The sequence below is a fragment of the Bradyrhizobium sp. UFLA03-84 genome, assembly GCF_002289535.1.
Taxonomy (GTDB): domain Bacteria; phylum Pseudomonadota; class Alphaproteobacteria; order Rhizobiales; family Xanthobacteraceae; genus Bradyrhizobium; species Bradyrhizobium viridifuturi.
Map to the genome: position 1 here is coordinate 223324 of NZ_NSJY01000013.1, position 112159 is coordinate 335482.

Below are 112159 nucleotides of genomic sequence, written 5' to 3' on the forward strand. Positions count from 1 at the left end.
CCGGCGTGAAGCTGTGCAGCGACACCAGCACGGTCGGCATGCCCTGTCGCGCACGTTCGTCGATGATGCCGTCGATGCGCTGGTGATAGGCATCGAAGATCTGTGCGCGGCGCATCTCGGCGGCCTCGCGCGACAGGCCTTCATTGCCCGGAACGGTGGTGGCTTCGCTGATCAGCGGGACCGAGCTTGCGACATGCGGCGGCCGGTTGCAGTCGATCACCAGCCGCGAGTAGCGTTGCGCGATCAGGTGCGCGCCGAGCAGGTCGGAGAGCTGCGTGGCGACGCCGGCGATGCCGATGTCCCAGGCGATGTGCCGGACCAGCTCGCTTTCGGGCAGGCCGAGATCGCCGAGCGGGGAGGGAATCAGCCTGCCGTAATGATCGCAGGTGAATAGGAACGGCGAGCGGCCGGCCGCATTACGTTCAAGAACCGGTGAAACATCGGTGCTTGCGAGCAGAAACGATGGACCGCCGCCGTCATTCAAGGGCTTTTTTCCTCAACTTTGCCTATTCAAGCGGCATGCTGGTTTGGAATCGAGCAGCTTTCTCTATAGATTATGCGGCCCGAAATCACGATGATTGTTTGAAGATGCCGCTCCTGACTATTCATCACAAGACCGTTTATCGCTACGCGCGCCCGGTGGCGTTCGGCGAACACCGCATCATGCTGCGCCCCCGCGACGGCCATGATCTGCGCGTCCTCGACGGTGCGCTTGTGATCGATCCGCAGCCGATGTCGCTGCGCTGGATTCACGACGTGTTCGGCAACAGCGTCGCGATCGCGGCTTTCGACGAGCGCGCCGATACGCTGTCCTTTGTCTCGACCGCGACGGTGGAGCACAATCCCGCCGACAGGTTCGCACTGACGCCGGACGATCCTGCGTACTTCTATCCGTTCCTCTACGACGACGAGGAATTCCCCGATCTGCAGCAATTCATCACGCCGCAATATGGCGACCCGAACGGCGAGCTGTCGGCCTGGGCGCGGCGCTTCCTCGATGTCGAGGCGCCGACGCTGACCTTCAAGATTCTCAGCGACATGACCCACGGCATCCGCGAGGCGTTCAGCTACCGCAAGCGGTACGAGCAGGGCACCCAGCATCCGCTCGACACGCTGCGCACGCAGTCCGGCACCTGCCGCGACTACGCGCTGTTCATGATCGAGGCGCTGCGCCGGCTCGGCATCGCCGCGCGCTTCGTCTCCGGCTATCTCGCGATGCCTCCGGGCAGCGCGCATGGCTATGTCGGCGGCGGCTCGACCCACGCCTGGGTGCAGGTCTATCTGCCGAGCGCGGGCTGGATCGAGTTCGATCCGACCAACGGCATCGTTGGCACGCGCGATCTGATCCGCGTTGCGGTGGCGCGCGATCCGCGCCAGGCGATCCCGCTGCATGGCGTCTATCTCGGCGCTGCGGATGCCTTTCTGGCGATGGACGTCGACATCAAGGTCGTCTCCGTCGGCGAGAGCGTGGCGGAGCGGGAGACGGTCTGACGATGCAGATCAAGGTCGGCTTCGAGATCACCTACACGGCGCCGCAGCCGACCCCGATGGTGATCATGCTGTCGATCCATCCGTCGCGCTACGCCGACGTCGTCGGCACCGAGAGTATTGCGACCGAGCCGAATGTCCCGATCGGTCTCTATCGCGACGGCTTTGGCAATGTCTGCGGGCGGCTCGTTGCCCCCAGCGGCGGCGTCACTTTCCATGGCAGTGCGCTGGTGCGCGATTCCGGATTGCCTGATGTCGTCAACCCGGCGGCGCAGCAGCTCCCGGTCGAGCAACTGCCCGACGACATGCTGCTCTACCTGATGCCGAGCCGCTATTGCGAGACCGACAAGCTGACCGACATCGCCTGGTCGCTGTTCGGCAACACACAGCCCGGCTGGGCGCGGGTGCAGGCGATCACCGATTTCGTGCATCACCATGTGACATTCGGCTATCAGCACGCCCATCACATGAAGTCGGCGCATGATGTCTATGAGAGCCGCGCCGGTGTCTGCCGCGACTTCGCGCATCTGGCGCTGACCTTCTGCCGCTGCATGGGCATTCCGGCGCGCTATTGCACCGGCTATCTCGGCGACATCGGGGTGCCGCCGGATCCGGCGCCTATGGATTTCTCCGGCTGGTTCGAGGTCTATCTGTCCGGCCAGTGGTACACCTTCGACGCCCGCCACAATACGCCGCGGATCGGCCGCATCCTGATGGCGACCGGCCGCGACGCCGCCGACGTCGCGCTCACCACGAGCTTCGGCCGCATGACGCTGGCGAAGTTCGTGGTGGTGACGGATGAGGTGGTGGCGGCTTGAGCTGTTTTCCCCGTCATTGCGAGGAACGTTAGCGACGAAGCAATCCATGTCTCCGCACGCTGCGCAATGGATTGCTTCGCTTCGCTTGCAATGACATAGAGAGCCATGACTTCCGATCTCCTCTTCGTCTACGGCACGCTGATGCGCGGCTTCGACCATCCGATGGCGAAGCTGCTCGCGGGCAATGCGGAATTCCTCGGGCCGGCGCAGTGCCGCGGCCGGCTCTACCTCGTGAAGCATTATCCGGGCCTCGTCGTGTCGGACGATCCCGCCGATATCGTGCACGGCGAACTGTTCCGCCTGCGCGAGCGCGAGGCGATGCTGCGCGAATTCGACATGTACGAGGCCTGCGGCGAGGGCTTCCCGCAACCGACCGAATATCTCCGCGAGATGCTGAAGGTCACGCTTGCCGACGGCAGCGTGAGCGAGGCGTGGACCTATCTCTACAACTGGCCGGTCACCGAGCTGCCGCGGATCGCGTCAGGAAAATTCTTGGAGCACTAGCGAGTGTGGAGATCGGGCGGCATCGGAACCGCGTCCCCTCTCCCGCTTGCGGGGGAGGGCTAGGGTGGGGGCTCTCTCCCCGAGTCCCATCGTGGAGAGAGCCCCCACCCGCCGCTTCGCGGCGACCTCCCCCGCAGGCGGGAGAGGTGAAGAGGGGGCTGCGGCGCGATCGATTCAATACAGCATGACAGCGCGCGGCGCGCTTCACACTTCCCGCTCGACGCGAATGTCGACCTCGCGCTCGACAAAGCTCCATTCCTCGGTCGCGCGCAGCATGGCGACCAGTTCGTCGAACAGGCTGGCATGCTCGGGGGCGAATTCGAACCAGGTCAGGAAGTCGAAGGGCATGCCGAGGTCGCGGGCGTGAAACAACTGGCGGGCGATTGCCGGCAGGTATTTCAAGGTCCCGGCGATGTGGTGCGACTTGTCCTCGAAGATCGCCCGCCGCTCCTCCTGGGTCAGCTCCCACCACGCCGCGGATTTCCGGATCGGGATCAGCGCTGCGTGCGTCGCCTCGCTGCGGCCGAGCGCGGCCTGCACGGCTTCTCGCGCTCTTCCTTCTCGGTGTAGCGCAGATGGCTGGCGACGCCGGCAAGCCGCCAGGAGGTCTGCGCCGGCAGCAGCGGCAGCGCGATCGAGTCGCTCGCAACGATCGACAGCGCCGCGACCTTCGGCAGCGTCTCGCCCTTCACCCGCGTGATGGACGTGACCTGCCAGCCGCCGCTCTGACCGCCTCTGAATGTCGTGAACATACCGCTATCCAATCCCGGAACCGGGGAGGGGGCAAGCTCGCTGCGTGGGCTCTCCACTGTCATTCGGGGTGGCCCGGGGTGTGGATAACGGGTGAAGGCCGACAAACTTGATGGGTTTGGGGCTTCGTCACTATATCGATGTCCGATTGAAGCCGAACCCGAGCCAGATGCGTTTCACGCCCCAATTCCTCGAAGAGCTGCGCGCCCGACTTCCGGTCTCGGAAGTCGTGGGCAAGCGCGTCAAGCTGAAGAAGGCGGGGCGGGAGTGGAAGGGGCTGTCGCCGTTCCAGCAGGAGAAGACGCCCTCGTTCACGGTCAACGACCAGAAGGGCTTCTACCACGACTTCTCCTCCGGCCAGCACGGCAACATCTTCGACTTCGTGATGCAGACCGAGGGCGTCACCTTCCCGGAGGCCGTCGAGCGCCTGGCGTCGATGGCGGGCATGGCGATCCCGGCGGCGAGCCCGGATGCGGCGCGGCACGAGCAGCGCCGCCGCACCCTGCACGACGTGATGGAACTCGCGACCAAGTTCTTCGCCGACACGCTGGCCTCGCGCAATGGCGCCAAGGCGCGCGGCTATCTCGCCGACCGCGGCATCTCGCCGGCGACCCAGCTCCAGTTCCGGATGGGCTACGCGCCGCCGGATCGCTTTGCGCTGAAGGAGCATCTGGGCGCGCAGGGCATCTCCACCGAGGACATGGTGGAGGCCGGGCTTTTGGTGTCCGGCGAGGACAAGCCGGTGCCGTTCGATCGCTTCCGCGACCGCGTCATGTTCCCGATATCAGACGCCCGCGGCCGCGTTATCGCGTTCGGCGGCCGCGCGCTGGAGAAGGACGTTCCGGCGAAGTACCTGAATTCGCCGGAAACCACGCTGTTTCACAAGGGCGACAATCTCTACAACCTGTTCACGGCGCGCCAGGCCGCGCATGACGGTGCGCAGCTGATCGTGGTCGAGGGCTATGTCGACGTCATCGCGATGGTCACCTCGGGCTTTCCCGGCGCGGTCGCGCCGCTCGGCACGGCGCTGACCGAGAACCAGCTCGCGCTGCTCTGGAAGATGGTCGACGAACCGATCCTCTGCTTCGACGGCGACCGCGCCGGCAAGAAGGCGGCTTATCGTGCTGCGGACATTGCCTTGCCGCAGCTCAAGCCCGGCAAGAGCCTGCGGATCGCGCTGCTGCCGGAAGGCCAGGACCCCGACGATCTCGCACGCTCCGGCGGCCGCGCCGCAATCGAGGACGTGATCTCGGCGGCGCGCCCGCTCGCCGAGATGATCTGGTCGCGCGAGATCGAGGGCGGCAATTTCGACACCCCCGAGCGCCGTGCGGCGCTGGAGGCGCGGATCGGCGAACTGACCAACGGCATTCAGGACGAGGTGGTGCGCCGCTATTACCGGCAGGACCTGCACGAGCGGCTGCAGCGCAATTTCGCGCCGGAGGGCGGACGTGGCGGCTATGGCCGCGGCGGCGGCTTCGGCAGGGGCAATTTCGGCGGCGGCCGCGGCGGCGAATCACCCCGTCAGTTTGTCCCGCGCGGACCGGGCCAGGGCGGCCGGTTCGGCGCCAAGGGCGGCGCCGCCCCCGGGATTGCACGGGGTCCCTACCAGGCCGCGAGCCCCCAGCTCGCCAACAGCCCGATCATGCGCGGCCAGCGCAGCGCGATCTCGCGTCGCGAGGCCCTGATCCTGCAATGCCTGATCAATCACCCCTGGCTGCTGCACGACCATCTCGAGGAGGTGGCAGCGCTGGAGCTCGCCCATCCCGAGGCCCACAAGCTCCGGGCCGCCATTATCGCGGCCTTTGCCCACGACCATCACCATTCCCCTGACGTCGAGGAGCAGGCCGAGAAGATGCGATCCGACCTCGAAGCGGGCGGATTATCTCAGATTCTTCAAAGGGTTGAGCGGGCGATCACAACCCAGGCGGTGTGGGGGGCGCAGGTTGGCGCCGCGCGTGAGGACGTTTTATCGACCTGGCGTCAACTCGTTGCCTTGCATCAGAAAACCCACGCCTTACTTAGGGAAAGAAAAGATGCGGAAGCAGCCTTGGCTGAAGACTCCAGCGAGGCCAATCTGGCATGGTTGCAGGATATCCAGGCCCGGATGGCAGAAGCCGATGGGACCGAAGCCCTGATTGAAGGGTTCGGCGAATTATCGGGCCGGTTCCAGCGTAATGTCTGATAACAAAAATGCTGCGGACGGCGCTGGCCGAACCCGCAAAAAGACTCGCCAAATCCATGGTTTGGCTGCAAAAACAGGGTTAAGCGAAACTTAATAGCCTCGCGGCTATTGCAGATGGAAACCGTCGAGACGGATGACAGGGGTGGCGAGATTTTGCGCCGCCCTTTGTGCGTCGAGAGAGTAAATCTAGATTTCGTGCGGATGCGCGTGCGTGGCGCCATTTTGCATGACCGCGTTTCGGGAGCTTAGTGAATGGCCACCAAGGCAAAGACGCTGCAGGTTAAGGACAAGGAAAAAGACGACAAGGCAGCGGATGCTCCTGAGAAGGATTCCGCCGACGCGCCGTCGCCGTTGCTCGACCTGTCGGATGCCGCGGTGAAGAAGATGATCAAGCAGGCCAAGAAGCGCGGCTTCGTGACCTTCGATCAGCTTAACGAAGTGCTGCCATCCGATACGACCTCGCCCGAACAGATCGAAGACATCATGTCGATGCTCTCGGACATGGGCATCAACGTCACCGAGGCGGACGATAGCGAAGGCGAGGACGAGAAGGACGACGGCGACGACGAGACCGATAACGAGCTTGTCGAGGTCACGCAGAAGGCCGTCACCGAGGTCAAGAAGTCGGAGCCCGGCGAGCGCACCGACGATCCCGTGCGCATGTATCTGCGCGAGATGGGCACCGTCGAGCTGCTGTCGCGCGAAGGCGAAATCGCCATCGCAAAGCGCATCGAGGCCGGCCGCGAGGCGATGATCGCGGGCCTCTGCGAAAGCCCGCTGACCTTCCAGGCCATCATCATCTGGCGCGACGAGCTCAACGAAGGAAAGATCTTCCTTCGCGACATCATCGATCTCGAAGCGACCTATGCCGGCCCCGAGTCCAAGGGCGGCATCAATCCGAACCTGATCGGCAACAACGGTGCCGAGGGCGCTGCCGCTGAAGGCAATGGCGGCGATGCGCAAGCCGGCGCGCCGGCCCATGTCGCGCCGCCCGCAGCCCCGCCGTCGCCGACCCCGTTCCGTGCCGCGCCCGCCGGTGGTGAAGCCGGCGGCGAGGAGAAGGATCCCGCCGAGGCCGCCGCCGAAGGCGACATGGACGACGACGAGTTCGAGAACCAGATGTCGCTCGCCGCCATCGAGGCCGAGCTGAAGCCGAAGGTGGTCGAGACCTTCGACAAGATCGCGTCCGAGTACAAGAAGCTGCGCCGCCTGCAGGAGCAGGACATCGCCAACCAGCTGCAGAGCGAGTCGCTGTCGCCCTCGCAGGAGCGCAAGTACAAGAAGCTGAAGGACGAGATCATCGTCGAGGTGAAGTCGCTGCGCCTCAACCAGGCCCGCATCGATTCGCTGGTCGAGCAGCTCTACGACATCAACAAGAAGCTGGTCTCGTTCGAGGGCCGCCTGCTGCGCCTCGGCGACAGCCACGGCGTCGCGCGCGAGGATTTCCTGCGCAACTACCAGGGCTCGGAGCTCGATCCGCGCTGGCTCAACCGTGTCTCGAAGCTCTCGGCCAAGGGCTGGAAGAACTTCGTCCATCACGAGAAAGACCGCATCAAGGACCTGCGCCACGAGATCCAGTCGCTGGCGGCGCTCACCGGGCTCGAGATCGGCGAATTCCGCAAGATCGTGCACGGCGTGCAGAAGGGCGAGCGCGAGGCCCGTCAGGCCAAGAAGGAGATGGTGGAAGCCAACCTCCGTCTCGTGATCTCGATCGCCAAGAAGTACACCAACCGCGGCCTCCAGTTCCTCGACCTGATCCAGGAAGGCAATATCGGCCTGATGAAGGCGGTCGATAAGTTCGAATATCGCCGCGGCTACAAGTTCTCGACCTACGCCACCTGGTGGATCCGGCAGGCGATCACCCGTTCGATCGCCGACCAGGCCCGCACCATCCGCATCCCCGTGCACATGATCGAGACGATCAACAAGATCGTCCGCACCTCGCGCCAGATGCTCAACGAGATCGGCCGCGAGCCGACCCCGGAAGAACTCGCCGAGAAGCTCGGCATGCCGCTGGAGAAGGTCCGCAAGGTCCTCAAGATCGCCAAGGAGCCGCTGTCGCTCGAAACCCCCGTGGGTGACGAGGAAGACTCGCATCTCGGCGATTTCATCGAGGACAAGAACGCGATCCTGCCGATCGATGCGGCGATCCAGTCCAACCTGCGCGAGACCACCACGCGCGTGCTGGCCTCGCTCACCCCGCGCGAAGAGCGCGTGCTGCGCATGCGCTTCGGCATCGGCATGAACACCGACCACACGCTGGAAGAGGTCGGCCAGCAGTTCTCGGTCACCCGCGAACGCATCCGTCAGATCGAAGCCAAGGCGCTGCGCAAGCTGAAGCACCCGTCAAGGTCGCGCAAGCTGCGGAGCTTCCTGGATAACTAAGCGGCGAGCAAAAAAGCATCTCTTCTGCGGCTTTGAGAAGAGATGCTGACGGTCGGCTTGCTCAACAAGAGATTTCTCTAGCCGGTTCGGTTCGCCTTGAAGAGAAGGCTTGAACAGAGTTAGAGTCTGACATGCTGCTAGGAACCCAAAATATCCAGTCTCGCGACGAGAATTACCAAATGCGCTCCGGTGAGCGCGTCTTTGTTGATTCGTATTTTTCTGCCGATGTTGAGACGGATGGCCCGATTCCAGGACCATTCTCTATTCTGTCTTTTGCAATTGTATATGCAGGGTCATTCGATGGGCGCACTTTCATCCGCCCCCAGAGCTATGATAAGGTTTTCTATCGAGAGTTGAAGCCGATCTCCAATGCATTTCAGCAGGAGGCGTTGGACGTTAACGGCCTTGATCGGGCAAAGTTATGTGTTGAAGGACTCTCGCCAGAGGTGGCGATGACAGAAGCCTTTCAGTGGATCAACGCCAATTCGAGCGGCGCAAAGCCCGTGCTAGTTGCTTATCCGCTAAGCTTCGATTGGACTTGGCTGTACTGGTATTTTATCCAGTTCTGCAAAGATGGCTCACCGTTCGACTATTCTCGTTGCTTTGACATAAAGACCGCGCTGGCGGTGAAGGCGGGAATACCGGTATCGCAAGCGGGACGCTCAAGGCTGGATCCAGCCTTGTCTTCTAAACGACCGCACACGCATCACGCAGTGGACGATGCGATCGAACAGGCAGAAATTTTTGCGAATGTATTTGAGTGGGCGGGTGCTAATGAGAGAACTCGATAGGCGTAGGCAATATTCATCTGAAACAATTGCAAAGCTGCGTACCAGTTTCGTAGGCGCAGGTGAGTTTGCGGCAGGCAAGGCCTGCGTCTATGCGACAGGGTCCTTCGGACGATGCGAGGCGAGTGAGTACAGCGATCTGGACTTATTTATCGCTGGGAATAGTGAGAGGATCTCAAGGGCGGATGGTTCCGAGGAATTTGGTCAGAAGAACCTGCTCAATCACCTAGATGAGATATGCGTTCAGGCTGAATTAATCAAAGAGTCGAGGAAGCTAGGCTTTCCGGAGTTTTCCGGCGATGGTCGATATCTTGATCATCACTCGATCTACGAGTTTACCAGTACACTTACTCAGCGCTTTTGTATTTGTTGGCGGTATATAATTCCAAGAGATCTGTCTCCCCGGCGGACGCAGTTGAAATGACGAAGCTAACTCCTACAGAAAGATTGGAATGGCTTCGAGTTCAACCGTATCTGGGGGACGCAAAGGCGACAATTGAGAAGCTTTTGGAGCAGTACGACAGGTTCTTGGACACAACTAATTTGAAGGAGGAAGACCTTATCCAGAAATTCCTCGATAAGAATACTCGTCATCAATATTTTGAGGCTGCGCATGAGTTCGGCGATTCGATGTTCCGAGCCTTGACCACAATCGGAAAAGACAGCGCTTTTCACCGCCTTTTGGTAGTCTGATATGAACCATAGCCCGCCGTTCCTTGGTTCTCACGCTCGCATCGATCATTTCAGTCGTGCTTCGCGCTGACCGGCAGCCGTAGGTTTATCTTCTTATCCTATTTCCGCTACTTCTTCTTCGCGCCAACTCGCTCGATCGACTTGATCTCGAGCGGCGGGCGGCCGCCCTTTTCGGCGATCTCGCGGTCCTGGTCGCGCAGGAAGGCGCGCACCGGCTCGTCGCCGTCGAGGCCGCCAATGAGCTCCGAGGGCACGCGGCGGTTGGAGCGCTGCGAGCCGTCTTCATAGAAGACGTTGAAGAAGGCGAATTCGCCTTTGGGATTGGTCCCGGGTTTTTTCGGCATGCGCGGCTTGTCCCCGATCGCGGCAAGGCTGTCAAAGCAAATCCCGCGCGTTTGCGCGCTGGGCTGCCCTGCGCAATCCGGCGGCGAAGCGCCCTTGCGATGCGATCGGACGTAATCCGGCGACATGTCAAGCTGACAACGGCCCGCGAGATGTCCACCGTTCTCTGGCGTTCGGTGTCCGTCTCAGCCCTCGAACAGCACGAACGCCGCCCACACGCTGGCGTCCTTGGCACCCGCGACCTTGCCGTCGCGCGCATCGCGCCGGGTCTGGCGCAGCGCATCGGAATAGGTCAGGCCCTCGGCGAGGTGCTCGTAGAAGCGCACGGTGAAGTTCGCGGTGCCTTCGTCGGCGACCGGCCACAGCGTCAGCAGCGCACGGCGGGCGCCGGCGATGCCGAGTGCGGTCGGCAGCCCGCGCAGGCCGCTGACAAAGCTCTCGTCGCCGCGGCCGGTCTCGCAGGCCGACAGCACCAGCAGATCGAGCCCGGACAGGTCCCAGTCCATCAGCTCGAAGGCATAGAGATAGCCGTCCTTGTCATCGCGCAGCGGAAACCGGCTGTCGCCGGCGCCCGACAGCACGATGCCGCTCTGCCAGAGCGTATCGAGACCGGACGCGGTGCTGTCGTGGTAGAAGCCGTGGGTCGCCAGATGTGCGATGCGGGCCTTGCCGATCGCCTCGCGCAATGCGGCTTCGCTGACGCCGCTCCCGGTCAGCATCTCGACCGGGGCGCCGCGCGCGCGGGCGAGTTTGGCGATCGCCTCGATCTCGGTCTTGGTGCCGGGCAGCGGCATCGGCCCCGGCTGGCCGTATTCGATGCCGCCGGCCAGCAGCATCGCGCCGGTCCGCTCGAGCTTCTCGCGGGCATGGATCGCGATCAGCGCATCGGGGCTGGTCAGCAGCCGGATCGTGAACTTGTCCTCCAGCAAGCCGCCGTCGGCGCCGGGTAACAGCGAGAACGGCACCGCAAACAGGAATCCGTCCGGCACCACATAGAGCGTGGTCTTGTCCTTCAGCATCGCCTCCAGCGGCGCGAACAGCCGCGCGTGCAGGTTCTGGAAGCGGCCTTTGGTGTCGAGTGCCCTGGCGTCGGACCCCCCGGCGTCGGACCCCCCGGCGTCGTGATCGGGGACGGTGGCCCGTGTCGTGCGCAGCCGCGCGATCTCGGTTCGCACGCCGGTGTCGACCGTCTTGCCGGGATCGCCGAGATCGACCACACGCGGCTCGCTCGTTGCGGTCTCGACGATGGCGTAGAGCACGGTCGCTGCCAACGGCTCCTTCGACTGCCGGTCCGCCTTCCATTGCCGCGTGATGAAGTAGTTGACGACGGCTTCCTGCGGGGCGAGCAGCTGCGCGGGACGGATCGGGTCTTGCGGCGGCTTCACGCCGATCGCATCGAGCCGCTTGGCCAGCGCCTTCTCGGCCGCGTCCTGCCGCTGCCACACCGATCTCGCCCAGTCGTCGATATTGCCCGACGAGAACAGCTCCTGCTTCTCGCCGTTGAGCCGGAGTGCCGTGCGCACCAGCGCCGCGGTCTCCGCGTCCTTATCCTCGACCTCGGTCTCGAACCGGCGCAGCGCGGTGGCGTCGCCGCCACCGAGCGTCTTCCAGCGCAGCACCGCGGCGGCAAAGGCCGGCTGCGCCACCGTGGAGCCGGCGCCAGTGGCGAAGCGGCCGAATGCGAACAGCAGATGGTCGGCCTGGGCGCGGATCGCCTCCGCGACGGCACGATCGCCCGCGGTGCCGACTTCGCGTTTCATCCAGTCGAACATCTCACGGTCGAGCGCGGTGAAGTTCGGCACCGCGCGGTTCGGATCGACAGCGATCAACGCGGTCGCGATGCCGAGCTTGATCTCGAAGGAGATTGGATGCTGCGCGGTGAAGGCGCGGGTTGCGATGGCCAACGCAATTTCGCGCAGCCGCATGCCCTTGTCGCGTTCGCCGCGCGCCTCGCGCTTGCCGGCGGCCAGCACAGCTGCCTTGATGCGGAGGAAATCGGCAAAGTTCTCCTCATTGGCGACGATCGCCTCCAGTCGTTCCAGGTCGGCCGGCGAGATCGCTGTGTCGCCCGCCGCGAGCATGTCGGTGTAGAACAGCCAGGCATCGGCCTGTCCCGCGAAACCCGGGTCCTTTGGTGCGAGCGCGGTTGCGATCGCCCGATGCCGGCGGAAATAGCGGCGAGCGTCGTCGAAGCGGCCGAGCGCGAGGAAATCCTGTCCGGCATTGTTGACCGTGACCAGCGTGTTGAGATGGTTCTCGCCATAATGCTTGGCGCGACCCTCGATCGCGAACAGGTCGAGCTCGAGCGCCTTCGCCGGCGCGCCGATCTCACGCAGCATGTCGGCATAATTGTTGGCGAGTTTCCAGGTGGTGCGATGGTTGGGCCCGAGCGCCTTCTCTGCAAGCACGAAATTATGCCAGCCGAGGTTGGTCGCGGACGCCGCCGACCCGTTGGCCGACAGTGCGACCGCGAGCTTGTCGTTGGCGATCAGCGACACTTCGGAGCCTTCGCCCCAATAGGCGTTGAAGGCCGCGATCGCCTTCATGTAGAGCGGAACCGCTTCGGCAATCCTGGCGTGGTCGGAGACCAGGATGGCGTACATCAGCAGCAGGTCGGCTTTGCCGGGCGTCGATTGCGCCGCCGCCTTGCTCTGAAATGCGCGCACGAACAGCTTTTCGGCAAGATCGTCGCGCTTGACCGCGCGCAGCGTCGCAGTTGCCTCGAAATACTGCCCCATCGCGAACTGCGCATCGTCGAGCCTGTCGGTGGCGTCGAGCGCGGCATTGAGCTGCGCAAAGCCTTCGTCGATCTTGCCGCTGCGCGTCAGCGCGATGGCGTTCTTCAATTGCGTAGTGACTGTCGGCACGCTGCTTGCGCCCTGCGCCGGCGCTCGCCTGGCGCGGGAGTCCTGCGCGGCTGCACTGTCGACCGGTCCGGTCAGGACAGTACCGAACGCGAGGATGATGCCAAGCGATGCGGCGGCCCTGCGCACGCGTGCGAAACCCAAGGCGATCGTCATCGGCGGCACATCCTCATTTCAATTCGTCACCGGATGCATCCCCAAATGACGGCGTCGTTGCGGCAGCTTGCCCGGCTTTATCGTCGCGCCTTTGCGTGAACAAGACACGGCGGCCGGCCGTGCGGGCGGAACCGGCTTGCCGGGCTGGTGCCTTCTTGGTCGCCGCCGGCGGCTCCGGCGTTCACGCACGCGCGCTGAGATGCACCGTGTGGTGCGTCGGCTACTTGCATGCCAGCGGCATGATGGAGCCATCGGATGATGTTACCGCCAGCGAGCGGATTTTCGCGGCAACCGCCTTTCGCTTCGAAGCCGAAACGCGCCAGCGCCGAAAGCATTGATTTTTCTGACCTTCGTCACTTGCACCATCCCCTCAGATTCGCGTATGAGGCGCATCCTTAGCTTCATACAACTTTTTTCTTGAGAGCCGATCGCCGATGTCCAACGCCACAAGCGACGCCAACAAGGCGCTCGTGCTCGCGCATTACGACGCCGTGACCAATCGTCTCGATCCCGACGCGATCCGCGCCCAGCTCGCATCCGACTATTTCGACCATGCCGTGGGCAAGCGGATGAGCGCCGAGGAGGTGATCGCGCATGCGTCCGCGATGCACGAGACCTTCGCCGACCTGTCGGCGGTCGCCGAATGCCTGGTGGCCGAGCGCGACATCGTCGCCGGCCGCTTCGTCTGGCGCGGCCGGCACCGCAGCCCGTGGCGCGGCATCGCGCCCACCGGCCGCCATGTCGAATTCCGCGGCATGACGTTCTGGCGGATTCACGACGGCAAGATCTCCGAGCGCTGGGCCGAGATCGATTTTGTCGATCTCGAACGTCAGCTCAAGGATTGAGGGAATTCTGCACAACTCCGCCGCGCTGCGACCGTGATCCGTCGGCATCCCAAGCGGTGTGCATCACAGGCTGACAGGTCCCACCAAACCGATCGCAAGCGCGGCGGCCAACTGGCCGCCGCTGCGCCGCTTCATCGCCGCCGAATATCGCGCGATGCCGCTGCTGCTCGTTCACCGAGAACATCGGCACCTTCACCAAGACCTGGCTCTATCCCTCGTAGCGGCTCGGCTGGTCGATGGTTTCGATCGAGAAGCTCGGCTCCTGGTTCCTGCTCCTGGTCATCGGCTACACGCTGGTCAGCCTGGTCAATGCGCCACGGAGGTTCAGGGGCGAGACACCACGGCGGGATGACGCGGCCACGGGCGGAATGTCGGTGCCGACGCTTTGACGGCCTCGTTTGCTCCATGGCATGATCGGCCATTCGAAGCAGGAGGGATGTTTGCATGCTCAGGTGTCGCTTGGCGGTTATGTTCGGCGCCTTGCTGCTTGCCACCCCCTCCTATGCCGCCCGCTGCGGCGGCAGTTTTCCCGCCTTCGTGCAGTCGTTCTCGCAGGAGGCGGCCGCGGCCGGCATCCAGCAGAACGTGATCTCGCAGGCGCTCGGCGGGGTGCAGCAGGATGGCGGGGTGCTCGCCTTCGACCGGCGGCAGCGCTACACCTTCAACAAGACGTTCGAGCAGTATGTCGCAACCCGCGTCGGCTCGGGGCGCATCAATGGCGGCCGCGCCATGTTGCTGCGTCACGCCGCGCTGCTGTCGAAGATCGAAGCGCAATACGGCGTGCCGCGCCAGATCCTGGTCGCGATCTGGGGGCTGGAGACCGATTTCGGCAAGGGCGACATGGGCAAGCTGCCGGTGTTTCGCGTGCTCACGACGCTGGCGCATGATTGCCGCCGCACCGACCTGTTCCAGGGCGAACTGCTCGCCGCGCTCAAGATCCTGCAACGCGGCGACCTTCGTCTGAATGATATGATCGGCGCCTATGCCGGCGAGATCGGCCAGACCCAGTTCCTGCCGTCGTCCTACATCAAGTATGGCGTCGATTTCGACGGCGACGGCCATGTCGATCTGCGCCACTCGGTGCCCGACGTGCTGGCCTCGACCGCCAACCTGCTGCACTCGAACGGCTTCAAGATGGGCGCGCCCTACGGCGAGGGCAGCGCCAATTTCGAGGCGATGCGCGAGTGGAACAGGGCGGTGATCTATCGCAAGACCATCGGGTATTTTGCCGATCAGCTCGTCGGGCGGTGAGGGGGCGCGCGCCACATCCACCGTCGTCCTTCCCCGATGCGCAATAGCGCATCTGAGGGCGCGCGCAGCGCGAGCCCCGGAATGACCAGTTGAGAGTGCAGGGCATCCCATGGAAACCATCGGCAGCCAAAAGATCTGGTCGTTCTTCGACCGCCGGGGATGCCAGGTCGCAAAGAATTCGGCGGTGCGGGAGGGGCCGGGGCATCGGATCGGCTCCTATCTCGAGCTTGCGACCAAGATCGCCGAGTTGCAATTCCTCAACCGCGACCATGTGCTGCTGTTTCGCGGCCAGGGCACCGACTTCAGGAACATCAAGCGCAACTCGTCGCTGAAGCCGACGCTGTTCCGCGGCGGCCGCGGCAACCCGGATCAGGCGACGCTGGCGACGCGGTTCGAGGCGTTGCGGAGCGCCGAGCAGGTCCTGATCGCGGAGTATGGCAGAGCGAAGCTGCTCGGGCTGGAGCGGCTGAAGCGGCATCGCATCCTGCGCTGGTCGATCCTGCAGCATTACGAGGTCTGCACCACGCCGCTGCTCGACGTCACCCATTCGATCCGCATCGCCGCCTCGTTCGCCTCGCTGGCGGAGACCGGCACCGCCTTCCTCTATGTGCTTGGCGTGCCGAATTTGAGCGGCGCCATCACGGCGAGCGCCGAAGCCGGCCTGCAGATCGTGCGGCTGTCCAGCGTCTGCCCGCCGTCGGCGGTGCGGCCGCATATCCAGGAAGGCTACCTGCTCGGCGAATATCCCGAGATGTCCGGCACCGAGCAGAAGGAAAACTACTTTCCCTACGAGATGGATTTCGGCCGGCGGCTGGTCGCAAAATTCTCGTTCGCGCCTTCCTCGTTCTGGAAGAACGACAATTTCCCGCAGGTGACGCGAAGCGCGCTCTATCCGTCGGAGCGGAGCGATCCGCTGTTTCGGCTGGCGCTCGGGGTGAAAAAGCAGCTCGGCGGGTGATCCGCCTGGGATGTGTGACTCACCGATCGCCCGGCACATTCGGTGTCGTCCCGGGCTTGACCCGGGACCCATCACCACAAATGCACGTTGTTGCTGACGCTGTGGCCCCAGCGTGCTCACCAACTCGACCCTGTGGTTATGGGTCGCTGCTCCCGTGCGCAATTGCGCACTACGCAGGGACGACAGATCGTGTGCGGCACCGCTGCCGTCGTGCAATCAACCCGCCCGCGCGGCATCGCGCGCGATCCGCCTTGCGGCCGTTTTCTCCATCTGCCGCTGCATCACCTTCCAGTAGGTCGCGGGGCGGAAGCGTTGCAGCAGGTCCATGAAGATGGCGTCCTTGCCGATCAGGATGCGCGGCTGGTTCTTCTCGATGCCGGTGATGATGCGTTGCGCGGCGGCCGCCGGCGTGGTCCTCGCCAGCGTCTCGAAGCGCTCGATCGATTCGGAACGGCGGGCGTTGTCGGTGACGCCGCTGCCGGTGCGCGAGTTGCGCGCGATGTTGGTGGCGATGCCGCCGGGATGCACGACGGAGAGCTTCACCGGGCTGTTGGCCATCGCAAGCTCGTGGCGCAGGCTCTCGGAGAAGCCGCGCACCGCGAACTTGGCCGCGCAATAGGCGCTCTGGCCGGGCGGGGCGACGATGCCGAAGATCGAGGAGACGTTGACGATATGCGCCTCGCGCCGCTGCGACAGCAGCGGCAGGAAGGCGCGGGTGCCGTGCACCACGCCCCAGAAATTGATGTTGAACAGCCACTCCATCTGCGCCTGGTCGATCTCGCCGAACTCGCCGAGCAGCGCGACGCCGGCATTGTTGACGACGATGTTGAGGCCGGGATGCGCGGCGCCGGCGGCTGCTGCGAATGCGGTGATCTGGTCGGGCTCGCTGACATCGACGCGGTGGACGGTGACCTTGCGCGGGCCCGCCCTGGCGATCTCGATCGCTTTGGCGATTTCGGCGGCGGTGGCCTGCAGGCCGCCCTCGTCGCGGTCGGCGAGCGCGAGATCGCAGCCGCGCAGCGCCAGTTCAAGCGCGAGCGCGCGGCCGATGCCGCTGGCAGCTCCGGTCACGGCGGCGGCGGATCCAGAGATCGCGGTCATGTCGGGTCAGCTCCATCTCGACGAGGGGTGGCGGTTGCCGCACGGGAACACAGGTTTCCTCGCTTTTCTCAAATTGGAACCGAACCATCCAGCGATTTTAGGCATTTAATCTGTGCTCGTTTTCGAAACCGCGATCAATGAGGGAGGCCCAGCCATGGGACAGTCGAGGCCCTATCGTGCGAAGGCGCTGGTTGTCGAAGACGACCCGATGCAGCGGGAGATGATCGGCCTGCTGCTCGAGGAAAGTGATTTCGATGTGATCTCCTGCGAGAGCGCGGAGGCCGCAGAATTGGTCCTGCGGGGTGACGGCGGCAATGTCGTGCTGATGCTGACGGATGTCGAGCTGGCCGGCAACATGACCGGGGTCGAGCTCGCTCATGTCGCCAAGAAGTACAAACCCGATCTCGACGTGATCGTCACCTCAGGCAAGCCGCTGCGGCAGCGGCTGCCCGACGGCGCCCTGTTCTGGGCCAAGCCCTGGGCGCCGCTGGACGTGATCCGCCTCGCCGAGACCAAGGCGTCGGCGCTGTCGGGCGGCGGGGTGAGGTCCGCATAACGGCGTTGTCAGCGCGGGCGAAGGGCGGCCGGCCGGCGGCCGCTTCCGCCTGCCCGGGCGCCGTGATATTGCCGGACCATGTCCCGTCCCCTCGAGGATTTGAAATGACCTGGTCCTTCCTGCTGACCACGCTGATCGTGGTCGCCTCGCCCGGCACCGGCGTGCTCTACACCCTGGCGGTGGCACTGACTCGGGGCTCGCGGGCGAGCGTGGCGGCGGCGTTCGGCTGCACCCTCGGGATCTTGCCGCAGATGATCGCGGCGATGCTCGGCCTTGCCGCCATCCTGCACACCAGCGCGATGGCGTTCGCGGCGCTGAAATGGGGCGGCGTGGTCTATCTGCTCTACATGGCCTGGCAGGCGCTGCGCGAGCACGGCGCGCTCGCCGTCGACACCGAGATCAAGCCGCGCTCGAGCGGGCGGGTGATCGTGACCGCGATCCTGATCAACATCCTCAATCCGAAGCTGTCGATCTTCTTCCTGGCCTTCCTGCCGCAGTTCATCGCCGTCGACGAGGCGCATCCGCTGACGCGGATGGTCGAGCTCAGCTTCGTGTTCATGGCGATGACCTTTGCGGTGTTCGCGGTCTACGGGCTGTTCGCAGCGTCGGTGCGCGACCGCGTCATCACCCGGCCGAAGGTGATGGCCTGGCTCAGGCGCAGCTTTGCCGCGGGCTTTGCCGTGCTCGGCGCCAAGCTCGCCTTCGCGGAGCGCTGAAGCCGTATTCGGTTGCGGCCGAGGCTGGCAACAACACAGAGGCAGGCAATAAAAAAGCAGGCCTTGCGCCTGCTGCCTTGCCCCATCTGCCGGGGCCGATCGAATTGGTGAATGTGAGGTTGATGAATTCGGGGCTGGCGTCGTTTCGACCGGCGGTCCCGGGGCCGAGTGCCCGGGCAGGGCAGGAGCCGCTACCCGGGCTGGAATTCGTTACTTCTTGGCGGCCTTCTTCTTGGTGGCCTTTTTCGCCTTCGCCTTCTTCGCCTTCTTCGCTTTCTTAGCCATAGTATCCTCTCAGGGTTTCATGGATTGAACGCGACTCCGAGGCATGCTTGGCGGAGGGCCAGCCTCGCAACATCCTCAGTATCAAACTCAGCAGATTCGGAGGCGGCTGCCGCGTGCTGTCACGTCGCCGTCATCGTGTTATCCACAGCTGTTACGTGTTTTCGCCAGTTTTTCGCCAGCGTCGGCGTGTCGCGCGCCGCGGCGCAGCCGTGACGGTCATGCTTAACGATGCGCGAACGCCGATGCGCGGTTCTTCATCAATTCAAAACCACAGCACGGAATGGCGCGCGGCGGTGACAGTCCGTTAAGCCGCGCGGCCGCATCCTCACCGCCAAGACAACGGGGATTGTCGTTGGGGGAAACGCCTTAAGGGGTGGCGGTCATTTCAGGGGAGGCGAGGCCGATACCGGTCTCGAACAGGGGCGATGTTGAGCGTTCCGACGCTTTGGACGGTATTCATTATCAATTTTCTCGCGCTCGGCCTGATCTGGGCCTATGTCGCGCAAAGCTATCCAGCTTTCGGCGCGGCGCGGTTCTGGACCGCGTCCGCCTTCGTCGCGTCCGCCGGCGCCGCCTGCGCGATGCTCCGTGTGATGATGACGGACTCGCTGTTGCCGCTGCTGGCGGCGGGGACGCTGATGGTGTTCGCCGCCGGCCTTGCCGCGATGGGCATCGAGCGCTTCTACGGCAAGCCGGTGGGCTGGCGCAGGACCGCGCTGTCCACCGCGTTGGCATCTGCCGGCCTCGGCGTCTTCATCTTTGCCTATGACAGCCTGCCGATGCGCATCCTGGTCTACACCGTCGCCCAGGTCATGCCGTTCGCATTGACGTTGAAGCTGTTGCTGTCGCCCGAGAACGGGCGCGTCAGCCCCGGCGCGCGGCTTGCCGGCGTCGTCGCCTCGGTGCTGATCGGCATCTATGCGCTGCGCCTGGTCGGCGCCCTGCTGCAGCCCGGCGAGTACTCCTTCGTTCGCTTCAGTGCGGGCCAGTCGCTGGTGATCCTGCTGATGGTGTTCCTGTCGATGGCGCTCAATTTCGGCTTCCTGCTGATGGCGATCGACCGGCTGCGCAACGAGGTCGCCGACCTCGCGCTGCTCGACGATCTCACCGGCGTCGGCAACCGCCGCCACCTGGTGCAGCGGCTGACCGAGGAATGCGCGCGGTCCGACCGCAACGGCGAGGCGTTCGCGCTGCTGGTGATCGACCTCGACGGCTTCAAGGGCATCAACGACACCCATGGCCACGCCGCCGGCGATGCCTGCCTGCAGCACTTCACGCTGATGGCGCAGACCAGGCTTCGCCCGGGCGACATGCTGGCCCGCACCGGCGGCGACGAGTTCTGCATCGTGCTGCCGTCCTCGACGCTGCGCGAGGGCGCGATGATCGCCCGCCGCGTGCTGGAGGTCTGCCGCGCCGATGCCGAGCAGTGCACCGGCCGCGATATTCCGATCGCGGTCTCGATCGGGGTTGCGCAATGGACCCGCGAGATCGGCATGCATCCCGACCGCCTGATCGCCGCCGCCGACCACGCGCTGTACGACGCCAAGAAGGGCGGCAAGAACGGCTATGCGACCTACGAGCCCAGGCTGCCGCCCGAGATGGTCGATGCGCTGGAGGCGAGCCTGCGCCAGCGCGCCTGAGTGTGCTAACGAGGGACGCCACTGGATCCCGTCGTCATGATGCCTCGCCTGCTCACCGCGCTCCTTGCGCTCGTGATCTCCTCCGCCGCACTGGCCGAACCCCCTGATCTCGCCGTCATCGCCCGATCGCAGGGCACGCCCGAGATTCCCGGACTGAAGATGGTGTGGCTGTCGCCGTGGGGCGACGTCGCCAAGGCGCATCCCTGGCGCAACATCATCGTGCACCAGACCGAAGGGCCGCACGGCTCTGCACGTTACGGCGCGCAAGAGCAGCACAAGAACCCGACGCGGCGCGGCGTCATGGTCTGGGTCGAAACCGACGGCACGGTCTACTGGGCGGTCGCCGACAACCTCGTTCCGACCCACACCGACGGCGCCGATCGCAACGACAACAAGTATATCGACAACAGCAAGACCTATCACCAGGTCAACAAGGACACCTCGATCGGCGTCGAGTTCGCCGGCAATTATCCCGACGTCACCAAGGGCCCGACCGACGCGCAAGTTTCGGCCTGGCGCGTGCTGGTGAAGGTGCTGCGCGCGCGTTACGGCATTCCGCTCGATCGCGTCTATGCCCACAACTGGATCGACTTCAAGGACGCCCGCTACTGCGAGGGCTGCGCGCTCGCGACCATGGCGCGAGAGTGGGGCGAGTAGGGGTGGACACTCGGCCGCCGCGTCGACGGCCACGCGCGCGCCACGGAGGGCTCAGTCCTGCGGGCGCAGGGCCGTCTCGGCGCGCTGCATCATCCGCCGCCATCGCTCGCTGGTCGGGCCGCCCATCAGCAGGAAGTAGCGGACGATCGCGACCGGCAGCCAGCTCTCCATTGCTTGCCTCAGCGCCGCTTCCGGCTGACCGGACAGCCGCGCGTATTCGGATTGCGCGGCCGCATGGACCGCAAGCGGCCGCTGCGGATTGTCGGTGATGTCGAGAGCGAGCTCGGTCAGGTTGATGTGAAAGTGCCCGTGATCGAAGGCCGCAGGCGCGCGGATCGAGAAAGTCCAGTCGATCAGCCGCGGACCGTCCGCCGTCATGATCACGTTGTTGGGGTGGATGTCGCCGTGGCACAGGGGGTCCCCCGGCTGCTGCAGGCGGTCGATCAGCGCGAGAACGCCGGAGGCGATGTGCTTGGGCACGATGTCGCCCGCGAGCCTGAAGGAGGTGTCCATCCAGCCGCGCAGGAAGAACGCTTCCGGCGGTGGCGGCATCCTGTGAACGGACAGGCTGAGGGACGCGAGGATCGCGCCCGCCTGGGCGAACGTCACGCCGCCGCTGCGCGTGAGCTGCAGCAGTGTCGGTCCGTCGAGGCGGGCGAGCACGATGCCGAAGCGTCCGTCGATCGTCACCTCGCCGAAAACTTCCGGTGCAGGCACGCCGGCGGCGAAGACCGCCCGGGCGATCCGCGCCTCTTGCTTGCCGAGCCGCGGCGGAAAACCTTCCTTGAACAGCTTGACGACCCGACCCGGCGCCCAGGCGTGGATATCAGCCGTGCCGCCCTGGTTGATCTTCTCGCCGAGGGATCCCCGCATCGCCCGTCCTCCCGCCGGTCGCAACCAAACACCGGCGGCGGGCAAAAGAGAATGCTTCCGCGCTCTTGGCTGCCAGCCATGATCGTGGCTTGTCCCAGGTCACGGCGTTTGCCAGAATCGCGACGCGACGCGCGGTTTGGGACAGGTCCGGTTTTGGGCCTCGGCCGACATGGCCAACCAACCCTTAGTCGACCAGGCGATGTGCCCGGCAAGGTAGACCGTCCAAGGGCAGATGGCCTGATGAACGATTTCAGCAATGACGGAATCAGGAGGTGTTTCTGTCCTGCGCAAATCGCTCGACGAGCTCAGACCAGAACGGAATATATTTGATTTTTGCGGGCCACGGTTTGTCGTTCCAGCCTGCGAACTCTCTTTCGAAATAGTCGTTCAGATTGGCGCCGTAGTAAATCGCGTCGATTCCGTAGATGGAAAAGATGGGGTTGCCTGACTCGTGCGGCTGAGCGGGCAGATATCGGTGACCAATCAGTGGGATTAGTTTAGGTGCTCGGGAAATTATTTCTCGAAGCTTCTCCTCCCGAGCGCGTGCATTGGAAGGCCATCTTCCCCATTCCGACCACCACAGCCGCCCATTCTCGACAAAATAACGAAGACTTTCAAACGGCCAGTCAAGCGCTTGTCTTATCGCACGGTCGTCCGTCCAATCGTGTCCGTCTACCGGCCGCTTCCTCCTCAGGAGTGCAATCAGGTCGGGAGGAAAGACCAGGTCAAATCGACGTTGCGCCCTGTCGAGTTCGGATTGCGTATAGCCCTTGGTCCAACGAACCGTGTCGTTGCCGGACATTCCTATTCCCTCCACTTCCTTCGGCCTCTCCCGAAATGGAGGGTCGCCGATGGCCAAACCAGCCCCCCGTTGGCTCCGCCCATCCTACAGGCAAACAAAAAAGCCGGCGTTACCGCCGACTTTTGTCTCTGTTGGCCGGGACGCTACCCTTCAGGCAAACGCCTTGGGCAGGTCGGCCGAAGGCTTGGTGACGATCTGGTGCGCGTCGCGCCACAGCACTTCGCGCTGACGCGAGGTCGTGATCGTTCGCACCGGCAAGCCGCCTTCCTCGAGCAGCCAGGCGCAGTAGCGCGCGCGGCTGATCGCTTCGCGGGCTTCGGGATCGAACCAGCAAATGCCCCAGATCGAATCGCGCCGCTTGAAGTGGCGCGCGATGCGGCCCGGAATCGGCAGATGCTCTCCGAACCAGGTGAACTGGTCCGAGAGCTCCTGCTGGATCCAGTCCGGCGCATTGTTCTGGTAGATGTACCAGGACGCACGAAAGAAGCCGCTCTCCACGCGGCTGTGCGGGTGGATGAGCGGTGTGACGAACCGCAAATACATGACGACACGGCGCGACGCCGTGTTGCATCACGCCCCTCGTAGCCAGATAGGATGAATTGAAGAACAGCCGCGAAGCGGCGTTCAACTCATGACCGCTAGCCGATCATGGATGGGCGGCGGTCGGAACGTGTCGATCTGGATTTCATGCCGCCTCCCTTGAAAGCGTTGAACGGAAGGGCGCGCTCGCGCCGGGGCAGCACATACACCTGCCAGCGTTCTGCGGCAAGCGTAATTATTGGGAGTATGCGCAGCCCCGCAGGATAGTTGGAGCGAAGCGATACCCATCAACCGCGTGCTGCGAGATGGGATGAAGGGTATCGCTGACAACCGCTTCACCTACCCAGCCGACCTCAAGCGTTTCCCTGCAGGAAGGCGCCGACCTTCTCGAGCCGCCTTACGGGATCGAGGGTCGCGAGCAGCGCCTGCTTGTCCGGGATGGAAAGCTCGATATGCGATGCAATCATGTCGGCGAGCCGACCAGCATCGCGGACCCTTTCGAACGGCGGCTTGATTTGCGGCTCGCGCGGATAACCTCGCTTCATTGCATCTCGAAATGAATGGGCCATGAAATACGCTTTGATTGAAAGGATCAGGTACGGCACATCCGGAGCAGGCTGTTCGTCGAGATCATCGACCTCGGCGACGTAGCTGTCCGCCTCTCCGACGAAGTCTTTGATCATGGTGCGCCGATGGATTTGGGCCAGCGCCTTCCATCTGCCGTCGGCCAGTTGGTCTAGGGTCAGGACGCTGCCAAGAACACCGACGTCATAGATATCGCTAAGTCCGGGCTCGTCGACGTCGGCGCTTCTTTGGATCGCGACTATGATCGGCCGCGCACCTTGAAAGGCCCGTCCAAGCGCCTGAATGGCCTTGGTGCTGTGGGCGTAAAGCGGCGCGATCGCACCGGGGAATGGCACGAAATCCCGGATCGGCATGGCGGGATGGCGTCCCGCCTCCGTGGCGTGTGTTGTGGCTGCGACCAACGATCCCTCACGGCTCGCCTGGATCTCCGCCGACAGCGTGTTCCAGTCGGCGAAGCCGAGCATTTTTGAGACCAACTCCAGAGTCTCGCCGTGGCTGATGGTGACCGTTTTGGCAGTCAGGGAAGCGCGCAAGGTGCGCGCCATGGCCTTTGCATCGCGAAAATCGCGCATGACTTCGTCCTTTGACTAGAGCGAACCAGGCGTGCCAGGCGGTTGCGTTGCCGACCCGGTCGCTCGGGCAAAGGAAAGCCAAACAAGGGCTCGATACGTTCACCGTTCCCGTGAGGGTGCAACCAGCAGGTCGTATCAACCGTCACAAAATCTCACCCAGAGGCGGCTTGGTGTCAATCGTCTATCGCGCTGCGTGCTACGCGGCGGGATGATGGATATCGCTGCGCTCCACCCGTCCTCCAGACAAAACAAAGAAGCCGGCGTTGCCGCCGGCTTTCGTGTCTATTGGCTCGTCACCACACGATCAGGGAGCAGGGCGTACTCATTGAATTCCGGGACGCCTGCCTTTGACCCACGGCGGACTCGCGGGTCGAAACTGCAGGAAAGCATTGCCCGGCTCGGGGTGGCCTTATACCCTCGTCGAGGTCAAGACTGGGGGCAGCCTTGGAAAGAGACGAACTGGAGCGCCTGGCAGGCCGCCGGTTGCGGCTGAGCTTCGAGGAGATCGTAAATCATCCTCGGCTGCCGGAGGCGCGGCGCGCCTATGTCGCGGCTTTCTGTGATTTGTACGAGGGTGATCCGTTTCTGGTCCGCCTGCTGCTGCAGGCCGGCCGCTTCCTCGTTTTCCTGAGTGCCGCGGTGCTCGAAGCCGCACAGGATCCAGCGCGACGTGAAACCTGGTTTACGGTCTCCGCGCTGAAGCGGCAGCTCAACATGCACGGGCAGGCGAGCGATCGGCAGGTGGATCATCTTCTGGCACGGCTGTGCGAGGTCGGCTTTATTGAGCAGAGCCGCGCGCCGGCCGACCGGCGCGTGCGGCTGCTGGCGACCACGGACAAGCTGCGCTCGCATCACGCCGAGTGGCTGGCGACGCACTTCGTGCCGCTTGCCGAATTGTACCCCGATCATGATTACAACCCGGTGCTGTCACGAAGCCAGGCCTTCAACGTGACCCACTGTCGCGTCGGCCTGCCGTTCTTTCCAATCTCCGTTCGCCTGATGATGGCGCTGCCGGACACGATGCTGTTCTTTTCCCATGCCGCAGGCCCGCTGATCCAGAACGCGGTCCTGAAGGCTGCGATGGATGCGGGTGATCCGACCGCGGCCATCCCCTACATGGATGTAGCCGATCGCTTCGGCGTCTCGCGAACGCATATCCGCAACCTGATGAATACAGCGCAGGCGGCCGGTCTCGTCAGGATCATTGGACGCGGCGGGCGGAGCATCGAGATCACGCCGCGCCACTGGGCGAGCTACGACCGGGGCCTTGCAGTTGGCATGTACCTGCACGATGCGGTCAATCTGGTGGCGATGCGCGATTGGACGGAGGCTCGGCGCAGCTCCGCCGACGAACTTTTGATCGCCGACTGATCCTGTGCACGGCTTTCTCCGCGCCTTCGATAGGCGCAAAGTTTTCCGACTGCCCCTCGCTCGGAAACGCTAGGCTCATTTCTGCGGCCCAACTTTGTCCCCACGGGCCGATCTGTTTTGAAATCTCTTTTGTTAAGGACAATTTTGATGACCGAAATCGATAGCGGTGCGCACGGCTCAACTGCCGTGCCGCTCCGTTCGCTCTCCTACGTCCTGCTTGTCGCGATCCTGGCCGCGTCCGGCCTTTACGCTGCGTTCATCGCAGGTCCCGCCATGCATGCCGCCGCGCGCGATGACGTCGCGCGGACGGTCAGTGAGGAAAATCGCAAGTTTTGTGGAATGTTCGGAATGGGCACGGGCACAGACACGTTCGCTGCGTGCAGCAGAGAACTGGCGGTTGTCCGGCAACGGCAAGCCGATCGCGACAATGCCGCCGCTCAGGGTCTGCTCTAGCGCTTTAGCCTCGATATTTTCTTACGAGAAGGATTTGATGATGGTCAGACGTTCGATATTTGCACTGGGTGTTGCTGCGATCTGGATCGGTTCGGCCGCGGCGCAGGACGCTCCTCCCTCCTACCAGGCCGACCCGACGGTCTATAAGGTCATTTTCGAGGATCAAAGCTTTCGTGTGATCGCGGCGACCTGGAAGAAAGGTGCGACGGACAAGCCGCATTCGCACCCGCTTCCTTTCGTGGTCTACGCGCTCGATGATTGCACCGTGCGGGTTCACAATCCGGATGGCACGACGCGCGAGCTGAAGAACAAGGCCGGAGTGGCCAGCGCGGGGCCTATCACTGTCTCGCATACGGCTGAGAATGTCGGCGATACGGACTGTCGTGCCCTTCTGGTGGAGCGAAAGTGATCCGGCATGAGACAATCGATTTGCATCATGCGTTACCGGATCGCTCTGATCGCCATCACCGTGTCTGCATCGCTTGGCGCAATGGCGTCTCCGGCACGGGCCGGCGAAACAACCGATACACGCGAGCCCGTGCAGCGAACGGACACCGAGAAAGCCTTCGTGCTGGAGCAAATGCGGCTGTTCCTGGCCTCGATCACGGAGGTTGAGGAAGGGCTTGGCTCGGGTGATCTGGACCTGGTCGCGCGTGAAGCAGTGGCGCGCGGCCGCAAGGCCAGTGCCACCCTGGGCCGGCCGCCGACCCTGGCCGCCAAGGAGAGCGATGCCTGGAAGTCGATGATCGGCTCGGTCCGGAGCGGCTTTGACCAGATCGCCGAGCAGGCGACTGCGCGCGCGCCGGCGGCAAAGATCAACAAGACGCTTGCCGATACGATGAGGAATTGCGTCGCCTGCCATCAAACCTATCGCATTGCTGCGGAAGCGCACTAGGCCGCGGCTGCGGTCCTCGCTTGGGACATAGGCATGAAGCGCGGGATATCCGCGCCCAGGGGCGCTGCGTCCTACGCTACACGGCTGTTCATGGGTGCAGGGCCCAGGGCGAGGGACGTGCCGAGCACCAGGCAACAAAAAAGCCGGCGTTGCCGCCGGCTTTCGTGTCTGTTGGCTCGTTCGCCGCGCCGTTAGTGCGCGGCTTCGAGTGCTGCTTCCTGCCGGGCGATCGTGCCCTTGACGGCCGACTGCACCTTCTCGAACGCGCGGACCTCGATCTGCCGCACGCGCTCGCGCGACACGCCGAACTCGGCGGCGAGGTCTTCCAGCGTCATCGGCTCATCGGCCAGGCGCCGCGCCTCGAAGATGCGGCGTTCGCGCGGGTTGAGCACGCCGATCGCACCGTTCAGGGCCTGGCGGCGATGATCGAACTCCTCGCTTTCGGCCATCAGGGCCTCGGCGTTGGGCGAGTTGTCGACCAGCCAGTCCTGCCATTCGCCGGCTTCGCCGTCGTCGCGGATCGGGGCGTTGAGCGACGCGTCACCGCCGAGGCGGCGGTTCATGTCGACCACGTCCTGATCGGTCACGCCGAGGCGCTTGGCAATCAGCTTCACCTGGTCGGGGTGGAGATCACCCTCTTCCAGCGCGGAGATCTTGCTCTTCGCCTTGCGCAGGTTGAAGAACAGCTTCTTCTGGTTCGCGGTGGTGCCCATCTTCACGAGCGACCAGGAACGCAGAATGTACTCTTGTATTGACGCCTTGATCCACCACATGGCGTAAGTGGCGAGACGGAAGCCCTTCTCGGGCTCGAATCGCTTCACTGCCTGCATCAGGCCGACATTGCCTTCCGAGACGACCTCGGAGATCGGCAAGCCGTAGCCGCGATAGCCCATGGCGATCTTGGCCACGAGCCTGAGGTGGCTGGTGACGAGTTTATGCGCCGCGTCGCGATCGTCATGCTCGCGCCAACGCTTGGCGAGCATGTACTCCTGCTGGGGCTCCAGCATGGGGAACTTGCGGATCTCGGCGAGGTAACGTGAAAGGCCAGATTCTCCATTGAGAACCGGCAACGTAGCTGTACGGGCCATTCGAGCGCCCTCCAGTGGTTCAGACCCCCGATAGCGGCGGGCCCGGCAGGTGGCCGCTGGGTTAAAGCCGGCCATGCTGCGATGTTCCGCGCTGGATATTCAGCGCAGGTGCAACATACACTAAACGGTCCGTGATAGGGAAGGATTGCTGACGTCACGTCCCCGTGTGGCAGGTATAACCTATTGTCATAACGGGATTTTTCCGGAAGGGGTGCGTCATACCGCCGCTGTCAGCGCCCGTTCCAGGAGAAGCAAATCCTCCGGCAGGGCCGACTCCCAGCGTAAAAGTTCCCCGGTGCGGGGGTGCTCCAAAGCCAGCAGATAGGCGTGGAGCGCCTGCCGGTCGAGGGCGGTAAGTGCGTCCTTACCTTCCGGCCCGAGATGGCCGGCCTTGGTCTTGAAGTGCGGGCCGTAGACGGCATCGCCCATCAGGGGATGGCCGAGATGGGCGAGGTGGACCCGGATCTGATGGGTCCGCCCGGTCTCGAGCCGGCAGGCCAGCAGCGAGGCGACCGGCTTGCCGTCGCGGCCGGCAAAGCTCGAGAGCACCTCGAAATGGGTGATCGCCTCGCGGCCGCCCTGGCGCACCGCCATCTTCTCGCGGGCATGCGGGTGGCGGTCGATCGGCGCATCGATGGTGCCGTGCGGCCGGTTCGGCACGCCCCAGACGAACGCCATGTAGCCGCGCTCCATCGGCCCCGTGCGGCCGTGGTCGGCGAACTGCGCGGTGAGCGACTGGTGGGCTTGGTCGTTCTTGGCGACCACCATCAGGCCCGTGGTGTCCTTGTCGAGCCGGTGCACGATGCCGGGCCGCTTGACCCCGCCGATGCCGGACAGGCTGCTGCCGCAATGGGAGATCAGCGCGTTGACCAGTGTTCCCGTGGCGTGGCCGGCCGCCGGATGCACGACCAGGCCCCTGGGCTTGTCGATGACGATGATGTCGTCGTCCTCGAACACGATATCGAGCGCGATGTCCTCACCCTTCGGCTCGGCAGGCGCGGCCTCCGGCACGTCGATTATGATCGTATCGCCCGTGGCGACATGATAAGCGGGGTCGCGGACGACGGCGTCCTTGACGGTCACGGAACCGGCGAGGATCAGCGCCTTCAGCCGGGACCGTGACAGCTCCTGAGTGCGCTGTGCGAGCACGCGGTCAAGCCGGGCCGAGCCCTCGTCGCCCGCGACGATGACCTCCAGCTTCCGACCGCCATTCGATGAGATCTGCTGCGAACTAACTTGCAAAGATATAGAGCCTTGTGATGACCGAGACCGCTGTGACCGAACCGACCCCCGACCAGGCCGCGCTGATCGCGCGGGTGCGGCGCATGATGCTGATCGCGGGCCTGACCTCGGCATTGGCCGTGGCCGTCGTGTTGATCGCCATCGGCTACCGCCTTTATCGCAGCGAGGGAAGCCCTGTTTCGGTCTCCGATGTCACTGCTGCGCTGCCGAAGGGCGCCCGCATCGTCGCGACCGCCGTCGCCGGCGACCGGCTGGTGCTTACGCTTGATATAGGCGGTGCAACAGAGATCCGCACATTTGATGCAAAGACGCTGAAACCTGCCGGCAGGCTGAGCTTCGTCAACGAGCCCTGACGCTCGCAATCGCGAAGCCGCGCGCTCGATCAACCAAAAGCTGCAAAGCATATTCTGCATAGTTTTTGCGCCAGCGTTCGCGCATCGAGAAGGTGTGCCGCCATCTTTTCGGCCGAGTTGCACGTTCAGCTTGCGCCATGCAGCAATCCAACCCCAGCGCTTCCATCGAACAGTCCGGTGAATCCGATGCAGTGGGGTCGTGCACCGATCCGACGCGCCGCGCGGTGTTGACCGCGCTCGCGGGCTGCGCCTGTCTCGCCGCGATCGAGCCCGCAGCCGCCGACGATGAAGATCAGCCGGGCGCCAGTGAGCGACCGCAAAAAGCCGATCAGCTGGTGCGCGCCGAAGGCGACAAGGCCGGAGAGGTCATCAAGTCGGATGATCTGACGCTGGGCGGGCCGCCGATCCGCGCCTGGCCGAGAGACCCGAAGACTTCAGTCGTCCGCAAGGGCTCGCGGCTCAACGAGGTCGTGCTCGTCAAGCTCGATCCGAAAGAGCTCGACGACGCCACGCGTGCGCGCGCGCCTGACGGCATCGTCTGCTACTCCGTCATCTGCTCGCATGCCGGATGTCCGATCACCGCCTGGGTGAAGGAAAATCAGGGCGACAAGAACGTTCTGAAATGTCTCTGTCACAACTCCGAATATGATCCGCGGCAGGATGCGCAGGTCGTGTTCGGGCCGGCGCCACGTCGCCTCGCGGCATTGCCGCTGACGGTTGCCGACGGCGCGATCACGGTCGCAGCGCCATTCGTCGGAAAGGTGGGTGCTCAGCAGGGAGGATGAGACCACATCGGGAGTTCTGCATGATCTAAATAAAACTGAAAAAATAGAACAGAGCAGGGAGGTAGCATCTCATGACAAGCAAGCAGTGGTTACTGTCGAGTTGTGTCGCATTCACGTGCCTCATTTCGACCTATGCCGTCGCGGGGCCGATCGAAAACTACAGTCCGGTGACGTCTGCCCGCCTCGAAAATCCCGAACCCGGCAACTGGATGCTCTATCGCCGGACCTATGACGGACAGGGTTTCAGTCCGCTCAATCAGATCAACACATCCAACGTCAAAGACCTCAAGCCGGCCTGGACCTTCTCGACCGGCGTGATCGAAGGCCATGAGGCGCCGCCGATCGTCAACAACGGCGTGATGTTCGTCGCGACCCCGATGGGGCAGGTGATCGCGCTCAACGCCAAGACCGGCGAAGAATACTGGCGCTACAAGCGGCAGCTTCCCGACGATCTGTTCCAGCTGCATCCGACCAGCCGCGGCGTCGGCCTGTGGGAGGACAAGCTCTATCTCGCCACCACGGACGACCATGTCGTCGCGCTCGACGCCAAGACCGGCAAGGTGGTCTGGGACACCAAGGTCCAGGACTACAAGAAGGGTCAGTACATGACGCTGATGCCGCTCACCGTCGACGGCAAGGTGATCGTGGGCGGCTCCGGCGGTGAGTTCGGCGTGCGCGGCTATGTCGCCGCGTTCGACGCGAACAGCGGCAAGGAGCTGTGGCGCACCTTCACCATTCCCGGCGAAGGCGAGCCCGGCCACGAGACCTGGAGCGGCGACGACTGGAAGTCGGGCGGCGGATCGGCCTGGATGACCGGCACCTACGACAAGGACACCAAGACGGTCTATTGGGGCGTCGGCAACGCCGCGCCGTGGCCGGGCTCGATGCATCCCGGCGACAACCTCTACACCAGCTCGGTGCTCGCGCTCGATCCCGACACCGGCAAGATCAAGACCCACTTCCAGTATCACCAGAACGATTCCTGGGACTGGGACGAGGTCGATGCGCCGATGCTGATCGACATGCAGCGCGACGGACGGTCGTTCAAGAGCCTGGTGCATCCGGGCCGCGACGCGATCTTCTGGGTGCTGGAGCGCAAGCCGGACAAGATCAACTATGTCGCCGGCTGGCCGTTCGTGAAGACCAATGTCTGGAAGGGTGTCGAGGCCGAGACCGGCCGGCCGATCCTCGATCCCGACCACAAGCCCGTGCTCGGCAAGCGGGTCGAGTTCTGTCCGTCGCTGTGGGGCGGCAAGGACTGGCCCTCGGCGGCCTACAGCCCCAACACCAAGCTGGTCTACGTTCCCGCCAACGAGAACTTTTGCGGCGGCTTCACCGGCGAGAAGCAGCCGCTGGTTCCCGGCCAGCTCTGGCTCGGCACCAAGCCTGAAGACATTGGACTGATCCCCGCGCCGAATGCCGATCATTTCGGCGAGTTGCAGGCGTGGGATCCGGCCACCGGCAAGAAGGTCTGGCAGCACGACTACAAGACGTCGCAGCTGTTCGGCGCGGTGACGGCAACCGCGGGCGATCTGGTTCTCGCCGGCGGCACCAACGACCGTGCCTTCCGCATCTTCAACGCCAAGACCGGCGAGCTGTTGTGGGAGCAGAAGACCAACTCCGGCATCATGGCGATGCCGATGTCCTATGAGGTCGATGGCACGCAGTACATCGCGGTCCAGTCGGGCTGGGGCGTCGACGCGCAGCGCATCCAGGATGCGTTGGCCGGCAAGGTCAAGGGCTTCGAGAACAACGTCCCGCAAGGCGGCGTGATCTGGGTGTTCGCGCTCGACAAGAAGTAGCGCACGACCTGGGCCTCGGTTCTGACCAAATCAGGACCGAAGCTCGGGCTGTTTGGTTTGATCGGCTTTCGGGTTCGACCGACAGGGGGCGATGCGATCGGGAAGCGGCGGCTGGGGAGACCGCCGCTTCCCGGTCCGCCCATTCGGCTATTTTCCCTTCTCGTCGACCTTCCGCTTCTCGTCGTCATTCATCTTCTTGATCGTCGGATCACGACTGGCCTCACCGGTGGTTTGGTCGGTGGTCGATGGTGGGCCGTTGCTCGGAACCGAGCTCTGGTCGGGCAGCACCTTGGCCGGGCGCGTTGCCGTCGTGCTCGGCGGCGAAGCTGTTTGTGCGAACGCCTGTGCTGCAAAAAGAAAGACGCCCGCGGACAGGGTTGCCGCGAGCGTCCCGAATGTTTGAGGCGGGGTTCTCATCGATCTCCTCCCGAGAATGTCGATGAGAACCGCCAGCTTCGCCGAACGTTCCTGCGTCAGATCTCCAGTTGCTTGCCGATCGGCAGGGCGCGGATGCGCTTGCCGGTGGCGGCAAAGATCGCGTTGATCAGCGCAGGCGCGAACGGCGGCACGCCGGGCTCACCGACGCCGCTCGGCGGCGTGTCGGCGCCGGGCGGCACGATGTAGACGTTGGTGATCGCAGGCGACTCGTCGATCCGGATCACCGGGAAGTCGTCGAAATTGCTCTGCTGCACCTTGCCGTCCTTGAAGCTGATCTCGCCGTATTTGGCGAGGCTCAACCCCATGATCGCAGCGCCTTCGATCTGCGAGTGGATCCGCTCCGGATTGACGTAGGTCCCGCAATCGATCGCGGTGTCGACCCGCGGCACCGTGAACTTGCCCTTGTCGTCGACTGCCACCTCGACGATGGTCGCGATGTAGCTGACGAACGAGCGGTGCACGGCGATGCCGAGGCCGTGGCCCTTCGGCACCGTGCGGCCCCACTCGCCCTTTTCGGCGACCAGCTCGACCACCTTGCGCAGCCGCGCGGTGTCGATCGGATAGCTCTCATAGGGCTCGCCGTAGTTCCAGGGATCCTTCACCGAGGACAGATTGACGATCCGCGGCGATCCGATCAGCTCCAGCAGCATGTCCTTCTGGTCGCGGTTCGTCGCATGCGCGATCTCCGCGGCCATGGATTGCACCGCGAAGGCGCGCGGGATGTTGGACACCGAGCGGAACCAGCCGATCCGCGTGAACGCGGCGGCTTCCGGATTCTCGCACTGCAGGTTGGCGATCTCGAACGGGTTGTCGATCAGGCCCATGCCGAGCTCGAACGGCGCTTCGTGATTGGCGCCGGCGGCGAAGGTCGAAGCGATGGTCGGCGCCACGCTGCGGTGCCGCCACGCAATCACCTTGCCGCTCTTGTCGAGACCGGCCTCGATCCGCTCCACCGAGACCGTGTGCAGGAAGTCGTGATGGACGTCGTCCTCACGGGTCCACTGCACCTTGACCGGCGCGCCGAGTTCCTTCGACAGCAAGGCCGCCTCCAGCGCGAAGTCGCATTTCGACTTGCGGCCGAAGCCGCCGCCGAGCAGCGTCACGTTGACGGTGACATTGTCCTCGGGGATCCCGAGCGTCTTGGCGACATCCTCGCGGGTGCCGCCGGGGCTCTGCACCGGCGCCCAGATCTCGGCCTTGTCGCCCGTCACATTGGCGACCGCGACCGGCGGCTCCATGCTGACATGGGCGAGATGCGGCAGGTAATATTCGCCTGTTATCACCTTGTCGGCGCTCTTCAGCGCCGCATCGACATCGCCTTCCTTGCGCACCACGAGGCCCGGCTTGCGCGCGGCCTCCTCGAGCGAGGCACGATAGGTGACCGAGTCGTACTTGGCGTTGGCGCCGTCATCCCAGACGATCTTGAGTTGGTCGCGGCCCTTGATGGCGGCACCGGTGTTGCGCGCGATCACGGCGACGCCACCGAGCGGCTGGAACTTGGACGGCCAGGGCCAGCCCTTGACCTCCATCACCTTCTCGACGCCCGGCACCTTCATAGCCGCAGCGTCGTCGAACGACTTCACCTTGCCGCCGGTGACCGGCGGACGGGCGATGACGGCGTATTTCATGCCGGGCAGGCGGGTGTCGGCGCCGTAATGCGCCTTGCCGGTGGTGATGTCGTGCAGATCGACGATCGAGACCTGGCCCTTGCCGAGATAGCGGAAGTCCTTCGGATCCTTCAGCTTGAGGGTCTTGATGTCGGGCACCGGCTCCTTGGCGGCGTCGGCGGCGAGTTCGCCGAAGCCGGCCTTGCGGCCGCTCGCGGAATGCACGACCTCGTGGTTCTGCGCTTTCACCTCACTCGCTGGCACGCCCCATTTCTTGGCGGCGGCGGCTTCCAGCATCGTGCGCGCGGCGGCGCCGATCTGGCGCATCGGGATCAGATAGTGCCGCGTTGAGCGCGAGCCGTCGGTGTCCTGGTTGCCGAACTTGACCTCGTCGCCATGCGCCTGCTGGACATGGACGCGCGACCAGTCGGCCTCCATCTCCTCGGCGACGATCAAGGGCAGGCTGGTGCGGACGCCGGTGCCCATCTCGGAGCGGTGCGCCAGGATGGTGACGACGCCGTCGGGCGCGATCGCGACGAACACGCGCGGATCGACCACGACGCCGTGCGGCATCTTGCCGGCGCCGGTCTCATAGGCGAACGCCTGGCGCGTCATCACGGGCGCTGCGAGCACGAAGGAACCGGCGATGCCGAGCCCCTTGAGGATGCTGCGGCGCGACAGGTTCTCGACCTTCGCGTGCTTCTCGAAGCCGCGAAGTCTGTTCGGATTGGTGCGGATATTCATGTCACACCCCCGTCGATGCGAGATGCACGGCATTCTCGATCCGCTGGTAGCAGCCGCAGCGGCAGATATTGCCCGACATGGCTTCGCGGATCTGGTCGTGGTTCGGCTTCGGGTTCTGGTTCAAGAGCGCCGCGGCCTGCATGATCTGGCCGGCCTGGCAGTAGCCGCATTGCGGAACATTGACCTGGCGCCACGCCTTCTGCACCGGATGGTCGCCGGTCGGATGCAGCCCCTCGATGGTGGTGACCTCGCGGCCGGCCGCGTCGGAGACCGAGGTGATGCAGGCGCGCACCGCCTCCTTGTCGATGATCACGGTGCAGGCGCCGCACAGCGCCTGGCCGCAGCCGAACTTGGTGCCGGTGAGGCCGGCTTCGTCACGCAGATACCAGAGCAGCGAAAGATCCGGGTCGCCGTCCCAATTCTGTTCCTGGCCGTTGATTTTTAGTTTGATCATGGTCTGTCCTCGCTCTGCCTAAGCTATTGACCGGTTGCGGCGCGAGGTGCGGAACGTCTTCCATCGCCTGCGGCCGCGCTGATGTTTGTTTTGCCAAGATGTTTGTGAAGATGTTGGTGAGCCAAATTGCCGTGCGCCAAGGTTCTGCGCTTTGTTCCAAGCACTCCTCTTGCTTCTCGAGCGCCTTGCCCGGCGCAGCGTGGTGAAAGGGATGAGATGTTAGCAGAGCAAGGCGGCGAGTGACTTCACAGCCAGGTGTTTTGCATTTCCATTTGGCGAAAGCAGGGCCGCGCACGATCGAGACATGACAGCCGGAGGTGGCCGTCATGCAATCGGCGACCGCAATCGCTGTATCCGTGCGGATGCGACGCTGGGGTCCCGCGGGGCGCAGGGGCGTTCCCGGGCTGCTGCCGTGCCGAAACCATGGGCACGGCATGGTAAGCATGGATGACAAAATCCCCGCCGCAATGCACAAGGCACCTTGCGGCGGGGGGATTTCAAGGCTATTGCCTGTCCCTCAACGCTCCCTTCGTCTAGCGGTTAGGACGCGGCCCTCTCAAGGCTGAAACAGGGGTTCGATTCCCCTAGGGAGCGCCAGCCCGGCCCTCCGCGCGTTGATCTCTCTCACCTTTTTGTCGATTTCCCCAAACTCGCAGATTTGGTTTGGGGAGTTCTGTTCGCCTTGTGGTCCTCGAGCTTCACGATCGCACGTCGACCGCCGCGGCGCCGATCGGCCTCGCGCGTGTAGCGTTCAGCCTCAGCAAGAGTGAGATGGCCCATCGCCGCCATGATCTCGTGAGCCGTCGCGCCGGCATCGGCGAGCAGCCGGCCAAACGTCTTGCGCAGGCCGTGCGGCCGGCAATCGAGCGGCAGCTTTGCCTTGTCCATTGCGTCGCGCATCCACCCGCTGAAACCGTCGACGGTGAACGGCTTCCCGTACTCGGTTGTGATGATGCAGACGTGCTTGCGCTTCAGTGCGTCGAGCGCCTTCTTAAGCGATATCGCTTTTGCGACCGCAACAGCGACACCAGTCTTGCGTCTGGTGTATTCGAAGTCGGGCGCGTCGGCCTGTATCCAGGTCGTGACATGCGTGTCGACGCGCGCGGTGCCGACGTTCAACATGAGCTCGTAGGCTGCGCGCTGCTTGGTTCCGAACTTCCAGCGCTTCTCGAAGGCTGCCATCTCGGCATCAGTCCAAGCGCGAATCTCCTTCGACTTGCCGCGCTTGATGCCTTCTGACGGATCCCGGTCGATCCATTTCAGATCTTCCTTCGCATGGCGGATCAGGATGCGGAGCTTCTTGAGGGTGTCTATCTTTGCGCCTGGGCGGTTGGACAGCGGCTTGAGGATCACGTCCTCAATGCGCTCTTTCGTCAGGCCGGTGGCGGAGCGGTGCCCGTGGTCCCGCTTGATCTGGTCCATGCGGCTGCGATAGCCGGACTTGCTCCCATCGCCGAGTGACCGGAAACCCTCGCTGTCGAGATAGGAAGTGATCAGCGCTCCGATTGATCGTGGAGTATCCGTGCGGATCTTGGGTCGCGCGCTGACCTCGCCGGTCACTGCTGCAGCATAGGCGAGCTTGAACTCGTCGGATTCTGGATCGTCGGGAAGCTTGGTACGAGGGCCCTTCCCCACACGATATGAGAGATAAGCGTGCCCCTTGACGACGTTGCGTTCAACGTTGGGCGGCAACCGGCGGCGCATCTGTCCATCCGAAGTCATCTGGGAAACTGACAACGCCGCCCTTTCGAGGAAGGTGGTCGACGGCGATATCGAGTTCCCGAACATCCCAAGCACTCCGGTTATCTGTCAACCGCTTTGCCGCCGGCATCGTGCCATTCTGGACGAGCTGATCGAACAAGGTCGGGGAAACGCACACGTAAGCAGCCGCTGCATCTCGGCCAATCAGCCTCGGCGCCAAGGTCGGGGGAAGGGCGACTTGCTTGGTCATCTCCGCTCCCACCAGGCCGACGCGGCCAAGAGAATGAGACAGGCCATGAAGACTACAAATCCAACCGTCTCGATCACCGGACCGAATGAAAAGAGGAGGGACGGACGCGACTCCCTGGGGGCACAGGACGCCGCGTCCGCCATACCGACGTCAGTGGGCGTTGACATCGGGATCGACATTATCGTGTTCCCAGTTCCGCAAGCCGATTTGCGAGACGCCTGCTGAGTGAAGCGACTTGGTATGGATTGAGGGAGCAGGTTACAGACGGTCCGCAATCCATTCGCGCGAGAGACCAAAGGAAGCGAGCTGCTTCCTGGCAATCCGATCGAGTTACGAGCTTGGTGCTGGAAGCTTCAAAGAGCAGGCTATCCAAGGCGCTCCGGCGCGCTGCGGCCTCGATTCGCAATGCCCATAAACCGGACTGCCGCTGATCTTCGATCACAGAAGCCGTGACGCTCTTGAGTTCTTTCAGCAGCGCGATCTTCCGTTCCTTCACGTACCGAATGTTTATCGGTCCTTCGCCATTCGCGCGCTTTTCTTCGATCCATCTGTCGCAATAACGGATGATTTCCGAAGCGAAGCTGGTTTCGTGGTTCGCAGCTTGGCTTAAGCGGACCGTGGGATAGGCGATCCGTCTGTTTTCAGGCAGCTGGGCGTGCATTAGCTCGAGGCGTTTCTTCGCTGCAGCGAAGTTGCTGTAGGCCTTCCTGGCATCGGCAAAGACCACTGGCGCTGTCTTGACGCCATTCCGGGCTTTGCGGGTTGCTCGCACGATCCTTGCGGCAAGTGGGCCATATTCCTGATGGAAAATTTCCGCGAAGGACTTCTGCTTCTTGAGCGCAGTGCTTGGCTCCGGCACCGCCTTTGCAGCCGCTACGATGACGGGCGGTGCGTTGCCGCTGCTAATCGGCTTTCCGATGGCAAGATGGCCGGGCGCCATCACGTTGTGATCTGCCTGAAGCATGTTAGACCCTTTCTTCCTTGGCCATCGTGATGAAAGGCAGGTGCGATGTCTTCGCGATCATTGCTGCTCTTTGAAAATGGATGACGTCTTTCACAAGCGAGAGCACCAATGCGCTCTGCAACTCGTCAAGCTGGATGTCGCCCGGGAAATTCGACAGATCGTCCATGATCGCCTCGACAAGGCCGGCCTTCGCGCGAAGTCCGTCCAATGTGGTCGGGCTCAGATCGAGGGCGGCGCGAAGCGCCCGATCGGCACGGGATCGGGAGATGTCGTCACTCAATGCCGCAAATTCGGAATCGGTCGGGTCGATCTTGTATGGCGCCTTACCGGCAGCGATCTGCATCGCGCATTCGATGCAGTTTTCGATCAGATCGGCGTCTGGATGAGCCGGACGCCTCTTCACGCTGCGCCGCGTCGAGCGCGGCTTGTCGATTTGCGCGAAGTCGATGACTGCTGCCTGAGTGGCCTGCTCGCTGGTGTTAACCTGTGTCATTGCCATATGCCCCTTGTTGAAAGTTGGTTGATCACGGCAGCGCCTTCCGCACGAAGCGGAAGGGACGCACCTTGCGGTATTGGAGCGGGATCGTCGGATCCGGGATTGCCGGCCGGTCACCGGTCGCGATGAATGGCTCGCCGTCGAGCATCACCAGCTCGGGATAGCCGGCGCCGACTTCGATCACGACGTGGCCTGTCTCGACGAAGCGGCCGTCGATGCCGATCAGCTTGATGGACTGGGAGCGAACAGTCATCGGTGAACCTCAACCGAGGACGCGGAGGCTGCGGTCGCGGCAGAAGTCGAGTGCGGCCTGTTCGCTGGAATAGAAGCGCTCGCCGACCAGGAAGGAGCCCTGCGTCATGTAGCGGAGGAGGACAGAGCCGTTCGGCTGCTGGATGATCTGAGCGGTGCCGAGGGTGAGGCGTGCCATTGATAGCTCCCGTCGTGATGACGGGACGCATAATGCGCTTTTTTGCGCATACATCAAGCGCTAAAATGCGCATCAGTCAGGAAATTTGAGCTCCTCAAATCTCTCATTATAAGGCTGAATCGCCGAAATTATAATATATTCAATAACATATTCGGGCGGTGGGGAAAGTGTGAATTTCTCGTGCCGGGTGTATTTCACCTCAAAAGGGGCGCGCCCTGCATAAATGTCGGGCGGTCGGTTTGCTACCGGCTCTGCCCGCGACGAGAGCCACATGTCTCCCTTCGGACTAACGACGAAGTTTCGGATGGTTAGCTCTGTATTCCCTGTATCATCGCGCCGAGAGATCACGACGTAGTCGCCGATTTCAAGATGATTGAAGAGCCGCGAGCAAATCACCACGGTGCCGTGCGGGAACGTTCCCTCTGCGTGCTGGTCGGCAACCACCATTCCTAGGAGCCCGTGAGGCTTTAGCGATTCTTCTCGGCCGCCGCCGGTGTGAAGCGCATTCGGAAGCAAAATCGAGACGAAAAACTGCGATCGGACGGGCCACAAATGGCTGGTTTTATAGGATCCAGCCCGTAGCGCGGATCCGACGCGGACATTTACGACGGAGTAGCCCGTAGGGTCGGATAGCTGCTCTTCCGTGCGGCGACCTGCGTAGGCCTCAGAGAATTTATCGCTGTTGATCTTAGATGCGGCTTTAATCAGCTTTTGAAGGGTCTTTGCGGTCATTCCCTTGGTCTGGGTCGTGTCCGCGATAAACTTGTTGATTGTAGAAGGGGCAACCTCCGCGGCCCGGGCGAGCTCGGTAGGCGTGATGTCCAGGTATGTGCTAACTTTTAGGATCCAGTCCCGTAGACCTTCTAGAGATGGCTCAGAGGGCATCCGTATGTGGTCAAATGGGTGCTGGTGAAGATCGTCTAGGGGCATGTCGATACTCAAGGCGCATTATTGCGCACAATACCATGAGTGCCCGGAACTAGAAGGCGCATTTTCGCGCTTGTATCCCGAAGCGAATGCGCTATATTGCGCATTATGGACCTCACTTCCGAAATTGCCCGTATTGAGCAGGCGGCGGCACCGCGCTCGATCTCAATTCGTTCGATTTTGAAGCGGGCCGACCTGGCTCCTTCAAACTGGGCGCGATGGAAGAAGGGGGAAACGAGTCCTTCCGTTAAGACATGGGCCCGGGTGCTGTCAGCAGCTGACAGCCTGCTCAATGCACCGAAAACCCCATCCGCCGATAATACAGCGGTCCGTGCCTCTCGATCAGATCAGCGTCCCACGCCCGATACCGCGCGATCGCAAGAGCCAGGTGAAGCTGGCGCGTCCGTGGTGCCGGCTGACGGCGATGCCTCTGAGCCTTCATCGATAGATCCTTCTGAGGTGCGCGCATGATCGCTGCGCCTGCGTTTCCATTTCGACACGTCGTCAAGTTTTCCAGACAGCGACGACGGGTCGATAGCGTCCAGTATGCGTTGCGTATGTTGCGTTAGGTGTACCCAAGCCATCCGTGGGCATCTCCTTTCGAGAGACAGGAGAACCACGGATGGCTTCGGAAAAATCCGACAAGCTTTCACGGAATAAAAAAATGGTGGGGCGTGCAGCGACGTTGGACGAGGCCGCGGGCCTGCTTCGGCAGATCGCAGGTGCTCGCCACGCTGACGAGTCGATCAAGGCTGTGCTGCATCGCCTGCAGCGCAAGCTGACCGGCTGGTCTGCGGGTCGCATCCGGGATGTTTGGTATCGGGACGATCGCGTGCGTTTGCGTGCGGAAGAAGTCGAACAATTGCGCGCGCTCGTCGAGCCGCACGCCACCGGGACAGAGAATGAACTTTCCGAACTTCGAAACCGAATTGCACGGCTCGAACGTCTCCTGGAAGCAGCGAGCTCGCCGATCCATCGCTAAGGCATTGCTGCGTGCGAGTATTGCCGGTGCCAAAGGGCTCGAGCGCCTTGCGCTCTGGATTGATCCGACATTGGAGCAGGACGCGAAATGACAGCTTGCGACAATTGTCGGTTCTACGAACAACACCCACGCCAGACCGAGTTCGGAGAGTGTCGGCGGCATGCTCCGCGACATCCGGGCAACACCGATGCAGAGAGCTCGGAACTGTGGCCGCGTGTCTACTGTGAGTTTTGGTGCGGCGAGTTTCAGAAGTACGAGGAGCCGGAATGACGGCACTCGACCCTCGTCAAATCGCGAAAATCATGGGCGGAGACGTCATCGGCCGCGATGCCGTCAATGTCCCAGGACCCGGGCACAGCAAGACTGACAGATCGTTGTCGATCAAGATCGGCTCCAAATATCCAGCCGGGTTCGTGGTGTTCAGCCACGCCGGTGACGATCCGATCGAGTGCCGCGACTTTGTCCGAGATGCGCTGGGTCTCGGCTCGTTCAGGGGTGAGCAGGAGCAGGAGCGGCGCCGGGCACCTTTGTCGGTGGTCGTGAACACGGGCGCCAGCATTGTGAACGATAAGAACAAGGATTGGGCTCTCCAGATTTGGCAGCAATCGGTCGATCCCGTCGGCACGATCGTGGAGGGTTATCTGCGCAACGAGCGTGGTCTCGAGCTCGGCACCGATATCGCCGGGCGCGTGGTGCGCTTCCACGGCAGCCTGAAATACGACCAGTTCAGGCGCTTGCCGGGGATGGTGTGCCTGATGCGCAGCATCTTGTCTGATGAGCCAGTAGCCATTCACCGGACGTTCCTGGATCGCGACACAGGTGCCAAGGTCGACCGCAAGATGCTTGGCCCCGCCAAGGGCGCCGCGATCAAGATCGACCCTCACGCCAGTCTGGATGGCCGCCTGACCATAGGCGAGGGTTTCGAGACCACGCATGCGGCGCGCCACGCCGGTTTCAAGCCCGCCTGGGCGCTCGGCTCGGCCGGCGCAATAGGCGCATTCCCGGTGTTGCGTGGGATCACGCAGTTGACCCTTCTCAAGGAAATCGACCCCACGAGCGACCTTAAGACGAATGAATGCGCGAAGCGCTATTTGCGCGCCAGGCGCCACGTCAAGGTCATCACGCCGAACGTGGGAACGGATTTTAACGACGTGTGGAAGGCATCTCAGCGATGAGTGAGACCTTTTACACTATCAATGACATGGAGCCACCGAACTTCGCCGAGGGCATTCCTGGCTGGATCGCCAACTGCATGGTCGACGACAAGGGGCGCATCATCGCCAACCTTGCCAATGCCATGGTGGCATTCCGATCAGCGGCAGAGTTCAACGGTGCGCTCAAGTACGACGAGATGCTTTCCGCGGCGATGCTCTTTCGGCCCGTGCCGATCTTCGGGCAGGAACCGGACGAGTTCGAGCTGGATCCACAGTGGCGACCGCGACCGATCTCCGACATCGATGTAACAGCGATGCAGGAATGGATGCAGCTCGCCGGTCTGCCGCGGATCAGCAAGGAGATCACGCATCAAGCTGTTGATCTCGCAGCGCAGGAAAACGCTTTCCATCCGGTCCGGAACTATCTCAACAGCCTAACATGGGACGGCAAAGACCGGTTATCGATCTGGCTGTCGTACTACCTCGGCGCGGAGAACACACCATACACCAAAGGTATCGGGCGCATGTTCCTGCTGTCGATGGTTGCGCGCATCTTCAAGCCCGGTTGCAAGGCCGATTACATGATGATCCTGGAAGGGCCGCAGGGTGCCCGAAAATCGACCGTCTGTGCGATTTTGGGCGGGGAGTGGTTTTCAGACAATCTGCCCGACGTCTCAAGCGGGAAGGACGTTTATCAGCATCTGGCCGGGAAGTGGCTGATCGAGATCGGCGAGATGGCCGCAACCAGCAAGGCGGACGCGACCGCGCTCAAGGCCTTCATCACCAGATCGACAGAGCGATATCGGCCAAGCTACGGGCGCAAGGAAGTCATCCAGCCGCGGCAATGTGTCTTCATTGGGACGACGAACAAGACGGACTACCTCAGGGATGAGACCGGCGGCCGGCGCTTTTGGCCGGTCAAGGTAACCAGCATCGATACTGACAGCCTGCTAGCGGACCGTGATCAGCTCCTCGCGCAAGCTCTTCACGAGTTCCGGGCCGGCGCGACGTGGTGGCCCGATGGCGACTTCGAGCGAGAGCACATCGTCAAGGAGCAAGAAGCGCGCTTCGAGGTCGACGCCTGGGAGCCGATTGTGCGTCGCTATCTCGATACAGCGACTAAGGTGCTCATCAGCGAGGTCGCGCGCGATGCGCTGCAAATGGAGGCCCAGAAGATCGGCACCGCCGACCAGCGGCGCATCGCGGCGATCATGGAGCGCCTCCAGTGGAAGCGGCTGCCGAAGGATGGGCGCGGGAACCGATACTGGGCACCGCTCGATGGCTGGAAAGACAAGGAGCCGAGATTTTGAGCAATTCGAGCATCCATAAGCGAAGCGAGCCAACGGCAGACGGCACAGTTCGGCGCACTTCCTATACTGACTACAATACGCGCGCGCGCATAAGGAGACTCCATAGAACTTGTGCCGTGAGCGCCGTTGTCCGCCGTGTGCGCCGTAGCGCTCAACAGACGGCGGACGGCACACCACGGCGCACATTTAGCTGCTTGGAGCTGGCGAGATGAGAAATCCGCTTCAGCTCCTCGCGGCGGCGCCGGATATTGCCGGGCTGCACCCGGTACTCGGTCAGTGGCATCGGCAAGGTTCCTGGATCAGAGGCAAGCGCCGCGGCAGCTATGAGGCCTGCTACCGCCGGTCCAGTCCCACTGAGTATCGATATCCGGTCGTCGACAGTGCGGTGATCAACGACGAGGCCGCTGTCAGCTGGATCCTCAATCGCATGACGCGGAGCTTTCCGCGCACTACACGCGCGCCGGCCCTCGCACCTTACGACGGTTGGGAGGCCGCGTACGGCGGCGTCAATCCTGACCAGGCACAGGCGATGGACGGCAGAGCATTTCTGAGCACAAACGGAGGAAACCCGTGAGCGGCGATTATGACGACGAGTTCAACTGGCGAGTGGAGAACAGCGACGTGGTGGTTCCAGATCAACGCGCGACAGCGGTTTACGTGAACGGTTGGGGCCAAGCTGTCATCAGGCAGGAACGGGCTTGGGATGAGGAGCGTGACACGTTTGTGGTGATCGATCACGCCCATTTGCCGACGCTCATCGCTGCGCTGATGAAGATCGCCGATGTCGCGCCCGTTCGTGACGACAGCCCTGGCACCGTCGTGCCAGATGAAGCGGGACCCGTCGGCCCATGACGCCAGATCAATTCCTGGAGCGAAACCCAAACTGGAAGCAGGACGCCTCTGAGCTGTGCGGGCTCACGGTCCTGCGGATGATTAAGGATGCCCGGCTGCCGACGCCGTGGACGGATGACACGGTGACGCTGATCGGCGATCTGGCCACGAAAATGACGCTGGAAATATTCGAGAAGCACCGCGACCAGATGGGCGATGCCGTGTTCGGCGAGCTGGTGCTGTTCATGGGCGAGGAGGCGAAGCGGTACGCGAATCTGGCTCGTCATGGCACCGAGCTCGCCGCGTCACGGCGGGAGACGCTGCAATGACATCGGATAGGCGACCGGCGAACACGGACATGATCGAGGGTTTCAGGGACGGTTACGACCTGACGTCCCCAGAGCCGTCGGCAAATCGTTCGGCCAGCTACCGCCATGGCTTCATGGTCGGCCGGTTGGATAAGACGCCGACGGGGCAGCATAGCGCGGCCGATCTGGATCGAATGGCGGACGCTGCAATGGAAGCGGATGATCGGAGGGCATTGCGATGATGTTGTTATGCACATCACCAGTCCGGCCGCAGGACATACCGCTGCTTGAGTCTGTTGGTCGTTGCTTTGACCGCGTCCTGGATGCGGTCGACGTCTGCACCGTCCCTCACGGTGACATTGAGCCGCCAGTCATCGGCGATGAGGTCGACCTCCACATGAGCGATGTACTCGCCTCCGGGGACGCTTCGAAGTTCTCGAAGGGCTACCAGCTCCAAATCCTTTGCAGAGATCATCGTGGTGACCACCGCAGAACTCCCTACAGGAGCAGGCATAACGCCGATTCCAAGGATGGTGTTCCTATGATCCTTCGACTGGAGACGAAATGACGCCGAAGCAGCAGCATGCCGCCCTCAAGGTCGCTATCAAGCGCGCGATCGTCGTCCTGGATGCGCTCGGGGACAGCGAGCTCAAATTCCAGAATGTTTCTCAGGTCTGGAATCGTGCGACGGCCGATGCCGCCTTGGCCTACGGCTACAACGAAACGCGGGTGCGGATCGTGCCGACCGCCCGGGAGATTGCGCAGGCCGAGACAGTGGCGGACTGGCTGGCGTGGCTCGGGCATCACCATGGCGGCGTACCGCGGCTCGTGGCCTGGGCGAACGATGAGCCGATTTGGCGCATGGCTGAGCGCGAGGGCTGCAGCGAGCGGACCATCCACAGCCGGATCGACCGATCCGTGGCGCTGATCCTCAGCCATTTCGGCGACGTCGACATGGACGTGCCCGTGTTCGATGAGAAGCCGCAGCCGGCGCACATGCCGAACTTCATGACCCAGAGGGTTATGGCCGGGGATAACCCGGTCGTTAACCCGCACGGCAAGGTCTGGATCGGCGGCGTCGGCTGGATGAAGGACGGCAAGCGTTGGCATGATGGGCAGCACAAGGCGGCTCGTTTCGAGGGTGCGAGGAGGGCCAATGGCAATTGATCTTTCAGCGTACACGCCGCGGAAGCGTAAGCACCTCAGGCAGGTGAAGGCGTGCTGCGTTTACGTCATCGGGGAGAGTAATGCCGGCCCCATGAAGATTGGCATCGCGGGCGACATCGTTCAGCGGTTCAAGCAGATCGATGAATCCGGCAGCGCCAAGCAAGCAGTTCACTATCTCATGTGGACGCCTGGCCGTCCCGTCGCCACTCGGATCGAGAATTACACCCATTCGCTCCTGCTACGCGCTGGGCGGGGGCTGAAAGGGGAGTGGTTCAACGTTGATCTGGAAACGGCGAAGATGACGATCAAGTGGGCCGCGCGCGAGCTTTACCCGAACGCCAGCCTTTACTCGCACGAGAAAATCATTGCGCAGTTGGAAAAGAAGGTGATGGAGCGACCTCGAAAATATGCTGCCGTTGACAGTCTGCAGCAAATCAACGATATTCCCGAAATATCCGGTGAGTTCGGAAGTCTGTCTTCAACTCACTCCTCCTTCAAAAATCCGGTCCGAGACGTCGCTCAAATGCTTGAGGACGAAGGGCATTTGATTGTTCGGAAGGTGTAATCGATCAGCCCGCCCGGCACCCCCGCGGCGGGTTTTGTCATTGGAGGCTCGGATGAGCACGCTGACTGCTGCTGATAGGCGTCACATGCCGTCGAAAGATTTTGCCGGGCCCGGTCGCACGTTTCCGGACGGTGATGCCGAGCACGCCCGGCTGGCGATCGGCGGAGCGACGCGCGCAAAGGACGCCGGCAATATCTCGGCTGAAGAGGCCAAGCGGATTCAACAGAAGGCGCGCCACAAGCTGCTCGCAGACACCCTCGTCAAGGGATAACCAGGGAACGGCGATCAAAAGCCGAACCGAGATGCCAAAGAAGAAAGCCCAGACCGGGCGTCCAACGACCTACACGGAAGAGATTGCAAAGGTCATCCTCCAGAGATTGACCGAAGGCCAGACGCTGCGCGCCGTGTGTCGGGACGAGGCGTTGCCCGCGGAATCGACAGTGCGGACTTGGGCGCTGGAGGACCGCGAAGGGTTTGCGGTCCGATATAGGGCCGCGCGTGAGATCGGTTATCACACGATGGCCGATGAGGTGCTTGAGCTCGCCGACGACGGCCGGAACGATTGGATCGAGCAGCAGGGCGAAGGTGATCAGAAGACCTACAAGCTGAACGGTGAGCATGTTCAGCGCTCGCGGCTTCGGTTCGATGCGCGGCGGTGGTTGCTGTCCAAGGCGCTCCCGAAGATTTATGGCGACAAGCTGGAATTGGCGGGGGACAAGGACGCACCGCTGACGGTGGTGATCCGCAAGTTTTCAGATGGCGGAAATCCTCCTACCGAATAGGTGGGAGCCGCGGGACTATCAGCGGCCTCTCTGGAATGCCCTCGAGGCCGGGTGCAAGCGTGCGATCGGGATCTGGCACCGTCGGGCCGGTAAGGACGATGTTTGTTTGCACTGGGCGGCTGTGTCGGCGTTCGAACGGCCCGCGACCTATTGGCACATGCTGCCGGAGTACGCTCAGGGGCGCAAAGCGATCTGGAATGCGGTCAACCCGCATACCGGCATCAGGAGGATCGACGAAGCGTTTCCGAGGGCGCTGCGGTCGAGCACGAATGAGCAGGAGATGTTCATTCGGTTCAGGAACGGCGCGACATGGCAGGTCGTCGGGTCGGACAGCTACAATTCGACGGTGGGTTCTCCGCCAGCTGGTGTGACGTTCTCGGAATGGGCGCTGGCGAACCCTGCGGCGTATGCGTACCTCGCGCCGATCCTGGTCGAGAATAACGGCTGGGCATTGTTCATTACGACCTCGCGCGGACGCAACCACGCGAAGTCGATGCTGGACATGGCGCGGGACAGCAAGGACTGGTTCGCCCAGGTCCTGACGGTCGACAACACGGGAGCGATCTCGCGCGAAGCTGTTGAGGTCCAGCGCAAGGAATATCACGGCATCTACGGCGATGAGGCCGGGGATGCCCTGATCGAGCAGGAGTACTATTGCTCCTTCGAGGCTGCCGTCCTCGGCTCGTACTGGGGCAAGCAGCTCAGGGAAGCGGAGCAGGGTGGCCGGATACTTGATGTCCCGGTCAATCCCGATCTGCCGGTCAGCACCGCATGGGATATCGGTGTCGACGATGCGATGGCGATCTGGTGCTTCCAGGTCTATCCAGACCATATCGACGTTGTCGACTACTACGAGAACCACGGACTCGGGTTCGACCATTACTGCAAATGGCTCGACGATCGGAACTATCACGGTACCGACTGGGTGCCACACGATGCCAAGGTTCGAGAGGCCGGCGCACCAGGCGCACGGACGCGAATTGAAACCCTGATCTCGCTCGGTCGAAAGCCAGAGCTGAGCCCGAACCAGAAGCTGATGGACGGCATCAACGCCGGCCGTCGGACGATCCCGTTTGCGAGGTTCGATCGGCTCAGGACCGCGCGAGGGCTCGATTGCCTTCGCGAATACAAGGCCGAATGGGATCAGGACAACCGGGTCTTCAAGAAAACGCCGGATCACAACTGGGCATCGCACGGTGCGGATGCTTGGCGGTGCCTTGCGAATGCTTGGCGGGCGCCGATGAGGGAGCCGGAGAAGAAGCCGGAAGCCCCGATAGTCACGCCCATGCAGGAAATGACGATCGATGCATGGATCAACGACGAGCCGAGCGACAGTTTCGCGCGGGAAACATGGTGAGTGAACAGCTTGTCTGACGAAACCCCGGACGATAGCGGCAAGGACAGTGACGTCGCTCACTGGCTGACCGAGATCGAACGCGCGCAGAACACGACGGCTATGAAGCGCTGGGAGGAGCGCTGCCGCAAGATCCGTGACAGGTATCGGTATGAGGCGTCAGCAACCGTCAAAAAGCGCGGCTATCAGATGCTGTGGTCAAACATGGAGACCATGAAGCCGGCCGTCATGTCGAAGCCGCCAAAGGGGGCCGTGCAGCAGCGGTGGAAAGACCGTGACCCGGTGGCCGGCAAGGCAACCGAGATGCTGCAGCGCGCGATCAATTTCACCTTCGAAGCCAACGACTATATGTCGAAGTTCCTGCAGGTGAGGGACGACTATCTGCTCTATGCGCGGGGCATTGCTCGGGTGAAATACTCGCCGGTGTTCGACACCGTCACCCAGGAAGCGGGGCAGCCGGACGACGCTGCGATCGATCCAGCGCGGGATCTGGAAGAGCAGGCCAAGGAAGCCTATGCGAGCCCGCAGACGATCCTGAAGTCCGAGAACGTCGTGCTCGAGTTTTACCAGCGCGCCGACTTCGTGCATTCGATCTCGCGGACGTGGGATGAGGTCGAGTGGGAGGCGTTCCGCGGCTATCTAGGACGTGATCAGCTGGTCAGTCGGTTCGGCAAGGAGATCGGTGGCGCGATCCCGCTCGATGCGACGTCCGATGAATCCGACAAGGGCAAAAACAATCCGAGCCTTCCGACCTCGAAGGCAACGATCTGGGAGATCTGGGACAAGGTGAAAAACGAAGTGCTTTGGGTTGCCAAAGGCTATCCCAAGGTGCTCGAGCGCGGACCGCCTTATCTGAAGTTTGACGGGTTCTTTCCGAACCCAAAGCCGGCCTACGGCACGCTGACGAACGACAGCCTCGAGCCGGTGCCGGATTATATTTTCTACAAAGACCAGGCCGACGAGGTCGACATGCTGACGGCGCGCATCGGCTCGCTGCAGCAGTCCCTGAAGTTCGTCGGTTTCTATCCGGCCGGCCCGGAGGGTGAGGGCCAGCCGACGGTCGAGCGGGCGATGAGGCCCGATTTTGAAAACAAGCTGGTCGCGGTGAGGTCGTGGGCGGCCTTCACTGAGGGCGGAAAGAACGGCGTCCCGATCGTTTACCTGCCGATCGACCAGGTCGCAAACATCCTCAAGGCCTGCGTCGATCTTCGGAAGCAGCTGATCGAGGACATTTACCAGATCTATGGCCTGTCCGACATCATGCGCGGCGATGGCGATGCCAGCGAGACGGCGACGGCGCAGTCTATCAAGGCCCAGTACGGATCGGTGCGCATCAAGACCCGGCAGGATGAGATGGCGCGGTTTGCTCGCGACGTCACCGGGCTGGTCGGTGAGGTGATTTCGACGTGCTTTGCCCCGGAGACGATCATGCAGATGGCGAACATGCCGCTCCCCAGCCAGGCGCAACTCGAACAGGCGGCGATTGAGCAGCAGCGTCAGGCGTTGATTGCGAGCGCGCTGGCACCGAAGCCGCCTCAGATGGGCGCACCGCCGGTGCCGGCCGCGCCCCAACAGATGGGAGCTGTAGCGTGAGCGGTTGTGGCGATTGCCAGTTCTACAACGAAGAGTTCGAGCATGAGGGTAAGAAGTACGGATTTTGCTTCCGATACCCGCCTGTGGCTTTGGCCGAAACGAAGAGCACTTCTCCGATCGTGCGCAGGGAACTGCGGTCCTGCGGGGAATTCAAGCGGAAGTCCAAGCCTCGGATTAGCGCCAAGAGGAAGGCCCGCAAGTGATCCCGGTTCAGCCGCCGATGCAGGGGCAGCCATTGCCGCAGCCCCAGCCGCCGGCACCGCAGCAGCCTCAAGTAACGATCGATGCGGTGATGGCGTTGCTGCGCGACGGCATGACGCGCCGCTTTCGCATCGATATCGAGACAGACTCGACGATCACCGGTGACGAAAGCCAGGAGCGCCAGGATCGTAACCAGTTCATCGAGGCGACGACCAAGTTTGTGCAGGCATGGGGCCCGATCGTGCAGGCGAACCCCACTCTTGCGCCGCTCGCGGGTGGCCTTCTGAAGTTCGGCTTGTCAGCCTTCCGGTCCGCTCGTCCGCTCGAGGAGCTATTCGACGAAACGGTCGACAAGCTGGAGGCGCAGGCAGCTCAGCCTAAGCCTCCGCCGCAGCCGTCGCCGGATGAGGTGATCAAAGCCCAGACGGCTCAGCAGAAGGGCACCGCTGAGATCGTCAAGGCGCGGACCGAAGCTGCTGCAAGCGTGCAGGATGCCGCCGTCAGAGAACGATCGGCGCAGATCGATATGGCAGGGAAGGTCATGGACCACCAGCATAAGACGGCCGAGCACCAGATGGCGATGGAGCGCGCTGCGGTGCAGGCGCTCAACCCTCCAACATCGCAGGGGCCGGCCTGATGCAGCGTCTTTGCCGGGCTTGTGGCGAGTTTCACGATCTCGAGCAGCCTTGGCCAGCGCGGTGCGGTGGTCATTTCCGAGCTCGCGGTCCGCGGTCATCGCTCGCGTTCCCGATGGTCGTCTCGGATGCCATGGCGCCGATCCAGAGCATGGCCGACGGCCAGTTCTATGACTCGAAGGCCGCGCTACGGGAGCACTACCGCGATCGTGGTGTGATCGAGATCGGCAACGAAATTCCGGCAGCGATGAAGCTGGCGGAGCAGAGGCCCGAGCGGCCGAAGATCAGCAAGGCGGAAATTCACGGCGCCGTTCAGAAGGTCCGGCAGGGCTACAAGCCGCGACCGATGACGGTACCTGAGTTCAAGGCCGCCGACTAACCGAGAGGGATCAAAACCTTGGCAGAAGAAGCTACCGACGTGCTTTCGGGCACGAGCGAACAACCTTCCGCGCCCAGCGTCCGGGAATCGATCGAGGCCGCCGTCGCACAGCAGCGAGAGTCGCCGGATACTGGCGGCGAGCAGCAACAGCACGCCGCCGAGCCCGCACCAGCGGCCGAAAAGGCGCCTGCGGATGGGCGCGACGAAAAGGGCCGGTTCGTTGCCAAGCCGGCCGCTGCGCCCGCGCAGGCTGAGCAGGGCAAGGACGTTGCGCAGCAGGAGCCCGCAGCTGCGGCCGACCAGCAGGCACCGAAGACGGCAGCGCCGCCGACGTCCTGGTCTCCGACTGCCAAAGCCGCGTTCAAGGACCTGCCTCAGCCGGTCAAAGACGCGATCAGCAAGCGTGAGGAAGAGGTCAACAACGGCTTCGCCAAGCTTGCCGAGTACAAGCCGCTCGATCAGTGGATCGAGGAGGCGAAGCGGGGCGGCACTGATCTCGCCACTGCGGTCGCGACCTATCGCGGCATGGAGCTCGAGCTTCAGAAAGATTTTGTCCACGGGATTGCGCTCATAGCGCAGCGCCAGGGCGTCAACCCGTTGCAACTCGCTCAGGGAATTGTTGCCCGGTTCGGCGGTGGTCCGTCTCAAAGCGGACAGCCGGGCGCACAGTTTCAGCCCCATCAACATGGCCCGACTGTGGATCCGTCAATCGCTGCACGACTGGACGGACTGGAACAGACTTTCCGGAATCAGCAGCAAGCCAGCGTGAACGATGAAATCGAGCGCTTCGCATCAGACCCGAAGCATCCGTATTTCCACAACGTTCGCGAAACGATGGGCCATCTCATGAACGCGGGTCAAGCCACGTCCATGTCCGATGCCTACGAGAAGGCTTGCTGGGCCAATCCGGAAATCCGCGCGCTGCTCATCAAGGAGCAAGCCGCGCCAGCGCCGGCCGCAAGGGCTGACGACGCCGTTTCAAGGGCGCGCGCAGCCGCAAAAGCAACCGGGGGCACACCTCCAGCCGGCCTCGCAGTGCCATCAGGCCTGCAGGTCCCGGCGGGCGCCTCTGTCCGTGACACCGTCGTCGCTGCCGTGAATGCGCAGCGCGGCCTTTAAAGGACCTCCATAGATGGCCTCTCCTCTCGTTACTTCAGTCGATTGGGGTGACGTCACCACCACCACGCTCGAAAGTCGTTCGCGCGTGCTGGGTGACAACATCACCAACAACAACGCACTCCTCTCGGTGCTCAAGCAGAAGGGCAAGCAGAAGCCTTTCACCGGCGGCCGCGAGATCTTCCAGGAACTGCGCTATGCGCAGAACCAGACGTTCATGTGGTATTCCGGAACTGAGTTCCTGAACATCTCACTGAACGAAACGATGACCGGCGCGCGCTTCCCGATCAAGCAGGCGTCGATCGCTGTCGTGCTGTCCGGCCTGGAGCAGATCCAGAATGCCGGCGACGAGCAGATGATCGATCTGATCGAGGCTCGCGTCGATACCGCTGAGGACACCTTCTGGAACCAGATGTCCGCGGCGGTCTACTCGGACGGCACCGGTTTCGGAGGCAAGCAGCTCAATGGCCTTGCGCTGCTGGTCTCGAAAGCCCCCACGTCCGGCATCGTTGGCGGCCTCGATCGGTCTCAGCAGGTGTGGTGGCGGAACTCGGCGATCAACGCCAATACCGACACCCGCGGCGTCGTCTCGGCGACGAACATTCAGTCGTACATGAACTCGATGACGCTGGGCCTGAAGCGCAATAGCGACGGCGTCGACATGATCGTGTTCGACACCAACTATTACGGCTTCTATCTGGCGTCGCTGCAGGCGCAGCAGCGCATCACGACCGCACCATCGTCGAAGGCCGGCGCTGGCTTCACCTCGCTGAAATATTACGGCGCGGGCAAGGAAGTCGACGTCTATCTCGACGGCGGCAAGAATGGCCAGATCCCGGTGAATACGGGGTACTTCATCAACTCCGATTACCTGTTCTACCGCCCGTCCGCGAAACGCAACTTCGTGGTGATCGGTGGTGATCGGACCCCGACCAACCAGGACGCCATCGTCCGGCTGATGGCGTGGGCGGGCAACATCACTGCGAACAACCTGTCCCTCCAAGGCGTACTTTGGCAGTGAGGAGAACCGACACATGACCATTGCACTCAATCAGTTCGAGGCCGTCGGCGCTCGCAACTATCAACCCGAAGGTCCGTTCGGCGCCGCCGGACAGACCCCACTTCCGTCGTTCCGCCCTGGCTCGGTGGCTGCCGGCGATACGGAGGCAGAGTACGTCTATCTGCTCTTCGCTCCGACCGCTTCGCAGACCGTCAACCAGGGCGACGCGATCACCTGGGACAACAGCTATATTGCGACCGTCACCCCGGCCGCGGCCTCAGGCTCGATCGCATTCGGCGCCAACGTCGGCGCGTTCTACCTCGGTGGACGCATCGGCGATCCGGCGGCGGCTCCCAATGCCGGCAATAGCTGGTCCTTCACGTTCCCGGCTGCCGGCGTTTATGGCATCTGGGTTCAGCGGGCTGGGACCGGCCTGATCAACTTCGCGACCGTCAACGCACAGACCAAGCCTGTGATGACGTCCGCGGTGGCTGGTCAGCTCACGGCTCCGTCTGCGGCTCTTGCGACGTCGATGGGCATCACCGGTTTGAACGCGGCGCCGACCAGCGGCACGTTCACGGCGAATACCACGAATGGCTCAGTCAACCTGACGAACGTGTCGACGAACAAGTTCCTGGCAAAGGGTCAGACCCTTTCGGGAACGGGCATCGCCACCGGTGCCACGATCGTCGATATCCAGGGCTCGACCGTGGTCATGTCGCTCGCGGCGACCGCGGGCGGCTCTGGCGTGACGGTGACGGCCAGCAACGGCTCGACCTACGTGACCACCACGAACGGATCGGCCCAGCTGACCAATGTGACGTCGATCGCTGGCATCTATCCGAACCAGACGATCACCGGCACCGGCATCCCGGCATCGACCACCATCGTGTCGATCTCGGGCAATGCCGCGCCGTACACGATCACGATGAGCGCCGCGGCGACCGCGACCGCCAACAACATCAATGCGACCGTGTCGGGCTATCAGGAAGCGTTCCTGCGCTGGCCCTATGTGAGCTCGCAGAACTGACGAACTGGGGCCGCTCTTCGGAGCGGCCCTTTCTCCTTCTCTCATCCGATCAAAAGGACAGGACTATGCTCGACGACATTGGCAGCGCGTTTGGAACTGAGTTTGCGACCATCGGCATGGGCGGCAATGCCGAATTTGCCGATCAAAACAAGGGCGTCACGCCCGTCTTTTTCGTTCTCCCAGTGCAGGACGATGCGGCTACCGAGAAGGCTGGTGCGCTCCGCATGCAGGAGCAAGAGATGGTCCGCATTCACGTCGCGGGAGACACGCTGAACGTCGCGACCTCTCCGGTGACGGAGGACATCAAGCAACGGTTTCCCGAGCAGTATAAGAAGTGGAAGGAAACCCGCCAGGAACGCCATATCGTCGGCACGCCGCTGAAGGCGTGGCCGCTGATCCCCGCAATCCGGATCTTCGAGTTCGAGGCGCTGGGCATCTTTTCGGTCGAAAACCTGGCCGAAGTCGCGGACGCGAATATCCATCGGCTGGCAGACGGGCGCGCCTGGCGCGAGAAGGCAAAGGCCTGGCTCGAGGCCGCCAAGAAGGGTGGTGCGGCAGCGAAATATGCCGCGGAGAACGAGCGCCTGCGGGAACAGGTGGCGAGCCTCGAGAAGCGGCTTGAAGAACTGGCGGCGATCGTCAAGGCCTCAAGCAAGGAAGCCGCCTGATGTCTATCCTGAGCGTGCTGAAGACAGCCATGCCGTTGTGTGGCCTGCCTGCGCCCGCTCAGGCGGTTTCGTCCGTCGATCCAAACACCGCAAAGTTCGTCGCGATGGCTCAGGACATCGGCGACGAACTGCGGGAGCGGTTCTTTTGGCGCAATCTCAACATCGCCGGCCAGATTACTGGCGACGGGACAACCACGCTTTTCCAGTTGCCGGCCGATTGGGCGCAGCTGTCGCCGGGGCAGCAACTCTATTCGTCGGTGAATACGTTATCGCCGCTCTACGGCCCGATCACGAACGAGCAACTGGCCGGTCTCAAGGCATCACTGGTTGCTCCGGTGCGCCCGGTATGGCGCATCATCGGATCTGCTCTTGAGTTCTTTCCGGCGATCGGGGCCGGGGAGATCATCACGTTCAACTATTACAGCACCAACTGGGTCTCAAACTCTGACGGGAGCCAGCGCCAGCCGAACTTCGTGCTCGACAGCGATTTCTCGATGATCGACGAGCTCGTCTTGCGGCGTGGCCTGATCTATCGATGGAAGGAGTCGAAAGGCCTTGAGTGCTCGGCTGACCAGGGGCGCTATGAGCGGGCACTTGATCGGTCCGCCGGCCGCGAGGATGCCGAGCGTATCACGTCCACGGCAGCCCCAGTGCTCGACGTCGATGGTTGGTGGCCCGGAACGGTTACCTTCGTGGGGTCTGTATGAGCAGACGGCGTCCTCCGCCGTCTCAAACTGCGTTTCTACCGGCGCCGACGGCTGGGTGGTACGTTGGCGACAATCTGTCCACAGCGCCTCCCGGCACGGCATATATTCTCGATAACGCTTTTCCGCAGCAAGACTATGTCCGGATGCGTGGTGGCTCGCTGGCCTATGCGACGGGGATGCCATCCGCCACCGTGATGTCGTTAATGCCGTTCATCAGCGGCACGAGTAGCAAGTTCTTCGCGGTCTGCAGCGGCGGCATCTACGACGTGACGAACAGCGGCGCTGTCGGTGCTGCCGCGGTGTCCGGACTCAATTCCACGGCCTACATGGAGTACATCCAGTTCACCAACGCGGGTGCAACGTGGCTGATCTGCGTCAACGGTGTTGACGCCGCCCAGCTCTACAATGGTACGAGCTGGACAACGACGCCGGCCATCACGGGCCTGACGGGGGGCAATCTTGCGTTTGTCTGGCCGTTCAAAAGTGCCATCTACGGGGTGCAGGCGGCTTCTCTGCAAGCTTGGTATCTAGCTCCGAGTTCAATTGGCGGAGCTGCCACGAAATTCGATCTGTCGGGCATCTTCAAGTACGGCGGCTATCTGCTTTGCGGAACATCGTGGTCTATCTCGTCGAATAGCGGGCTTTACGAGACGAACGTCTTCATCACCTCGGAGGGCGAGGTGGCGATGTACGACGGGCTTAATCCGGCCGACACAGCCTGGACGTTGAAGGGGCTCTATAAGATCGCCAAACCGCTTGGGCGCCGCTGCATCATGAAAGCCGGCGGCGACATTGCGGTGATGACGGAGGACGGCATCGTACCGATGTCGCAGGTCATGACACTGGACCAGATCGCACTCCAGAACGTCGCGGTGACGAAGCCCATCGCGCCAGCGTGGCGGAATGCCGTGATCGCGCGTCAGGGGATATCTGGTTGGCAGATTGTGACGTGGCCGCTGCAGAGTATGGCAATCATCAATCTGCCCAAGGCAACGGCTGGGGATGTCACGCAGTTCGTGGCGAACGTGCGATCGGGGGCGTGGGCGCGGTACGTCGGCTGGGATGCAAACTGTTTCGGGGTCTACAATAATCAGCTGTTCTACGGCACGTCAGATGGCCGCGTATTGCAGGCTGAAGTAGGGGGGCAAGACGACGGCAAAAACTACACCTGGACCGTCTTTCCGTCCTATACCGATCTGAAGTCGCCTGCGAACGTCAAGCACGTCAAGATGGTCAAGCCGCGCCTGCAGGCGTCCTACAACGTGACGCCGCAGGTGACCGTGAAGGTTGATTTTGACACCACGTCTCCGCTGGCGCCGACGGCCAGCGTCCCGGCCTCGAGCGGCGCGCTGTGGGACGTGGCCCTTTGGGATGTCGGCATGTGGCCGCCCGCACTGGTCGATCTATCGGCTTGGACAGATGCAGAGGGGTTCGGCGCCGTCGTGTCGCCGGTCCTTCAGCTGACCTTGTCAACCTCGATCACGCCCGACGTTCGGCTGAACTCGACCGAACTACTGTACGAAGTGGGGGCCCCGCTGGGATGATCGTGGTGTTTCAGGATACGGCGCGCGCGAAGCGTATTGCCGAGCCGGCCCTGAATTGCACGTTCTCCGAGCCGATGATCGGGCTGGTGATCGAGCGAGACGGCGTCGATGTAGGCTCCGTGATACTCAACGGCTACACGCCCGGCTGCAACATCGATCTGACGGCAGTCGGACGCGGTGCTTGGACGCCGTTCGTGGTGAGAGATATCGCCCGCTACTGCTTTGCGCGGGTGAAACGGATCACGGCTCGCACGAGCGTGGAGAATAAACCGGCGATCAAAAGCCTGACGAAACTCGGCTTCAAACCGGAGGGCATCATGCGGGATTTCTTCCCGGGCGGTGATGCCATCTGCATGTCGCTCCTCAAGAGCGAGCAACGATTGATCAGGCTGTAAAGATGGATTCTCCCAAAGCACCGGATCCTTACGCGACCGCAGCGGCGCAAACGCAGTCGAATGTTCAGACTGCGAAGACGCAGCAAGAGATGAATATGGTCAACCAGTCGAACCCATATGGGTCGCTGACCTATACTCAGAGCGGAACTGCCACGGATGGCACGCCGCAGTTTACGGCGACCACGGCGCTAACACCAACCGGTCAAGCGCTGTTCGACAATGCCAACACGCTTGCGGGCAAGCAGCAGTCTATCGCTAACACGCTTTTGAATAGCGGGCAGGGCGCATTCTCCGGGAAGCCGATCGATCTGTCCTACAACGGAACTTCAGCAGCACTCGACGCACTGAACAAGGCTCGTCTCGATCCCCAGTGGCAGCAGAACCAGAACACGTTCGATGCGCAGATGGCTGCGCAAGGGCTGCAGCCCGGGATGCCCGGCTATGACAATGCCTACCGGAATTTCATGGTCGGCAAGAACGACGCATACAACAGCGCAAATCTGGCCGATTACCAGACCGCGGTGAATACCGCCCTCCAGGAGTACAATCAGCCGCTCCAGACCTATTCCACGCTGGTGAACGGCACGTCGCCGCAGATGCCGGGTGCAGCCGCGGTAACGACGCCGCAGACCAATGTGGCGGGTACGAACATCGCAGGCATGGTCCAGCAGAACTATCAGGACCAGCTGAACGCCAACAACGCGACGATGGGCGGCCTGTTCGGGTTGGGCGGCACACTGGGTGGCAGCATGCTTCAGGGCATCGGGAAGGCCGGTGGCATGGCGGCATTCTTCTCGGATCGGCGCCTGAAGAGCGACGTCGTCCGGATCGGTACGCTTGAAAGCGGGCTGCCGGTCTACGAATACACGATCTTCGGCAAGCGGCAGCGCGGCGTCATGGCTGACGAGGCCGAGATGCTGTTCCCGGATGCCGTGTTCATGCATCCGAGCGGGTTCAAGATGGTCGACTATGCGGGGATCACCTGATGGCTATCGGTGATTACTCGATCGATACGAGCGGAACGCAGGGTGATGTCAATCGGCGCCGAGCGTATGCCGATGCGCTGATGCGGGCGGGCGGTGATAGCACGCCGATCAGGTCTCCATGGCAGGGCCTCAACCGGCTCGCCCAAGGCCTCATCGGCGGCTATCAGGCCGGCCAGATGGACCAGGAAGAGGACGCCGGTCGCAAGGCAGCAAACCAGCAGCTTGCCAGCCTGCTCCTCGGTGGATCTGGAGCGATGCCGGCGCAGGTTGCAGCCGCCACGCCAGCCATTGCGGGCAGCCCGGGCCCGACCGTTCCGAACGACGCCAACGCCATTCCGGGAACGGCCGGCATGGATCAGCGGCTCGCCGATCGCACCCAGGATTTCATCCAGGACAATCCGGGGACCTCGCTTTCCAGCGGCGTTCGCAGTCGGGATGATCAGGCCGCGCTCTATGCGGATCGGGCGAACAACCCAAACCCCGTCGCTCCTCCCGGCACATCCTTGCATGAGCGCGGCATGGCTGCCGACATTGGCGGGATGACGCCTCAGCAGCGCGCGATGCTGCCTCAGTACGGGCTGGCGCAGCCGGTCGCGAACGATCCGGTGCATGTGCAGCTGGCAGCCTCGAGCGACGAGGCCGCCCTTCCGGCAGCCGCACAGCCGACGCAGGGTGCTCTCCCCACCGCGGAAGCCGTGGCGGGCCAGCCGCAACGCATGGCTCAGAACCCGAACACCATGGCGGCTTACCAGATCCTCCAGAACCCCTATGCGAGCGCGGCCCAGAAACAGGTCGCCAGCGCGATCCTGAGCGCGAGCCTTAAGCCGCGCGAGCAACATAGCCAGGTGACGGATTCGGCCGGCAACATCTGGGACGTCAATCAGATGACGGGGCAACGGACCTTGTCGCTGAAAAAGGACCCGTCGTTCAGCGCGCCCTTCAAGGATGAGGATGGCAACCTGGTGCAGAAGGATGCGACCGGGAAAATCTCCGTGCTGTCGGCGGCCGACAAGACGCCGAACAGCGTCAGCGAGTACAAATATTACACGGACAATTTCGTCCCGACGCCTGAAAACCCCAAGCCGATGGACTATGCGACCTTCTCGACGGCGAAGGCCAGAGCAGGCGCGACGAACATCAGCAACAGCGTCGACCTCAACAGCGGCCAGACCTATGACAAGCAGCTGGCTGAAGGGCTCGGTAAGGCGCATGCCAGCTTGGCCAACGGTGTGGAGGATGCCCAGACTCGCGCGCGCGATATCGCTGCGATGCAGGGTGCTATCGACGCGATCCAGAAGAATGGCGGCACGACTGGCGGCATGGCTCCTCAGGCGCGGCTCGAACTCCAGAAATCGATCAATGCCGGCGCCTCGGCGCTCGGCATCAGCAAGCCGTTCAGCGAGGCCGATCTATCGGATCAGGAGTTCCTGACCAAGTTCAACCGCTCGATGGCCGGCGCCCAAGCCAAGAACGCTGTCGGCAGCCGTGTGACGAACTTCGAAATGTCGAACTTCCTGAAGGCGAACCCGGGTCTTGACATGACCATCACGGGCAATCAGCGGCTGCTCGGCATCCAGGCGCAGATTGAGCAGCGGAATATCGCTGTCGGCAACGCCATCCGCGATGCGACCGCTGAGGCGATCTCGCAAGGCAAGAAGGTCGATCCGAGGACGGTTGAAGGCATCATCCGGAAATACGACGAGGATCACCACATCAGCGACCCGTCGACCGGCCAGGACCTGACGCAGAGCTATGCGCTGCCGGAGTTCCAGAAGACTGGGCAGGGCACGAATGCTGGCCTCGCCGGGCGCCACGAAGAGAACATGAGCAAGGTTCGCCGGTACGATCCTGAAACGGGGACGCTGAAGTAATGGCCGGCGCGATCCAGATCAAAGCGCCGGACGGCTCGATCGTCGAGTTTCCGGCGGGGACCGCTGACGCCACGATCACGTCAGTGATGGCGCGCGAGTTCGGCGGTCCGAAGGCACCGAAGGCTGGACCGACGCCGGCTCCGACCACTGGCGAGGACGTGCCGGCCTATGATGCCATGGGCAACGCGACCGGGATGACCACGCAGGCCGTGGCGCCGTCCCAGATGTCCTATGGCGATCAGATGGGCCACACGCTCGGTGCGGTCGACAGCGGCGTCCGCGCGGTGGCCAACGGCATCCCGTTCATGGACCGGTTCGCGGCCGGCATGGGGGCTCTGACCGGCATCGGTGGCGAGCGCGGCGACTATAGCGGCAACCTCGAGAAGCAGCGGGCTGAGGATCAGCGGCTGGCTGAGGCAGCGCCAATCGCCAATACGGCCGCGCACCTGGTCGGCGGGGCGATGCTGCCGCTGGGCGCCGTGGGGGCAGCCGCGAAGGGGACTGGCCTTTTGGCTAAAACTCTCCTGGGAGCGGGCACCGGTGGTGCGTTCGGGGCCGCTCAAGGTCTGTCGGATACCCCCGACCTGACGAACATCACTGATGCCGCTGGACACGCAGGTAAGGGCGCGGTGGTTGGGACTGTGATCGGCGGCGTTCTTCCGGCCACCGGAAAGGCAATTGGCGCTGGCTATAACGCAATTGCGGACGCCCTGATCGGCGCCGAAGGCATGTCACGCCCGGCCGCGCGCCATCTCACGAGCGCTTTGGCAGCAGATACGCCGGCTGCTGTTCGTGGCAGGCTCGGTGATCTCGGTCCAGATGCGATGCTGGCCGATGCTGGGCCCGCCTTCCTTGGCAAGACGCAAGGAGCCGTGCTCAATAGCGATGAGGCGCGGTCGATCGGCGTCGGCGCTCTCAATGCAAGGAACGACGCGACGAATCGTCGGATCATGGGCGACGTTAACCGGGCGATGGGCCCGGCTGAGGATCCCCAGACGGTCACGAACGCCATCCGCGCGCGCAGGGCTGAAGTCGACAACGTGAACTATCCGGCCGCACTGAATGGAGCGCCGGACGTCCAGACGGCGCCGATCCTGGCGCAGCTCGACTACATGATCCCTCGTGCGGTTGGCATGGAGCGCCGGGCGCTGACCAACCTGCGCGGCATGATGATGACGACCGAGCGCCGGCCGCTGGTCGATGCTGCCGGCCATCCGCAATTCGACAATCTCGGACATCCTCGCTTCGAGGAAATCCCGGTCAACCAGCGGGACGCTGACGTCCTGCACAAGGTGAAGCAGGAGCTCGACAACGTCATCCAGTACGACGCGCCGGGCCTTGGCATCCCGGCCGGGGCCGTCGCGCGGCAGCAGGGCGCTCTTCGGATGATGCGCGGGCAGCTTAACGAGGCGCTTGAACAGCAGGTCCCAGGCTACGCAAACGCCAACCGTCAATCCGCGTCGCTTGCGCGGCGAGGCGACGCCGTCGAAGCCGGTACGCAGTATCTCGGCTCAGGCAAGACGACACCATCGCCTCAGCGGTTTGCTGATGAGTTCGGCCAGCTCGAGCCCGGCGAGCAGATCGCCTTCGCCAAAGGCTCCCGCGGCAATATCGATCGTGTACTCGGTACCAAGGCGAACGACCTGCAGGCCCTGAGAGGCGAACTGCAAGGCGAGGGTGGCTGGAATACCGCGAAGATCGCGACCGTTCACGGTCAGGACGCTGCCGATGAGTTGGCGGCGTCAGTCGACCGGAACCTGAAATTCCGCGATACCCATAACAAGGTCGTCGAAAACTCTCAGACGGCTCAGCGTCGCGCAGCAGCGGAGAACATGAAGCCGGAACCACCCGGCGAAATGCAGCTGATCACGCCGCAGACGACCGGCATCGGTCTGATCTCGGCCGGCGCGAAAAAGGCAGCGAACTGGGCCATCAACGGCATGCGGCCCGATCCGACGGCACAGTATGGAGAGATGGCGCGGATCCTGACGGCTCAGGGAGCGGCGCGCGACCGCCATCTGGATGCGCTCGCGACGTCGCTTCTCAGCCGTGACGCCAATCGCGCAGCAGCGCCGGCTATCGGGAATCGCGCTGCCTTGGCGGCAGCACTTCTTGAGAACGAGTATTTGCGCGATCGTACAGGTACGCGCCGATGATCACCGGGACTAGAATTGCGGCGCCGATTAGCGCGCCCCAACCCAAGCCCATGTTGTCGATAGACGTGTTCAGTAGCCACTTCAGGCCCGAGATAACAGCGAGCAGCACAGCTGAACAAACGATGATGCGAAGCATCCCGGGAAAATAGCCCATCCCGGTCCAAAGTCAAAATCAGTACCAATCCGGCCCCTTTTCGGGGCCTTTTTCGTGGAAAACCGATGCCCAGGCAAAGTAACGGCACCTATCAGCAGCCGGCGAACACGGCTGCCGTCCCGAGCACGCCCATTGGATCGTCAGCGTACAATACGCTGATCACCGACCTCGGCAACGAGATCACGAACAGCCTGGACCGTGGCGGCCGATCGGCGATGACCGCGGCGCTTCCCATGGGCGGCCAGAAGATCACCGGCATGGCCGATCCGACGGTGGCGACGGACGGCGCCACGAAGAACTACGTCGATACGACCACTGCGGCGTTCTTCTCGACCGGTGACGTGAAGATGACCATCAAGAACGTCGCGGATACCGGCTGGATCTTGTGTGATGACGGCACATTCGGCAGTGCAACCTCAGGGGGCACAAGTCGCGCGAATGCTGACACGCAGCCTCTGTTCAACCTGCTCTTCAACAACACGAATGATTCCAACGTTCCCCTCTATACGTCTGGCGGCTCACTGACCACGCGCGCGGCGCAAACGAATGCCGCAACGGCATGGGCCGCCAATTGCCGAATGTCTTTGCCGAGGGTACTTGGACGCGCCATGGCTGGCGCAGGGCAGGGAAGCGGGCTGACGCTGCGCGGGCTTTGTACCTGGAACGGTGAAGAGACACACGTCCTGACGACGACGGAAATGCCGAGCCATCGTCATAGTGTGTTTATCTCCGACAACGGCCATACGCATGCGACAAGCTTGCCAAGCCGCCAGTTGGGAACAATCGCTACTAATACTGGAAATCCGATCGTTGGCATCCAGGTCAACAATGGCTCTGACGGATCTTTCTACGCTGCGTCTAGCTTGTCTGGCGTCTCGATCACCAGCGGAGACAGCGTCCCGAACTCCACACTAGCGAACGGCAGCAACGGAGCTCACAACAATCTCCAGCCGACGGCTTACTTCAACGTGATGGTGAAGCTTTGACCGGCATCGTCGTCAGCACACCGCCGCCAGTTGAGCCGCCACCGTCGAATACCAGTGGCAGTACGTCTGTACTTGGGCCGCTGGCGTATACGCCTGCAATCCCGACGCTTCCGCAGACGTGGAGCGCGGCTCAGACATTTCTGCCGGGGACGCTCATTCTCAGTGGAACTGGGGCAACTTCGAACGTCGTTATGCAAGAGACGGCAAATGGGGCGCTGACTGTCCGGCAGCTCTCATTCGCCGACATCTCCGGTTCGATAAGCATTCCGCAGATTCCGTCGTCGCCACTTACGAGCATCAACGATACGAACGTCACTCTGACGCTTGGCGGATCTCCAAGCGCAGCATTGCTCGCGGCAACCTCGATCACGGTAGGATGGAGCGGAACACTCGCGGCTAATCGCGGTGGATTTGGAGCCGATGTCAGCGCGCAGTCCGGCGTTCCTCTGTTCGCAACAGGGGCCGCGACTTTCACTGGCACGACGGGGTCAGGCAACTTCGTTCGCGCGACGTCGCCAACCATCACCACACCTGCCATCAGCGGTTTGGAGACTCAAGCGGCGGGTTCTGACACCGCCCAGTTCATTCTGGTCACCGGCCTGGGTGGAAATGGCCGACTGATCGGATCGCTCGAAAGCAGCAACGTTAAAATCCGCTCGCAGAATAGCGTTACCCTGTCGCTCGGCGTCAATTCGGCTGACGTACTGACGATCGGAGCGGCTAGCGCGACATTTCTCCAACCGTTGATTATCAATGGCAGCACGTCGGGGTCGATCACGCTGGCTTCGGCTGCAACAGCATCCGGCACCGCAACTCTGCCAGCAGGCACCTATAATATCGTCGGAGATACGCTTACTCAGACACTTTCGTCGAAGACGTTGTCGTCGCCCGTCATTGCTGGCGGTGCGAGTTTCAATGGAAGCTCCTCTGGCACCACTGTTCTTCAAGCGGCTGCCGGTGCCGCGGGTACCCTGACTCTGCCTTCCGCTCTAGACACGCTCGTTGCCAGAGCGACGACCGACACCTTAACCAACAAGACGATTAACGGGTCGAACAACACGATATCGAATGTCGCGCTTGCAAGCCTGGCGACGCAAGCAGCCTATAGTCTCGTCGGCAATTTCACGGGATCGTCTGCGGTCCCGACAGCATCCGCAATTGGTGGTCTCACCCAGAAGGCTTCCCCGGCTGCAACCGATCTCATTTTGCTTCAGGACCAGGCCGCTTCAGGTCAGCTCAAATATGCGACAGTATCGTCCATCGCTTCCGCCGGCTCGGTTTCCTCAATTGGAAGTCTGACCGGCGCGTTCACGATCGACGGCGGAAATCTCTCCTCCAATGTGCTGCCATTCCCGCGAAATGACGTTGCCCAGTCGTGGAGCTCGGCACAGCAGAAGCAGGCACGCCAGAACATCGGCGCCGACAGCGGCGTTTTGGTAGCCGATAGAAACGGCACCAACCAGACTGGTCTTACCGCGGCCAGCAACAACAAGATTCAATTCAACAACAAGGTCAAGGACGCGAACGGCTGGTTCGACGCTGTCACGAATTATCGCTACACGCCTCTGATCGCCGGTACCTATTTGGTTTCTCTCAATGTCCTATCGAACAATGGGACAAGTGGTGAGACGTGCCAGGCGCTGATCTACAAGAACGGCTCATCGGTGAAGGTCGGGCCGTATTTTGCCACAACCGGTTCCTCCTCGTATCAGTCGCAAATCGTCGCCGCACTGACGATGAATGGCACCACCGATTACCTCGAGTTCTACATCTATGTCCCTGCAACCATCACGACATTGAACGGACTTACGTCAACGACGAACGTTCAAGTGTGGCGGATTGGAGACTAAAATGGCCTTCCAGCCTGAGCAATTCGTCATTGCAGTTCAAAGCCTGTGTCCCGGGCTAATGCCGCGGATTGACTTTGAAGTCACCAACGATGGAACGGGGCCGATGATATCCAAGTGGAATCGGCCGGACGTGGCACAGCCAACACCGGCCCAGATCGAAGCGGTCGACACTGACGCCATCAAGGCAGCTCTGCAAATCCCGGATATTTCGCTTCGCCAGTTCTATCAGCAATTGGCCGTCCAGGGCGTCATTACTCAGGATGACGCTTTATCTGCGGTGCGGACTGGAGCGCTCCCGAGCGCCCTGCAGACCATCGTGAACGGCCTACCTCAAGCCCAACAGTTCCCGGCAACGATGATGCTTTCTGGGGCTTCGACGTTTCAGCGCAGCAATTCGATGACTGCAGCTATCGGCGCTGCCTACGGTTGGACATCGGAGCAAATTGACGCGTTCTTCGTAGCTGCAGCGCAAATCTAAAGACGCAGATCTACTGTTGCATCCGAGCCGCCCCTCTTTGGGCGGCTTTTTATTTGGAGCCGTCGATGCCCTTCGAGGTCAACGTCCACCACCATCTCGATCAGGAGAGTGCCGAGCGCCTGACGACGATCGAACGCATGCTCGGCCAATTGCTAGCCCAATCGGAGACCGCCATGAACGCTTACGATGACATCAAGGCCAAGATGGATACGGCCCTGGAAACGATCCAGAAGAACACCGACTTGGACTCATCGATCCTGCAGACGATGAACGCGCAGACCGAAACTATCAAGCAACTGAAGGTGCAGCTCGACAACGCCGGCACCGACCAGAGCGCGCTCCTCGAGCTGAGCTCGACCATGGATCAGATCATCCAGAAGTCGCAAAACGAAGCGGCAGTGAAGGCAGCCGCGATCACCGCGAATACGCCGGTCGATCCGAATGCTGGAAGCACCCAGAACCAGGCGCCGGCACCCAGCGCGCCCGCTGCATCGAATGATCCGGCCCAACAACCCGATCCGGGGCCCGCAAGCACCACCGACCCAGCTGCAAGCAAGCCGTCGCCGGATGAGCCGCCGGCCGCGGCCTGACCGCTCGTTAGGTTCACCAGCAACACCAGCCGCTCCGGGCATCTTGGGGCGGCTTTTTCATTGGAGTTTCGAATGGCCGTTGATCTCGGCATCCTCAAGACACGGAATGAAATTCGCTGGGGTAGGGCCAAGCCAACTCGCGATTTCAGTGCCGTTGCGCGCCGCCTTGTCGCTCCGACCGCAAAGGCGCGTTACCAGGCCGTCTCAGCCAGAACCGGCGTTCCGTGGGCGTTCATCGCGGTCGCGCATGAGCGAGAGAGTTCACAGAACTGGGCTGGATCCCTGGCACAGGGTGATCCCTACGACAAGGTCTCAACCCATGTGCCGGCGGGGAGGGGGCCTTTTGCTTCATGGGAAGAAGCCGCCGTTGACGCGCTGGTCAACTGTGCCCCGCGCGCAGCTCGCAACAAGGATTGGTCGATCGGCGGCACGCTGACGATGCTCGAGCAGTACAACGGGCTCGGCTACGCAGGGAAGGACAAGCCGTCACCCTACATTTGGTCCGGGACCGACCAGTATGTCGCCGGCAAGTACGTTCGGGACGGCGTGTACGATCCGAATGCCGTCGACAAGCAATTGGGCTGTGCTGGCCTTCTGCTGGCGATGATGGCGCTAGATCCGTCGATTTCGTTCGACGGCAATCATATGCATATGCCAGTCGCGCCGGCCCCCACGGCGCCCTCCTCGAAACCATCAGTCACCAGCCCAGCGCCGGGTTCTCTCGGCGCGTTCATCGCTTCCATTCTCTCGGCCATCTTCAAGAGGAACAAATGACCGCTTTTCTGCTGCTGCTCGCTTTCATCGTCGCGCTCGGCTTTCTTTACGCCCTCGTTCTGCGTCCGTGGCTCAAGAAACAGTCCTGGGCACAGCGCTTCTTCGCGTGGGTAGACCCGATCGAACTTGTGCTGTTCAAGAAGTCTGAAACTATCCTCGTCGGCCGCCTACTCTGGCTTGGCGGTTTGGTGGTGACGGCCTACGACGGCGCAGCCACCTTCGTCACCAGCCTTGACCTGACGCCGATCACCACGCGGTTCTTCGATTGGCTCAATGTCCCCGCTGACATGCGGGGCCTCTCAATCAGCGCCTTCGTGGGGATCATCGGTTTGCTGATCAATCGACTGCGCAAGACGACTACGAAGCCGCTGGAGCTCGTCGCCGTTCCTGACGCCAGCCTGCCTCCGGCAGCTGCGCAGGCCGTCGCCCAGGCTGATGCTGCCAAGGATGCTGCGGTGCAGGCCGTTGCGGAGGCGAAAAGCTGATGTTCGCCCTTGCATCGTTGATCTTCCAGTTCCTGGGAGGTCCCGTCGCAAAAGGCCTGATCGATGCATACAATCTGCATCTGAAGGCCACGACGACCGACAAGCAGACTGCAGCAAACCTGGCTGGGCAGGAGATCGCCGCCCAGGTCGCTGAAACCAATGCGATCACTCAGCTCAAGATCGCGCAGATCGGGCACCCCTGGGAGCCCGAAAAGTTGGCGATGTACATCACCCTGATCTACTACGCGAAGTGCATCGTCTGGGACAAAGTCCTTGGCCTTGGCACCACAGACGTAGTGGCAGGCCCGATCGCTATCTGGGCCGGCTTGATCATGTCGTTCTACTTCACCAAGCGTGGGGCTGAGAACGTCTCGACCATCATCAGCGCCATTCGAAAATAGACGGCTCGGTCTGCAACGCGGTGTAGCAGACCGAGCCTGACCCCTTACGGATCAGGTTTCCGTAAAAGGCTGGGAATGATCCTGGCGACGATCTCTTAATGGCTGGGAAATTCCGTGAATGGAAATCGCACAAGAATTCCTTAAGGCGTGGGGACCTCCCGGTCTGATCGCCATCGTCATGTGGGTGATGCTGCTGAAATCGGAAAAGCGGGAAGAGAAGAAGGACACCCGCATTCAAATGCTCGAAAACCTGCTGACCGAAAGCTACGACGAACGGATTGCCGCGGCTGATCGAATTGCTGAGGCGATACATGGCAATGCAACAGCGCTTATTGCCCTCGTGAACGAGATCAGAGCAAAAAAATGATCCAGGTCTTCAACCAGATTCGCCGCGTGTGGTCCGATGATGGGCGAGGGGACAAAGACTTCTCCGATCAAGAAACGCGCCTTCAAGAAGTCCAGCAAAAGCTGGTTGAGGCGACTGACCTTCTACGGCAAGCATCTGAGACCTTGACCGGCCTGATCAAGACAAAGGGCCTGCATTGACCATACTTTGGATCAGATGGCTCGCTGCTTTCATGGTCGTCCTATCCATCCTCACAATCGGTATTGCTATCCAAGAATGGTGGCTTTCACGCCATCCACCCAATCCGCCTGATCGTCTGGACAGGCGGTAGCTCGGCCTGACGCTTTCAGGCCCGTTCTCCTCCCTAGACTTGAGCCCGGCGCCCTAACCAGCGTCGGGCTCTTCTTTGTGTCTCGCGACGGCTTCATTGACCTTTTGCCGGTCGAGTCGATCTTCAGGTAAAAGTCGGGAAACTGGACGCCAGATCTCGACGGGGATTGCCAAATCGCTCTCCAGCGGCTTCCGGGCCCATTTCCACCATTGGTCGAATGCATCCTTGATGATTCAAAACTCCCGCGACATCGCCGGATGCGTCCGGTTTTTGACCTTGATCCAGTATGGGCACCGACCGCCGCGGTATGGCCGATCTGATCGCTTAGACACCAACCCTTCAAAGCCGAACTCGCATGCTTTCCGGAAGAGGTCAGGGCCGATCTCGCCTTGCTCGTAGTCCGACACGAAGATCCCCTCCGGCCGGCGCGCGAGCAGTCGCTGCAGGTTGGTCTTCCGCATCGAGAGGGGGAGGTCGCGAAGATCGTCACCATCCATGGCGAGGATATCGAAGGCCAGCATCTCGACCTCGGCATTATGCTTGCCAGAGTGCAGGGCGTTGAAGTCGGAGTAGCCGTCCACGCCGCGGATGATGGCCTCGCCGTCGATCACGAAATGCTTCTGGCGGTTCTTTAGGGCGGACTCAACGATCCAGGGGAAGCGCTTGGTCCAATCGTGGCCGCCCTTGGTGATCAGCCGGACGCGATCTCCGGCGCGCTCGAGGCGCAGGCGGTAGCCGTCATACTTGATCTCGTGAAACCACTCCGGGCCGGCCGGAACCACTTTCCCAACGGTCGGCAGGCAGAAATCGAATTTAAGCATGCCAGGAAGATAGGTATCATGGGCCGGATTTGCGAATCCGTCAGTGGCTTTGGCTTTTGTCCTTCGACGGCCAACTGAGGCGCCCTTCCTTCCCTTCGTTTGCTGTTTCGTCCACCTCGCGGATGATGGCGACTGGATCGCCGTAGGTGCTTTCGCCTTGGGGGAACGGCTCTTGGGTTTTTCGACCTAGGAAAAGGTCAGGTCTGGGCAATCCGAGAACTTTCCGGGACCGCGCAAGTATGTCTTGCGTCAGCTTGACAAGCTCGTTGTACCAAGTCGCATGATCTGTTTGATGCTGGTCTGTCATGACCGGCCTCCCTTCCTATGCAGGCGGGAGCGCTAGCGGTCTCTCAGCCACCGACGCCTACGGGCAGAGCCTCGGCCGGTGATGATCTGTAACGACACAAGAGACGCTTTGTTCCCATACCGAAGGAACGGGTGTGGCGCGTTTCGGATTTACATTTGCCCGGCGCAATGGACGGCGCCGGGTCGACTCCAAGTGAACTCGGCCCCAGCTCATACCCCTCGGCTGGGGCGCTTTTTAAGCGAACAGGTCTTTCCCCGGCTGAAGCATCCTCACGAACGTGCCGCTCTCGTGGTACTCGAGCCAGCCTTGGCCGATCGCGTGTTGTAGACCGGCCCAGTATTCGGCCGGTGTCGCCTTGTCCTCGTCGAGCATGGGGCGGTTGATCTTCTCGATGTAGATCCTGCCATCCTGGATTGGCTCGAATGCCCGGGCGTGCTCCATGATCCTTCGGGCGGCTTTCTCGGGATCCGCGTATTTCCGTTCTTCCTTCAGCTTCACCGCTATCGCTCTCCCGGCCACCAAGTCGACGGCGGGTTCATGGCCGAAATCTTGTTCGTTCGCAATGCCACGAGATGGCTCCGCTTGAATGGATAGCCATTCGATCGCGAGCACTGCTTGCACCGCATATAGCGTTCCAATTCATGGACCGCTGTCCACTTCGGTCGTCGCACGACGTCGAGCGCCACCGTTTGATGGGTCTCGCAGCCGAGGCATTTGACCTCAAGGTAGCGGTAGCCGGCGTTGAGGGCGTCGCCCAGGGCCGGCGACGGCTGGGCCGGCCCTTGGAAGCCTAGCATGCGGGCGTTCCAAGCTTGGCAGGCAAGCCCGTCGGCGTCCTTCCGTGCTTCCGCGGCCCGTTCGGCTAGGTGCCTGACCGTGGCGCCGAACATGTACTCGCGAGACTTTGAGCCCATTGCCCATCATCGCGCGAAAGCCTTTGGGCGAGAAGCCGCTAGGACTTGTTCGTACTGGCGCTGATCCGTGCCAGCAATTGGTCAACCCGTGCGGTGACAGATCCCGGCGTCCTGAACTTTTTAGTGGGATAATGGTGGAAACGGAACCGGAACGTATACCGGCGAACTCACGCCAAGGGGTATAGTGGGCGTCTTGGGGGCCGAGTCGGCCCCCAAAAGCCGAAGAGCGGCCCTCGCGCCAACGAGGTACCGCTCTTCTAAATCTGAAACCCAAGCCACGAAGCTCGTGACCAACGGTCTCCCCAGTAAGAGTCGTTGTAGCGGCGCAGGACAGAAAGTCCAGAGATTCGTGGTCATATCGACAGGAGATATGACTTGAAGGAATTGAAAGTGAGAGGCCGGGCAATCCGGTCGGATGAAAACGGCCTGATCTGCCTAACTGATATTTGGGATGCGGCAGGCTTTAGCGTGAATCAGAAGCCGGCAGATTGGCGCAACCTTCCCACGACGGTCCGCCTGTTGGATGCCCTCGCCAATAGAATTGCCGGATTATCCGGCAATAAGACAAAACCTGCAATTAAATCAATGTACTACAGCAAGGTTGGTCGAGGTGGTGGCACCTTCGCGCATGCGGTACTTGCGTGCGCGTATGCTGGCTACCTCAGTCCGAAGCTTGAAGTAGAAGTTCGCGAGGTTTGGCTCCGGTATCGCTCCGGCGATCCAACACTTGCTGATGAAGTGCTTGAGCGCGCTTCTCCAGAAGCCAATCTCTGGGTAGCAACCCGAGCCGAGGCCCGCGCGATCCGCAATGGCTATACGGACACCTTGAGAGATCATGACGTTTACGGGCGCGGTTACATGGACTGTACCGACGAAGCTTATCTCAAGCTGTTCGGTGGTCGAGCCAAGCAGCTTCGGTCTCAACGAGGTCTTCCTCAAGGCTCCAATTTGCGTGACGCAATGGACATTGTTGAACTGTCAGCGATCAAGCTTACAGAAGCTCTGGCTACCCAACGCATCACGGTCGAAGATTCGCGCGGAAACTTGCAATGCAAGGAGGCGACCGGAAGGACCGCAGCCAACGTCAAGTATGCGATTGATCTTGAAATGAAGGACCGTCAGAAGCGCCTGGGTCGCTAGCTGACAAATAAAGGCCCGCTTCGGCGGGCCTTCTCTTTCCGGGTCAGGCGTTGCTGGTAGGGCCATCCACGACGTTCTGAGCCCACTGAGACCACGACGCGCCGACGTTGCACAGGTGGCAGGGATTGATCCTCTGGCGCATATGGATCACGCCATCGATCATGGGACCAGGGACCTCGCTGCAAATCCAACCCGTGTCCGAGCAGTTGCTGCATTTCGGCCGATCATTCATCTGAATTCTCCTGGACCGCGCTGCACGAAGACTCTACCAGCGCGTCGATATTCTCAATGATTCCGTCAGCGACGGCTTCCAGCATCTCAATTCGCATGGCGTCGACTTCTGGCTCGAAGCCGCGTCGTGCCAGATTGCGACGACGCGCAGCCATCTGCCTGCAGTTGGTGGCCACTCGCCAGAAATAGCTCTTGAGGCGAACTGGATCGCGTTCGATCTCGCGCATTTCTGTTTCAGAGTAGGCCATCGGCATAGTCATTCGTCTTCGAACTTCTGGCCGATGAGCTGATAGACGCGCCCCATCGCTTCGGCCGCCTCCTCAATAGCCACCTTTACATCCGGAAACTGATCGGCACACCTGGTCTGGAGGACATGATCATCCCACATCGAAATGGTGATGTGAGCAGCATGCAGTGCTTCGTGGGTGTAGCCATCGTTGTATGGGGGCTGCTCGCGAGCAATCTCCAGCGCATCGCTCAGGCCTGCCGCGATCTTGTCAAAAGCCTTTTTCGTCATCTGGCGTCTCTTGTTGCGATCCAACACCGGGCGGAATGAACCGCCCGGTGTGTGTTCGACTATATCCGATCCCACAGGCTTTCCGAAACAGTCTCTCCGCGCAGCGTGGTGCCGTCCAGATATGCCGGCGCATCGAGCGACAGCGGGGTGCGGATGTCGCCGAACGTCTTGAAGGAGAACTCCCGGTAGCTGGCGGTGAGGAAGCGCGGATAGGCGGCCTTGGCATCGGCGAGGCTCAATTCACCTTCGAGCACCGCGAGGATCATCGCACCGACGATATCTTTGCGGCGATCGAAGTCGATCCGGCGCGGCACGATCTGGTCGATTGTGGTGTAGACCTCGTGCGGTTGCGCCGCGATAACGCCTGTCAACGTTGGCCCACGGCTCACGATCCTCGGCGGAGTTATCAGCTTTGGCCGGCTGGCACGCATGGGCGCGGTCTTGAGACCTTTCGTCCACGCCAATGAGTGGACATAGGACAGATCGCGGCCTGTCTCTTCGGCGACGCGCCGTGCAGTCCATTCAGGGTGCGCGGTGATGACTGCTGCGACTTCCGACCCAGACATGTAGCCGGAAGCTTTTGATTTCCACGTCCCGTGGCGTGAGAGATGCTTCGCGGCGGTATTGAGCGAGGAGAGATGCCGCAAACGCTCGTTGAGTGCCGGGTCTTTGCTCAAGGCAAACGCAAGCGCCTCAAACTTTATGATCCGAGACCGTTCACCCCGACGCGTCGTCACCTCGGCGATCGTCATCCCCTTATTCATGATGCAGTCGGTCGCGGTCTCGACCTGCTCGGCAGTGTAGTTGTAGTTCGCCTTCTCGTAGGATGCTCGTCGGCAGGCGCGGCAGGTGCGTCGCGGGGCGCCGGTTTTGGAATCCCTCTCCATGAGGAGGTTGTCACCAGAGAAGGGATGGCCTTGCTTGCAATGTGTCTGCTGCGCCTTCAGCGCGCGCGCCGCATTGGTCTTGTTCATCCGAGCATTGTGATCGCGAAGAGCCGTAATGCGGTTCCACCATGCCGGATTGGATGTCTCGCACTCCGTGAACGTGAGCATCTTTGGCGCCGTCAGGACTAGCGTTCGGATCGAGCCGCCGTTGAAGAAGTGCTTTTCGATGCCGGCTATGTCGCTGTCAGTTAGATCGAAACAAATCCTGCACCGACGGTACGGGTAATTGCCCTTCGTCGAGAACCTGAGCTGTGTGTTCTCCAGGGTGAGCTCGTGACCATACCTGCAGTGGGTAGTGACTGGCATTGGATCGCTCCATCATGCGCGGAATGCGCACGCGGAGCCGATTCCTTGAACATGTCGCTCGTCACAACGGAGCTTCGGGAACTCCCGAAATGCTTGCAATTCACCGGTCGGAACTGGGGCCTGCTCTGCGTCCGAAGTCCCTCTTAGAAAATCTTGAACAAAAGAACGGTCGCAGCCACCAGCAGGCAAAGGGCCATGCCGATGGCGGTGATGCGACCGCGCCTTTCGAGAAACTGGCTCACCCAATCTGCTCTGGAAGCTTCTGATCACCATCGAAAACCGGCACCCCAAATCGAGCGACCAAAGCTCTCGCCTGGTCAGGCTTTAGCCAGCTCGGCGGAATATAGATGCCGTCTCGCTCTCGACAGTTGCGAACCATGTTGTGCATGTCCTTGAGGTACGCATCGCGCCGCTCAAGGTATGGCTTCAGGATGCTCACCGATGACCAGAATTGAATGGATTTTAGCAAATCGACTGGTGTTTCGGAGACGAACCATTTGGTGGGGTCATCTCCCATTTCCTGCGCGCTCTCATTTAATTCACGGCCCTCTGCCGTGGAGAAGCCGGCGTATTCCGGCCAGGGCATGATCGACGGGACATCTGCGAGCCGAAAGCCGATCGCTACCCGGTTCAAGGCAAGGGCGTCTGACACCTCCTTGCCAGCGCGTTCATCGTGTTTCACCTCACCGGTCTTATTGTCGACGAACGAGAATTGGGTGTTGCGGAGGCAGTTCGGGACCGCGACTTCCGACGTGAACCACGCGAGGGGCGGAAAATCCTTCAGAGCGCGCCGAAGCTTAGCCTCAGTGCGGATTTCGCCAATGTTGGGATGATAGGGAACTCTCCCGGCACCTTCGACCTCGATCACGCCGGACATCCAAAGCAGGTTCGTTCGCAGAATGCTGGTGTGATGATAGACCACCGGTCCAGCCGTAGCGTCCGCCAATCGTCGTCGTTTTGCCTCACCCATCACGGGGTCCTTTCGATCAAGAATGTTTGGGGAGCGAATCGAAAAGCCATTATAAATCAATGGCCGGGCCGTGCCCCAAATCTACGTATAACTAGGTGAATTTGCTGGCTTCCCTGCGTCCCCTAGGGAGCGCCATTTTCCCCCCGACATATGCCTTCGCACCGAGGTCCCGCACGGTTTCACGCCGCGGCGAGCACCGGCTGTGCCGGCCGCCGCGTGATCAAGAGCGACAGCACGGCGGCGATGATGCCGGTCAGGCCCGCGATCATGAAGGCCTGCAGGTAGTCGCCCTGGCTTGAGCGCATGAAACCGGCGAAGAACGCGGCGCAGGCGGCGCCGAGCTGATGGCCGGCGACCACCCAGCCGAACACCAGGGGCGCGTTCTTGTCGCCGAACGCCTCGTTGGCGATCCGCACGGTCGGCGGCACGGTGGCGATCCAGTCGAGCCCATAGAACACCGCGAACACCGACAGGCTGACCAGCGAGAAGTCCGAATAGGGCAGGTAGATCAGCGACAGGCCGCGCAGCCCGTAATAGAAGAACAGCAGCTTGCGCGGATCGAACCGGTCGGTGAGCCAGCCCGACAGCGTGGTGCCGAACAGGTCGAAGAACCCCATCAGCGCGAGCAGGCTCGCCGCCTGCACCTCGACGATCCCGTGGTCGCCGCAGAATGCGATCAGATGGGTGCCGACCAGGCCGTTGGTGGTGAAGCCGCAGATGAAGAAGGTCGCGAACAGGAACCAGAACGCCCGCGTCTTGACGGCGCGCACGAGGTTGCTGATCGCGGCGACGAACGGATTGCCCGCAGCCGGTGGCGCCGGTTGATCGTCATGCGCGCTGCCGAACGAGCGCAGGCCGACCGACGCAGGCCGCTCCGGCACCAGGACATACACCAGCGGGATCAGCGCCGCGCAGCAGGCGGCGACCGTCAGCACGACAGGCTTCCAGCCGCCCCATGCCACCAGTGCCGCAAGGCCCGGCATGAAGATCAGCGTGCCGGTCGCGGTCGACGCGGTCAAAAGCCCCATGACGAGGCCGCGATTGGTGGTGAACCAGCGATTGACGATGGTGGCGCCGAGCACGTTGGCGACCGCGCCCGAGCCGATGCCGGACAACAGCCCCCAGCTCATGAACAATTGCCACGGCGCGGTCATGAAGTAGCTCATGCCGGTCGAGACCGACATCAGCACGAGCGCGCCGAGCACCGTGCGGCGAATGCCGAAGCGCTGCATCACCGCCGCGGCGAACGGGCCGGCGAGGCCATAGAGGAAGATGCCGACCGCGGCCGATGACGAGATCACGCCGACATCCCAGCCGAACGCCGATTGCAGCGGCAGCATGAGCACGCCCGGCGTCGCGCGCAGGCCGGCGGAGGCGAGCAGCGCGAGGAAGATCACGGCGACGACGACGAAGGCGTAATTCTGGCCGAACGGGCGCCGGCGGACCGGGGCTTCTTGAAGGGCAGGGCTGGGCATGTTACTTACCGGTACGTGTTGCGATGCCGCCGTGTATACGTACCGGTCAGTAACATTGTCAAGAGGGATTGAGGGAAGGTCCGAGGGAGCCGTCATGAAGAAAGCCGTCGAACCGTCAGCGGAGCGCCCGGCCAAAGCGTTTTCGAGCGAAGTGGCGACCGGTTCGCGTAAAGAAAACGCGTCAAAACAAGAATCTGAAGCCCCGTTCCGATCCCATCGGAACGGAAAAGGCTTCAGGGCCGCCGACCGCATCCGGGCCTCCGCCGGCGAGCTGTTCTACCGCGAGGGCATCCGCGCCGTCGGCGTCGACGAGGTGGTCGAGCGCGCCGGCGTCACCAAGCCGAGCCTCTATCGCAGCTTCGCCTCCAAGGACGAACTCGCCGCCGCCTATATGCGCGACTACGAAGCGAACTTCTGGGAGAAGTTCGAGAAGCCCGGCGGCAAGTCATACAGCGATGCGCGCGAGCACGTGCTGGCCTATATCCGTGTGCTGTCTGCTAACGCGGTGGCCGAGGGCTATCGCGGCTGCGGCCTGACCAACGCCACCGTGGAGTATCCGTCGCGGGACAATCCCGCGCGGCAGGTCGCCGAAGCGCACAAGAGACTGTTCCGCAAGCGCCTGCGCGAGCTCGCAGGCAGCATGGGCGCGCGCCACCCCGCCGTGCTCGGCGATGCGCTGCTGCTGCTGATCGAAGGCATCTACGTCACCGGCCAGCAGTCGGAAGACGGCCCGGCGCAGTCGGCGCTCACGGTTGCGAAGCTCTTGATCGACGCGAGCGTCGCGAAGGGGTGACGTCGGGCGGAGGTCCGCCTGTCCCCGCAGGATCGCCGGTTCCGGACAAAATCCGGAACAGGTGATCCAGGCCGTTCGACGCGTCGTTTCATTTCATTGGAACTGCCAAAGAGGCTTACGCGCTGTCGCGTCGCGGCGGCGGCAGCGCAATGGATCGATGATGAAGTATGCTCGACTGCTCCTGTTCGTGGTCCTAGTGCTCGGAGCCGGATTTGCGATCGGTTATCTGAACAGGCCCGACGCCTGGTACGCAGCCTTGAGCAAGCCTGCGTTCAACCCGCCCAATTGGGTGTTCGCTCCGGTCTGGTCGATCATCTATTTGTTGATCGCCGTTGCAGGCTGGCATGTTCAGGAGCAGGGCTCTGCTTTCAGCTGGCGCCTCTGGCTGGCGCAAATGGTCCTGAACTTCGCATGGTCGCCGATATTCTTCGGCCTGCATCAGCCCGGCGTTGCGCTTGCCGTCATCGTTGCCCTACTGGCTGCAATCGTCGCCTTCCAGATCGCGGCCTGGAACGCAGACCGGCTCAGCGCCATCCTCTTCGTACCCTACGCCTTGTGGGTGGCGTTTGCCTCGCTGCTGAATTTCGAGATTGTTCGCTTGAACTAGAGCATGATCCGGAAAAGTGCGAAGCGGTTTTCCGAAAGGATCATGCTCAAACAAAGACATGATCCGGAAAAGTGCGTAGCGGATTTCCGAAGAGATCATGCTCAAACAGAGCATGATCCGGAAAAGTGCGAAGCGGTCTTCCGAAGGGATCATGCTCAGACAAAAACATGATCCGGAAAAGTGCGCAGCGGTTTTCCGAAAAGATCATGTTAAAGCAAGCGCTGAAGCGCGATGACGTTTCAAGCCCAGCGCCGAAACACCAGGCTGGCGTTGACGCCGCCGAATCCAAAGCCGTTCGAGATCGCGTGCTCGATCGGCATCCGCCGTGCAGCGTTCGCGACGAGGTCGATACCCCCAGCGGCCGGATCGGCGTTGTCCAAATTGAGCGTCGGCGGCGCGACCTGGTCGCGCAGCGCCAGGATCGTGAAGATCGCCTCGACGCCGCCGGCAGCGCCCAGCAGATGCCCCGTCGCCGACTTGGTCGCGCTGACGGCAATTCCGCCGTCGCGCCCGAACACGCGCTTGATCGCCTCGAGCTCGCCGAGATCGCCGACCGGCGTCGATGTCGAATGCGCGTTGAGATGCTGGATCTCGCTCGCGCGCAAGCCGGCCTGCGCCAGCGCCATCTCCATGGCGCGGCAGGCGCCGTCGCCGTCTTCGGGACCTGCAGTGATGTGATAGGCGTCCGCCGTCGTGCCGTAGCCGATGATCTCGGCAATCGGCGTGGCGCCGCGCCGCAGCGCATGGTCGAGCTCCTCGATGACGAGCACCCCCGCGCCTTCGCCCATCACGAAACCGTCGCGGTCGCGGTCGAACGGCCGCGACGCGCGGGCGGGCTCGTCATTGAACGACGTCGAAAGCGCCCGCGCGGCCGCAAAGCCGCCGAGGCTGACCGGATCGATGCAGGCCTCCGCGCCGCCGCAGATCGCGACGTCGGCCTCATTGCACCGGATCAGCCGCGCCGCATCGCCGATCGCCTGAACGCTCGCCGCGCAAGCGGTCACCGGCGCGCCGATCGCGCCTTTGGTGCCGTAGCGGATGCTGATGTGCCCGGCCGCGAGATTGGCCAGGAAGGCGGGAACGGTGAACGGCGACAGGCGGCGCGTGCCGCTCTTCTCCACCGTGCGCACCGCATCCGCGATCGCGGGAAACCCGCCGATCCCGGTCGCGATCACCGTCGCGGTGCGCTCCTGCGCGCGCGCCTCGGCCGGCATCCAGCCGGCCTGAGCCGTGGCCTCCGCCGCCGCCAGCAGCGCGAACAGGATGAACCGGTCCATCTTCTTCTGGTCCTTGCGCGGCGCCGCCAGATCGGGATCGAACCCGCCCTCGGCATCGGAGGCCTTGTCAGGCACCTGGCCCGCGACGCGCGCGGGAAGGCTCATCGCCCATTCCGGCAATGCCCGAAGCCCCGATTGCCCCGACAGCAGCCGCGACCAGACCAGTTCGGTGCCACAGCCCAGCGGGGACACCGTCCCGAGGCCCGTTACGACAATTCGACGCATGGTGCTCCTGTTGGGCTTGCGGGGGGCCGGACTCGTCGGACTGCCGAGGTTCGAGGTGCTGAATATATGATAATCGTCATCTATTTCTTGACCGGTCTGGCGTCAAGGCACTGCGTCAGTCGCAGGGGCGCAGCACGGGCCGGCAGTGCAGTAGACCGCGGCCAACATCGAACAGTGCGGCATTATGGCGTAGACGCCATAAGTTCAGTTTGATCGTTTTTGAGAAGCTTTCTGGAGAGCCTCAAATAGATTGTGCGCCGCGAATGCAAATTCTGTGTCTGGGTGGTCGCTACAGAATTTTCTTATATGCGCTTTTTGCTGATCCGATGGCCAAGCGACTAGATCGACGTGGGGTTTTTTGAGTGCCTCGAAAAGCATTGCCAGCGCGGTCATGTAAGTTCACCTTCAAACTCTGCTCAGTCGTGGCTTTGGTTTAACGTGAGCGCGGCGGATCACGCTCGGGTGCCCTTAATTGCATCATTAGTCCACCGTCCCCGTCACTAATCACTTCATCTCCTCCAACCTTCTCCGCACTTCACCCAACAACGCCCGAATCTGTCTCCGCTCCGCGATCGCATCCCTGGTGAACAGGCCGTGCTTGCGCGCGTTCCGGTTTGCCTTTGGCGCGCCGGATCCCTTTGCGCCGCCGTGCATGCGGCAGCGCCGCTTGCCGCGCACCGCCGGCGTGCGGCACGCGCCGCCGCGGCGGGTTTTGGCGCCGCAGCGCGGGCTCGCCAGCATCGGGCCGGTCGTGCTGGTGTGACCACTCATGCTTGGGCGTCCTGCCTGGCATCGGCGCACTCATGCGCTCGCCTGGCGCCCGCGGCCTTCGGTGTCCGCGCCGCGGAGGCCGGGGTCTTGTCGGAGACGATCACGTTCGCATGCTGGGTGACGTTGCCGACGATGGCGTTGCCGCCGTCCTCCACCTTCACATTCTGCACGGTGATGGCGGGCTCGCCATGGCTGCGGTAGCGGTTCAGCGCCTCGATCTGGGCGGGAAAGGTGCGGGCGAGCCGGCCGAGGGCGCGCGCCGCGCTGTCGTGCTGGGCGAGGTCGTCGGCATGCGCGAGGTGCTGCGCACAGCGCATCGCCATCACATGCACCGAAACCATCTGCGCCACCAGCATGGCCTCGACGGCATCGCGCGGGCGAATGCTCTTCACCATCGAGAGCATGAAAGCGAGGTTGACCTCGCTGGGCCTGCCGCCGCTCACGCTGGCCCTGACCAATTGCCTGAGGATGCCGTCCATCGCGTCGCGGTCGGTGACCCCGAGCGCGTTCGCCATCAGCTGCTCGCCGAGCTTCCGGTCAGGGTGGTCGATCGCGTAGCCGCGCCGCGAGAGTCTGATGCGCGGCAGTGCGGCAGGCTGCGACTCGCCGGGTGCGGCGGCCAGCGTCGGAATAGTGAGATCGCGTGCAGGTGTCATGTCGATGGTTCCTGGAATGCGCACGGCGCGCGCAGGCGATCGCTCGCTGCGGGCGCCGGGTGCGATGTCGATGTGGGTTTAAGGATGTCCGGCCGCGATCGCAGCCGGCGAGCCCGCGCTTGCGGGCGAGGGGGCGCCCGTAGGGGCGCTTGCACGATTTCGGAATATTGGAAATATGCCCTTGATTTGCCCGACGTGTCAAGCCGCCCGGCCAGACGCCGGCAGCGGGCCTGCTGCTTTGCATGGGGTTGTTTTCGCGTTTTTTGCCACGCGCATCTTTTGCGGCGAGTTCCGCCACCGTCATCAGCGATGAGGCCGGCACGGCGCGGTGCGACATCTGCGCTCGCGGATCCCTGCGCGTGGCCGCCTGCGCGTCCCGCAACCCTCAATCCGAAGACATCGGGGCGCGGATCGTTATACTGGCGACATCTTTGCGACCGGGCTCGAGACCCGCATCTGAGGACGCCACCGAATGAGCGAGACCATTGGCTACCCCGATCCCGGCCTCGATCTGTCCGATGGTTTCAAGCCGCACACCTCGCATTGGGGCGTGTTCTCGGCGCGGCTTGGCCAGGCCGGCCTCGAAGTCCGGCCCTATGGCGGCGATCCCGATCCGAACGGCATCATCAACAACTTTCCCGGCGCGCTGCGCCACCAGGCGCGCATCGGCCAGCCGGCGATCCGCCGCGGCTGGCTCGAGCGCGGCCCCGGGCCCGACGATCGCCGCGGCCGCGACGAGTTCGTCTCGGTCAGTTGGGAGAAGGCGCTCGATCTGCTCGGCGGCGAGCTTTCGCGCATTCGCGACACGATCGGCCCCGGCACGGTGTTCGGCGGCTCCTATGGCTGGTCGAGCGCGGGCCGCTTCCATCACGCGCAGAGCCAGGTGCACCGCTTCCTCAACATCGCGCTCGGCGGCTATGTCCGCTCGGTGAACACCTATTCCTCCGGCGCGTCCTCGGTGCTGTTGCCGCAGATCCTCGCCGGCTACGAGGACATCACCAAGCGCAACGTCACCTGGGAGCAGATCGCGGCCGAAACCGACATCGTGCTGGCGTTCGGCGGCATGGCGCTGAAGAACTCGATGGTCGCCGGCGGCTCGATCAGCAAGCATGTCGAGCGCGGCGCGATGGAGGCCGCGCACCAGCGCGGCTGCGAGTTCGTGCTGGTCAGCCCGCTGCGCGATGATCTCCCGGTCGAGGCCGGCGCCGAATGGCTGACGGCTGTGCCCGGCACCGATACCGCGCTGATGCTCGGCATCGTCCATACGCTCGTCAGCGAGGGCCTGCACGATCAGGCCTTCCTCGATCGCTACACCGAGGGCTGGCCGGTGTTCTTGCGCTATCTCACAGGCGAGAGCGACGGCGCGGCGAAGAGCGCCGAATGGGCCGCGTCGATCTGCGGCATCGGTGCCGAGACAATCAAGGCGCTGGCGCGGCAGCTTGCCGGGCGGCGTTCGCTGATCACCGTGTCGCATTCGCTGCAGCGTGCCGAGCATGGCGAGCAGCCGGTGTGGATGGGCATGGTGCTGGCGGCGGCGCTCGGCCAGATCGGCCTGCCCGGCGGCGGCTACGCCTATTCGCTCGGCGCGATCGGCTATTACGGCCGCCGCGTCAACGACGTGCCCGGGCCGACGCTCGGCCAGGGCCGCAACGGCATCGCCGACTTCATTCCGGTGGCGCGCATCGCCGACATGCTGCTCAATCCCGGCACCACCTATCGCTACAATGGCGAGACGCGGACCTATCCGGATATCCGCCTGGTCTATTGGGCCGGCGGCAATCCGTTCCACCATCACCAGGACCTCAACCGCCTGCGCAAGGCGTTTGCGAAGCTCGATACGCTTGTGGTGCACGAGCTCGCCTGGACCGCGACCGCGCGCCACGCCGACATCGTGCTGCCCGCGACCATGACGCTGGAGCGCGAGGACATCGGCTATTCCACCAACGATCCCCTGATGGTCGCGATGCACCGGATCGCCGAGCCGTTCGGCCTCGCCCGCGACGATTACGACATCTTCGCCGATCTCGCCGAGCGGCTCGGGGCGCGCGAGCCCTTCACCGAAGGCCGCACGTCGCGCGAGTGGCTGCAGCATCTCTACGAGCCGACCCGCAAGGCGCTCGCCGCGCGCGGGCTCGAGGCGCCTCACTTCGCAGAATTCTGGGAGCGCGGCAGCCTGGTGGTGCCGCAGCATCTCGACGATGGCGGCTCGCTGCGCCGCTTCCGCGAGGACCCGGTCGCGCGCCCGCTGCCGACGCCGAGCGGCCGCATCGAGATCTTCTCGCAGAAGATCGCGAACCACGGCGATGCCGACTGCCCGGGCCATCCGGTCTGGCTCGCGAAGACTGACACGCCGACACCGGATTCGCCGTGCTTCCTGGTCGCCAACCAGCCGGTGACGCGGCTGCACAGCCAGCTCGATTTCGGCGGCCATTCGCTTGACGCCAAGCATCGCGGCCGCGAGGTCGCACGCATGAACCCGCGCGATGCCGCGGCGCGCGGCATCACTGATGGCGACATCATCCGCATCTTCAATGCGCGCGGAGCATGTCTGGCCGCGGTGCACGTCACCGACGGCATCGCCCCCGGCGTGGTGCAATTGCCGACCGGCGCCTGGTACGACCCGATGGATCCCGACGACGAGGCGCCGCTCTGCGTCCACGGCAACCCGAACGTGCTGACGCGCGACATCGGCACGTCATCCTTCGCGCAGGGCTGCACCGGGCAGCTCACGACCGTCGAGGTCGAGCGTTTCAACGGCAATTTGCCGCCGGTCCGGGCGTTCGATCCGGCGTAATTTTACGCTGATCACGAACAAATCATCCGTCGGCGCTGGAAGGCGCCGATGCGTTCGGCTACGGCATCACGCATCCGCCCCCTGATTTGTGGACCCGCCGAGATGCACCTGAAAGCCCTGTTTCTTGCCGTCGCCGCCACCGTCGCGCTCGGTTCGTCCAATGCATCGGCGCAATCGGCCGCTGAACCGGCCTATGGGCCGGAGTTGCAGGGTTTCGAATATCCCTATCCGGTGCAGCATTATCGCTTCAGCTCGCAGGGGCAGGAGCTCGACATGGCCTATCTCGACGTCAAGCCTTCGACGCCGAACGGCCAGACCGCGGTGCTGCTGCACGGCAAGAATTTCTGCGCCGCGACCTGGGACGGCACCATCAAGGCGCTCAGCGGCGCCGGCTATCGCGTGATCGCGATGGATCAGATCGGATTCTGCAAGTCCAGTAAGCCGGAGCGCTATCAGTTCACCTTCCAGCAGCTCGCCGGCAACAGCCGCGCGCTGCTGGCTTCGCTCGGGATCGATCGCTCGATCATGGTCGGCCATTCGACCGGCGGCATGCTCGCGATGCGCTACGCGCTGATGTATCCCGACGCCACCGATCGCCTGGTGCTGGTCGATCCGATCGGGCTCGAAGACTGGAAGGCCAAGGGCGTGCCGTGGCTCAGCCTCGACGGCTGGATGCAGCGCGAGACCCGCGTCACCGCCGACGGCATCCGCGCCTATGAGCGCGCCACCTATTACGCGGACACCTGGGATCCGTCCTACGAGGTGTGGGTGCAGATGCTGGCCGGCATGTATCGCGGCGAGGGCCGTGCCGCCGTGGCGTCGAGCTCGGCGCGGCTCTACGACATGATCGCAACCCAGCCGGTGTTCTACGAATTCGAGCAGATCAAGCCGCCGACACTGCTGTTCGTCGGCGACAAGGACACCACCGCGATCGCCAAAGACACCGCGCCGCCGGAAATCCGCAAGACGCTCGGCAATTATCCGGTGCTCGGCAAGGAGGCCGCCAAGCGGATCCCGCATATCCAGCTGATCGAATTCCCCGACCTCGGCCATTCACCGCAGATCCAGGCGCCGGCGCGCTTCCACGCAGCGCTGCTCGGCTGGCTACAGCATCCGGAGACCGGCGCGGCGCTGGTCAAGTAGCGGCCGTGCGGCTCAGCGCAGGGGATTGGGGACGACATCATGACGACGGTGGAACTGGTTAGCGTTTTCACGGTGGATGGGCAGGGCGGCAATCCCTGTCCGATCGTGGTCGATGCCAGCGGCATGAGTGCGTCCGAGATGCAGGATGTCGCGCGACACCATGGTCACGAGTCCGGCTTCGTGTTGCCGGCCGAGAGCGACGATTTCGACGCGACCTTCCGCTTCTTCGTTCCGAACCACGAAATGGAAATGTGCGGCCATGCCACCATCGGTGCGCTCTGGCTGCTGGCCCGCCATGGAAAGCTGCCCGGCGATACGATCCGGATCTCGACGCGCAGCGGTCCCGTCACCGGCTTCATCAGCCGCAATCGTCAGGGCGAGCCCAGTGTCGAGATCACCCAGCCGGCGGGAAAGACGGTTCCATTGACCGCGAGCCAGCGCGATGACGTGCTGCGGGCCCTTGCGGTGGGGCCTGATGCGATCGGCCTGACAACGCCGTGCAATGCGGTCACTTCGCGGATCAAGACCTTGATCCCGATGCGGTCTCCCGAAGCGTTGAATGCGCTCAATCCGGCGGTCGAGCACGTCGAGGCGGTGTGCGGCCGGATCGGATCGACCGGACTCTATCCGTTCACCGTGATCGACCGCGAGGCCCGCCTGTTCGAAGCGCGCCAATTCCCGCGCTCGTCCGGCTATCGGGAAGATGCTGCAACCGGGATCGCGGCTGCCGCGCTGGCTTTTGGTCTGCTCGATAGCGGTCTGGTGACCCCGAACGACGAGGAGATTCGAATCCTCCAGGGCAGGGCGATGGGGCGCCTGTCGGAGATTCGCGTTCGGATCGGTTTTGCCGGCGGCCGCCCGGTCGGCTGCCTGCTTGGCGGCAACGTCGCATTGATGGCTGAGCCATCGCGATGAGATGAGCCGGCCGTGCGAGGCGCCGGTTCTGCGGGAACAGTCTAGCCCTGCTCGGCGTTTCTCTTCGTGCGCTCCCGCGCGCTGGCGTGCAGCGGCGACGATCGCCGCGCGCCGGGGCCCGGATGCACATGGACGTGCTTGGCGCTCAGCGGCTCGCCGCATTCCGAGCAAACCATGACGGGATCGAACATCTTCCCGCAGCTCTTGTGTTCGTGCAGCAGCGGCCGGCCGCGCGCGTCGACCATGTGGATGTTGCCCCAGTGCACGATCGACATGATGATCGGATAGAGATCGAGCCCCTTCTGCGTCAGGATGTACTCGTAGCGCTTCGGCGCTTCCTGATAGGGAATCTTGCGCAGGACGCCGAAGCGCACCAGCTTCTTCAGCCGGTCGGCGAGCAGATGCCGGGTGATCCCGAGCGAGGCCTGGAAGTCATCGAACCTGCGGATGCGCAGGAAACATTCGCGCAGGATCAACAGGCTCCAGCGGTCGCCGATCACGGCGACCGTGCGGGCCAGCGAGCACGGCTCCTCCTCGAGGGCATCCCATTTCATCAGCGTCTCCAGCGGTCTGCGACGACATCGCACCTAAAATTCTAAAACAGAACTAATGCCATTTCAATAGGATGCCTCGGATGTAGCCCCAATGCCCGCATTGGATGACAAATATCATATTGACAGTTCTAAAATAGAACTTATGGTTCGGGCCACGATCAACCGGCAGCGACAGGCGATTGCTGCCACTCGAAGGGAAGGGCGTTCCATGGTTGCTCCGCTCAAGGTCGAATTCCACTTCGATTTCGGAAGCCCCAACGCCTATCTCGCCGAGCTCGCGCTGCCCGGCATCGAGCAGCGCACCGGCGTGAAGTTCGACTACGTCCCGGTGCTGCTCGGCGGCGTCTACAAGGCGACCGGCAACATGTCGCCGGGCGAGTCGCTGCGCGGGATCAAGAACAAGCCGGAATACAACGCGCTCGAGACCGAGCGCTTCCTGCGCCGCCACAGCATCACGACCTTCACGTCGAACCCGTTCTTTCCGGTCAACACGCTGATGCTGATGCGCGGCGTCGTCGCAGCCGATTTCGAGGGGCTGTTCGAGCCCTACTTCCGCGCCGCCTATCACCACATGTGGTCCGAACCCAAGAAGATGGACGATCCGCAGGTGTTCCGCGAGGCGTTCCTGTCCTCGGGCATCGACATCGATCGCATCATCGCCCGCGCCCAGCAGGATGAGGTGAAGAAGAAGCTGATCGACAACACCAGCAATGCCGTGGCGCGCGGCTCGTTCGGGTCGCCGACCTTCTTTGTCGGCGACGAGATCTTCTTCGGCAAGGACCGCCTGCGCGAGGTCGAGGACGAGATCGTCGCGCAGTTGGCAGCGAGGCAGCGCAAGACCGCCTGAGCGGTAAATTCCCCAACACAACAAATCCAGCCAAAACGGCTGCGACAGGGAGGTTTCAGTGCAGGCGTCGATCCAGATCGTTGAAGGAAGTGTGGAAGGCCTGCCGAACCGCATCCACGAGGTGATCAATCACCACGTCGTGGCGACGCCGCATCATCCGGCGCTGATCGACGACAAGATGCGGCTGACCTATCGCGAGCTCGATCAGGCGGTCGATCGTGTCGCCGCCGCGTTGCAGGCGCTCGGCATCCGCGCCGGCGACCGCATGATGATCGTGAGCGAGAATTCGATACCGCTCGCCTGCCTGCTGCTGGCGGCGAGCCGGCTCGATGTCTGGTCGATCGTGGTCAATCCCCGGCTGTCGCCGCGTGAGCTCGACCAGATCAGGGATCACAGCGGCGCGCGCCGCGTGCTGCTGACCGCCGACGTTTCGCAGGAGGCGGCCGCGCATGCCGCGCGCTATGAGGCTGCCATTCAGGATGTCGGACCGCTCCGCGGCATCGCGGTCACCACTCTGAACCTGGCAACGGTGGCCGAGCCGGTCGAGGTCGACGGTGCAAACCAGGTCGCGGTCCTCATCTACACATCAGGCACGACGGGCGCGCCGAAGGGCGTGATGCTGACCCACCGCAATCTCCTGTTCAGCGCCCGCGGCACCGCGGCGTTCCGCAAGATGACGGCCGACGATGTGCAGTATTGCGTGCTGCCGATCTCGCATATCGTCGGCATCTCGTTGCTGACGATGACCTTGATGGTCGGCGCGACCGTGCGCCTGGTCGCCAAGTACGATCCGGCGGCACTGGTCAAGGCGATGGCCGAGGAAGGCATCACGATCCTGAACGGCGTGCCCGCGACCTACCAGCGCCTGCTCGAGTACCGGCGCAATGCCGGCCTACAGAGGCTCGATCGCGGCCGGTTGCGCGTGATCTCGGTGGCCGGCGCGCCGCTCGACCTCGACCTCAAGACCAGGGTCGAGCAGGAGCTCGGCCTGCCGTTGCTCAACGGTTACGGCATCACCGAATGCTCGCCCGGCATCTCCGGCGTCCGGCCGGACAATCCGCGGGCGGACCACGCCGTCGGCGCGGTCATGCCGGGCCTCGAAGCAAAGCTGGTCGACCGCGATCTCAAGCCGGTCGCAGACGGCGAGGTCGGCGAGCTCCACGTCCGCGGCCCAAACGTGATGCGCGGCTATTACCGCGCCCCCGATCTGACCGCCAAGGCGATCGACCCCGACGGCTGGTTCAATACCGGCGATCTGGCCCGCTTCCAGGATGACGTCCTCTACATCGTCGGGCGCACCAAGGAGATGATCATCCGTTCCGGATTCAACGTCTATCCGGCCGAGATCGAGGCGGTGCTGAGCACGCACGACGCAGTTGTGCAGTGCGCCGTGGTCGGCCGGCCGGTCGAGGGCAATGAGGAGGTCGTCGCCTTCGTGCAGCTAATCAAGGGCTCGACGGCCACGGTGCAGGACCTGATGGCCCATGTTGCCCCGCAACTCACCTCGTACAAGCGTCCGTCGGAGATTATTCTGATGGATGCGCTGCCCGCGACATCGACGGGCAAGCTCCTGAAGCACAAGCTGGCGGAGTCGCTGCGCAGCTGAGGCTGACGCCAGCGCAAGACAATTCACTCAAACAAGACCGGAGTCCACCATGCAGAAGAGAAACAAGACGGTTGCCGTCATTGGTGCCGGTGATTTCATCGGCGGCGAGATCGCCAAGAAGTTTGCATCCGAAGGTTTCACGATCTTCGCCGGCCGCCGCAACGGCGACAAGCTCGCGCCGCTGGTCAAGGAGATCGAGGCCGCCGGCGGCGAGATCCACGCGCGCTCGCTCGACGCGCGCAAGGAGGAGGAGATCACTGCCTTCCTCAATGACGCCGACAAGCATGCGCCGCTGGAGGTCTGCATCTTCAACATCGGCGCCAACGTCAATTTCCCGATTCTGGAGACCACCGAGCGCGTGTTCCGCAAGGTCTGGGAAATGGCCTGCTACTCCGGCTTCCTGGCCGGGCGCGAGGCAGCGCGGTTGATGACGGCGCGCGGTGAGGGCAACATCTTCTTCACCGGCGCTACCGCGTCGCTGCGCGGCGGCAGCGGCTATGCCGCCTTTGCCAGCGCCAAGTTCGGCCTGCGCGCCGTGGCGCAGGCGATGGCGCGTGAGCTCGGACCGAAGAACATCCATGTCGCGCACCTGATCATCGATTCCGGCGTCGACACCGAATGGGTGCGGCAGCGCCGCATCGAGGCGCTCGGCCCGAACGCGCTCGACAATCCCGATCTCCTGATGCCGCCGGCATCGGTCGCCGCGTCGTACTGGCAGCTCTATCAGCAGCCGAAGAGCGCCTGGACCTTCGAGCTGGAAATCCGGCCCTTCGGCGAGAAGTGGTAGGGAGCGGGTCCGATGGAGCTCGCGCTATCCCCTGACGATGCGGTGTTTCGCGACGAGGTTCGCGCCTTCATCAAGGACAATTATCCGGCGGAGATGCGTGTCGCCAATCCGGAGACCGATCTTTCCAAGGAGCAGATGCTGTTGTGGCATCGCATCCTGCACGACAAGGGCTGGATCGCGCCGCTCTGGCCGAAGGAATATGGCGGGCCCGGCTGGTCGATCACCCGCCGCTTCATCTTCGAGCAGGAGACGACGCGCGCCGGCACCATGCCGCCGCTGGCATTCAGCGTCACCATGGTCGGTCCGGTCATCTACACCTTCGGCAACGCCGCGCAGAAGGCGAAGTTCTTGCCGCGCATCCTGTCAGGCGAGGACTGGTGGTGCCAGGGCTATTCGGAGCCGGGCTCGGGCTCCGATCTCGCCACCGTTCGTACCAAGGCGGTGCGCGACGGCGACCACTACATCGTCAACGGCCACAAGACCTGGACCACGCTGGCGCAGCACGCCGACTGGATCTTCTGCCTGGTCCGGACCGATCTCGCCGCGAAGCCGCAATCCGGCATCTCGTTCCTGCTGATCGACATGAAATCGCCGGGTGTCACCGTGCGCCCGATCATCACGATTGATGGCTCGCACGAGGTCAATGACGTCTTCCTGGAAAACGTCCGCGTCCCCGCCGAGAACCTGATCGGCGAGGAAAACAAGGGCTGGACATACGCCAAATTCCTGCTCGGCAATGAGCGCACCAGCATGGCCGGCATCGGCCGCTCGACGCGCTACATCGATCGGCTGAAGAAGATCGTGAAGGCCGAGATCCCGGAAGACGATCCGGCGCATCTGGAGTTCATCAGGGACATTGCCCGCGTCGAGCTCGACGTGCTGGCATTGGAGGCGACCGAGCTACGAGTCGTCGCCCAGATGGCCCGCGGCATCGATCCGGGGCCGGCGGCCTCGCTGTTCAAGATCCGCGGCACCGAGATCTTTCAGAACATCACCGAGCTGACGCATCGGGCGATCGGCAATTACGGGCTGGCGATCCGCGAGCATCCGGTCAGCGCCAACCACTTCGTGCCGGGCCCGGACTATGGCCACATGGCCTCTGAGAAATATCTCAACTCGCGCAAGCTCTCGATCTACGGCGGATCGAACGAGATCCAGCGCAACATCATCGCCAAGGCGGTGCTCGGACTTTAGCAATCGCGCCACGAGAGGATCGGATGGATATCCAGTTCACGGAAGAGCAGGAATTGTTGCGGTCCAGCGTGCAGCGGCTGCTGCGCGACCAGTATGATTTCGACGCCCGCCGCAAGATCGTCGCGAGCGAAGAGGGGCTTGGCCGCAGGCAATGGGATGAATTCGCCGAACTCGGCCTGCTCGCCGCGCCGTTCTCGGAAGCCGTCGGCGGCTTCGGCGGCGGGCCGCTGTCGACCATGATCATTATGCACGAGTTCGGCCGGCATCTCGTGGTCGAGCCGTTCGTCGAGACGGTCGTGGTGGCCGGCAGCCTGATCGAGCGGGCGGGTTCCGACGCGCAGAAGCAGGCCTACATCGCCGACATCATCGCGGGATCGAAGCTCTGGGCGCTGGCCTGGACCGAGAAGACTTCGCGCTTCGATCTGGCGACCGTCACGACCACCGCGCACCGGGACGGTGACGATTACCTGCTGAGCGGGGAGAAGACCGCGGTCATCGCCGCGCCGTGGGCGGACTATCTCATCGTCTCCGCGCGCACCTCGGGCCATCGCCACGACCGCGGCGGCGTCAGCCTGTTCGTGGTCGATCGCCGCGCCGCGAACCTCGACCTGCAGAGCTTCAAGACGATCGATGGCCGCCGGGCGGCGGAGATCAGCCTGCGCGGCGTGCGCGGGGAGTTGTTGGGCCGGGAAGGTGAAGGTGTCGCCGCGCTGGAAGCCTGCCGCAATCGCGCCATCGGCGCGCTCTGTGCCGAGGCGGTCGGCGCGATCGGCGAACTGAACGACGCGACACTGGATTACTCCAAGACGCGCAAGCAGTTCGGCGTCACGATCGGTAGCTTCCAGGTGCTGCAGCACCGGATGGTCGACATGTTCATCGCGCATCAGGAGGCGCTGTCCCTGATGCAGCATCTCAGCCTCAGTCTCAACGACGATGAGGCCGGCCTCTCGCGGCTGGCTTCGGGCGCCAAATCCAAGATCGGCTATGCCGGCAAGTTCGTGGCCGATCAGGCGGTGCAACTGCATGGCGGCATGGGCATGACCGACGAGCTGAACGTCGGCCATTATTTCAAGCGGATTTCCTCCATCAACATCCAGTTCGGCGATCCCGCCTATCACGTGCTGCGCTACGCGCAGCTCGACGCGGTCGCCTGAAGTCAAAGAGGTTAAGCATGTCACAAGATGCAGTCATTGTTTCCACCGCGCGCACGGGCGTCGGCAAGGCCTATCGCGGCGCGCTCAACAACACCGACGGCCCGACCTTGGCCGGCCACGTGATGGCGGAAGCCGTGAAGCGCGCCGGCATCGCGCCCGGCGAGGTCGAGGACGTGGTGATGGGCTGCGCCATGCAGCAGGGCACCATGGTGATGAACGTCGCGCGCAAGGGCGCGATCCGCGCCGGGCTTCCGGTTACCGTTGCCGGCACCACGATCGACCGGCAATGCGCCTCCGGCCTGCAGGCGATCGCGGTCGCTGCGCGTTCGGTCATGCTTGATGGCGTCGAGATCGCGATCGGCGGCGGCATCGAGTCGATCAGCCTGGTGCAGAACGAGCACATGAACCGGTTTCACGCCGTCGACGACGAGCTGATGGCGATGAAGCCCGAGATGTACATGTCGATGCTGGAGACCGCCGAGGTCGTCGCTGAGCGCTATGGGATCGGCCGCGACCAGCAGGACGAGTACAGCCTCGAATGCCAGCGCCGCGTCGGCGCCGCGCTGCAGGGCGGCCGCTTCAACGACGAGATCGTGCCGTTCACGACCAAAATGGCCGTGGTCAACAAGGACACCAAGGAGGTCAGCTTCCAGCAGGTGACCTTGGCGAAGGATGAAGGCCCGCGGCCGGACACCACGGCGGACGGCCTCGCCAAGATCAAGCCGGTGTTCGAGGGCAAGACCATCAGCGCCGGCAATGCCAGCCAGCTCTCGGACGGCGCCTCGGCCTGCGTGATCATGAGCGACAAGGTCGCCGCGCAGAAGGGCCTCAAGCCGCTCGGCATCTTCCGCGGCTTCGTCGCCGCCGGCGTCGAGCCGGACGAGATGGGCGTCGGCCCGGTCGCCGCGATCCCGCGGCTGTTGAAGCGGCACAACCTCAGGATCGACGACATCGATCTCTGGGAGCTCAACGAGGCCTATGCGGTGCAGGTGATCTATTGCCGCGACAAGCTCGGCATCGATCCTGACAAGCTGAACGTCAACGGCGGGTCGATCGCAATCGGCCATCCCTACGGCATGACCGGCGCGCGGCTCACCGGGCATCTCCTGATCGAGGGCCGGCGGCGCAAGGCCAAATACGGCGTGGTGACCATGTGCATCGGCGGCGGCATGGGCGCGGCCGGTTTGTTCGAAATTATCCACTGATCGGAAACGCGGGAGATACTTGTGAAGACAGCAATCACTGAACTGTTCGGCATCCAGCATCCGATCATCCAGGGCGGCATGCATTATGTCGGCTTCGCCGAGATGGCGGCCGCGGTGTCCAACGCCGGTGGCCTCGGCATCATCACCGGCCTGACCCAGCGGACGCCGGAGTTGCTGGCCAAGGAGATCGCGCGCTGCCGCGACATGACCGACAAGCCGATCGGCGTCAATCTCACCTTCCTGCCGAGTTTCACGGCGCCGCCCTATCCCGAATACATCGCTGCGATCCGCGAGGGCGGCGTCAAGGCCGTCGAGACCGCGGGCCGCAGCCCGGAGCAGTACATGCCGGCGCTGAAGGCGGCCGGCATCAAGGTGATCCACAAATGTACCTCGGTGCGGCATTCGCTGAAAGCCGAGAAGATCGGCTGCGATGCGGTCAGCGTCGACGGCTTCGAGTGCGGCGGCCATCCCGGCGAGGATGATATCCCGAACATGATCCTGCTGCCGCGTGCGGCGGACGAATTGAAGATTCCGTTCGTCGCCTCGGGCGGCATGGCGGATGCGCGCAGCCTGGTCGCTGCGCTGTCGATGGGCGCCGCCGGCATGAACATGGGCACCCGTTTCATCGCGACCAAGGAAGCGCCGGTTCATCCCAACGTGAAGCAGGCGCTGCTCGATGCCGACGAGCTCGACACCCGCCTTGTGATGCGCGCGCTGCGCAACACCGAGCGGGTGCTGAAGAACAAGGGCGTCGATGAGCTGCTCGAGATCGAGCGCGAGAAGGGCGCCAGGCTCAAGATCGAGGACATCCACGAGCAGGTCGCCGGCGTCTACCCGAAGGTGATGATCGACGGCGAGATGGATGCCGGCGCCTGGAGCTGCGGCATGGTGGTCGGCCTGATCCACGACATCCCGACCGTCAAGGAACTGATCGACCGCATCATGGCCGAGGCCGAGCAGATCATCCGGCAGCGCCTGACCGGCTTCCTCGACGGCAAGTTCGAAACCAAGCCGGCCCGCGCGGTCGCCTGAAGGAGAGTGCCATGACCGAGCATGTCAAGGTTGAGATCGCCGCGGGCGTGATGACACTGACGCTGCAGCGGCCGGAGAAGAAGAATGCGCTGACCGGCGCGATGTATGACGCGATGTCGCGTGCGCTGAAGCAGGCCGAGGCGGATCCATCCGTCCGCGTCATCCTGTTCCAGGGCGACGGCGACAGCTTCACCGCGGGCAATGACCTGGCCGATTTCGCGAGCCAGGCGCGCGGCGAGAGCGCGGTCGATAGCCCGGCGCACCGCTTTATCGAGACCATCAGCAAGGTCGGCAAGCCGCTGGTCGCGGCCGTGCAGGGCAATGCGGTCGGCGTCGGTACCACCATGCTGCTGCATTGCGACCTCGTCTATCTCGCCGAGAGCGCGCGGCTGATCACGCCGTTCGTCAATCTCGCGCTGGTGCCGGAGGCGGCGTCGAGCTGGCTGCTGCCGTTGCGGATCGGGCACGCGCGCGCCTATGCGATGTTCGCGCTGGGCGAGCCGATGGATGCGAAGGGCGCGCTGGCATCGGGCCTCGCCAATGCTGTGGTGCCGCAGGCCGATCTGCGCAAGAAGGCCCATGACGCGGCGATCGCGCTGACCAGGCGGCCGGCCGGTTCGCTCAGCATGACCAAGGCGCTGATGCGCGAGCAGCAGCGGATCGCGGCGCAGATCGCCGAGGAGGGCGTGCTGTTCAAGCAGCGGCTGACCACGCCGGAGGCCCGCGAGGCCTTTGCCGCCTTCGCCGAACGGCGCCAGCCCGATTTCACCAAACTGTCGGCCTGACCGGCGGCATAACGCACGGACACATCGAGGGAGTGACAAGCATGCACGTCGTCGGCAGCCATCAATATCCCACCATGGAATCCGTGATCTACGGCAAGCCGGCTGCCGAAGCCTTGCGCGAGGAGGCCGAGCGGCTGGGCGCCAAACGCGTCTACCTGATTGCCAGCCGGACGCTGAACACCACGACCGACGAGATCGAGAAGATCCGCAAGGGTCTCGGCGACCGCCATGCGGCGACCTTCGACGGTGTGCCGCAGCACACCACGCGCGATGTCGTGACGCAGATCGCACGGCACGCCAGCGAAGCCAGGGCGGATCTCGTGGTTGCGATCGGCGGCGGCTCGGTGGTCGATGCGGCGAAGATCGTGCTGATGTGCATCGAGCACGAGATCTTCGAGCCGGCGGGGCTCGACGGGTTCGAGACCACGCCGGACCGCCGGATCGGACCGTTCCGCAATCCGAAGGTCCGGATGATCGCGATCCCCAGCACGCTCTCGGGCGGCGAATACAATTCGGGCGCGCTGGTCACCGACACCAGCCGCAAGCTGAAGCAGATCTTCAACCACCCGATGATGATGCCGCGCAGCATCATCCTCGATCCGGCGATGACGCGATACACCCCGGAGAAGCTCTGGCTCGGCTCCGGCACGCGCGCGATGGATCACGGCATCGAGGCGATCTGCTCCAGCCGGCCCAACGTGCTGGTCGACGCGGTGTGCCAGCAGGGCCTGCGCTATCTGCACCACGGCCTGCTGCGCACCAAGGCCAATCCTGACGACGAGGCGGCGCGGCTGAGCTGCCAGCTCGGCTCCTGGCTGTCGGCGTTCGGATTGCAGTCGCGGGTGCCGATGGGCGCCAGCCACGCCATCGGCCATGTGCTCGGCGGCACCTGCGACGTCCCGCATTACTTCTGCACGGCGGTCATGATGCCGAGCGTGCTGCGTTACAACCGCCCGGCGACGGAGGCGGCCCAGCAAGCGATCGCCGCCGCGCTCGGCGCGCCTGGGCGTGACGCCAGCGAAGCGTTTGCAGCGTTCATCGCGGAACTCGGCCTGCCGCGGCGGCTCGCCGATGTCGGTGTCGGTGAGGACCGCTTCGAACTGATCGGCCGGAACGCCATGCTGTCGATCTTTACCCGCGCCAACCCGCAGCCGATCCGCGAGCCCGGCGACGTCGTCAAGATCCTGAAGCTGGCCGCCTGAGGCAACATCACCCGGAGCAGCCGCCATGGCCGCCTTGCGCATCTTCTCCTATCTGCCGAACCCGCGGGTCTGGAAGTCGACTATCGCGGCGCGGTTCTGCGGCGTCGACGTCGAGGTCAGAGGCGCCTCGGGAAAGGAGTTGCGGGACTGGCTGTGGGACTACGATGCCCACCCACTGTCGGAGCAGGAGCGCGCCGAGCTCGCCTCGCTGGCGCGGACTGGGAAAGTCGGCCTGACCGGCGCGCAGCTGTTCAAGACCGATGCCTTCATGGCGGCGCAGCCGTTCGGCAACGTGCCGGCGGCGTTCGGTCCTGACGGCAAGGTCGGGATCTTCGAATCCAACAGCATCATGCGGGCGGTGGCGCGGCTCGGCGAAGCCAAGTTCCCGCTCTACGGGCGTGACGTCTATGAGGCATCGAGGATCGACAGCTTTCTCGATGTCAGCCTGGTGTTTGCGCGGGATTCGCAGATCTATCTGCTCGCGCTGTCGGGCGGCACGGTCGGCGCGGCGATTCATGCCCGCGCCAGGGATGCGTTCGCGATCTATGCGTCCGGCATCGAGCAGGCGCTGTCGTCCCGGCGCGAAACGCTGGTTGGAGACGGCATCTCGATTGCCGACATCTGCTTTGCCGCCGAGCTCGCGCTGTTCATGAACGAGTATGGGCGGAGCGAGCAATTGGACAAGCAGGGATTGACCAGGATCCTGCATCCCGGGGTGCCGGATGGGTATCCGCTGATGTTCGCTCACTTTGCCCGGCTGGTCGCGCACGCGCATTTTGCGCCGGACCTCAAGCCTTACGTCGAGAAGCTGCGGTCGAAGGCCGCTGCATGACCATGGAAGCCATTGGCCGCTCACGCGGAGGAGTGATCGCATGACCGCACCCGTCTGCCTGATATCCGGTGTCGGCCCCGGCACCGGTTCAGCGCTCGCCCGGAGGTTCGCCGAGGGCGGCTATCGCGTCGCGCTGCTGGCCAGGAACGAGGAGCGTCTTGCCGCGCTCGAGAAGCAATTGCCGGGCGCAAAGGCCTATCGATGCGATGTCTCCGACCCGACGCAGGTCGAGACGGTGGCGTCGGCCGTGGAGCGCGATCTCGGCAGCCCCGGCGTCGTGATCCACAATGCGGTCGGCGGGGCATTCGGCACCTTCCGCGAGATTGATCCGCAGATCCTCAATCGTAACTTCCAGGTCAACACGATGGGCCTGTTGTATCTGGCACGACGCTTTGCACCTGCGATGATCGGGGCAGGCAAGGGCGCCATCGTCGCAACCGGCAACACCTCGGCGCTGCGCGGCAAGGCCGGTTTCGCGGGGTTCGCGCCGACCAAGGCGGCGCAGCGGATTCTCGCCGAGGCGATGGCGCGCGATCTCGGTCCGCAAGGCGTTCACGTCGCCTATCTGGTGATCGATGCGGTGATCGACCTCGAATGGACGCGGAAGCGCTGGCCGGAGCGGCCGGACGACTTCTTCATCAAGCCGAAGGCGATCGCGGACGAGGTTTGGCATGTCGCCCATCAGGACCGCAGCGCGTGGTCGTTCAACGTCGAGATCAGGCCGTTCGGCGAAGCCTGGTAGCCGCCGCGCGGCGGTCGCACGAGCCGATCAATTCATAAAGACCAAGGGGGAATTCGATGTCGCTAGGGAAGCTTGCGGTTTCCATTGCAATGCTCGCCGCGTTTGCTGCAGCTCCGGCCCGCGCCGAGACGCCTGGCATCTCGGAATCGGAGATCAAGATCGGGGCGACATTCCCGTTCAGCGGTCCGGCATCGCCGCTCAGCAACACCGGAAAAGGCCTGATCGCCTACGTCCATTCCATCAATGACCGCGGCGGCGTCAACGGCCGCAAGATCAACCTCATCACCTATGACGATGCCTATACGCCGCCCAAGGCGGTGGAGCAGACCCGGAAGCTGATCGAGAGCGACGAGGTGGCGTTCCTGTTCTCTCCGCTTGGCACGCCCGGGATCGGCGCAACCATCAAGTACGTCACCGCGAAGAAGGTGCCGCATCTCTTCGTCGTCAGCGGCGTGACCAAGTTCACCAACTTCAACGAGTTTCCGCTGACCACCACGGGCCTGCCGAGCTACAACACCGAAGGAAAGATCTACGCCAGATACATCGCGCAGACGGCGCCCGATGCGAAGATCGCGATCCTCTACCAGAATGACGACCTCGGCCGGGACTTCGTCGCCGCCTTCAAGGAGACCTTGAAGTCCGACTTCGACAAGAAGGTCGTGACGTCTTCCTACGAGGTCACCGAGCCCACCATCGAATCGCATGTGGTGACGCTGAAGGCGTCGGGCGCCCAGGCATTCCTGATCGCCGGTACGCCGAAATTCGCCGCACAGGCGATCAAGAAGGCGAGCGAGATCGGCTGGACGCCGCTCACCATCGTCAACTACGTGTCGAGCTCGGTCTCCGCCACCATCGTGCCCGCGGGAGCCGACAAGGCGGTCGGCGTGGTGGTCGCAACCATCACCAAGGATCCGAACGACAAGAAGTGGGCCGACGATCCCGGCATGAAGTGGTATCGCGCCCACTTCGAGAAATATCTTCCCGGCGCCGATATCGGCGACAACAACTATCTGTTCGGCACCCAGCAAGGTCAGATCCTGGAACAGGTGCTCAAGCAGTGCGGCGACGACCTGTCGCGCGAGAACATCGTGAAGCAGGCGCGCAACATCAAGGGACTGGTGCTGCCGACCTTGATGCCGGGCATCACGATCAACACCGGCGCCGACAACAGCATGGCCTACACCCAGCTTCAGCTGCAGCGCTGGACCGGAAGCTCATGGGAGCAGTTCGGCGGCGTGCTGAGCGCCGATACGAACTGAGCCGCGGGGCTATCGCGTGTGCGCTAGTGAAGCCGTCGCGCGATCGGCTTCGCCAGCGCGCTATGCCAGTCCCAATGCGACGACTGGCCGCTCGACCGCAGGCTTGCCAGGAACGCCGTGGTCTTGGGCTGAACCCGCGAGCCGTCGATCACCTCGAGCTGGCCGCAGCGGTTGAGTGTGTGCAGCTTGCGTCCGGCCCACTGCAGCCCCGGCCTGAGCAGATGCCGAACTTCCTGCCGATAGGTCGTCGGCGACAGTTCGAGCACTTCGGCAAGTCCGAGCGCGGCGCCGTATCCGTTGCTGCAGTCCTGCACCGGCCGCCACAGCTTGCCATTGACGGTCACGAAATTGCCGGCCGGCCGCGTGGTGGCGCGATCCATCAGGATCGGGTTGGCCGCATGCGGCCGCCAGGGACCGAGCAACTGCTCGGCGTAGTAGATCGCCAGTGTGTCGGAATAGCCGCCGCTGCCATCGCGCCAGGCCCCGAACATGTAGCGGAGGCCGTTATGCTGCGTGATCGTCACGTCGGCAAGCTCGAGCCCGGACAGCAGCGTCGAGTGCCGCTCCCACTTGTCCGGAAAGCGGATGCATTTGTAGATCGGAACGTCCCGATGCGCGGTGCTTTCCGGGATCATCCAGAGCTCGCCGTCATTTTCGATCAGGAACGGGTAGGAGAGATGCCAGGGCTCTTCGAGTACGGGCATCACGGTGCCGACCGGCCCGTTGCCGTCGAATTCGATCGCGGAGATGATGCCCTTGTTGGTCCGGTGGTCGAGATCTTCGAAGAAGACGAACGTTCTGCCCTGCCATTTCACCGGGAAGGGGTCGGCATAGAAGTGGTTGCCGGGATCGGCGAGCACGTTCCAGGCAGGTCCCGAGAGGTCTCCGGTGCGCCAGATATCCGTATTGTCGGCAAAGCGCCAACCGACATGCCAGTGCGGCGCGTAGCAGCACAGGCGGTAGATCTCCTTTGCGATCGACGTCGCCACGCCGCGCACGACAAAAGGTGCGGGATTTCGCGGTGCGCCACCGTTTGCAGGAGCAGGCAATTGCGGCACCAGCCGCGGAGCCCCTGACAGGATCGGCGGCAGCATCGACAGCGTGCGTGCCATCACCGTGTCGAGCCCGCCGCTCAGGCCGGCTGCGATTTCCGCCGAGGGATGGCCGCGGTCCACCACGGCGCCGTCGAGCTCATTGACGATTTCGATCACCGGAAGATCGCCGGCGAGGATGGCCGCCAGTGCGGCGCCTTCGCCCGCGCCCCCGTTGAACCGTGGACGGAGATACAGTTTCGCGGAGCAGTTCGGATCCCGTTCGGCGCTGGTGAAGTCGACCACCACGTCGGGGTTACCCGCGCGCGGCCGCTCCGGAATCGTCGTCACCCGGTCGGCGCCGCCGGCCTTGCCCTTGCGCAGGACGATGCGTTCGAGCTCGAACAGCATGTCGAGGCCGGCGGGTCGCGGTGCCGGCGTCGTGGTCCATGAGATTTGAACGGGAATATCCTGATCGTTGACGCGCAGAGACTCACGGCACATCCAGAGCCGCGGCTGCTCGCGATCGCAGCGAAACTCGATAATCATGGCCAGCCCAACTTCCTAGTACGCGTCCGCCCCCACAGCGTCGCCGAGAATGCGGACGTATTCCTCTATCATGGCATCCAACGAATAGCGCGACTTCAGGCCCACGGCGCTTTGCCGCAGCTGGTCGCTCAACGAACGATCGGTCAGGACCTGCGACACGGCGGCCGAGAATTCGGCTTCGTTGGCAGCGTCGACGAACAGCGCTGCGGGCTGTCCCTGGTAGGACAGCACCTCGCGCAGCACCGGGAGATCGTTGACGACGCTGGGAATGCCGGCGCTCGCGGCCTCGACCGCAGCGAGACCGAAGGTTTCCGCCTGCGTCGGGAAGACGAAGACGTCGAGGCAAGCCAGAAAATCGGCCATCTGGCGCGGTGGAATCTCGCCGATGAAGTGCAGCCGGTCCGATACTTTCAGCTCGTCCGCCAGGGCGCGGAGCCGCCCCTCATCCGCGCCCTGGCCGGCGAGGGCAAGGTGCCAGGACGGGTCGGCCGTCAGCAGGCGAATTGCCGCATCGAGCCGCTTGTGCGGGTGCAGTCTCGCCGCACAGCCGAGCAGGGTGCGGTCCGCCGGCAGCTTGAACTGCTGCCGCGCGGCGTCCTTCGGCAGGCTGTGCGACTTGTCGTCGAAGCCATGCGGGACGTGCTTCATGCGCGATCGGTACGGCGCGGGATAGCGCGCGTATTCGCGCTCCATGTCGCGCGAGTTCAGCGTGATGCACTTGAAGAAACCGGTGGAGCCCATGATGATGTCGGCGGCCCGCACCGGCATGCTCATCGACAGCGCCGAAGACACCTGGTTGGCAATGACCGGGGCGCGGCTGACGAGCCGCGATACGCCTGCGCCGATCACGTTGCCAAAGTGCTGGAAGGTCAGCACGACATCGGGATTGATGGTCCTGAGATGTCCGGCGAGCGTCCACAGCATGCGCAGCAGCGCCAGCGGATTTCCGGGCCGGGTCTTCGCGCAATAGAACGTGTTGGGCGGCTCGTCGAAGGAATCCGATTTGCGGAAGAAGAACAGGTTGGCGACGTCGTAGCCGCGCGCGGCGAGGCCGGCACCGAGCAGCCGCGAGATCTCCTGCGCGCCGGCGTTCTCGGCCTGGGTCTGCACCAGGACGACACGCAGCTTCGGCTTGCTCTCGTTCGGTCGATCGCGTGATGCGTTCGATGCCTCGCGCAATTCTGTGCCTGGCGTGTACTGGAGCACGGATCCCTCACCCGGCGACGGAGAGGATTGGTCCTCCCCATTTTTGCGCGCGTACTTATCACGCGAAGCGTGTTCGTACACCGAGGAGCGCGTGTTGAGGTTACTGCTCATTTAGCAATCAGACATATGTCAGCAATCGAGAGCCATTATCTCACGGATAGAGTACAGCCGGCTCGTTAACTAATTGGTTACGGCCGCGCCGAGAGGGGGTAACCGGCGATTAACCATAGATATTTACGTTGGGCCGCATTGAGCAGTGCTGTCAGTTGAATTCGAGTCAGAGCCCATGAAGTTCGGTAGCCGCGCAGGCCCGAGACGTTCCGAAGTCACGGAACCCGCAGCGTCGTGGGAAACTGCCGGCGTGCCGGCCGGCCCATCCTCCGCGGAAACCACCAAAGGCGTCCTAAGCATTCCGGGAGTGCTGGCTTTTTTCCGCGAGAAGGGTCAACGCATCCTGATGCTCGCCGCGGTCATCTTCGCGGTCGGTATCATCTTGTTGATGTTGATCCCGGCGCGTTACGCCGCGACGGCGCTCGTCGTCGTCGACCCACGCGAGCAGCGGGTGACCACCGACCAGGACGTCCTGCCGGGGATCGGTCAAGATGCCGCAGCATTGCAGAGCGCTGTCGAGATCGCCAAATCCGACGGATTTCTCGGGCCGCTGATCGATCAGCTCAAGGTCGCCGAGGACAGTGACATCTCCGGCGGCAAGACCGACACCACGCGTCTGCTCGACCGGTTTCGCAACCGGCTCGATATCTCAAGGCGCGGACTGACCTATGTTATCGCCATCAAGTTCACGTCCAACAATCCGCAGCGCGCGGCGTACTATGCCAATTCGATCGCCGAGGCATTCGTCGCCAGCCAGCGCGGGACGCGCACGGTGGCGACCGACGAGGCCGCCGACTGGCTGAAGAGCCGGCTCAAGACGTTGAACGACCGGCTGCGGTCGTCGGAAGATGCCGTCGCCAAGTTCAAGCTCGAGCACCGGATCGTCAACGCCGGCAAGGAATCCACCACGCAGCAATTGCGCGTCACCGACCTGACGCAGCAGGTGGCCGCCGCGCGCGCCCGCACCGAGGAGGCCAAGGCGCGCTATGAGCAATTGCAGCGCGACCTGAAGGCCAATGTCGACGGGCCGATCAAGCAGGACCTGTTGAGCACGCTGCGTGCCCAGCGCTCCGCGCTCAATGACCAGATCGCGCAGAAGCGCGGGGTGCTCGGCGATCGTCATCCCGACCTCGTGATGGCGCTCAGCCAGCTCAGCGATCTCAACCGGCAGATCGACATCGAGCGCAAGAAGAACATCGACACAGCGAAGTCGGATTACGAGGCGCAGCGCGACCAGCAAAAGGCGCTCGAGGATCAGTTGAAGGCGGTTGAATCGCAGATCCTGGTTGACGGCCAGGCGCTCGTCAAATTGCAGGAATTGCAGCGCGACGCCGACGCCAACAAGAACATCTACGAGCAGTTCCTCTCGCGCTACAAGACGACCGACGAGCAGCGCCTGCTGCAGGCCTCGCAGACCAAGGTCGCATCTCCGGCGACGCCGCCGATCCGCTCGACGCTTCCGCCGCTCCCGTTGCTGCTCGTCGTGCTCGCGATCGTCTCGCTGCTGACCTCGACCGCGATCGTCGCCGTTCCCGGACTGAATCTGAAGCAGCTCCCGATCAAGAGCATTCCGCCGCTGCGCCGTGCCGAAGCGCCCGCATCGGCCCCGACCCCGGCCCCGGCCGCGTCGCAATCAGCGTTACCGCCGGGATTGCCGGTGCTGGCGCGCATTCCCGACATGGTGCCGCCGGATGCCGTCAAGAGCGTCTGGCAGACCCCGATTTCGACGACCGCCGAGCCCGATCTCAGCCCGCATCTCCAGCTGCTGATCGAGAACATCGAGCAGCTTCCGGGTGACCACGGCAAGGTAGCGCTACTGCTGTCGGTCGAGGCCGGTGCAGGTGGCAGCACCGTCGCGCGGTCGCTCAACCGGTCCGCGGTCAAGAACGGAATGCTCAGCGTCCTGATCGAGATGGAAGCAAGGCGCACGGAGATCGTACCGCCGCAAGGCTCGGGGATCATCAAGGCCGATCTGCCGTCAGTCGTCGAACTGCTGGGTGCCAGCAGCAAGGCGCCGCCTTATCCGCCGGACGATATTCGCGCCGATTTCGGCCTGATCATCGTCGATGCGTCGTCGCTTGTCATGCAGCCGGCCGCGGTGGCGCTGGCCGCCTATGCCGACCTCGTCATCCTTGTGGTTCGCGAAGGCACCGGCGATCCGGCCGCGATTGGCAAGGCGCGGGCCGATCTGTCGAAGTTCGGCTCGGTCCCGACCGCGCTGGTCGTCAATCGCGTGGCGGTGAATGCCACAGCTCGCGGCGCTCAGGGCGAAGCCCTGGGATTGGCAAGCTGAAGGTGATCTAGTTCAAGCTCAGTCGTTGCTGTCCGCAACGCGGACGGTGTAGGCGCTGCCCTTCGACGACGATGGATGTGACAGCACCAGAACCGACGGGTCGACGCCGGTCCGGCGGCGGCACAGCACGTTGAGCGCGATGGTGGCGATGACAAGGGAAGCGGTCGCCGAGATCGCGGCGCCGAGCACGCCGAGCCAGGGGATCAGCACGACAAATCCCAGCAGCCGCAACGCCACGTTGGCGGCGACCACCGGAACGTAATCGCGCTCATGCCCGGTCAGCTGCAGGACCGCGGCCGACGGCCCGCCGGCCGCCTGGAACGCAGTTCCGATCGCGAGCACGATCAACACCCACTGCTGCGCGGCGAAATGCGGTCCGAACAGGCCGAGAAGATGGGGGGCGCCGACCCAGACGATGACGAGCCCGGTCAGCACGCAGAGCGCGGTGACCTCGGCCATCAGCTTCAGCGTATGTTCGAGCTCGCGGTGGTTTTTGCTGAAATACAGCGACGGCAGCCGGCGCGCGCCGAATGTGTAGAGCGCGGCCGACAGCATGGCGAAGATGTTCGCCAGGCGCGAGGCGGCGAAATAGACGCCGGCAGTGGCCGGGTCCAGCATCCAGTAGACCAGGATGACGTCGAAATACTGGTTCGCCGCTTCGAGAATGGAGGCCAGCCAGAAGCGGAACGCACTCCGGTTCCAGCGTGAGGTCTCGAAGCGCGCGGTGACCGAGCGCAGGTTCGGCAGCACGCGCACGATTGAGACGATCTGCACGATCAGCCCGAGCGCCATCGCGACGCTCATCGCGGTGAACAGCTCGGCAGGGGTGAGCTGACGGTGGCCGAACAGCACCGCGATCAGGCCCAGGACAACGGCAACCCGCCAGAAGAACTCGCGATTGCCTTCGCCCATCAGGATGCTGACCAGGGATCGCGCGATCTGGCTGCCGAGCATGAGTCCGGAATTGACGGCGGCGAATGCCGAGACCGAGAGGATCAGCAGCCACCATTCGCCGCGAAGGGTCGCCACCGCGGCGATCGCGGCAATCGAGATCAGCATCCCGATCGCCGAATTCCTCAGGCTCGACAGCAGCACACCCTTGGTGAGCTCGGTCTGACCGCGCACCTCATATTCATTGAGGAAGCGAACCAGCAGCAGCTCCTGGCCGGCAAGGCCCACGACCGAAGCGATCTGGGCGATGGAGAGCAAGGTCGCGAAGTCGCCGAACGCGTCGGGCGTCATCGCCCGCGCGGCCAGCGAGAACAAGGCGAACGCAAGCCCGCCGCTGCCGACCTTGAGGAGGATGGTCCCGGCAACGCCGCGCGTGACGTCGCGCCGAAACATTTGGAGCACAGAGGCAATCACCAGAGACGTCTCAATATCCTGTCAGGCCGCCGACCGTAGCAATCGGTGTAGCCAGGAGTGTTAATGTTCTGTTGCTAAGATTCCGTTCCTTCCGGCTGCCCGCGCGCCAGACAATTGTGCGCCCGGCCAATATGTCGCGCTGCTCCATTCTGGAACGCCGCCGTCCTCGCTGTCTCCAAACGGCGCAGGTTGGGTCGCGATCCACCGCATCGCCGGCAGCGTGAGCCGTGCTGGTATGAGGTGGTATTGGCGCGTCAACGGCGCCCGCCGAAGCTCCACGGCCAGGCAATGGTCCCGCCTGCCTGCTGCGGAGCCTCCGAGGGGTCAGTTTCATGGCCGCTTTTGCTGCAAGCCATGTGCCGGGAACCCGTCAATCGCCATCCAGGCCGTTTCGTTAACCTCAATAACGGAACTCGTCCCCCTTCGCTGGGCGTGGCGGCAGGGCAGGCAAGGATATTGCAGTTCGGTGGTCAATTAGCCGTCGGAGCGGACAAAGATGATTGCCGAGGAAAGCACGACTCAGCCGATCGCAGCTTGCGAGGCTGAGATTATTGAAACGGACGTTGCCATTGTTGGTGCCGGTTTGGCAGGCTCGCTCGCGCGGGCTGTGCTTGTCCGGGCCGGGTATCGGGTCGTCCTGATCGACAAGCGCTCGATCCCGCCGGATGAATTCCGCGTCGAAAAGATCGCGGGACGGCAGATCGATATCTTCCGCCGCCTCGGCTTCCTCGACGACGTCGAGGCCGTCTCCTCGTCCTATGACCGGGTGCTCAACATCAGGGGCGGCAGGCTGGTCGATATCGGCGTCGGGCGATCCTATGGGGTTTCCTATGCGGACCTCGTCAACATGGCGCGCGGCCTGATGCCTGAACCGTCGAGCTTGCTGTTCGACCAGGTGACCAATGTCAGCTGCAGCGAAGATCGCCAGCAACTGACGCTGGCCTCCGGGAAGCGCGTCGTCTCGCGCCTGGTCATCCTGGCGACCGGCATGGCGGGCGCGCTCGGCTACAATCTCGGAATGCGCCGGCAGGTAATTGCCGCGCGGCACTCGGTCACGTTTGGCTTCACCATCGCGAAGCCGGATAACACGCCGTTCGGCTTCGACGCGCTGACCTGCTACGGCAAGGAGGCCGCTGACGGCGTCGACTATCTCAGCCTGTTTCCGATGTCGGGCGGCATGCGCGCGAACCTGTTCATGTTCCGCGATCCGACCGATCCGATCATGCGCGAGCTGCGCCGCGACACCAGACGGACGCTGTTTCGCCTGATGCCGGGACTTGAACGCTATCTCGGTGATTTCGAAATCGTTGGCCAGGTGCACAATTGGGTCATGGACCTGTCGGTGACCGAGGGTCACCTGCAGCCGGGCATCGTGCTGATCGGCGACGCATTCCAGACCAACTGTCCGGCTGCCGGCACCGGCGTGAGCCGCCTGCTGGTGGATGTCGAGCGGCTTTGCACCGAATATGTGCCGCGCTGGCTCGAGACCGACGGCATGGGCACGGAGAAGATCGAGCAGTTCTATTCCGATCAGGACAAGCTCGCCGCCGACCGCCATTCGCTGCAACTGGCGCGTTACCGGGAGGCCTTGACCGCGAACACCGATGTGCGCTGGACGCTGCAGCGGCAGCTGCACTTCCTGCGCCGCATGATCACGCACCAGGTGGACCGGATTCATCCGGGATGGGTGATGCGCGTCCGCAGCGCGCTCCGGTAAGGGCGAGAGCCGCTTCCCCGCGGCTCCATCGCGTCATCCGGAATGTGCGGGGTTTCCCTCGCGGCAAACGCGCCTTGCCGCGAACTCCTGTTCAAGCAATCAAAGAGCGATTTGAAGCGATCAAAGCGCGATGATGGTTCAACGTGAACCCATCGCGCTTCAGCGCGTGCCGGTCGAGGTGCGGATCGGTCTGAGCTCGGTCACGCGCTTGGCGGCCTGCTTGATCCAGGGCGCCTGCTTCAGGGCAAACAATGCCAGCGAGCCGGCGGCGCTGCCGGCCTGCGTCACGCTCGACATCGGTGTGGGCTGGCCGCCGAACTGCATCTTGTAGGGTTCGTCGCCGATGGTGAAATCCAGCACCCGGCCGCCGCGCTCGATGCAATCCTTGGCGACGCTCTCGAATGTCAGCGCGCCGATCGACTGGCTCTTGTACCCCTCGACATCGAACGCCGTCATGACGACGAGGAGGCTGTCGCGGTGGACCAGCCCAAGGGCGGTCGCGATCACATTGCCGTCCATCTTCATGGCATAGAGCCGGGTAAAGGAGCCCATGCCGCGAAGCGCCACGCTCGAATAGAAATCGAAATACTCCGGACGCTGCAGCAGGTCGCCGTCACCGTGGGCATGGAAGCGCGGGCCGCGAAACTTCCGCATCGTGTCCATGGCCTCGCCGATCGAAGCGGCGTCGCCGCAGCATGAGAAGGTGAGCGTGCCCTTCTTGTGGATCTGGCGCCATTTCTTGGCCAGCTCCTTCATGTAGGACTTGCCCAATGCGTTGAGCTGCCATTGCTCGAACGGCGCGGCGAGCACCGTCGCATAGGCATTGGTATCCATCAGGCTGCGATGCGGCGCTCCGAACAGATTCTCGATCGGCATCTTTGCATCGAGCAGCTTGGGTATGCGCAGCAGGTCGAATGGCCGGAGCAGTTGCCGAAGCTTCTGGCAGGTACGTCCGTCCTGGAGCAGTTCGGCAAACGTCTTGATGCTGCACACCGGCGCCAGATAGTCGGACACGCGAAGGTCGGCGAATTCGATCGTACGCATCGGCCCGCGTCGCACGCGCAGCATCGGGAGCACCGCGGCCAGCGCGCCGGTTGCGCGCGAGCGGACGACGATGACCAGCGGCTTCGCTGCCGCGGCGGGAGCGAGCTTGCGATACAGGCTGTCGAGCCATAGCGGATGCTGGAAGGCGGTTGCGTCCGAGCCTTCAAACAATGTCGCGTATTCTTCTGACAGGAAGTCGAATGCGTCGTCGATGCTGACATCGAAGGCGTCATCATTCTTATTCATGTGAAACCAAAAACAAACGGGTTCTCAAAGCGCCGATCAAGCCGGCATCATGTCCTTATAGCAAAGGCCGATGACAGCGCGCACCGGTAGAATAGAATTTGTATTAATGTCGTGCAGCGAACTTTGCCTGTTGTTGCTGGCCGAGCATCGCCACGGCTGATGCGGCCAGCGATCCGGCGGTCGGCGCAGGACACCCTGCCGTGTGCGGCTGATATCGTTAACCATCTCTTTACGGTCTGGGTTCATCGAGACTACGACGAGACATCGCGCGTGGTCTGGACCGGATATTGCAGTTAAGGGCATGAAAGCACTGGAGCCCTTGCTGAGATGTTGAGTCAGAGCCAAAACGCCCGCATTTCCGATGCAGTTTCGCCTGCGCGCGCCGATCGCGAGCTGTCTCGGCGTCCCAATTCGGACATCGCTGCTTCGCCTGTCCGGATTTGCGACACTTCGGGCGATGAGCAATCGGTTTCCCCGGCGGATGTACCGGCCGGATCGATACCGAACGGCATGCTGGAGCGTCGCACCAATCCGGTCGGCAGGGCCGCGACCGCCGGCGTTGCCCGGGCCACCATCGGCGGACTGCGCCTCGCCGTGCTCGATCGCGAGCAAACTGCGGAGTTCATGGTCGAGGCGGTGTATCCCAACCGGCGGGTCAGCCGGCCGCTGTATCTGACATCCGCCAACGGCGAAGTGCTGTCGCGCTGCTCCACCGAGCCGATGACCGATCGGCTGTTCCGGGCCGCCGACCTGATCAATGCCGACGGCCAGCCGCTGGTCATGGTGTCGAAGCTCCGGTCGCCGAACCCGCTTCCCGAGCGCGTCGCGACCACCGACTTGTTCCACGACGTCGCGCGCAAGGCGGAAGAACTCGGGCTGACCTTCTATCTGCTCGGAGCCAACGAAGTCGAGAACAAGGCGGCGATCGCCAATGTCCGCCGGGCCTATCCGGCCCTCAAGATCGTCGGCTATTCGCACGGCTATCTGCGCGGCGATGCGCTGCGGGCCAAGGTGGACGAGATCAACGCGCTGGCGCCGGACTTTCTCTGGGTCGCGCTCGGCGTGCCCTACGAGCAGGCCTTCGTCGATGAATTCATGTCGCGGCTTGGCAATGTCGGCGTCATCAAGACCTCGGGCGGCTTGTTCAACTTCCTGTCCGGGTCGCGGCCGCGCGCGCCGAGATGGATGCAGATCGTCGGCCTCGAATGGGCTTGGCGTCTCTGGCTCGAGCCGCGCCGGCTGTTCTGGCGCTATCTCACCACCAATCCGCACGCTCTCTATCTTCTGTTCAACCGGACCCGGTCCTCGTCGACCGGAGACTGAATTTCTACCGAGTGCAATGTGCCGCTCCGATCCACCGGAGCGGCGAGCTCTTCAATGAGCGGAGTACAACTGACATGGACGGACGAGCGGTCGATAGCTCGGTCTGGCAGGTGCCGGGCATTGAAGCGGAGAACTTCGCACGAGGCGTCGTCAGTTGGTCGATCACCATCAACGTGATCATGTCGATGGGAACGTTCCACCCCGCGCTGCTTCCAACCGGGGTGACGTTGGTGCAGCAGGCCGTCGCCCTCATGATGTGGGGCGTGCTGATCTATGCGAGCCTGTTCATCCGTCCCCGCCTGCGGCTCGCCTTCAATCTCGACACGCTGGTGATCGTCGCATTCTATGCGTTCGCCACGATTTCGGTGTTCTGGACCGATCTGGGCGTCTCCGCCCTGATGAAAGCCGCCGCGCTCGCGATCACGACGCTCGGTGCGTTCTGCATGGTCACCCGCGTCGACCTCGACGATATCGTGAAATCGGCCACCCGCGGCCTGTTCGTGCTGATCGCGGGCTCGGCGTTTTGTGCGGTGGTCCTGCCGGACATCGGCGTCGACCAGACCTGGATGCACAATGGGCAATGGCAGGGCGTCTTCGAATCCAAGCAGACGCTGGGCTTCGCCGGAGCCTATCTGATGTTCTTTGCCTGCTATCGGAAGGTAACCGGACAGGGATGGCTGCCGTTTCTCGTGACCTTCGCGCTGGCTTCGACCTGCGTCGTCTTTTCGGAGTCGCGCGGCGCCGGCGCCTTGTCGCTGGTCGCCTGTGCGCTGCTGCTGACGTCCCTTTGGTCGGTAAGATGCATGCAGGTCTACGCGACGCTGCCATGCGCGATGTGCGTCGTGGCCGCATTGCTGATGCTGTACTTCTACACGACCGGCTACGATGCGATCCATGTCCTCGACACGACGATCAACTTCACCGAGCGGACCTTCATCTGGCAGTATGCCATCAGCCATTTCGACGATGCGCCGCTGGTCGGATTTGGCATCAACGGGTTCTGGACCAGGCCGGAGATCTACGACTATTTCAACCAGAACCGCGGCTGGGTGCTCGACAACTACCATAACGGCTATATCGCCATTCTCGTCGAGACCGGGTTCGTGGGCTATTTCCTGTTCACGGCAAGCGTGTTTCTGTTCTCCTACAAGGTGCTCTGCCTGATCGCAGGACGCGCGATCGACCGTCTGCATTGTGCGCTGATCATCGGGTTCGTCTTCCTGAATTGCCAGACCAACTTTACCGAGACGGTGTTCCTTCGCTCGACGATGTTCACATCAGTGCTGTTGATCGCCTTCTTCTTCGCCGTTTGCCGGTCGTTGCCATCGTCGCGCGCGCAGCTGCGCGGATTGGAGCAGCCATGAGGGCGGTTCGATTGCGTCTGCAAGGCGTCATCGACCTGCTGCTGGCGGCCGCACTGTCCGCCGCGCTGATGTCGCCGGCGGGGGCGGCCGGGCAGGCGGCGTCGCCGGACGTCGCGGCGCTGGGGCGTGGCATCAATATTCTCGGCTATGACGGCATCTGGGACGGTTACCAGAACGCGCCCTTTCGTCCGGAAAACCTCGCGGCCATCCGCAGAGCCGGCTTCGCGCACGTCCGGATCAATTTCTTCGGCTTCAGGCACATGGATTCCGGCAACATGCTGGATGAAGCCGCGTTGCGGCGCCTCGATGCCGTGATCGAGCAGGTGCTGGCGCACAGGCTGATCCCGATCCTCGACGAGCACGACACCGAGCTGTGCCAGCGCGACGTGCCGGAATGCACCGCGAAGCTTAAGGCGTTCTGG

118 protein-coding genes, 1 tRNA gene and 2 pseudogenes (2 of these 121 running past the window's edge) are annotated in these 112159 nt (G+C 63.1%); 82 read left to right on the top strand and 39 right to left on the bottom strand.

Annotated features, from left to right (window positions below; genetic code table 11):
* Positions 1-484 carry the 5' portion of an N-formylglutamate amidohydrolase gene (locus CK489_RS15110; protein ID WP_095732807.1) on the bottom strand. 314 nt of this gene lie to the left of the window's left edge, so the window shows 484 of its 798 coding nt (coding positions 1-484); its start codon is at positions 482-484; the stop codon falls past the left edge of the window.
* 104 nt (positions 485-588) lie between these two features.
* Between CK489_RS15110 and CK489_RS15115 the strand changes: the two genes are divergently transcribed.
* From CK489_RS15115 to CK489_RS15125, 3 genes are all read left to right on the top strand, one after another.
* Positions 589-1491 (top strand): transglutaminase family protein, encoded by a 903-nt coding sequence (locus CK489_RS15115; RefSeq protein WP_095733645.1) that lies wholly within the window; start codon positions 589-591, stop codon positions 1489-1491.
* Between the two features lie 2 nt (positions 1492-1493).
* On the top strand, positions 1494-2306 hold the full coding sequence (locus CK489_RS15120) for a transglutaminase-like domain-containing protein (RefSeq protein ID WP_095732808.1): 813 nt from the start codon (positions 1494-1496) through the stop codon (positions 2304-2306).
* 105 nt (positions 2307-2411) lie between these two features.
* On the top strand, positions 2412-2810 hold the full coding sequence (locus CK489_RS15125; protein WP_095732809.1) for a gamma-glutamylcyclotransferase family protein: 399 nt from the start codon (positions 2412-2414) through the stop codon (positions 2808-2810).
* Between the two features lie 204 nt (positions 2811-3014).
* Here CK489_RS15125 and CK489_RS15130 read toward each other — a convergent pair.
* Positions 3015-3562: pseudogene (locus CK489_RS15130) on the bottom strand (chlorite dismutase family protein).
* Between the two features lie 167 nt (positions 3563-3729).
* Between CK489_RS15130 and dnaG the strand changes: the two are divergent.
* From dnaG to CK489_RS15150, 5 genes are all read left to right on the top strand, one after another.
* Complete coding sequence (gene dnaG, locus CK489_RS15135; protein ID WP_050628915.1) at positions 3730-5742, top strand: DNA primase; 2013 nt, start codon at positions 3730-3732, stop codon at positions 5740-5742.
* A 252-nt stretch (positions 5743-5994) separates the two neighbouring features.
* The gene (gene rpoD, locus CK489_RS15140) at positions 5995-8127 is read left to right on the top strand and encodes an RNA polymerase sigma factor RpoD (RefSeq protein WP_050628887.1); all 2133 of its coding nucleotides are present in this window, start codon (positions 5995-5997) and stop codon (positions 8125-8127) included.
* A gap of 131 nt (positions 8128-8258) precedes the next feature.
* Positions 8259-8918, top strand: coding sequence for a 3'-5' exonuclease (locus CK489_RS15145; protein ID WP_143278157.1), 660 nt, complete (start codon positions 8259-8261; stop codon positions 8916-8918).
* The gene (locus CK489_RS42920) at positions 8902-9339 is read left to right on the top strand and encodes a nucleotidyltransferase domain-containing protein (RefSeq protein ID WP_158226445.1); all 438 of its coding nucleotides are present in this window, start codon (positions 8902-8904) and stop codon (positions 9337-9339) included. The genes CK489_RS15145 and CK489_RS42920 overlap by 17 nt, the downstream gene beginning before the upstream one ends.
* Positions 9336-9608 carry a hypothetical protein gene (locus CK489_RS15150; RefSeq protein ID WP_095732810.1) on the top strand — a complete coding sequence of 91 codons (273 nt, stop codon included), beginning with the start codon at positions 9336-9338 and terminating at the stop codon, positions 9606-9608. Before CK489_RS42920 ends, CK489_RS15150 begins: the two co-directional genes overlap by 4 nt.
* A gap of 107 nt (positions 9609-9715) precedes the next feature.
* Here the strand turns inward: CK489_RS15150 and CK489_RS15155 are convergent, their stop codons facing one another.
* A complete protein-coding gene (locus CK489_RS15155) occupies positions 9716-9952 on the bottom strand; it encodes a hypothetical protein (RefSeq protein WP_050426044.1) in 237 nt (78 codons plus the stop codon).
* A gap of 183 nt (positions 9953-10135) precedes the next feature.
* A complete protein-coding gene (locus tag CK489_RS15160) occupies positions 10136-12970 on the bottom strand; it encodes a CHAT domain-containing protein (protein ID WP_095732811.1) in 2835 nt (944 codons plus the stop codon).
* A gap of 434 nt (positions 12971-13404) precedes the next feature.
* On the opposite strand from CK489_RS15160, the gene CK489_RS15170 reads away from it, so the two are divergent.
* From CK489_RS15170 to CK489_RS15180, 4 genes are all read left to right on the top strand, one after another.
* Positions 13405-13815 carry an ester cyclase gene (locus CK489_RS15170; RefSeq protein WP_050628890.1) on the top strand — a complete coding sequence of 137 codons (411 nt, stop codon included), beginning with the start codon at positions 13405-13407 and terminating at the stop codon, positions 13813-13815.
* A 236-nt stretch (positions 13816-14051) separates the two neighbouring features.
* Positions 14052-14204 carry a hypothetical protein gene (locus tag CK489_RS40820; protein WP_349626932.1) on the top strand — a complete coding sequence of 51 codons (153 nt, stop codon included), beginning with the start codon at positions 14052-14054 and terminating at the stop codon, positions 14202-14204.
* A 55-nt stretch (positions 14205-14259) separates the two neighbouring features.
* The gene (locus CK489_RS15175) at positions 14260-15066 is read left to right on the top strand and encodes a lytic murein transglycosylase (RefSeq protein WP_095732813.1); all 807 of its coding nucleotides are present in this window, start codon (positions 14260-14262) and stop codon (positions 15064-15066) included.
* Between the two features lie 109 nt (positions 15067-15175).
* Positions 15176-16024: an FRG domain-containing protein gene (locus CK489_RS15180; RefSeq protein ID WP_095732814.1), complete on the top strand. Its 849-nt coding sequence runs from the start codon at positions 15176-15178 to the stop codon at positions 16022-16024.
* Positions 16025-16240: 216 nt separating this feature from the next.
* On the opposite strand, the gene CK489_RS15185 is transcribed toward CK489_RS15180, so the two are convergent.
* Positions 16241-17125, bottom strand: coding sequence for an SDR family NAD(P)-dependent oxidoreductase (locus tag CK489_RS15185; RefSeq protein WP_095732815.1), 885 nt, complete (start codon positions 17123-17125; stop codon positions 16241-16243).
* Between the two features lie 154 nt (positions 17126-17279).
* Between CK489_RS15185 and CK489_RS15190 the strand changes: the two genes are divergently transcribed.
* From CK489_RS15190 to CK489_RS15205, 4 genes are all read left to right on the top strand, one after another.
* Positions 17280-17681, top strand: a complete 402-nt coding sequence (locus CK489_RS15190; RefSeq protein ID WP_050628894.1) for a response regulator — start codon at positions 17280-17282, stop codon at positions 17679-17681.
* 104 nt (positions 17682-17785) lie between these two features.
* The gene (locus CK489_RS15195; protein ID WP_095732816.1) at positions 17786-18397 is read left to right on the top strand and encodes a LysE family translocator; all 612 of its coding nucleotides are present in this window, start codon (positions 17786-17788) and stop codon (positions 18395-18397) included.
* A gap of 710 nt (positions 18398-19107) precedes the next feature.
* The gene (locus tag CK489_RS15200; protein WP_095732817.1) at positions 19108-20322 is read left to right on the top strand and encodes a GGDEF domain-containing protein; all 1215 of its coding nucleotides are present in this window, start codon (positions 19108-19110) and stop codon (positions 20320-20322) included.
* A gap of 36 nt (positions 20323-20358) precedes the next feature.
* Positions 20359-20979, top strand: coding sequence for a peptidoglycan recognition protein family protein (locus CK489_RS15205; RefSeq protein WP_095732818.1), 621 nt, complete (start codon positions 20359-20361; stop codon positions 20977-20979).
* A gap of 51 nt (positions 20980-21030) precedes the next feature.
* On the opposite strand, the gene CK489_RS15210 is transcribed toward CK489_RS15205, so the two are convergent.
* The 4 genes from CK489_RS15210 to CK489_RS15225 form a co-directional block, all read right to left on the bottom strand.
* Positions 21031-21852, bottom strand: a complete 822-nt coding sequence (locus tag CK489_RS15210; protein WP_095732819.1) for a phosphotransferase — start codon at positions 21850-21852, stop codon at positions 21031-21033.
* Positions 21853-22117: 265 nt separating this feature from the next.
* A complete protein-coding gene (locus tag CK489_RS15215; RefSeq protein ID WP_245350381.1) occupies positions 22118-22654 on the bottom strand; it encodes a hypothetical protein in 537 nt (178 codons plus the stop codon).
* A gap of 150 nt (positions 22655-22804) precedes the next feature.
* On the bottom strand, positions 22805-23197 hold the full coding sequence (locus CK489_RS15220) for a hypothetical protein (protein WP_095732820.1): 393 nt from the start codon (positions 23195-23197) through the stop codon (positions 22805-22807).
* A 350-nt stretch (positions 23198-23547) separates the two neighbouring features.
* Positions 23548-24351 (bottom strand): LON peptidase substrate-binding domain-containing protein, encoded by an 804-nt coding sequence (locus tag CK489_RS15225; protein ID WP_095732821.1) that lies wholly within the window; start codon positions 24349-24351, stop codon positions 23548-23550.
* A gap of 444 nt (positions 24352-24795) precedes the next feature.
* Between CK489_RS15225 and CK489_RS15230 the strand changes: the two genes are divergently transcribed.
* The 5 genes and pseudogenes from CK489_RS15230 to CK489_RS42925 form a co-directional block, all read left to right on the top strand.
* Positions 24796-25722 carry a winged helix DNA-binding protein gene (locus CK489_RS15230; RefSeq protein WP_095732822.1) on the top strand — a complete coding sequence of 309 codons (927 nt, stop codon included), beginning with the start codon at positions 24796-24798 and terminating at the stop codon, positions 25720-25722.
* Between the two features lie 147 nt (positions 25723-25869).
* On the top strand, positions 25870-26175 hold the full coding sequence (locus CK489_RS15235) for a hypothetical protein (RefSeq protein WP_095732823.1): 306 nt from the start codon (positions 25870-25872) through the stop codon (positions 26173-26175).
* Positions 26176-26212: 37 nt separating this feature from the next.
* The gene (locus CK489_RS15240; protein ID WP_245350382.1) at positions 26213-26584 is read left to right on the top strand and encodes a cupin domain-containing protein; all 372 of its coding nucleotides are present in this window, start codon (positions 26213-26215) and stop codon (positions 26582-26584) included.
* Positions 26585-26611: 27 nt separating this feature from the next.
* Entirely contained in the window at positions 26612-27070 is a 459-nt protein-coding gene (locus CK489_RS15245) for a cytochrome c (RefSeq protein ID WP_095732824.1), read from the top strand.
* A 6-nt stretch (positions 27071-27076) separates the two neighbouring features.
* Positions 27077-27169: pseudogene (locus CK489_RS42925) on the top strand (aromatic amino acid exporter YddG); the annotation flags it as partial.
* A gap of 92 nt (positions 27170-27261) precedes the next feature.
* On the opposite strand, the gene rpoH reads toward CK489_RS42925, so the two are convergent.
* Positions 27262-28158, bottom strand: coding sequence for an RNA polymerase sigma factor RpoH (gene rpoH / locus CK489_RS15250; protein WP_021077401.1), 897 nt, complete (start codon positions 28156-28158; stop codon positions 27262-27264).
* Positions 28159-28374: 216 nt separating this feature from the next.
* The gene (locus tag CK489_RS15255) at positions 28375-29355 is read right to left on the bottom strand and encodes an RluA family pseudouridine synthase (RefSeq protein ID WP_095733649.1); all 981 of its coding nucleotides are present in this window, start codon (positions 29353-29355) and stop codon (positions 28375-28377) included.
* Positions 29356-29417: 62 nt separating this feature from the next.
* Between CK489_RS15255 and CK489_RS15260 the strand changes: the two genes are divergently transcribed.
* From CK489_RS15260 to CK489_RS15270, 3 genes are all read left to right on the top strand, one after another.
* Positions 29418-29753 (top strand): hypothetical protein, encoded by a 336-nt coding sequence (locus tag CK489_RS15260; RefSeq protein WP_095732825.1) that lies wholly within the window; start codon positions 29418-29420, stop codon positions 29751-29753.
* 137 nt (positions 29754-29890) lie between these two features.
* Positions 29891-30538, top strand: coding sequence for a QcrA and Rieske domain-containing protein (locus tag CK489_RS15265; RefSeq protein ID WP_095732826.1), 648 nt, complete (start codon positions 29891-29893; stop codon positions 30536-30538).
* Positions 30539-30609: 71 nt separating this feature from the next.
* Positions 30610-32340: a methanol/ethanol family PQQ-dependent dehydrogenase gene (locus tag CK489_RS15270; RefSeq protein ID WP_050628903.1), complete on the top strand. Its 1731-nt coding sequence runs from the start codon at positions 30610-30612 to the stop codon at positions 32338-32340.
* A 147-nt stretch (positions 32341-32487) separates the two neighbouring features.
* On the opposite strand, the gene CK489_RS15275 is transcribed toward CK489_RS15270, so the two are convergent.
* From CK489_RS15275 to CK489_RS15285, 3 genes are read right to left on the bottom strand one after another with little or no spacing between them, the layout of a single operon-like run.
* The gene (locus CK489_RS15275) at positions 32488-32757 is read right to left on the bottom strand and encodes a hypothetical protein (RefSeq protein ID WP_095732827.1); all 270 of its coding nucleotides are present in this window, start codon (positions 32755-32757) and stop codon (positions 32488-32490) included.
* A gap of 56 nt (positions 32758-32813) precedes the next feature.
* A complete protein-coding gene (locus tag CK489_RS15280) occupies positions 32814-35129 on the bottom strand; it encodes a xanthine dehydrogenase family protein molybdopterin-binding subunit (RefSeq protein WP_095732828.1) in 2316 nt (771 codons plus the stop codon).
* 1 nt (position 35130) lies between these two features.
* A complete protein-coding gene (locus CK489_RS15285) occupies positions 35131-35583 on the bottom strand; it encodes a (2Fe-2S)-binding protein (RefSeq protein WP_050628086.1) in 453 nt (150 codons plus the stop codon).
* A 522-nt stretch (positions 35584-36105) separates the two neighbouring features.
* Here CK489_RS15285 and CK489_RS15290 point away from each other — a divergent pair.
* Positions 36106-36180, top strand: a tRNA-Glu gene (locus CK489_RS15290).
* 27 nt (positions 36181-36207) lie between these two features.
* On the opposite strand, the gene CK489_RS15295 is transcribed toward CK489_RS15290, so the two are convergent.
* From CK489_RS15295 to CK489_RS15325, 7 genes are all read right to left on the bottom strand, one after another.
* Positions 36208-37287 (bottom strand): tyrosine-type recombinase/integrase, encoded by a 1080-nt coding sequence (locus CK489_RS15295; RefSeq protein WP_095732829.1) that lies wholly within the window; start codon positions 37285-37287, stop codon positions 36208-36210.
* Complete coding sequence (locus tag CK489_RS15300; protein ID WP_198960931.1) at positions 37259-37534, bottom strand: helix-turn-helix transcriptional regulator; 276 nt, start codon at positions 37532-37534, stop codon at positions 37259-37261. Before CK489_RS15300 ends, CK489_RS15295 begins: the two co-directional genes overlap by 29 nt.
* Positions 37535-37712: 178 nt before the next feature.
* Positions 37713-38498 carry a hypothetical protein gene (locus CK489_RS15310; protein ID WP_095732831.1) on the bottom strand — a complete coding sequence of 262 codons (786 nt, stop codon included), beginning with the start codon at positions 38496-38498 and terminating at the stop codon, positions 37713-37715.
* A gap of 1 nt (position 38499) precedes the next feature.
* Entirely contained in the window at positions 38500-38997 is a 498-nt protein-coding gene (locus CK489_RS15315; RefSeq protein ID WP_095732832.1) for a hypothetical protein, read from the bottom strand.
* A gap of 25 nt (positions 38998-39022) precedes the next feature.
* Positions 39023-39247, bottom strand: a complete 225-nt coding sequence (locus tag CK489_RS15320) for a hypothetical protein (protein ID WP_095732833.1) — start codon at positions 39245-39247, stop codon at positions 39023-39025.
* Between the two features lie 9 nt (positions 39248-39256).
* The gene (locus CK489_RS41345) at positions 39257-39424 is read right to left on the bottom strand and encodes a hypothetical protein (protein ID WP_158226446.1); all 168 of its coding nucleotides are present in this window, start codon (positions 39422-39424) and stop codon (positions 39257-39259) included.
* A 72-nt stretch (positions 39425-39496) separates the two neighbouring features.
* Positions 39497-40354, bottom strand: a complete 858-nt coding sequence (locus CK489_RS15325; RefSeq protein WP_143278159.1) for a hypothetical protein — start codon at positions 40352-40354, stop codon at positions 39497-39499.
* A gap of 619 nt (positions 40355-40973) precedes the next feature.
* On the opposite strand from CK489_RS15325, the gene CK489_RS15330 reads away from it, so the two are divergent.
* The 7 genes from CK489_RS15330 (at position 40974) to CK489_RS15360 (ending at position 45178) form a co-directional block, all read left to right on the top strand.
* Entirely contained in the window at positions 40974-41333 is a 360-nt protein-coding gene (locus CK489_RS15330; protein WP_245350383.1) for a hypothetical protein, read from the top strand.
* Positions 41334-41599: 266 nt separating this feature from the next.
* A complete protein-coding gene (locus tag CK489_RS15335) occupies positions 41600-42508 on the top strand; it encodes a DUF7146 domain-containing protein (RefSeq protein WP_095732835.1) in 909 nt (302 codons plus the stop codon).
* Positions 42505-43797 (top strand): virulence-associated E family protein, encoded by a 1293-nt coding sequence (locus tag CK489_RS15340; RefSeq protein ID WP_245350384.1) that lies wholly within the window; start codon positions 42505-42507, stop codon positions 43795-43797. Before CK489_RS15335 ends, CK489_RS15340 begins: the two co-directional genes overlap by 4 nt.
* A gap of 208 nt (positions 43798-44005) precedes the next feature.
* Positions 44006-44371 (top strand): hypothetical protein, encoded by a 366-nt coding sequence (locus CK489_RS15345; protein ID WP_095732837.1) that lies wholly within the window; start codon positions 44006-44008, stop codon positions 44369-44371.
* Positions 44368-44649, top strand: a complete 282-nt coding sequence (locus CK489_RS15350; protein WP_095732838.1) for a hypothetical protein — start codon at positions 44368-44370, stop codon at positions 44647-44649. The genes CK489_RS15345 and CK489_RS15350 overlap by 4 nt, the downstream gene beginning before the upstream one ends.
* Positions 44646-44957, top strand: coding sequence for a hypothetical protein (locus CK489_RS15355; protein WP_095732839.1), 312 nt, complete (start codon positions 44646-44648; stop codon positions 44955-44957). The genes CK489_RS15350 and CK489_RS15355 overlap by 4 nt, the downstream gene beginning before the upstream one ends.
* Before the next feature lie 29 nt (positions 44958-44986).
* Entirely contained in the window at positions 44987-45178 is a 192-nt protein-coding gene (locus CK489_RS15360) for a hypothetical protein (protein ID WP_095732840.1), read from the top strand.
* A gap of 14 nt (positions 45179-45192) precedes the next feature.
* Here CK489_RS15360 and CK489_RS15365 read toward each other — a convergent pair whose 3' ends face one another.
* Positions 45193-45423 (bottom strand): hypothetical protein, encoded by a 231-nt coding sequence (locus tag CK489_RS15365; RefSeq protein WP_198960932.1) that lies wholly within the window; start codon positions 45421-45423, stop codon positions 45193-45195.
* Between the two features lie 77 nt (positions 45424-45500).
* Here CK489_RS15365 and CK489_RS15370 point away from each other — a divergent pair, with 77 nt between their 5' ends.
* The 27 genes from CK489_RS15370 (at position 45501) to CK489_RS15500 (ending at position 69349) form a co-directional block, all read left to right on the top strand.
* Positions 45501-46103: a DUF6362 family protein gene (locus CK489_RS15370; RefSeq protein WP_095732842.1), complete on the top strand. Its 603-nt coding sequence runs from the start codon at positions 45501-45503 to the stop codon at positions 46101-46103.
* Positions 46093-46668, top strand: coding sequence for a GIY-YIG nuclease family protein (locus tag CK489_RS15375; protein ID WP_158226447.1), 576 nt, complete (start codon positions 46093-46095; stop codon positions 46666-46668). Before CK489_RS15370 ends, CK489_RS15375 begins: the two co-directional genes overlap by 11 nt.
* A gap of 52 nt (positions 46669-46720) precedes the next feature.
* A complete protein-coding gene (locus CK489_RS15380) occupies positions 46721-46939 on the top strand; it encodes a hypothetical protein (RefSeq protein WP_143278160.1) in 219 nt (72 codons plus the stop codon).
* 31 nt (positions 46940-46970) lie between these two features.
* Positions 46971-47450 (top strand): terminase small subunit-like protein, encoded by a 480-nt coding sequence (locus tag CK489_RS15385; protein WP_095732845.1) that lies wholly within the window; start codon positions 46971-46973, stop codon positions 47448-47450.
* Entirely contained in the window at positions 47425-48807 is a 1383-nt protein-coding gene (locus CK489_RS42270) for a hypothetical protein (protein WP_143278161.1), read from the top strand. Before CK489_RS15385 ends, CK489_RS42270 begins: the two co-directional genes overlap by 26 nt.
* A 9-nt stretch (positions 48808-48816) precedes the next feature.
* The gene (locus CK489_RS15395; protein WP_143278162.1) at positions 48817-50397 is read left to right on the top strand and encodes a hypothetical protein; all 1581 of its coding nucleotides are present in this window, start codon (positions 48817-48819) and stop codon (positions 50395-50397) included.
* Between the two features lie 199 nt (positions 50398-50596).
* The gene (locus tag CK489_RS15400; RefSeq protein ID WP_143278163.1) at positions 50597-51235 is read left to right on the top strand and encodes a hypothetical protein; all 639 of its coding nucleotides are present in this window, start codon (positions 50597-50599) and stop codon (positions 51233-51235) included.
* 149 nt (positions 51236-51384) lie between these two features.
* Positions 51385-51612, top strand: a complete 228-nt coding sequence (locus CK489_RS15405) for a hypothetical protein (RefSeq protein WP_143278164.1) — start codon at positions 51385-51387, stop codon at positions 51610-51612.
* A gap of 18 nt (positions 51613-51630) precedes the next feature.
* Positions 51631-52731 (top strand): hypothetical protein, encoded by a 1101-nt coding sequence (locus CK489_RS15410; protein ID WP_095732850.1) that lies wholly within the window; start codon positions 51631-51633, stop codon positions 52729-52731.
* Between the two features lie 13 nt (positions 52732-52744).
* Positions 52745-53749 (top strand): phage major capsid protein, encoded by a 1005-nt coding sequence (locus CK489_RS15415; RefSeq protein WP_095732851.1) that lies wholly within the window; start codon positions 52745-52747, stop codon positions 53747-53749.
* A gap of 13 nt (positions 53750-53762) precedes the next feature.
* Positions 53763-54758 carry a DUF4097 family beta strand repeat-containing protein gene (locus CK489_RS15420; RefSeq protein WP_095732852.1) on the top strand — a complete coding sequence of 332 codons (996 nt, stop codon included), beginning with the start codon at positions 53763-53765 and terminating at the stop codon, positions 54756-54758.
* A 65-nt stretch (positions 54759-54823) separates the two neighbouring features.
* Positions 54824-55426: a hypothetical protein gene (locus CK489_RS15425; RefSeq protein ID WP_095732853.1), complete on the top strand. Its 603-nt coding sequence runs from the start codon at positions 54824-54826 to the stop codon at positions 55424-55426.
* Positions 55426-56133 carry a phage adaptor protein gene (locus CK489_RS15430; RefSeq protein ID WP_095732854.1) on the top strand — a complete coding sequence of 236 codons (708 nt, stop codon included), beginning with the start codon at positions 55426-55428 and terminating at the stop codon, positions 56131-56133. Before CK489_RS15425 ends, CK489_RS15430 begins: the two co-directional genes overlap by 1 nt.
* A 143-nt stretch (positions 56134-56276) precedes the next feature.
* Positions 56277-57677, top strand: coding sequence for a hypothetical protein (locus tag CK489_RS15435; protein WP_095732855.1), 1401 nt, complete (start codon positions 56277-56279; stop codon positions 57675-57677).
* On the top strand, positions 57674-58072 hold the full coding sequence (locus tag CK489_RS15440; RefSeq protein WP_095732856.1) for a GNAT family N-acetyltransferase: 399 nt from the start codon (positions 57674-57676) through the stop codon (positions 58070-58072). Before CK489_RS15435 ends, CK489_RS15440 begins: the two co-directional genes overlap by 4 nt.
* Before the next feature lie 2 nt (positions 58073-58074).
* Positions 58075-59058: a tail fiber domain-containing protein gene (locus CK489_RS15445; protein WP_095732857.1), complete on the top strand. Its 984-nt coding sequence runs from the start codon at positions 58075-58077 to the stop codon at positions 59056-59058.
* A 176-nt stretch (positions 59059-59234) separates the two neighbouring features.
* The gene (locus CK489_RS15450) at positions 59235-60929 is read left to right on the top strand and encodes a M15 family metallopeptidase (protein WP_158226448.1); all 1695 of its coding nucleotides are present in this window, start codon (positions 59235-59237) and stop codon (positions 60927-60929) included.
* Positions 60929-63085, top strand: a complete 2157-nt coding sequence (locus tag CK489_RS15455) for a hypothetical protein (protein WP_095732859.1) — start codon at positions 60929-60931, stop codon at positions 63083-63085. The genes CK489_RS15450 and CK489_RS15455 overlap by 1 nt, the downstream gene beginning before the upstream one ends.
* Before the next feature lie 219 nt (positions 63086-63304).
* On the top strand, positions 63305-64225 hold the full coding sequence (locus CK489_RS15460; protein WP_095732860.1) for a hypothetical protein: 921 nt from the start codon (positions 63305-63307) through the stop codon (positions 64223-64225).
* Between the two features lie 191 nt (positions 64226-64416).
* The gene (locus CK489_RS40825; protein ID WP_143278165.1) at positions 64417-66075 is read left to right on the top strand and encodes a hypothetical protein; all 1659 of its coding nucleotides are present in this window, start codon (positions 64417-64419) and stop codon (positions 66073-66075) included.
* Between the two features lies 1 nt (position 66076).
* Positions 66077-66553, top strand: a complete 477-nt coding sequence (locus tag CK489_RS15470) for an XkdW family protein (RefSeq protein WP_095732862.1) — start codon at positions 66077-66079, stop codon at positions 66551-66553.
* A 65-nt stretch (positions 66554-66618) separates the two neighbouring features.
* Positions 66619-67143 (top strand): hypothetical protein, encoded by a 525-nt coding sequence (locus CK489_RS15475; RefSeq protein WP_143278166.1) that lies wholly within the window; start codon positions 66619-66621, stop codon positions 67141-67143.
* 72 nt (positions 67144-67215) lie between these two features.
* Entirely contained in the window at positions 67216-67917 is a 702-nt protein-coding gene (locus CK489_RS15480; protein WP_245350385.1) for a hypothetical protein, read from the top strand.
* The gene (locus CK489_RS15485) at positions 67914-68402 is read left to right on the top strand and encodes a hypothetical protein (protein WP_095732864.1); all 489 of its coding nucleotides are present in this window, start codon (positions 67914-67916) and stop codon (positions 68400-68402) included. Before CK489_RS15480 ends, CK489_RS15485 begins: the two co-directional genes overlap by 4 nt.
* Complete coding sequence (locus CK489_RS15490) at positions 68402-68803, top strand: hypothetical protein (protein ID WP_095732865.1); 402 nt, start codon at positions 68402-68404, stop codon at positions 68801-68803. The genes CK489_RS15485 and CK489_RS15490 overlap by 1 nt, the downstream gene beginning before the upstream one ends.
* 118 nt (positions 68804-68921) lie before the next feature.
* A complete protein-coding gene (locus CK489_RS15495; protein WP_095732866.1) occupies positions 68922-69170 on the top strand; it encodes a hypothetical protein in 249 nt (82 codons plus the stop codon).
* Positions 69167-69349 carry a hypothetical protein gene (locus tag CK489_RS15500; RefSeq protein ID WP_095732867.1) on the top strand — a complete coding sequence of 61 codons (183 nt, stop codon included), beginning with the start codon at positions 69167-69169 and terminating at the stop codon, positions 69347-69349. Before CK489_RS15495 ends, CK489_RS15500 begins: the two co-directional genes overlap by 4 nt.
* A 364-nt stretch (positions 69350-69713) precedes the next feature.
* On the opposite strand, the gene CK489_RS15505 is transcribed toward CK489_RS15500, so the two are convergent.
* From CK489_RS15505 to CK489_RS42275, 4 genes are all read right to left on the bottom strand, one after another.
* Positions 69714-70301, bottom strand: a complete 588-nt coding sequence (locus CK489_RS15505) for an ATP-dependent DNA ligase (protein ID WP_095732868.1) — start codon at positions 70299-70301, stop codon at positions 69714-69716.
* 40 nt (positions 70302-70341) lie between these two features.
* Entirely contained in the window at positions 70342-70608 is a 267-nt protein-coding gene (locus tag CK489_RS40830) for a hypothetical protein (RefSeq protein ID WP_143278167.1), read from the bottom strand.
* Positions 70609-70842: 234 nt separating this feature from the next.
* Positions 70843-71220: a hypothetical protein gene (locus CK489_RS15510; protein ID WP_349626938.1), complete on the bottom strand. Its 378-nt coding sequence runs from the start codon at positions 71218-71220 to the stop codon at positions 70843-70845.
* Positions 71109-71522 carry a hypothetical protein gene (locus CK489_RS42275; RefSeq protein ID WP_095732869.1) on the bottom strand — a complete coding sequence of 138 codons (414 nt, stop codon included), beginning with the start codon at positions 71520-71522 and terminating at the stop codon, positions 71109-71111. The genes CK489_RS15510 and CK489_RS42275 overlap by 112 nt, the downstream gene beginning before the upstream one ends.
* A 375-nt stretch (positions 71523-71897) precedes the next feature.
* Between CK489_RS42275 and CK489_RS15520 the strand changes: the two genes are divergently transcribed.
* On the top strand, positions 71898-72662 hold the full coding sequence (locus CK489_RS15520) for a KilA-N domain-containing protein (RefSeq protein ID WP_158226449.1): 765 nt from the start codon (positions 71898-71900) through the stop codon (positions 72660-72662).
* 224 nt (positions 72663-72886) lie between these two features.
* Here CK489_RS15520 and CK489_RS15525 read toward each other — a convergent pair whose 3' ends face one another.
* The 5 genes from CK489_RS15525 to CK489_RS15545 all read right to left on the bottom strand — a co-directional run bounded on the left by CK489_RS15525 (position 72887) and on the right by CK489_RS15545 (position 77108).
* Positions 72887-73141 carry a hypothetical protein gene (locus CK489_RS15525; RefSeq protein WP_143278168.1) on the bottom strand — a complete coding sequence of 85 codons (255 nt, stop codon included), beginning with the start codon at positions 73139-73141 and terminating at the stop codon, positions 72887-72889.
* A gap of 8 nt (positions 73142-73149) precedes the next feature.
* A complete protein-coding gene (locus tag CK489_RS15530) occupies positions 73150-73410 on the bottom strand; it encodes a hypothetical protein (protein ID WP_095732872.1) in 261 nt (86 codons plus the stop codon).
* Positions 73411-73469: 59 nt separating this feature from the next.
* Entirely contained in the window at positions 73470-74663 is a 1194-nt protein-coding gene (locus tag CK489_RS15535; protein WP_143278169.1) for a hypothetical protein, read from the bottom strand.
* Positions 74664-74901: 238 nt separating this feature from the next.
* Positions 74902-75633, bottom strand: coding sequence for a hypothetical protein (locus CK489_RS15540; RefSeq protein ID WP_143278170.1), 732 nt, complete (start codon positions 75631-75633; stop codon positions 74902-74904).
* A 179-nt stretch (positions 75634-75812) separates the two neighbouring features.
* Positions 75813-77108: an MFS transporter gene (locus CK489_RS15545; RefSeq protein WP_095732875.1), complete on the bottom strand. Its 1296-nt coding sequence runs from the start codon at positions 77106-77108 to the stop codon at positions 75813-75815.
* Between the two features lie 94 nt (positions 77109-77202).
* Between CK489_RS15545 and CK489_RS15550 the strand changes: the two genes are divergently transcribed.
* Together CK489_RS15550 and CK489_RS15555 are read left to right on the top strand one after the other, a co-directional pair.
* Entirely contained in the window at positions 77203-77901 is a 699-nt protein-coding gene (locus tag CK489_RS15550) for a TetR/AcrR family transcriptional regulator (protein WP_095732876.1), read from the top strand.
* Between the two features lie 61 nt (positions 77902-77962).
* Positions 77963-78508 (top strand): TspO/MBR family protein, encoded by a 546-nt coding sequence (locus tag CK489_RS15555; protein WP_349626933.1) that lies wholly within the window; start codon positions 77963-77965, stop codon positions 78506-78508.
* Positions 78509-78747: 239 nt separating this feature from the next.
* Here the strand turns inward: CK489_RS15555 and fabF are convergent, their stop codons facing one another.
* From fabF to CK489_RS15570, 3 genes are all read right to left on the bottom strand, one after another.
* Positions 78748-80010: a beta-ketoacyl-ACP synthase II gene (fabF, locus tag CK489_RS15560; RefSeq protein WP_095732878.1), complete on the bottom strand. Its 1263-nt coding sequence runs from the start codon at positions 80008-80010 to the stop codon at positions 78748-78750.
* Between the two features lie 504 nt (positions 80011-80514).
* A complete protein-coding gene (locus CK489_RS15565) occupies positions 80515-80781 on the bottom strand; it encodes an HGGxSTG domain-containing protein (protein WP_095732879.1) in 267 nt (88 codons plus the stop codon).
* Positions 80778-81437, bottom strand: coding sequence for a hypothetical protein (locus CK489_RS15570; protein WP_095732880.1), 660 nt, complete (start codon positions 81435-81437; stop codon positions 80778-80780). Before CK489_RS15570 ends, CK489_RS15565 begins: the two co-directional genes overlap by 4 nt.
* Before the next feature lie 472 nt (positions 81438-81909).
* Here CK489_RS15570 and CK489_RS15575 point away from each other — a divergent pair, with 472 nt between their 5' ends.
* The 3 genes from CK489_RS15575 (at position 81910) to CK489_RS15585 (ending at position 86289) form a co-directional block, all read left to right on the top strand.
* The gene (locus tag CK489_RS15575; RefSeq protein WP_095732881.1) at positions 81910-84231 is read left to right on the top strand and encodes a molybdopterin guanine dinucleotide-containing S/N-oxide reductase; all 2322 of its coding nucleotides are present in this window, start codon (positions 81910-81912) and stop codon (positions 84229-84231) included.
* Positions 84232-84333: 102 nt separating this feature from the next.
* Positions 84334-85374 (top strand): alpha/beta fold hydrolase, encoded by a 1041-nt coding sequence (locus CK489_RS15580; RefSeq protein ID WP_095732882.1) that lies wholly within the window; start codon positions 84334-84336, stop codon positions 85372-85374.
* Positions 85375-85413: 39 nt separating this feature from the next.
* On the top strand, positions 85414-86289 hold the full coding sequence (locus tag CK489_RS15585; protein ID WP_095732883.1) for a PhzF family phenazine biosynthesis protein: 876 nt from the start codon (positions 85414-85416) through the stop codon (positions 86287-86289).
* Positions 86290-86330: 41 nt separating this feature from the next.
* Here CK489_RS15585 and CK489_RS15590 read toward each other — a convergent pair whose 3' ends face one another.
* A complete protein-coding gene (locus tag CK489_RS15590) occupies positions 86331-86843 on the bottom strand; it encodes a winged helix-turn-helix transcriptional regulator (RefSeq protein ID WP_050628100.1) in 513 nt (170 codons plus the stop codon).
* A gap of 208 nt (positions 86844-87051) precedes the next feature.
* On the opposite strand from CK489_RS15590, the gene CK489_RS15595 reads away from it, so the two are divergent.
* Genes CK489_RS15595 through CK489_RS15650 form a run of 12 tightly spaced genes read left to right on the top strand, consistent with a single transcriptional unit; the run spans position 87052 to position 99488 of the window.
* Positions 87052-87690, top strand: coding sequence for a 2-hydroxychromene-2-carboxylate isomerase (locus CK489_RS15595; protein ID WP_095732884.1), 639 nt, complete (start codon positions 87052-87054; stop codon positions 87688-87690).
* 58 nt (positions 87691-87748) lie between these two features.
* Positions 87749-89296 (top strand): class I adenylate-forming enzyme family protein, encoded by a 1548-nt coding sequence (locus CK489_RS15600; RefSeq protein WP_245350386.1) that lies wholly within the window; start codon positions 87749-87751, stop codon positions 89294-89296.
* A 49-nt stretch (positions 89297-89345) separates the two neighbouring features.
* On the top strand, positions 89346-90083 hold the full coding sequence (locus CK489_RS15605) for an SDR family oxidoreductase (protein WP_050628103.1): 738 nt from the start codon (positions 89346-89348) through the stop codon (positions 90081-90083).
* Between the two features lie 12 nt (positions 90084-90095).
* A complete protein-coding gene (locus CK489_RS15610) occupies positions 90096-91277 on the top strand; it encodes an acyl-CoA dehydrogenase family protein (RefSeq protein ID WP_095732885.1) in 1182 nt (393 codons plus the stop codon).
* Positions 91278-91300: 23 nt separating this feature from the next.
* Positions 91301-92431 carry an acyl-CoA dehydrogenase family protein gene (locus CK489_RS15615; protein WP_095732886.1) on the top strand — a complete coding sequence of 377 codons (1131 nt, stop codon included), beginning with the start codon at positions 91301-91303 and terminating at the stop codon, positions 92429-92431.
* 17 nt (positions 92432-92448) lie between these two features.
* Entirely contained in the window at positions 92449-93636 is a 1188-nt protein-coding gene (locus tag CK489_RS15620; RefSeq protein ID WP_095732887.1) for an acetyl-CoA C-acyltransferase, read from the top strand.
* Positions 93637-93657: 21 nt separating this feature from the next.
* Positions 93658-94668 (top strand): NAD(P)H-dependent flavin oxidoreductase, encoded by a 1011-nt coding sequence (locus CK489_RS15625; protein ID WP_095732888.1) that lies wholly within the window; start codon positions 93658-93660, stop codon positions 94666-94668.
* Between the two features lie 11 nt (positions 94669-94679).
* Positions 94680-95453: an enoyl-CoA hydratase-related protein gene (locus CK489_RS15630; protein WP_095732889.1), complete on the top strand. Its 774-nt coding sequence runs from the start codon at positions 94680-94682 to the stop codon at positions 95451-95453.
* Positions 95454-95494: 41 nt separating this feature from the next.
* A complete protein-coding gene (locus CK489_RS15635) occupies positions 95495-96655 on the top strand; it encodes an iron-containing alcohol dehydrogenase (protein ID WP_095732890.1) in 1161 nt (386 codons plus the stop codon).
* Positions 96656-96680: 25 nt separating this feature from the next.
* Positions 96681-97487, top strand: a complete 807-nt coding sequence (locus CK489_RS15640) for a glutathione S-transferase family protein (RefSeq protein WP_095732891.1) — start codon at positions 96681-96683, stop codon at positions 97485-97487.
* Positions 97488-97527: 40 nt separating this feature from the next.
* Positions 97528-98229, top strand: a complete 702-nt coding sequence (locus tag CK489_RS15645; RefSeq protein ID WP_095732892.1) for an SDR family NAD(P)-dependent oxidoreductase — start codon at positions 97528-97530, stop codon at positions 98227-98229.
* Positions 98230-98285: 56 nt separating this feature from the next.
* Positions 98286-99488 carry an ABC transporter substrate-binding protein gene (locus tag CK489_RS15650; protein WP_095732893.1) on the top strand — a complete coding sequence of 401 codons (1203 nt, stop codon included), beginning with the start codon at positions 98286-98288 and terminating at the stop codon, positions 99486-99488.
* A 23-nt stretch (positions 99489-99511) separates the two neighbouring features.
* Here CK489_RS15650 and CK489_RS15655 read toward each other — a convergent pair whose 3' ends face one another.
* Both CK489_RS15655 and CK489_RS15660 read right to left on the bottom strand, forming a co-directional pair.
* A complete protein-coding gene (locus CK489_RS15655) occupies positions 99512-101068 on the bottom strand; it encodes a glucosamine inositolphosphorylceramide transferase family protein (RefSeq protein WP_095732894.1) in 1557 nt (518 codons plus the stop codon).
* A gap of 15 nt (positions 101069-101083) precedes the next feature.
* The gene (locus CK489_RS15660; protein WP_095732895.1) at positions 101084-102274 is read right to left on the bottom strand and encodes a glycosyltransferase family 4 protein; all 1191 of its coding nucleotides are present in this window, start codon (positions 102272-102274) and stop codon (positions 101084-101086) included.
* A 286-nt stretch (positions 102275-102560) separates the two neighbouring features.
* Here CK489_RS15660 and CK489_RS15665 point away from each other — a divergent pair, with 286 nt between their 5' ends.
* The gene (locus tag CK489_RS15665; RefSeq protein ID WP_095732896.1) at positions 102561-104678 is read left to right on the top strand and encodes an exopolysaccharide transport family protein; all 2118 of its coding nucleotides are present in this window, start codon (positions 102561-102563) and stop codon (positions 104676-104678) included.
* Positions 104679-104696: 18 nt separating this feature from the next.
* On the opposite strand, the gene CK489_RS15670 is transcribed toward CK489_RS15665, so the two are convergent.
* Positions 104697-106022: a lipopolysaccharide biosynthesis protein gene (locus CK489_RS15670; RefSeq protein WP_502694131.1), complete on the bottom strand. Its 1326-nt coding sequence runs from the start codon at positions 106020-106022 to the stop codon at positions 104697-104699.
* Between the two features lie 517 nt (positions 106023-106539).
* On the opposite strand from CK489_RS15670, the gene CK489_RS15675 reads away from it, so the two are divergent.
* Positions 106540-107760 (top strand): FAD-dependent oxidoreductase, encoded by a 1221-nt coding sequence (locus CK489_RS15675; RefSeq protein WP_050628113.1) that lies wholly within the window; start codon positions 106540-106542, stop codon positions 107758-107760.
* A gap of 159 nt (positions 107761-107919) precedes the next feature.
* Here CK489_RS15675 and CK489_RS15680 read toward each other — a convergent pair whose 3' ends face one another.
* Positions 107920-109050: a GNAT family N-acetyltransferase gene (locus CK489_RS15680; protein ID WP_050628114.1), complete on the bottom strand. Its 1131-nt coding sequence runs from the start codon at positions 109048-109050 to the stop codon at positions 107920-107922.
* A gap of 510 nt (positions 109051-109560) precedes the next feature.
* On the opposite strand from CK489_RS15680, the gene CK489_RS15685 reads away from it, so the two are divergent.
* The 3 genes from CK489_RS15685 to CK489_RS15695 form a co-directional block, all read left to right on the top strand.
* The gene (locus tag CK489_RS15685) at positions 109561-110373 is read left to right on the top strand and encodes a WecB/TagA/CpsF family glycosyltransferase (RefSeq protein ID WP_095732898.1); all 813 of its coding nucleotides are present in this window, start codon (positions 109561-109563) and stop codon (positions 110371-110373) included.
* 74 nt (positions 110374-110447) lie between these two features.
* A complete protein-coding gene (locus tag CK489_RS15690; protein WP_095732899.1) occupies positions 110448-111737 on the top strand; it encodes an O-antigen ligase family protein in 1290 nt (429 codons plus the stop codon).
* Positions 111734-112159, top strand: the start of a protein-coding gene (locus CK489_RS15695; RefSeq protein WP_198960934.1) for a glycoside hydrolase family 5 protein. It continues 600 nt past the right edge of the window; 426 of the gene's 1026 nt are visible here — the first part of the coding sequence; it begins with the start codon at positions 111734-111736; its stop codon lies beyond the right edge, outside the window. Before CK489_RS15690 ends, CK489_RS15695 begins: the two co-directional genes overlap by 4 nt.

Coding starts and splice junctions, on each gene's coding strand:
- CK489_RS15245 (WP_095732824.1), top strand. CDS start 26,612: ATGCGTTACCGGATCGCTCTGATCGCCATCACCGTGTCTGCATCGCTT.
- CK489_RS15605 (WP_050628103.1), top strand. CDS start 89,346: ATGCAGAAGAGAAACAAGACGGTTGCCGTCATTGGTGCCGGTGATTTC.
- CK489_RS15690 (WP_095732899.1), top strand. CDS start 110,448: ATGGACGGACGAGCGGTCGATAGCTCGGTCTGGCAGGTGCCGGGCATT.
- CK489_RS15445 (WP_095732857.1), top strand. CDS start 58,075: ATGGATTCTCCCAAAGCACCGGATCCTTACGCGACCGCAGCGGCGCAA.
- CK489_RS15570 (WP_095732880.1), bottom strand. CDS start 81,437: ATGACACCTGCACGCGATCTCACTATTCCGACGCTGGCCGCCGCACCC.
- CK489_RS15315 (WP_095732832.1), bottom strand. CDS start 38,997: ATGGCAATGACACAGGTTAACACCAGCGAGCAGGCCACTCAGGCAGCA.
- CK489_RS15415 (WP_095732851.1), top strand. CDS start 52,745: ATGGCCTCTCCTCTCGTTACTTCAGTCGATTGGGGTGACGTCACCACC.
- CK489_RS40825 (WP_143278165.1), top strand. CDS start 64,417: ATGCAAGAGACGGCAAATGGGGCGCTGACTGTCCGGCAGCTCTCATTC.
- CK489_RS15320 (WP_095732833.1), bottom strand. CDS start 39,247: ATGACTGTTCGCTCCCAGTCCATCAAGCTGATCGGCATCGACGGCCGC.
- CK489_RS15220 (WP_095732820.1), bottom strand. CDS start 23,197: ATGTATTTGCGGTTCGTCACACCGCTCATCCACCCGCACAGCCGCGTG.
- CK489_RS15595 (WP_095732884.1), top strand. CDS start 87,052: ATGGTTGCTCCGCTCAAGGTCGAATTCCACTTCGATTTCGGAAGCCCC.
- CK489_RS15615 (WP_095732886.1), top strand. CDS start 91,301: ATGGATATCCAGTTCACGGAAGAGCAGGAATTGTTGCGGTCCAGCGTG.
- CK489_RS15405 (WP_143278164.1), top strand. CDS start 51,385: ATGGCCGACGGCCAGTTCTATGACTCGAAGGCCGCGCTACGGGAGCAC.
- CK489_RS15260 (WP_095732825.1), top strand. CDS start 29,418: ATGACCGAGACCGCTGTGACCGAACCGACCCCCGACCAGGCCGCGCTG.
- CK489_RS15425 (WP_095732853.1), top strand. CDS start 54,824: ATGCTCGACGACATTGGCAGCGCGTTTGGAACTGAGTTTGCGACCATC.
- CK489_RS15145 (WP_143278157.1), top strand. CDS start 8,259: ATGCTGCTAGGAACCCAAAATATCCAGTCTCGCGACGAGAATTACCAA.
- CK489_RS15580 (WP_095732882.1), top strand. CDS start 84,334: ATGCACCTGAAAGCCCTGTTTCTTGCCGTCGCCGCCACCGTCGCGCTC.
- CK489_RS15270 (WP_050628903.1), top strand. CDS start 30,610: ATGACAAGCAAGCAGTGGTTACTGTCGAGTTGTGTCGCATTCACGTGC.
- CK489_RS15285 (WP_050628086.1), bottom strand. CDS start 35,583: ATGATCAAACTAAAAATCAACGGCCAGGAACAGAATTGGGACGGCGAC.
- CK489_RS15210 (WP_095732819.1), bottom strand. CDS start 21,852: ATGCGGGGATCCCTCGGCGAGAAGATCAACCAGGGCGGCACGGCTGAT.
- CK489_RS15355 (WP_095732839.1), top strand. CDS start 44,646: ATGACGCCAGATCAATTCCTGGAGCGAAACCCAAACTGGAAGCAGGAC.
- CK489_RS15435 (WP_095732855.1), top strand. CDS start 56,277: ATGCGTGGTGGCTCGCTGGCCTATGCGACGGGGATGCCATCCGCCACC.
- CK489_RS15225 (WP_095732821.1), bottom strand. CDS start 24,351: ATGCGCGATTTTCGCGATGCAAAGGCCATGGCGCGCACCTTGCGCGCT.
- CK489_RS15420 (WP_095732852.1), top strand. CDS start 53,763: ATGACCATTGCACTCAATCAGTTCGAGGCCGTCGGCGCTCGCAACTAT.
- CK489_RS15325 (WP_143278159.1), bottom strand. CDS start 40,354: ATGCCCCTAGACGATCTTCACCAGCACCCATTTGACCACATACGGATG.
- CK489_RS15550 (WP_095732876.1), top strand. CDS start 77,203: ATGAAGAAAGCCGTCGAACCGTCAGCGGAGCGCCCGGCCAAAGCGTTT.
- CK489_RS15235 (WP_095732823.1), top strand. CDS start 25,870: ATGACCGAAATCGATAGCGGTGCGCACGGCTCAACTGCCGTGCCGCTC.
- CK489_RS15480 (WP_245350385.1), top strand. CDS start 67,216: ATGGCCGTTGATCTCGGCATCCTCAAGACACGGAATGAAATTCGCTGG.
- CK489_RS15575 (WP_095732881.1), top strand. CDS start 81,910: ATGAGCGAGACCATTGGCTACCCCGATCCCGGCCTCGATCTGTCCGAT.
- CK489_RS40820 (WP_349626932.1), top strand. CDS start 14,052: ATGGTTTCGATCGAGAAGCTCGGCTCCTGGTTCCTGCTCCTGGTCATC.
- CK489_RS15530 (WP_095732872.1), bottom strand. CDS start 73,410: ATGACGAAAAAGGCTTTTGACAAGATCGCGGCAGGCCTGAGCGATGCG.
- CK489_RS15215 (WP_245350381.1), bottom strand. CDS start 22,654: ATGTCCGGCAACGACACGGTTCGTTGGACCAAGGGCTATACGCAATCC.
- CK489_RS15295 (WP_095732829.1), bottom strand. CDS start 37,287: ATGCGCCGCCGGTTGCCGCCCAACGTTGAACGCAACGTCGTCAAGGGG.
- CK489_RS15440 (WP_095732856.1), top strand. CDS start 57,674: ATGATCGTGGTGTTTCAGGATACGGCGCGCGCGAAGCGTATTGCCGAG.
- CK489_RS15470 (WP_095732862.1), top strand. CDS start 66,077: ATGGCCTTCCAGCCTGAGCAATTCGTCATTGCAGTTCAAAGCCTGTGT.
- CK489_RS15490 (WP_095732865.1), top strand. CDS start 68,402: ATGTTCGCCCTTGCATCGTTGATCTTCCAGTTCCTGGGAGGTCCCGTC.
- CK489_RS15525 (WP_143278168.1), bottom strand. CDS start 73,141: ATGGCCTACTCTGAAACAGAAATGCGCGAGATCGAACGCGATCCAGTT.
- CK489_RS15640 (WP_095732891.1), top strand. CDS start 96,681: ATGGCCGCCTTGCGCATCTTCTCCTATCTGCCGAACCCGCGGGTCTGG.
- CK489_RS15240 (WP_245350382.1), top strand. CDS start 26,213: ATGATGGTCAGACGTTCGATATTTGCACTGGGTGTTGCTGCGATCTGG.
- CK489_RS15185 (WP_095732815.1), bottom strand. CDS start 17,125: ATGACCGCGATCTCTGGATCCGCCGCCGCCGTGACCGGAGCTGCCAGC.
- CK489_RS15495 (WP_095732866.1), top strand. CDS start 68,922: ATGGAAATCGCACAAGAATTCCTTAAGGCGTGGGGACCTCCCGGTCTG.
- rpoH (WP_021077401.1), bottom strand. CDS start 28,158: ATGGCCCGTACAGCTACGTTGCCGGTTCTCAATGGAGAATCTGGCCTT.
- CK489_RS15330 (WP_245350383.1), top strand. CDS start 40,974: ATGGCTTCGGAAAAATCCGACAAGCTTTCACGGAATAAAAAAATGGTG.
- CK489_RS15670 (WP_502694131.1), bottom strand. CDS start 106,022: ATGTTTCGGCGCGACGTCACGCGCGGCGTTGCCGGGACCATCCTCCTC.
- CK489_RS15380 (WP_143278160.1), top strand. CDS start 46,721: ATGAGCACGCTGACTGCTGCTGATAGGCGTCACATGCCGTCGAAAGAT.
- CK489_RS15430 (WP_095732854.1), top strand. CDS start 55,426: ATGTCTATCCTGAGCGTGCTGAAGACAGCCATGCCGTTGTGTGGCCTG.
- dnaG (WP_050628915.1), top strand. CDS start 3,730: ATGCGTTTCACGCCCCAATTCCTCGAAGAGCTGCGCGCCCGACTTCCG.
- CK489_RS15300 (WP_198960931.1), bottom strand. CDS start 37,534: ATGACCAAGCAAGTCGCCCTTCCCCCGACCTTGGCGCCGAGGCTGATT.
- CK489_RS15150 (WP_095732810.1), top strand. CDS start 9,336: ATGACGAAGCTAACTCCTACAGAAAGATTGGAATGGCTTCGAGTTCAA.
- CK489_RS15170 (WP_050628890.1), top strand. CDS start 13,405: ATGTCCAACGCCACAAGCGACGCCAACAAGGCGCTCGTGCTCGCGCAT.
- CK489_RS15275 (WP_095732827.1), bottom strand. CDS start 32,757: ATGAGAACCCCGCCTCAAACATTCGGGACGCTCGCGGCAACCCTGTCC.
- fabF (WP_095732878.1), bottom strand. CDS start 80,010: ATGCGTCGAATTGTCGTAACGGGCCTCGGGACGGTGTCCCCGCTGGGC.
- CK489_RS15645 (WP_095732892.1), top strand. CDS start 97,528: ATGACCGCACCCGTCTGCCTGATATCCGGTGTCGGCCCCGGCACCGGT.
- CK489_RS15345 (WP_095732837.1), top strand. CDS start 44,006: ATGAGAAATCCGCTTCAGCTCCTCGCGGCGGCGCCGGATATTGCCGGG.
- CK489_RS15180 (WP_095732814.1), top strand. CDS start 15,176: ATGGAAACCATCGGCAGCCAAAAGATCTGGTCGTTCTTCGACCGCCGG.
- CK489_RS15375 (WP_158226447.1), top strand. CDS start 46,093: ATGGCAATTGATCTTTCAGCGTACACGCCGCGGAAGCGTAAGCACCTC.
- CK489_RS15620 (WP_095732887.1), top strand. CDS start 92,449: ATGTCACAAGATGCAGTCATTGTTTCCACCGCGCGCACGGGCGTCGGC.
- CK489_RS15485 (WP_095732864.1), top strand. CDS start 67,914: ATGACCGCTTTTCTGCTGCTGCTCGCTTTCATCGTCGCGCTCGGCTTT.
- CK489_RS15200 (WP_095732817.1), top strand. CDS start 19,108: ATGTTGAGCGTTCCGACGCTTTGGACGGTATTCATTATCAATTTTCTC.
- CK489_RS15630 (WP_095732889.1), top strand. CDS start 94,680: ATGACCGAGCATGTCAAGGTTGAGATCGCCGCGGGCGTGATGACACTG.
- CK489_RS15540 (WP_143278170.1), bottom strand. CDS start 75,633: ATGGGTGAGGCAAAACGACGACGATTGGCGGACGCTACGGCTGGACCG.
- CK489_RS15340 (WP_245350384.1), top strand. CDS start 42,505: ATGAGTGAGACCTTTTACACTATCAATGACATGGAGCCACCGAACTTC.
- CK489_RS42275 (WP_095732869.1), bottom strand. CDS start 71,522: ATGGGCTCAAAGTCTCGCGAGTACATGTTCGGCGCCACGGTCAGGCAC.
- CK489_RS15385 (WP_095732845.1), top strand. CDS start 46,971: ATGCCAAAGAAGAAAGCCCAGACCGGGCGTCCAACGACCTACACGGAA.
- CK489_RS15590 (WP_050628100.1), bottom strand. CDS start 86,843: ATGAAATGGGATGCCCTCGAGGAGGAGCCGTGCTCGCTGGCCCGCACG.
- CK489_RS15310 (WP_095732831.1), bottom strand. CDS start 38,498: ATGCTTCAGGCAGATCACAACGTGATGGCGCCCGGCCATCTTGCCATC.
- CK489_RS15115 (WP_095733645.1), top strand. CDS start 589: ATGCCGCTCCTGACTATTCATCACAAGACCGTTTATCGCTACGCGCGC.
- CK489_RS41345 (WP_158226446.1), bottom strand. CDS start 39,424: ATGGCACGCCTCACCCTCGGCACCGCTCAGATCATCCAGCAGCCGAAC.
- CK489_RS15450 (WP_158226448.1), top strand. CDS start 59,235: ATGGACCAGGAAGAGGACGCCGGTCGCAAGGCAGCAAACCAGCAGCTT.
- CK489_RS40830 (WP_143278167.1), bottom strand. CDS start 70,608: ATGACAGACCAGCATCAAACAGATCATGCGACTTGGTACAACGAGCTT.
- CK489_RS15535 (WP_143278169.1), bottom strand. CDS start 74,663: ATGCCAGTCACTACCCACTGCAGGTATGGTCACGAGCTCACCCTGGAG.
- CK489_RS15155 (WP_050426044.1), bottom strand. CDS start 9,952: ATGCCGAAAAAACCCGGGACCAATCCCAAAGGCGAATTCGCCTTCTTC.
- CK489_RS15650 (WP_095732893.1), top strand. CDS start 98,286: ATGTCGCTAGGGAAGCTTGCGGTTTCCATTGCAATGCTCGCCGCGTTT.
- CK489_RS15635 (WP_095732890.1), top strand. CDS start 95,495: ATGCACGTCGTCGGCAGCCATCAATATCCCACCATGGAATCCGTGATC.
- CK489_RS15190 (WP_050628894.1), top strand. CDS start 17,280: ATGGGACAGTCGAGGCCCTATCGTGCGAAGGCGCTGGTTGTCGAAGAC.
- CK489_RS15665 (WP_095732896.1), top strand. CDS start 102,561: ATGAAGTTCGGTAGCCGCGCAGGCCCGAGACGTTCCGAAGTCACGGAA.
- CK489_RS15455 (WP_095732859.1), top strand. CDS start 60,929: ATGGCCGGCGCGATCCAGATCAAAGCGCCGGACGGCTCGATCGTCGAG.
- CK489_RS15125 (WP_095732809.1), top strand. CDS start 2,412: ATGACTTCCGATCTCCTCTTCGTCTACGGCACGCTGATGCGCGGCTTC.
- CK489_RS15545 (WP_095732875.1), bottom strand. CDS start 77,108: ATGCCCAGCCCTGCCCTTCAAGAAGCCCCGGTCCGCCGGCGCCCGTTC.
- CK489_RS15195 (WP_095732816.1), top strand. CDS start 17,786: ATGACCTGGTCCTTCCTGCTGACCACGCTGATCGTGGTCGCCTCGCCC.
- CK489_RS15655 (WP_095732894.1), bottom strand. CDS start 101,068: ATGATTATCGAGTTTCGCTGCGATCGCGAGCAGCCGCGGCTCTGGATG.
- CK489_RS15335 (WP_095732835.1), top strand. CDS start 41,600: ATGACGGCACTCGACCCTCGTCAAATCGCGAAAATCATGGGCGGAGAC.
- CK489_RS15460 (WP_095732860.1), top strand. CDS start 63,305: ATGCCCAGGCAAAGTAACGGCACCTATCAGCAGCCGGCGAACACGGCT.
- CK489_RS15675 (WP_050628113.1), top strand. CDS start 106,540: ATGATTGCCGAGGAAAGCACGACTCAGCCGATCGCAGCTTGCGAGGCT.
- CK489_RS15265 (WP_095732826.1), top strand. CDS start 29,891: ATGCAGCAATCCAACCCCAGCGCTTCCATCGAACAGTCCGGTGAATCC.
- CK489_RS15160 (WP_095732811.1), bottom strand. CDS start 12,970: ATGACGATCGCCTTGGGTTTCGCACGCGTGCGCAGGGCCGCCGCATCG.
- CK489_RS15505 (WP_095732868.1), bottom strand. CDS start 70,301: ATGCTTAAATTCGATTTCTGCCTGCCGACCGTTGGGAAAGTGGTTCCG.
- CK489_RS15680 (WP_050628114.1), bottom strand. CDS start 109,050: ATGAATAAGAATGATGACGCCTTCGATGTCAGCATCGACGACGCATTC.
- CK489_RS15475 (WP_143278166.1), top strand. CDS start 66,619: ATGCCCTTCGAGGTCAACGTCCACCACCATCTCGATCAGGAGAGTGCC.
- CK489_RS15280 (WP_095732828.1), bottom strand. CDS start 35,129: ATGAATATCCGCACCAATCCGAACAGACTTCGCGGCTTCGAGAAGCAC.
- CK489_RS15610 (WP_095732885.1), top strand. CDS start 90,096: ATGGAGCTCGCGCTATCCCCTGACGATGCGGTGTTTCGCGACGAGGTT.
- CK489_RS15565 (WP_095732879.1), bottom strand. CDS start 80,781: ATGAGTGGTCACACCAGCACGACCGGCCCGATGCTGGCGAGCCCGCGC.
- CK489_RS15370 (WP_095732842.1), top strand. CDS start 45,501: ATGACGCCGAAGCAGCAGCATGCCGCCCTCAAGGTCGCTATCAAGCGC.
- CK489_RS42920 (WP_158226445.1), top strand. CDS start 8,902: ATGAGAGAACTCGATAGGCGTAGGCAATATTCATCTGAAACAATTGCA.
- CK489_RS15175 (WP_095732813.1), top strand. CDS start 14,260: ATGCTCAGGTGTCGCTTGGCGGTTATGTTCGGCGCCTTGCTGCTTGCC.
- CK489_RS15205 (WP_095732818.1), top strand. CDS start 20,359: ATGATGCCTCGCCTGCTCACCGCGCTCCTTGCGCTCGTGATCTCCTCC.
- CK489_RS42270 (WP_143278161.1), top strand. CDS start 47,425: ATGGCGGAAATCCTCCTACCGAATAGGTGGGAGCCGCGGGACTATCAG.
- rpoD (WP_050628887.1), top strand. CDS start 5,995: ATGGCCACCAAGGCAAAGACGCTGCAGGTTAAGGACAAGGAAAAAGAC.
- CK489_RS15360 (WP_095732840.1), top strand. CDS start 44,987: ATGATCGAGGGTTTCAGGGACGGTTACGACCTGACGTCCCCAGAGCCG.
- CK489_RS15120 (WP_095732808.1), top strand. CDS start 1,494: ATGCAGATCAAGGTCGGCTTCGAGATCACCTACACGGCGCCGCAGCCG.
- CK489_RS15685 (WP_095732898.1), top strand. CDS start 109,561: ATGCTGGAGCGTCGCACCAATCCGGTCGGCAGGGCCGCGACCGCCGGC.
- CK489_RS15585 (WP_095732883.1), top strand. CDS start 85,414: ATGACGACGGTGGAACTGGTTAGCGTTTTCACGGTGGATGGGCAGGGC.
- CK489_RS15500 (WP_095732867.1), top strand. CDS start 69,167: ATGATCCAGGTCTTCAACCAGATTCGCCGCGTGTGGTCCGATGATGGG.